Annotated in this window: 115 protein-coding genes, 6 pseudogenes and 1 riboswitch (2 of these 122 cut by a window edge); of the genes and pseudogenes, 110 read left to right on the top strand and 11 right to left on the bottom strand. The window is 45.1% G+C overall.

Annotated features, from left to right (window positions below):
- From hemA to MK370_RS05025, 21 genes and pseudogenes are all read left to right on the top strand, one after another.
- A protein-coding gene (hemA, locus tag MK370_RS05125) for a glutamyl-tRNA reductase (protein ID WP_125340426.1) crosses the window boundary here: on the top strand, window positions 1-451 show its 3' end. It extends 803 nt beyond the left edge of the window; 451 of the gene's 1,254 nt are visible here — the last part of the coding sequence; its start codon lies beyond the left edge, outside the window; the stop codon is at window positions 449-451.
- Window positions 438-1,358 carry a hydroxymethylbilane synthase gene (gene hemC / locus MK370_RS05120; RefSeq protein ID WP_149566127.1) on the top strand — a complete coding sequence of 307 codons (921 nt, stop codon included), beginning with the start codon at window positions 438-440 and terminating at the stop codon, window positions 1,356-1,358. The genes hemA and hemC overlap by 14 nt, the downstream gene beginning before the upstream one ends.
- A complete protein-coding gene (locus MK370_RS05115; RefSeq protein WP_268684421.1) occupies window positions 1,343-2,068 on the top strand; it encodes a uroporphyrinogen-III synthase in 726 nt (241 codons plus the stop codon). The genes hemC and MK370_RS05115 overlap by 16 nt, the downstream gene beginning before the upstream one ends.
- Entirely contained in the window at window positions 2,055-3,026 is a 972-nt protein-coding gene (hemB, locus tag MK370_RS05110; RefSeq protein WP_268684420.1) for a porphobilinogen synthase, read from the top strand. The genes MK370_RS05115 and hemB overlap by 14 nt, the downstream gene beginning before the upstream one ends.
- A 43-nt stretch (window positions 3,027-3,069) precedes the next feature.
- Window positions 3,070-4,368 (top strand): glutamate-1-semialdehyde 2,1-aminomutase, encoded by a 1,299-nt coding sequence (gene hemL, locus MK370_RS05105; protein WP_268684419.1) that lies wholly within the window; start codon window positions 3,070-3,072, stop codon window positions 4,366-4,368.
- Window positions 4,361-4,945 carry a bifunctional adenosylcobinamide kinase/adenosylcobinamide-phosphate guanylyltransferase gene (gene cobU / locus MK370_RS05100; protein WP_268684418.1) on the top strand — a complete coding sequence of 195 codons (585 nt, stop codon included), beginning with the start codon at window positions 4,361-4,363 and terminating at the stop codon, window positions 4,943-4,945. Before hemL ends, cobU begins: the two co-directional genes overlap by 8 nt.
- Window positions 4,942-5,670 carry an adenosylcobinamide-GDP ribazoletransferase gene (cobS, locus tag MK370_RS05095; RefSeq protein WP_268684417.1) on the top strand — a complete coding sequence of 243 codons (729 nt, stop codon included), beginning with the start codon at window positions 4,942-4,944 and terminating at the stop codon, window positions 5,668-5,670. Before cobU ends, cobS begins: the two co-directional genes overlap by 4 nt.
- Entirely contained in the window at window positions 5,667-6,239 is a 573-nt protein-coding gene (locus MK370_RS05090) for a histidine phosphatase family protein (protein ID WP_268684416.1), read from the top strand. Before cobS ends, MK370_RS05090 begins: the two co-directional genes overlap by 4 nt.
- A gap of 55 nt (window positions 6,240-6,294) precedes the next feature.
- Window positions 6,295-7,398: an NADH-dependent flavin oxidoreductase gene (locus MK370_RS05085; RefSeq protein ID WP_268684415.1), complete on the top strand. Its 1,104-nt coding sequence runs from the start codon at window positions 6,295-6,297 to the stop codon at window positions 7,396-7,398.
- A 175-nt stretch (window positions 7,399-7,573) separates the two neighbouring features.
- Window positions 7,574-9,109 (top strand): ABC transporter substrate-binding protein, encoded by a 1,536-nt coding sequence (locus tag MK370_RS05080; protein ID WP_268684414.1) that lies wholly within the window; start codon window positions 7,574-7,576, stop codon window positions 9,107-9,109.
- Window positions 9,110-9,112: 3 nt separating this feature from the next.
- Window positions 9,113-9,895 (top strand): ABC transporter ATP-binding protein, encoded by a 783-nt coding sequence (locus MK370_RS05075; RefSeq protein WP_268684413.1) that lies wholly within the window; start codon window positions 9,113-9,115, stop codon window positions 9,893-9,895.
- Window positions 9,892-10,662 carry an ABC transporter ATP-binding protein gene (locus MK370_RS05070; RefSeq protein WP_268684412.1) on the top strand — a complete coding sequence of 257 codons (771 nt, stop codon included), beginning with the start codon at window positions 9,892-9,894 and terminating at the stop codon, window positions 10,660-10,662. The genes MK370_RS05075 and MK370_RS05070 overlap by 4 nt, the downstream gene beginning before the upstream one ends.
- Window positions 10,652-11,635 (top strand): M14 family metallopeptidase, encoded by a 984-nt coding sequence (locus tag MK370_RS05065; RefSeq protein ID WP_268684411.1) that lies wholly within the window; start codon window positions 10,652-10,654, stop codon window positions 11,633-11,635. The genes MK370_RS05070 and MK370_RS05065 overlap by 11 nt, the downstream gene beginning before the upstream one ends.
- On the top strand, window positions 11,628-12,623 hold the full coding sequence (locus tag MK370_RS05060; RefSeq protein ID WP_268684410.1) for an ABC transporter permease: 996 nt from the start codon (window positions 11,628-11,630) through the stop codon (window positions 12,621-12,623). Before MK370_RS05065 ends, MK370_RS05060 begins: the two co-directional genes overlap by 8 nt.
- Window positions 12,616-13,425 (top strand): ABC transporter permease, encoded by an 810-nt coding sequence (locus tag MK370_RS05055; protein WP_268684409.1) that lies wholly within the window; start codon window positions 12,616-12,618, stop codon window positions 13,423-13,425. The genes MK370_RS05060 and MK370_RS05055 overlap by 8 nt, the downstream gene beginning before the upstream one ends.
- A 90-nt stretch (window positions 13,426-13,515) precedes the next feature.
- Complete coding sequence (nikA, locus tag MK370_RS05050) at window positions 13,516-15,123, top strand: nickel ABC transporter substrate-binding protein (RefSeq protein ID WP_268684408.1); 1,608 nt, start codon at window positions 13,516-13,518, stop codon at window positions 15,121-15,123.
- 91 nt (window positions 15,124-15,214) lie between these two features.
- A complete protein-coding gene (locus MK370_RS05045; RefSeq protein ID WP_268684407.1) occupies window positions 15,215-16,156 on the top strand; it encodes an ABC transporter permease in 942 nt (313 codons plus the stop codon).
- Window positions 16,149-16,945: pseudogene (locus tag MK370_RS05040) on the top strand (ABC transporter permease). Before MK370_RS05045 ends, MK370_RS05040 begins: the two are co-directional and overlap by 8 nt.
- Window positions 16,933-17,724 carry an ABC transporter ATP-binding protein gene (locus tag MK370_RS05035; protein ID WP_268684406.1) on the top strand — a complete coding sequence of 264 codons (792 nt, stop codon included), beginning with the start codon at window positions 16,933-16,935 and terminating at the stop codon, window positions 17,722-17,724. The pseudogene MK370_RS05040 and the gene MK370_RS05035 overlap by 13 nt, the downstream one beginning before the upstream one ends.
- Window positions 17,711-18,421 (top strand): ABC transporter ATP-binding protein, encoded by a 711-nt coding sequence (locus MK370_RS05030; protein ID WP_268684405.1) that lies wholly within the window; start codon window positions 17,711-17,713, stop codon window positions 18,419-18,421. Before MK370_RS05035 ends, MK370_RS05030 begins: the two co-directional genes overlap by 14 nt.
- A gap of 52 nt (window positions 18,422-18,473) precedes the next feature.
- Entirely contained in the window at window positions 18,474-19,049 is a 576-nt protein-coding gene (locus tag MK370_RS05025; protein ID WP_268684404.1) for a flavin reductase family protein, read from the top strand.
- Between the two features lie 32 nt (window positions 19,050-19,081).
- Here the strand turns inward: MK370_RS05025 and queG are convergent, their stop codons facing one another.
- Entirely contained in the window at window positions 19,082-20,224 is a 1,143-nt protein-coding gene (queG, locus tag MK370_RS05020) for a tRNA epoxyqueuosine(34) reductase QueG (RefSeq protein ID WP_268684403.1), read from the bottom strand.
- A gap of 176 nt (window positions 20,225-20,400) precedes the next feature.
- On the opposite strand from queG, the gene MK370_RS05015 reads away from it, so the two are divergent.
- From MK370_RS05015 to recG, 40 genes and pseudogenes are all read left to right on the top strand, one after another.
- The gene (locus tag MK370_RS05015) at window positions 20,401-21,057 is read left to right on the top strand and encodes a lantibiotic ABC transporter permease (protein ID WP_268684402.1); all 657 of its coding nucleotides are present in this window, start codon (window positions 20,401-20,403) and stop codon (window positions 21,055-21,057) included.
- 306 nt (window positions 21,058-21,363) lie between these two features.
- A pseudogene (locus MK370_RS05010) lies at window positions 21,364-22,682 on the top strand (haloacid dehalogenase-like hydrolase).
- Between the two features lie 39 nt (window positions 22,683-22,721).
- On the top strand, window positions 22,722-23,156 hold the full coding sequence (locus MK370_RS05005; RefSeq protein ID WP_268684468.1) for a EutP/PduV family microcompartment system protein: 435 nt from the start codon (window positions 22,722-22,724) through the stop codon (window positions 23,154-23,156).
- 63 nt (window positions 23,157-23,219) lie between these two features.
- Window positions 23,220-24,314 carry a threonine-phosphate decarboxylase CobD gene (cobD, locus tag MK370_RS05000; RefSeq protein ID WP_268684401.1) on the top strand — a complete coding sequence of 365 codons (1,095 nt, stop codon included), beginning with the start codon at window positions 23,220-23,222 and terminating at the stop codon, window positions 24,312-24,314.
- Window positions 24,307-25,173 carry a kinase gene (locus tag MK370_RS04995; protein ID WP_268684400.1) on the top strand — a complete coding sequence of 289 codons (867 nt, stop codon included), beginning with the start codon at window positions 24,307-24,309 and terminating at the stop codon, window positions 25,171-25,173. Before cobD ends, MK370_RS04995 begins: the two co-directional genes overlap by 8 nt.
- Before the next feature lies 1 nt (window position 25,174).
- Window positions 25,175-26,242: a nicotinate-nucleotide--dimethylbenzimidazole phosphoribosyltransferase gene (gene cobT / locus MK370_RS04990; protein WP_268684399.1), complete on the top strand. Its 1,068-nt coding sequence runs from the start codon at window positions 25,175-25,177 to the stop codon at window positions 26,240-26,242.
- 12 nt (window positions 26,243-26,254) lie between these two features.
- Window positions 26,255-26,854 (top strand): cob(I)yrinic acid a,c-diamide adenosyltransferase, encoded by a 600-nt coding sequence (locus MK370_RS04985; RefSeq protein WP_268684398.1) that lies wholly within the window; start codon window positions 26,255-26,257, stop codon window positions 26,852-26,854.
- A 259-nt stretch (window positions 26,855-27,113) separates the two neighbouring features.
- A riboswitch (adenosylcobalamin (AdoCbl) riboswitch) is annotated at window positions 27,114-27,262 on the bottom strand.
- Window positions 27,263-27,572: 310 nt separating this feature from the next.
- Window positions 27,573-28,715 (top strand): 1-propanol dehydrogenase PduQ, encoded by a 1,143-nt coding sequence (locus tag MK370_RS04980; protein WP_268684397.1) that lies wholly within the window; start codon window positions 27,573-27,575, stop codon window positions 28,713-28,715.
- 96 nt (window positions 28,716-28,811) lie between these two features.
- The gene (locus tag MK370_RS04975; protein WP_002898216.1) at window positions 28,812-29,156 is read left to right on the top strand and encodes a BMC domain-containing protein; all 345 of its coding nucleotides are present in this window, start codon (window positions 28,812-28,814) and stop codon (window positions 29,154-29,156) included.
- Window positions 29,157-29,180: 24 nt separating this feature from the next.
- On the top strand, window positions 29,181-29,756 hold the full coding sequence (locus MK370_RS04970; RefSeq protein ID WP_268684396.1) for an ANTAR domain-containing response regulator: 576 nt from the start codon (window positions 29,181-29,183) through the stop codon (window positions 29,754-29,756).
- Entirely contained in the window at window positions 29,756-31,192 is a 1,437-nt protein-coding gene (locus MK370_RS04965) for a sensor histidine kinase (protein WP_268684395.1), read from the top strand. Before MK370_RS04970 ends, MK370_RS04965 begins: the two co-directional genes overlap by 1 nt.
- Before the next feature lie 113 nt (window positions 31,193-31,305).
- On the top strand, window positions 31,306-32,739 hold the full coding sequence (eutA, locus tag MK370_RS04960) for an ethanolamine ammonia-lyase reactivating factor EutA (RefSeq protein WP_268684394.1): 1,434 nt from the start codon (window positions 31,306-31,308) through the stop codon (window positions 32,737-32,739).
- A gap of 31 nt (window positions 32,740-32,770) precedes the next feature.
- The gene (locus MK370_RS04955; protein ID WP_268684393.1) at window positions 32,771-34,141 is read left to right on the top strand and encodes an ethanolamine ammonia-lyase subunit EutB; all 1,371 of its coding nucleotides are present in this window, start codon (window positions 32,771-32,773) and stop codon (window positions 34,139-34,141) included.
- 16 nt (window positions 34,142-34,157) lie between these two features.
- A complete protein-coding gene (gene eutC, locus MK370_RS04950; RefSeq protein WP_268684392.1) occupies window positions 34,158-35,078 on the top strand; it encodes an ethanolamine ammonia-lyase subunit EutC in 921 nt (306 codons plus the stop codon).
- A 15-nt stretch (window positions 35,079-35,093) separates the two neighbouring features.
- Window positions 35,094-35,747, top strand: coding sequence for an ethanolamine utilization microcompartment protein EutL (gene eutL, locus MK370_RS04945; RefSeq protein ID WP_009659835.1), 654 nt, complete (start codon window positions 35,094-35,096; stop codon window positions 35,745-35,747).
- A gap of 15 nt (window positions 35,748-35,762) precedes the next feature.
- On the top strand, window positions 35,763-36,326 hold the full coding sequence (locus MK370_RS04940; protein ID WP_072073503.1) for a BMC domain-containing protein: 564 nt from the start codon (window positions 35,763-35,765) through the stop codon (window positions 36,324-36,326).
- A 6-nt stretch (window positions 36,327-36,332) separates the two neighbouring features.
- Entirely contained in the window at window positions 36,333-37,811 is a 1,479-nt protein-coding gene (locus MK370_RS04935) for an acetaldehyde dehydrogenase (acetylating) (RefSeq protein ID WP_268684391.1), read from the top strand.
- Between the two features lie 34 nt (window positions 37,812-37,845).
- Window positions 37,846-38,127, top strand: coding sequence for a BMC domain-containing protein (locus tag MK370_RS04930; RefSeq protein WP_268684390.1), 282 nt, complete (start codon window positions 37,846-37,848; stop codon window positions 38,125-38,127).
- A 55-nt stretch (window positions 38,128-38,182) separates the two neighbouring features.
- Window positions 38,183-38,458, top strand: a complete 276-nt coding sequence (gene pduA, locus MK370_RS04925) for a propanediol utilization microcompartment protein PduA (RefSeq protein WP_268684389.1) — start codon at window positions 38,183-38,185, stop codon at window positions 38,456-38,458.
- Window positions 38,459-38,655: 197 nt separating this feature from the next.
- Window positions 38,656-39,297: a hypothetical protein gene (locus tag MK370_RS04920; protein WP_268684388.1), complete on the top strand. Its 642-nt coding sequence runs from the start codon at window positions 38,656-38,658 to the stop codon at window positions 39,295-39,297.
- 23 nt (window positions 39,298-39,320) lie between these two features.
- A complete protein-coding gene (eutD, locus tag MK370_RS04915; RefSeq protein WP_268684387.1) occupies window positions 39,321-39,947 on the top strand; it encodes an ethanolamine utilization phosphate acetyltransferase EutD in 627 nt (208 codons plus the stop codon).
- Between the two features lie 31 nt (window positions 39,948-39,978).
- Window positions 39,979-40,626: an ethanolamine utilization protein gene (locus tag MK370_RS04910; RefSeq protein WP_268684386.1), complete on the top strand. Its 648-nt coding sequence runs from the start codon at window positions 39,979-39,981 to the stop codon at window positions 40,624-40,626.
- Between the two features lie 14 nt (window positions 40,627-40,640).
- Window positions 40,641-40,922: a EutN/CcmL family microcompartment protein gene (locus MK370_RS04905; protein ID WP_002896356.1), complete on the top strand. Its 282-nt coding sequence runs from the start codon at window positions 40,641-40,643 to the stop codon at window positions 40,920-40,922.
- 16 nt (window positions 40,923-40,938) lie between these two features.
- Complete coding sequence (locus MK370_RS04900; RefSeq protein ID WP_125435096.1) at window positions 40,939-42,033, top strand: ethanolamine utilization protein EutH; 1,095 nt, start codon at window positions 40,939-40,941, stop codon at window positions 42,031-42,033.
- 17 nt (window positions 42,034-42,050) lie between these two features.
- Window positions 42,051-42,500, top strand: a complete 450-nt coding sequence (locus tag MK370_RS04895) for a cupin domain-containing protein (protein WP_002896350.1) — start codon at window positions 42,051-42,053, stop codon at window positions 42,498-42,500.
- 413 nt (window positions 42,501-42,913) lie between these two features.
- Window positions 42,914-43,645 (top strand): propanediol utilization microcompartment protein PduB, encoded by a 732-nt coding sequence (pduB, locus tag MK370_RS04890; protein WP_260425614.1) that lies wholly within the window; start codon window positions 42,914-42,916, stop codon window positions 43,643-43,645.
- 21 nt (window positions 43,646-43,666) lie between these two features.
- A complete protein-coding gene (locus MK370_RS04885; RefSeq protein ID WP_268684385.1) occupies window positions 43,667-45,328 on the top strand; it encodes a propanediol/glycerol family dehydratase large subunit in 1,662 nt (553 codons plus the stop codon).
- Window positions 45,329-45,339: 11 nt separating this feature from the next.
- Complete coding sequence (locus MK370_RS04880) at window positions 45,340-46,008, top strand: propanediol/glycerol family dehydratase medium subunit (protein ID WP_161543453.1); 669 nt, start codon at window positions 45,340-45,342, stop codon at window positions 46,006-46,008.
- A 30-nt stretch (window positions 46,009-46,038) separates the two neighbouring features.
- Complete coding sequence (locus MK370_RS04875; protein ID WP_125435102.1) at window positions 46,039-46,554, top strand: diol dehydratase small subunit; 516 nt, start codon at window positions 46,039-46,041, stop codon at window positions 46,552-46,554.
- A 98-nt stretch (window positions 46,555-46,652) separates the two neighbouring features.
- Window positions 46,653-48,509 carry a diol dehydratase reactivase subunit alpha gene (locus MK370_RS04870; RefSeq protein ID WP_268684384.1) on the top strand — a complete coding sequence of 619 codons (1,857 nt, stop codon included), beginning with the start codon at window positions 46,653-46,655 and terminating at the stop codon, window positions 48,507-48,509.
- Window positions 48,490-48,870: a glycerol dehydratase reactivase beta/small subunit family protein gene (locus MK370_RS04865; RefSeq protein WP_268684383.1), complete on the top strand. Its 381-nt coding sequence runs from the start codon at window positions 48,490-48,492 to the stop codon at window positions 48,868-48,870. The genes MK370_RS04870 and MK370_RS04865 overlap by 20 nt, the downstream gene beginning before the upstream one ends.
- A gap of 58 nt (window positions 48,871-48,928) precedes the next feature.
- Window positions 48,929-49,462 carry a GlcG/HbpS family heme-binding protein gene (locus MK370_RS04860; RefSeq protein ID WP_268684382.1) on the top strand — a complete coding sequence of 178 codons (534 nt, stop codon included), beginning with the start codon at window positions 48,929-48,931 and terminating at the stop codon, window positions 49,460-49,462.
- Window positions 49,463-49,646: 184 nt separating this feature from the next.
- Window positions 49,647-50,360 carry an MIP/aquaporin family protein gene (locus MK370_RS04855; protein ID WP_002907132.1) on the top strand — a complete coding sequence of 238 codons (714 nt, stop codon included), beginning with the start codon at window positions 49,647-49,649 and terminating at the stop codon, window positions 50,358-50,360.
- A 133-nt stretch (window positions 50,361-50,493) separates the two neighbouring features.
- A complete protein-coding gene (locus MK370_RS04850; RefSeq protein WP_268684381.1) occupies window positions 50,494-51,693 on the top strand; it encodes an acetate/propionate family kinase in 1,200 nt (399 codons plus the stop codon).
- Between the two features lie 276 nt (window positions 51,694-51,969).
- Entirely contained in the window at window positions 51,970-54,489 is a 2,520-nt protein-coding gene (gene secA / locus MK370_RS04845; RefSeq protein WP_268684380.1) for a preprotein translocase subunit SecA, read from the top strand.
- Window positions 54,490-54,509: 20 nt separating this feature from the next.
- Window positions 54,510-55,541: a 3-deoxy-7-phosphoheptulonate synthase gene (locus tag MK370_RS04840; protein ID WP_002901054.1), complete on the top strand. Its 1,032-nt coding sequence runs from the start codon at window positions 54,510-54,512 to the stop codon at window positions 55,539-55,541.
- 1 nt (window position 55,542) lies between these two features.
- On the top strand, window positions 55,543-56,574 hold the full coding sequence (locus MK370_RS04835) for a 3-deoxy-7-phosphoheptulonate synthase (protein ID WP_268684379.1): 1,032 nt from the start codon (window positions 55,543-55,545) through the stop codon (window positions 56,572-56,574).
- Between the two features lie 107 nt (window positions 56,575-56,681).
- Window positions 56,682-57,044 (top strand): holo-ACP synthase, encoded by a 363-nt coding sequence (gene acpS, locus MK370_RS04830; protein WP_268684378.1) that lies wholly within the window; start codon window positions 56,682-56,684, stop codon window positions 57,042-57,044.
- Complete coding sequence (gene alr / locus MK370_RS04825; protein WP_326845080.1) at window positions 57,034-58,140, top strand: alanine racemase; 1,107 nt, start codon at window positions 57,034-57,036, stop codon at window positions 58,138-58,140. Before acpS ends, alr begins: the two co-directional genes overlap by 11 nt.
- Before the next feature lie 105 nt (window positions 58,141-58,245).
- Complete coding sequence (gene recG / locus MK370_RS04820) at window positions 58,246-60,261, top strand: ATP-dependent DNA helicase RecG (protein WP_268684376.1); 2,016 nt, start codon at window positions 58,246-58,248, stop codon at window positions 60,259-60,261.
- A gap of 709 nt (window positions 60,262-60,970) precedes the next feature.
- Here the strand turns inward: recG and MK370_RS04815 are convergent.
- Complete coding sequence (locus MK370_RS04815) at window positions 60,971-61,933, bottom strand: asparaginase (RefSeq protein WP_268684375.1); 963 nt, start codon at window positions 61,931-61,933, stop codon at window positions 60,971-60,973.
- A 178-nt stretch (window positions 61,934-62,111) separates the two neighbouring features.
- Between MK370_RS04815 and MK370_RS04810 the strand changes: the two genes are divergently transcribed.
- On the top strand, window positions 62,112-63,506 hold the full coding sequence (locus MK370_RS04810; protein WP_326845079.1) for a Cof-type HAD-IIB family hydrolase: 1,395 nt from the start codon (window positions 62,112-62,114) through the stop codon (window positions 63,504-63,506).
- A gap of 25 nt (window positions 63,507-63,531) precedes the next feature.
- On the opposite strand, the gene MK370_RS04805 is transcribed toward MK370_RS04810, so the two are convergent.
- Window positions 63,532-63,984: a universal stress protein gene (locus MK370_RS04805; protein ID WP_268684373.1), complete on the bottom strand. Its 453-nt coding sequence runs from the start codon at window positions 63,982-63,984 to the stop codon at window positions 63,532-63,534.
- Window positions 63,985-64,328: 344 nt separating this feature from the next.
- Here MK370_RS04805 and MK370_RS04800 point away from each other — a divergent pair, with 344 nt between their 5' ends.
- From MK370_RS04800 to MK370_RS04755, 10 genes are all read left to right on the top strand, one after another.
- Entirely contained in the window at window positions 64,329-65,543 is a 1,215-nt protein-coding gene (locus tag MK370_RS04800) for a pyridoxal phosphate-dependent aminotransferase (RefSeq protein ID WP_268684372.1), read from the top strand.
- A gap of 327 nt (window positions 65,544-65,870) precedes the next feature.
- Window positions 65,871-68,477 carry an SEC10/PgrA surface exclusion domain-containing protein gene (locus MK370_RS04795; protein ID WP_268684371.1) on the top strand — a complete coding sequence of 869 codons (2,607 nt, stop codon included), beginning with the start codon at window positions 65,871-65,873 and terminating at the stop codon, window positions 68,475-68,477.
- A 201-nt stretch (window positions 68,478-68,678) separates the two neighbouring features.
- A complete protein-coding gene (gene codY, locus MK370_RS04790) occupies window positions 68,679-69,467 on the top strand; it encodes a GTP-sensing pleiotropic transcriptional regulator CodY (RefSeq protein WP_268684370.1) in 789 nt (262 codons plus the stop codon).
- Window positions 69,467-70,024, top strand: coding sequence for a cysteine hydrolase family protein (locus MK370_RS04785; protein WP_268684369.1), 558 nt, complete (start codon window positions 69,467-69,469; stop codon window positions 70,022-70,024). Before codY ends, MK370_RS04785 begins: the two co-directional genes overlap by 1 nt.
- A gap of 311 nt (window positions 70,025-70,335) precedes the next feature.
- Window positions 70,336-72,072, top strand: a complete 1,737-nt coding sequence (gene aspS, locus MK370_RS04780; protein ID WP_268684368.1) for an aspartate--tRNA ligase — start codon at window positions 70,336-70,338, stop codon at window positions 72,070-72,072.
- Between the two features lie 203 nt (window positions 72,073-72,275).
- Window positions 72,276-72,578, top strand: coding sequence for an Asp-tRNA(Asn)/Glu-tRNA(Gln) amidotransferase subunit GatC (gene gatC / locus MK370_RS04775; protein WP_002896305.1), 303 nt, complete (start codon window positions 72,276-72,278; stop codon window positions 72,576-72,578).
- Window positions 72,578-74,044, top strand: a complete 1,467-nt coding sequence (gene gatA, locus MK370_RS04770) for an Asp-tRNA(Asn)/Glu-tRNA(Gln) amidotransferase subunit GatA (RefSeq protein ID WP_268684367.1) — start codon at window positions 72,578-72,580, stop codon at window positions 74,042-74,044. Before gatC ends, gatA begins: the two co-directional genes overlap by 1 nt.
- Complete coding sequence (gene gatB / locus MK370_RS04765; protein WP_268684366.1) at window positions 74,044-75,477, top strand: Asp-tRNA(Asn)/Glu-tRNA(Gln) amidotransferase subunit GatB; 1,434 nt, start codon at window positions 74,044-74,046, stop codon at window positions 75,475-75,477. The genes gatA and gatB overlap by 1 nt, the downstream gene beginning before the upstream one ends.
- Window positions 75,478-75,729: 252 nt before the next feature.
- Window positions 75,730-75,861, top strand: a complete 132-nt coding sequence (locus tag MK370_RS04760; RefSeq protein WP_268684365.1) for a hypothetical protein — start codon at window positions 75,730-75,732, stop codon at window positions 75,859-75,861.
- A gap of 226 nt (window positions 75,862-76,087) precedes the next feature.
- Window positions 76,088-77,134 (top strand): 2,3-butanediol dehydrogenase, encoded by a 1,047-nt coding sequence (locus MK370_RS04755; RefSeq protein ID WP_125356150.1) that lies wholly within the window; start codon window positions 76,088-76,090, stop codon window positions 77,132-77,134.
- A 197-nt stretch (window positions 77,135-77,331) separates the two neighbouring features.
- Here MK370_RS04755 and MK370_RS04750 read toward each other — a convergent pair whose 3' ends face one another.
- A complete protein-coding gene (locus MK370_RS04750; protein WP_268684364.1) occupies window positions 77,332-77,958 on the bottom strand; it encodes a TVP38/TMEM64 family protein in 627 nt (208 codons plus the stop codon).
- A gap of 483 nt (window positions 77,959-78,441) precedes the next feature.
- Here MK370_RS04750 and MK370_RS04745 point away from each other — a divergent pair, with 483 nt between their 5' ends.
- The 14 genes from MK370_RS04745 to MK370_RS04680 all read left to right on the top strand — a co-directional run bounded on the left by MK370_RS04745 (window position 78,442) and on the right by MK370_RS04680 (window position 88,930).
- Entirely contained in the window at window positions 78,442-78,813 is a 372-nt protein-coding gene (locus tag MK370_RS04745) for a hypothetical protein (RefSeq protein WP_268684363.1), read from the top strand.
- Between the two features lie 194 nt (window positions 78,814-79,007).
- Complete coding sequence (locus tag MK370_RS04740; RefSeq protein WP_268684362.1) at window positions 79,008-79,535, top strand: YqeG family HAD IIIA-type phosphatase; 528 nt, start codon at window positions 79,008-79,010, stop codon at window positions 79,533-79,535.
- A gap of 2 nt (window positions 79,536-79,537) precedes the next feature.
- Window positions 79,538-80,644 carry a ribosome biogenesis GTPase YqeH gene (gene yqeH / locus MK370_RS04735; RefSeq protein WP_268684361.1) on the top strand — a complete coding sequence of 369 codons (1,107 nt, stop codon included), beginning with the start codon at window positions 79,538-79,540 and terminating at the stop codon, window positions 80,642-80,644.
- Between the two features lie 106 nt (window positions 80,645-80,750).
- Window positions 80,751-81,062, top strand: coding sequence for a ribosome assembly RNA-binding protein YhbY (gene yhbY / locus MK370_RS04730; protein ID WP_002896287.1), 312 nt, complete (start codon window positions 80,751-80,753; stop codon window positions 81,060-81,062).
- Window positions 81,063-81,090: 28 nt separating this feature from the next.
- Window positions 81,091-81,723, top strand: a complete 633-nt coding sequence (locus MK370_RS04725; RefSeq protein WP_268684360.1) for a nicotinate-nucleotide adenylyltransferase — start codon at window positions 81,091-81,093, stop codon at window positions 81,721-81,723.
- On the top strand, window positions 81,720-82,319 hold the full coding sequence (gene yqeK / locus MK370_RS04720) for a bis(5'-nucleosyl)-tetraphosphatase (symmetrical) YqeK (protein ID WP_268684359.1): 600 nt from the start codon (window positions 81,720-81,722) through the stop codon (window positions 82,317-82,319). The genes MK370_RS04725 and yqeK overlap by 4 nt, the downstream gene beginning before the upstream one ends.
- Window positions 82,316-82,819: a cysteine hydrolase family protein gene (locus MK370_RS04715; RefSeq protein ID WP_268684358.1), complete on the top strand. Its 504-nt coding sequence runs from the start codon at window positions 82,316-82,318 to the stop codon at window positions 82,817-82,819. Before yqeK ends, MK370_RS04715 begins: the two co-directional genes overlap by 4 nt.
- 9 nt (window positions 82,820-82,828) lie before the next feature.
- The gene (gene rsfS / locus MK370_RS04710) at window positions 82,829-83,194 is read left to right on the top strand and encodes a ribosome silencing factor (protein ID WP_268684357.1); all 366 of its coding nucleotides are present in this window, start codon (window positions 82,829-82,831) and stop codon (window positions 83,192-83,194) included.
- A 73-nt stretch (window positions 83,195-83,267) separates the two neighbouring features.
- Window positions 83,268-84,002: a class I SAM-dependent DNA methyltransferase gene (locus MK370_RS04705; protein ID WP_268684356.1), complete on the top strand. Its 735-nt coding sequence runs from the start codon at window positions 83,268-83,270 to the stop codon at window positions 84,000-84,002.
- Window position 84,003: 1 nt separating this feature from the next.
- Window positions 84,004-85,098 (top strand): nucleotidyltransferase, encoded by a 1,095-nt coding sequence (locus tag MK370_RS04700; protein ID WP_268684355.1) that lies wholly within the window; start codon window positions 84,004-84,006, stop codon window positions 85,096-85,098.
- Window positions 85,099-85,303: 205 nt separating this feature from the next.
- Entirely contained in the window at window positions 85,304-86,107 is an 804-nt protein-coding gene (locus MK370_RS04695) for a DUF6612 family protein (RefSeq protein WP_268684354.1), read from the top strand.
- Window positions 86,108-86,337: 230 nt separating this feature from the next.
- Entirely contained in the window at window positions 86,338-86,703 is a 366-nt protein-coding gene (locus tag MK370_RS04690; RefSeq protein ID WP_326845078.1) for a hypothetical protein, read from the top strand.
- Window positions 86,704-86,970: 267 nt separating this feature from the next.
- Window positions 86,971-87,687 (top strand): YebC/PmpR family DNA-binding transcriptional regulator, encoded by a 717-nt coding sequence (locus MK370_RS04685; RefSeq protein ID WP_268684352.1) that lies wholly within the window; start codon window positions 86,971-86,973, stop codon window positions 87,685-87,687.
- Between the two features lie 127 nt (window positions 87,688-87,814).
- Window positions 87,815-88,930, top strand: a complete 1,116-nt coding sequence (locus MK370_RS04680; RefSeq protein WP_268684351.1) for a DUF4352 domain-containing protein — start codon at window positions 87,815-87,817, stop codon at window positions 88,928-88,930.
- Window positions 88,931-89,013: 83 nt separating this feature from the next.
- On the opposite strand, the pseudogene MK370_RS04675 reads toward MK370_RS04680, so the two are convergent.
- Window positions 89,014-89,166: pseudogene (locus tag MK370_RS04675) on the bottom strand (transposase); the annotation flags it as partial.
- Window positions 89,142-89,276, bottom strand: coding sequence for a hypothetical protein (locus tag MK370_RS04670; RefSeq protein WP_268684470.1), 135 nt, complete (start codon window positions 89,274-89,276; stop codon window positions 89,142-89,144). The pseudogene MK370_RS04675 and the gene MK370_RS04670, both read right to left, overlap by 25 nt.
- A 354-nt stretch (window positions 89,277-89,630) precedes the next feature.
- Between MK370_RS04670 and MK370_RS04665 the strand changes: the two genes are divergently transcribed.
- The 21 genes and pseudogenes from MK370_RS04665 to MK370_RS04565 all read left to right on the top strand — a co-directional run bounded on the left by MK370_RS04665 (window position 89,631) and on the right by MK370_RS04565 (window position 106,412).
- Entirely contained in the window at window positions 89,631-90,773 is a 1,143-nt protein-coding gene (locus MK370_RS04665) for a M20 peptidase aminoacylase family protein (RefSeq protein ID WP_268684350.1), read from the top strand.
- 118 nt (window positions 90,774-90,891) lie between these two features.
- On the top strand, window positions 90,892-91,719 hold the full coding sequence (locus MK370_RS04660; RefSeq protein WP_326845074.1) for an amino acid ABC transporter substrate-binding protein: 828 nt from the start codon (window positions 90,892-90,894) through the stop codon (window positions 91,717-91,719).
- Between the two features lie 116 nt (window positions 91,720-91,835).
- Window positions 91,836-93,218 carry a M20/M25/M40 family metallo-hydrolase gene (locus tag MK370_RS04655; protein WP_268684348.1) on the top strand — a complete coding sequence of 461 codons (1,383 nt, stop codon included), beginning with the start codon at window positions 91,836-91,838 and terminating at the stop codon, window positions 93,216-93,218.
- A 16-nt stretch (window positions 93,219-93,234) separates the two neighbouring features.
- Window positions 93,235-93,828 carry an MptD family putative ECF transporter S component gene (locus tag MK370_RS04650; RefSeq protein ID WP_268684347.1) on the top strand — a complete coding sequence of 198 codons (594 nt, stop codon included), beginning with the start codon at window positions 93,235-93,237 and terminating at the stop codon, window positions 93,826-93,828.
- A 31-nt stretch (window positions 93,829-93,859) separates the two neighbouring features.
- Complete coding sequence (locus MK370_RS04645) at window positions 93,860-94,705, top strand: SAM hydrolase/SAM-dependent halogenase family protein (RefSeq protein ID WP_268684346.1); 846 nt, start codon at window positions 93,860-93,862, stop codon at window positions 94,703-94,705.
- An 11-nt stretch (window positions 94,706-94,716) separates the two neighbouring features.
- Window positions 94,717-95,259 carry an ECF-type riboflavin transporter substrate-binding protein gene (locus MK370_RS04640; RefSeq protein ID WP_002900998.1) on the top strand — a complete coding sequence of 181 codons (543 nt, stop codon included), beginning with the start codon at window positions 94,717-94,719 and terminating at the stop codon, window positions 95,257-95,259.
- 319 nt (window positions 95,260-95,578) lie between these two features.
- Entirely contained in the window at window positions 95,579-95,776 is a 198-nt protein-coding gene (locus tag MK370_RS04635) for a helix-turn-helix transcriptional regulator (protein ID WP_005591814.1), read from the top strand.
- Between the two features lies 1 nt (window position 95,777).
- Entirely contained in the window at window positions 95,778-96,272 is a 495-nt protein-coding gene (locus MK370_RS04630) for a DUF6773 family protein (RefSeq protein ID WP_268684345.1), read from the top strand.
- The gene (locus MK370_RS04625) at window positions 96,269-96,946 is read left to right on the top strand and encodes a CPBP family intramembrane glutamic endopeptidase (RefSeq protein WP_268684344.1); all 678 of its coding nucleotides are present in this window, start codon (window positions 96,269-96,271) and stop codon (window positions 96,944-96,946) included. The genes MK370_RS04630 and MK370_RS04625 overlap by 4 nt, the downstream gene beginning before the upstream one ends.
- A gap of 9 nt (window positions 96,947-96,955) precedes the next feature.
- Window positions 96,956-97,447: pseudogene (locus MK370_RS04620) on the top strand (DUF6773 family protein).
- Between the two features lie 138 nt (window positions 97,448-97,585).
- A complete protein-coding gene (locus MK370_RS04615) occupies window positions 97,586-98,572 on the top strand; it encodes a rhodanese-related sulfurtransferase (protein WP_002898096.1) in 987 nt (328 codons plus the stop codon).
- 15 nt (window positions 98,573-98,587) lie between these two features.
- Window positions 98,588-98,896 (top strand): putative quinol monooxygenase, encoded by a 309-nt coding sequence (locus MK370_RS04610; RefSeq protein ID WP_002903981.1) that lies wholly within the window; start codon window positions 98,588-98,590, stop codon window positions 98,894-98,896.
- A gap of 236 nt (window positions 98,897-99,132) precedes the next feature.
- Window positions 99,133-99,936 (top strand): helix-turn-helix transcriptional regulator, encoded by an 804-nt coding sequence (locus MK370_RS04605; protein WP_268684343.1) that lies wholly within the window; start codon window positions 99,133-99,135, stop codon window positions 99,934-99,936.
- 56 nt (window positions 99,937-99,992) lie between these two features.
- Entirely contained in the window at window positions 99,993-100,406 is a 414-nt protein-coding gene (locus MK370_RS04600; protein WP_268684342.1) for a VOC family protein, read from the top strand.
- Window positions 100,407-100,415: 9 nt separating this feature from the next.
- Window positions 100,416-100,775: a TfoX/Sxy family protein gene (locus MK370_RS04595; protein WP_268684341.1), complete on the top strand. Its 360-nt coding sequence runs from the start codon at window positions 100,416-100,418 to the stop codon at window positions 100,773-100,775.
- A gap of 293 nt (window positions 100,776-101,068) precedes the next feature.
- Window positions 101,069-101,986, top strand: a pseudogene (locus MK370_RS04590) (DUF4299 family protein).
- A gap of 180 nt (window positions 101,987-102,166) precedes the next feature.
- Window positions 102,167-102,427 (top strand): SemiSWEET family transporter, encoded by a 261-nt coding sequence (locus tag MK370_RS04585; RefSeq protein WP_002898091.1) that lies wholly within the window; start codon window positions 102,167-102,169, stop codon window positions 102,425-102,427.
- A gap of 219 nt (window positions 102,428-102,646) precedes the next feature.
- Entirely contained in the window at window positions 102,647-103,408 is a 762-nt protein-coding gene (locus MK370_RS04580; protein WP_268684340.1) for a nucleoside phosphorylase, read from the top strand.
- A 9-nt stretch (window positions 103,409-103,417) separates the two neighbouring features.
- On the top strand, window positions 103,418-105,103 hold the full coding sequence (locus MK370_RS04575) for an ABC transporter ATP-binding protein (RefSeq protein WP_268684339.1): 1,686 nt from the start codon (window positions 103,418-103,420) through the stop codon (window positions 105,101-105,103).
- Complete coding sequence (locus MK370_RS04570) at window positions 105,096-105,932, top strand: energy-coupling factor transporter transmembrane component T family protein (protein ID WP_268684338.1); 837 nt, start codon at window positions 105,096-105,098, stop codon at window positions 105,930-105,932. Before MK370_RS04575 ends, MK370_RS04570 begins: the two co-directional genes overlap by 8 nt.
- Before the next feature lie 18 nt (window positions 105,933-105,950).
- Complete coding sequence (locus MK370_RS04565; protein ID WP_268684337.1) at window positions 105,951-106,412, top strand: putative immunity protein; 462 nt, start codon at window positions 105,951-105,953, stop codon at window positions 106,410-106,412.
- Between the two features lie 32 nt (window positions 106,413-106,444).
- Here the strand turns inward: MK370_RS04565 and rsmG are convergent, their stop codons facing one another.
- The 5 genes and pseudogenes from rsmG to MK370_RS04540 all read right to left on the bottom strand — a co-directional run bounded on the left by rsmG (window position 106,445) and on the right by MK370_RS04540 (window position 112,304).
- On the bottom strand, window positions 106,445-107,158 hold the full coding sequence (rsmG, locus tag MK370_RS04560; RefSeq protein ID WP_268684336.1) for a 16S rRNA (guanine(527)-N(7))-methyltransferase RsmG: 714 nt from the start codon (window positions 107,156-107,158) through the stop codon (window positions 106,445-106,447).
- 81 nt (window positions 107,159-107,239) lie between these two features.
- Window positions 107,240-107,983, bottom strand: coding sequence for an ABC transporter ATP-binding protein (locus tag MK370_RS04555; protein WP_268684335.1), 744 nt, complete (start codon window positions 107,981-107,983; stop codon window positions 107,240-107,242).
- A 57-nt stretch (window positions 107,984-108,040) separates the two neighbouring features.
- On the bottom strand, window positions 108,041-110,368 hold the full coding sequence (locus MK370_RS04550) for an FtsX-like permease family protein (protein ID WP_268684334.1): 2,328 nt from the start codon (window positions 110,366-110,368) through the stop codon (window positions 108,041-108,043).
- Window positions 110,343-111,625, bottom strand: a pseudogene (locus tag MK370_RS04545) (MFS transporter). The gene MK370_RS04550 and the pseudogene MK370_RS04545 overlap by 26 nt, the downstream one beginning before the upstream one ends.
- A gap of 61 nt (window positions 111,626-111,686) precedes the next feature.
- The gene (locus MK370_RS04540; protein WP_268684333.1) at window positions 111,687-112,304 is read right to left on the bottom strand and encodes a TetR/AcrR family transcriptional regulator; all 618 of its coding nucleotides are present in this window, start codon (window positions 112,302-112,304) and stop codon (window positions 111,687-111,689) included.
- Window positions 112,305-112,457: 153 nt separating this feature from the next.
- Here MK370_RS04540 and MK370_RS04535 point away from each other — a divergent pair, with 153 nt between their 5' ends.
- The 3 genes from MK370_RS04535 to MK370_RS04525 all read left to right on the top strand — a co-directional run.
- The gene (locus MK370_RS04535; protein WP_072073563.1) at window positions 112,458-113,027 is read left to right on the top strand and encodes a LemA family protein; all 570 of its coding nucleotides are present in this window, start codon (window positions 112,458-112,460) and stop codon (window positions 113,025-113,027) included.
- A gap of 1 nt (window position 113,028) precedes the next feature.
- Window positions 113,029-113,925, top strand: a complete 897-nt coding sequence (gene htpX / locus MK370_RS04530; protein WP_268684332.1) for a zinc metalloprotease HtpX — start codon at window positions 113,029-113,031, stop codon at window positions 113,923-113,925.
- A gap of 459 nt (window positions 113,926-114,384) precedes the next feature.
- On the top strand, window positions 114,385-114,546 hold the 5' portion of the coding sequence (locus tag MK370_RS04525; protein ID WP_002896237.1) for a helix-turn-helix domain-containing protein. The gene runs 720 nt beyond the window's last position; the window shows 162 of its 882 coding nt (coding positions 1-162); it begins with the start codon at window positions 114,385-114,387; its stop codon lies off the right edge, out of view.

Genomic DNA, 114,546 nt, shown 5'->3' with positions numbered 1-114,546 from the left:
GTTTGACCTCTGTCTGCCTCGTTCCTGCCATCCAGGCTCATCTCTGAAGCTCTATAATATCGAAAATCTGACCAATCAACTGGAGCAATACAAAGCGGAACGGCAGGAGATTGCCGGTCGGATTGCTTTGGAGATTGATGAGGAGCTGGTCAAGTTTGCTGACTGGCGTCAGCAACTGGGCATTATTCCTCTGATTCAGGAAATCAGGGATAAGGCTTTGGAAGCTCAAGCTTCGGCCATGGAAAGCCTTAATCGTAAGTTTCCGGATTTGACCGAGCGGGAGCAAAAGCAGATTTCCAAGCACATGAAGAGTATTATCAACCAAGTCTTGAAGGAGCCAATCTTGCAGCTCAAAGAGCTGTCAGTCGGAGAGCATTCAGACTATGACATTGCCTTGATTGCCAAGATATTTGGCTTGCACAGAGAAAGGGGAAAAGATGAAGGTCATTAAGGTAGGAACCCGCAAGAGTAAGCTGGCTATGACCCAGACCCAGCAGTTAGTCGACCAGCTCAAGAAGCTCCATCCAGAGCGGGATTTTGTCCTCGTTCCCTATACCACAAAAGGAGATCGATTGACCCATGTCAGCCTCCAGGAAATTGGCGGCAAGGGAGTCTTTGTCAAGGAAATCGAGCGAGCCCTCTTGGCTGGTGAGATTGATATGGCAGTCCACAGTCTCAAGGACATGCCCGCTAAACTAGCTGAGGGCTGTGCACTCGGTGCGATTAGCCAGCGAGAAGATGTTCGAGATTGCTTGATTTTCCGTCAAGCTGGCCAGACATTGGCTGACCTGCCTAAGGGCGCTCTTATAGGAACCAGCAGCATTCGCCGACAGGTTCAGCTGCAGGCTCAGAGGCCGGATTTGACGTTCAAGCCACTGCGAGGCAATATTGATACACGCATCAAGAAGCTGGAAGAAGGTGAATACGATGCGATTGTCTTGGCTATGGCTGGACTTAAACGTTTGGGCTGGCTGGACCAAAGCCATCTTCACATTCAGCCTTTAGAGACCAGTCTTTGCCTGCCGGCTATTTCTCAGGGAGCTTTGGCAGTGGAATGCCGGGAAGAGGATGAGGAACTGCGGAGTCTCTTGGCAACTGTTCAGGATGAGAAGACAGCAGCTGAAGTGGAAGTTGAGAGGGCAGTTTTGGCTCAGATGAATGCAGACTGTACTTTCCCTATCGCTGCTTTTGCCCAGAAAAACGGTCAGGACTACCAGCTAGAGGCCATGCTGGCCAAGGAGGACGGCCAATGTGTCTTTGTCATCCTTCAAGGGCAGGATGGCCAGCAATTGGCAGAGCAGGCTGTGCGCCAATTAGCCGATAAGGGAGCAGTAGGAATGCCATGGTTAAAAAAATAATCTTTACCAGAGAGCAGGCGCCAGACTCTACTTGGCTAGAAAAGATCAGACAGGCTGGATTTGAGACGCATCATGTTCCTCTCATTCGCTGTCAGTCTTTACCTTTGCCAGAAGCAGTCCAAGCAATTCTGTCAGAAGCCGACTGGGTCTTTTTTACCAGTGCTGTCGCAGTAGAGGCTTTCAGTCCTTATCTGAAAGCGGACTACCAGATTGCGACCATTGGACCTCAGACCAGTCAGGCACTGGATAAGCTAGGCCGAGCTTGTGATTTTGAGTCTAGCAGCCACTATGGTCTTGACTTTATTCAGGAGTGGTTGGATTTGGCTTTGCCAACGCAGAAGATCTTGCTGCCCCAGAGCAGCTTATCCAATCCCAGTCTGGCTGAGAAATTAAAAGAAGAAGGCCATGAGGTCTGGGCTTGGCCTATGTACGAAACGACCTCAAATCCTGCTGGTCAGGACCAGCTCGAGACCTATCTGTCCCAGAAGGATGTGATTTGGACCTTTGCCAGTCCGTCGGCTTGGCAGAGTTTTTGTGCTATTAAGCCCCATCTAGCGACCAGCCATCAGATTGCAGTCATTGGCCAGACAACGGCTCAGGCAGTCAAGGAGTCCGGCTATGGGGTAGACTACCAGCCCCAGAGTCCTTCTGTTGAGGAAATGGTAAAGGAAATAATCAAGAAAGAAGAGAAGAAGCATGGAATTTTATAGACATCGCAGACTGAGGAGAAGCAGCGGTCTGCGGCAGTTGGTTCGAGAAACCAAGCTGTCTGTGGATGACTTTATCCAGCCCTTATTTATCAAGGAAGGTCTAACTGAAAAGCAAGAGGTAGCTTCTATGCCGGGAGTTTATCAGTTCTCACTCGAGGATTTGCTGCCAGAAGTGCAGGAATGTGTGGACTTGGGCATTCGGGCTTTTATCGTCTTTGGCATTCCGTCAGAAAAGGACGAAAGAGGCAGTCAGGCTTCAGCTGAAAACGGCATTGTCCAGGAAGCTATCCGTCTGATCAAGAAGCATTTCCCTGAGACGGTCGTCATTGCAGACACCTGTCTCTGTGAGTTTACCAGTCACGGCCATTGCGGTATTTTGCGAGGGGAGGAAGTGGACAATGATCTGTCTCTGACTAGACTGACAGAAGTTGCTGTCAGCCAAGCCAGGGCTGGAGCAGATGTCATTGCGCCTTCCAATGCCATGGACGGTTTTGTGGCGGCTATTCGTCAGGGGCTTGATGCGGCGAGCTTTGAAGATATTCCTATCATGTCCTATGCGATTAAGTTTGCCTCTAGCTTTTATGGGCCTTTCCGTGATGCAGGCGAGAGTGCTCCGGCCTTTGGCGACCGCAAGACCTATCAGATGGATCCGGCCAATCGCTTGGAGGCTCTAAGAGAAGCCAAGAGCGATGAGGAGCAGGGAGCAGACTTTCTCATGGTTAAGCCAGCTCTGGCCTTTCTGGATATCCTCAGAGAGCTGCGCCAGGAAACTAGGCTGCCTCTGGTGACCTATAATGTCAGTGGAGAATACGCCATGGTCAAGGCAGCAGCTCAGCAGGGTTGGATCAATGAAAAAGCTATAGTCATGGAAACCTTGACCAGTATGAAGCGGGCTGGAGCAGACTTGATTATCACTTATTTTGCCAAGGATGCGGCCGGCTATCTGAGAGAAGGATAGAGACTGCGGAAAATCAGCAGTTTTCTAGATAAGGAGGACCAACTTGAAGAGAGAACATTCCAACCAATATTTCACAGAGGCTCAAAAGCTCTTTCCAGGCGGGGTCAACAGTCCTGTCAGGGCTTTTAAGGCTGTGGGCGGCCATCCGCTTTTTATCGAAAAAGCCAGCGGAGCCTATCTGCATGATGTCGATGGCAACCGCTATATTGACTACGTCCTGTCTTGGGGACCTATGATTTTGGGGCATGCTCCTAAGGATGTTTTGCCGGCAGTTGAGGAAGCTATTTGGGAGGGGACCAGTTTTGGCGCTCCGAGTCCCAGAGAGATTGCCCTCGGCCAGCTGGTGCAGGAGCGTCTGCCTTTCATGGAAAGAATGCGGATGGTCAATTCAGGAACGGAAGCGACCATGAGCGCCATTCGGGTAGCGCGTGGAGTGACCAAGCGCTCTAAAATTGTCAAATTTATCGGCTGCTATCACGGTCACAGCGATTCCTTTTTGGTTCAGGCTGGTTCAGGCTTGGCCAGCTTTGGGATTGCTGATTCTGCCGGAGTCATTGCTCAGGTAGCTGGGGAAACTCTGGCCTTGCCTTACAATGATACAGATGCTCTCAAGGCTTGCTTTGAAAAGTACGGAGATGACATTGCCTGTGTCATTTTAGAAGCAGTTGCGGGCAATATGGGCTTGATTCCAGCGGATGCGGACTTTATCAGTACTATTCGCTCCCTCACTCAGGAATACGGCTCTCTCTTCATCGTGGACGAGGTCATGAGTGGTTTCCGAGCTCATTATCTGGGGGCAGTCGGCCTCTATCAGACAGAGCCAGATCTGGTCTGTTTGGGCAAGGTTATCGGTGGCGGCTTCCCAGTCGCAGCCTTTGGCGGCAAGGCCGTCTATATGGATCAGGTAGCGCCTCTAGGCAGCATCTATCAGGCTGGTACCCTGTCGGGCAATCCAGTTGCCATGACGGCTGGTTATGAAACACTGAAACAGCTGACACCTGAGCTCTTTGCTGAAATTGAAGAGAAAACAAACTATCTCTGTGATGGTTTGCGAAATCTAGCCGATAAGTACAGCATTAATCTGCAAGTCGTGTCAAAAGGTACAATGTTTGGCTTCTTCTTTAGTCAGAAGCCAGTTCGTAACTTTGAGGATTCTAAGGCGGCTGACCATGCTCAGTTTGCTAGACTACACAGTCTCTTGTTGGAGCAGGGCATTTATCTGGCGCCATCTCAGTATGAAACCAATTTTATGTCCAGTGCCCATACTAGAGAGGACCTAGACCAGACCTTGGCGGCCTTTGAGCAGGCATTTCAAGCAATGAAAGAAGAAGCAAATGGCTAAGATTGTATTAGTGACAGGCGGCGCTAGAAGTGGCAAGTCAGCCTTTGCGGAGGAGCGACTAGCGGTCCAAGAGCGAGTTTGCTATATTGCGACCGGCCTGCCCCGAGGAGAAGATCCAGAATGGCAGGAGCGGATTCGGCTGCACCAAGAACGCCGGCCGGCTTCCTGGACGACTCAGGAACAGTATGCAGGGCTAGCCGACTGGCTTCGAGAGCAGTCGCATCCAGTTTACCTGCTGGACTGTGCCACCCTTCTAACCAGCAATCGCCTCTTTGATTTGATTGCCCAGCATTTTCCAGACAAGCTAGAGCTGACCGAGGAACACTTTCTCAGTCGGCAGGAGCAGGCTTTCCTGCTGCAGCTGCTGGAAGAGGAGTGGCAGGAGATCTTATCTGTACTTCGTCAGACAGATGCTGAGTGCTGGATTGTTACAGATGAGGTTGGTCTGGGGATTGTCCCAGAGACCAGACTGGGTCGCTTCTTCCGTGATGTCCAAGGCAAGATCAACCAACTGATTGCAAAGGAGGCGAGTGAGGCTTATCTAGTCATATGCGGCCTCGCTCAGCAGTTGAAATGATAAAGGCATTGATTATCTATACCCAATTTTTTAGCCGGATTGTGATTCCAAAGGCAGTGGATATTTCCTATTTGCGACGGGGACTTCCTTTTCTGACCCTCTTTGGCCTCTTGCTGGGTTTGATTTCAGGTGGATTTTATTTCCTGACGAGCCTAGTCTTACCAGGGATGGTCGCTTGGGTTCTGGTCCTTGCTTTCGATGTTCTGCTGACGGGTGGTTTTCATTTAGACGCCCTGGCGGATACGGCAGACGGTCTCTTCTCCTCGCGGAAGAAGGAGCGGATGCTAGAGATTATGAAGGACAGTCGGATTGGTAGTAATGGCGTACTGGCGCTTATTCTCTACTATGCTCTGATGCTGGTTCTCTACCCTTATCTGCCAGATCCTCGCTGGTTTATCGTGGCTAGTCTGACCATGATTGGCAAGGCTGGTCTGAGCCTACAGCTTTACCGGATGACCTATGCTAGAGAAGGCGGTGGCTCGGGGAATTTCTTTAGTGGCAGCAAGACTAGTCATATCCTGCTTGCCCAGCTTTTGCCTTTGCTCCTGTCTCTGCTGGTTTTCAGCTGGAGAGGTCTCTTGGCTTACGGCTTGGTATTTCTGGGAGCAATTGGCTATCGCCGGTTCGTTTATAATAAAATTGATGGCCACACAGGCGATACGCTGGGAGCCTATGTCGAAATTGCCCAGCTCCTCTATCTCTTAGGATTGGTGGTGCTAGGATGAAAAGATGGTATCTGATGCGGCATGGTCAGACAGACTACAACCGCAGGCGCTGTTTCTACGGCAGCCATGATGTCTCTATCAACGGACAAGGCCAAAAAGATGCCAAGCAGCTGGCGCTACTGATGCAGGAGCACCCAGTTGATGTGATTTACACCAGTTGTCTCAAACGGACGCAGGAAACAGCCCAGCTGGCTTTTCCAGACAGGCAAGTTCAGCCCATAGCCGACTTTGACGAGCGGGGCTTTGGACAATGGGAAGGCTTGACAGCTGATGAGATTGAAGCGGCTTTTCCAGAAGTCTGGCAGACTTGGCTAGAGGCCCCCTTTGAGGTCACGCCTCCTAAGGCAGAAGTTTTTGCTGACTTTCAGACCCGAGTCTGGGCAGCAACGGACCGCCTGCTAGATAGTACTGAGGAATCAATAGCTCTAGTCGCTCATTTGGGAGTGCTACGCTTGATTTACCAACATTTGGTTGACCCAAAGGCAGTTTTTTGGAACATTGATGTCCCCCAAGGACGAGTGCTGCTCTTGGAAGAGCGCGACCAGACTTGGCAGGCGACCTTACTCTAATACTTAATGAACGAAAAACAAATTAAATGATTTATCTTGGGAAAGAGGTGACTAGATGAATACACAGATTCAGGATAAATTTACTTTTAAAAATGGGCAGACCATGCGCAATCGCGTTGTCTTGGCACCAATGACCATCTGCGCTAGTGAGCCCGGTGGCTATGTATCTCAGGCAGATATCGACTTTTTTGCCCGCCGGTCGAGGTCGGTTGGCATGGTCATCACTGGCAGTACCTATGTCCATCCTCTGGGCAAGTCCTTTGCGGAGAGCTTCAGCGGCGCCGAGGACGATAAGATTGAGGGGCTTAGCCGTCTGGCCAAGGCCATCAAGGACCAAGGGGCTCTGGCTATTGTTCAGCTCTATCATGGTGGTCGTATGGTTCTGCCTGATTTGATTGACGGTCAGCCAGTAGCACCCAGTGCTGTTAAGGCTCCACGCGATTATCTGGCGGAGCCGAGGGCGCTCAAGAACGCTGAAGTGGAGCAGGTGATAGAGGACTTTCTGTCAGCTATCAGACGAGCCATTCAGGCTGGATTTGACGGAGTCGAGCTTCATGGCGCCAATACCTATCTGATCCAGCAGTTTGTCTCTCCCCATTCCAATGTCCGTCAGGACAAGTGGGGCGGCAGCCTTAACAACCGCCTGCGCTTTCCAAAGACCTTGCTGAAAAGAGCCAAGCAACTAGTCAAAGAAGAGGCCGACCGCCCCTTCCTGATTGGCTACCGCTTTTCTCCGGAAGAGATTGAAGAGCCAGGTATCCAGCTTTATGATACCCTGCAGTTGCTGGAGCAGCTCATCTATCATCAAGTAGACTATCTGCATATTTCGACCTCCGATGTCTGGCGCTCGTCTATCAGAGACTCTCAGGACTCGGAGCCAGTGATTGAAAAAATTACCAGAAAAATTAATGATAGAGTGCCCCTGATTGGTGTCGGTCAGATAGAGACCAAGCAGGATGCCCAGCGAGTATTGGATGCGGGGATTCCGCTCTTTGCCCTCGGCAAGGCTCTGCTCCTAGACCCAGACTGGACGGAAAAGGTTATCTCTGGTCGGGAGTCAGAAATCATCCGAGCTTATCGCGATGAGCTGCAGGCTGACCTGGCTTTGCCAACTGCCTTTGTCGAAGATGCTAGAAGCTATCTGGAAGGAAAAGATTAAGACAAGCACATCCCCAAAGAGGACAGAGAATGAGCAATCATTTGTTTTTCACTCGTCTGCTCTCTCATCTTCAGGACATAGAACCACCTTAGACAGAGAGCGAAGCGTATTTAGATTTGACTAGGACAGACCGTCTTAAAGTAGTTTACAAAATAGAAAAGGAATTTGAATATTTATGAAACATTTTAAAAAAATAATGGTTTTAGCCTTGGCAGGCCTAGCCCTAGCCTCCTGTGTAAACCCTAGCAAAACCAGCGAACCTGCTGGCGATAGTGGCAGTAAGACTGTAACCATTGGTTATACGCAATTTCCAGCAAATGTAGATCCAGCAGCGGAATACAATGGCTGGTTCACGGTCCGTTACGGAGTGGGAGAAACCCTCTTCAAGATGGATGACAAACTCCAAGTAAAACCTTGGCTGGCTGAGAAAATCGAAGCAGTCTCAGACCTAGAGTGGAAAATCACCCTCAAGGATAAGGTGACCTTCCAAAATGGTGAAAAAATGACCGGTGAAAAGGTCAAAGCCTCTCTGGAACGCTTGATTAAGACAAGCGAACGGGCAGCATCAGATATGGGCATTGATAGTATCTCTGCGGAGAGTCAAACTGTGACCATCAAGACAAAGGCTGTGCAACCGATCATGGCGAATCTCTTGGCAGAGCCATACTCCGCCATTGTCGATACGACTGGCAAGAGTGCATCTGACAAGGCTCCTGTCGGAACTGGCCCTTACATGGTGACCAAGTACACTCCTGAGAGCGGAGCAGAGCTCAAGGCTTATGATGACTACTGGGATGGCAAGCCAAAAGTTGCTAATCTGAAGATCAAATACTTCTCTGATCCGACAGCTATTTCTGCAGCCCTTAAGTCTAAGGAAGTTGATGCCGTCTATGGTCTGCCTTATGCAAATCTAAGTACTTATGCTTCCGATAAGAACTACAAAATCTCTGAAGTAGAAGGTTCCCGCTACCTAGCTTACTACTATAACTTTGAAAATCCTTACGTAGCAGATGATAAGTTCCGTCAGGCTTTAGATACCTTGGTTGACAAGAAGACCTACTCAGAATCTCTCTTTAAAGGCTCAGCTGTGCCAGCTGTTGGACCTTTCCCTACTGGCTTCGCCTTTGCCCTGCAAAAGAGCGTCCATGAATTTAACGTAGACAAGGCTAAGAAACTCTTGGATGAGGCTGGCTACAAGGATACTGACGGAGATGGCTACCGTGAAAAAGACGGTCAAAAAGTCAGCATTGAGCTGCTGTCCTTTACTCGTCTGCCTGAAATGCCGCTGGCTGTAGAAGCAAGCCAACAACAACTCAAGGAAGTCGGAATCGAAGCGACTATTAAGAAAGTTGAAGTCAGTGCCGTTGCCAGTGAAAAGGACTATGCCTTCACACCTTACGCAGTGGTAGCAGCTCCTATCGGTGATCCATATGCCTTCTTCAACAGTGCCGTTAAGACCAATGGTACAGCCAATATCGGTCACTACAGCAACCCAGAAGCAGACAAGAAAATCGAAGAGCTGGCGACTGAAACTGATCCAGCTAAGCGCAATCAGCTCAGCAAGGAAATCCAAGAAATCATGGATAAGGACTACGGCTTTACCATTATCGGCTTCTTCAAGGTCGCTCTGGTAATGGACAAGTCCGTCTCTGGTTTGGAATCCCATCCAACAGACTACTATCACGTCAGCAACAAACTATCAAAGGAATAAAACATGCTGGAAATGAAAGATCTGCTGGTGCAGTCAGCAGATAAAGTCATTCTCGATCGGGTCTCCCTCTCTCTTGCTGAGGGGGAGTCCCTTTCGATTGTGGGCGAGAGTGGCAGTGGCAAGTCTACCCTGCTCAAGATGCTGCTAGGTCTCCCTCTTAGGGGGCTGACAGTGACAGAGGGCAGTATTACCTTTGAGGGGCAGGAAATTCAGCCCCAGGACCACCGCATTTATCTGCCTTTTGTAGGCCGAGAAGTGGCCTGGATTAGTCAGCATGCCAGTCTCAGCTTTAATAACCGCCGTAAGATCAAAAAGCATTATCAGGACTTGGTGAAGAATCAGGGCCAGCAAGCATCAAATCTCCGTTCCTTGGAAGAATGTCTAGAGATGGTGGGACTGCTGCCTGAAAAAGTCGTCAATAAGTATCCTTTCGAACTCAGCGGTGGTATGATGCAGCTAGTCGGTGTAGCGCTGGCTTTAGCCAGCAGGCCCAAACTGCTGCTGGCTGATGAGCCGACTAGCGCTCTGGATGTCCTGTCGAAAATGAAGCTGCTGGATCTCTTGAGCAAGCTTCATCGGGAGGAAAACATGGCCATTCTCTTTGTCACACATGATATCAGCGTAGCTGAGCATCTAGCACAAAAAGTAGTCGTCATGAAGGAAGGACAGATAGTCGAAAACGGTCCAGCCCATCAAGTTCTTCGCTATCCTGAGCAGACCTATACCCAGAAATTGCTGAAGGCAGTGCCTAAACTGGCAGAGTTTAGAGAAGGGGAGCAGCTATGAATCAAGTATTGATCGGTCGCCAGTTGACCTACGAGTACAGTCAGATAGGCGAGCGGAGAATCGGTGTCTTTGATATTGACATTAGCTTGGAAAAGGGACAGGCTTTGGGTCTGGTCGGTGAATCAGGTTCAGGTAAGAGTACCATTGCCAAACTCATCTGCCGCTTTTTAAAGCCAGACCAAGGGGAGCTGACTCTACTGGGCCAGCCAGTCTCTGCCTACAAGGATAGGGACTACTATGCTCGGGTCCAGTATATCGCCCAGCAGCCCCAGTCGACCTTTCATCCCAAGCGCAGTATTCAGCAGAGCCTGGAAGAGGTCTGTCGAAACTTCTCTCTCTATCAGCAGCCGTCAGATAGAAAGCAGGCCATCCATGACTTGCTGACCTCGGTCGGTCTGACCCCTGAGCTTGCCCAGCGACTGCCACACCAGCTGAGCGGAGGAGAATGCCAACGGGCGGCTATTGCCCGTGCCCTGCTGATTTATCCCGATGTGCTCATCTGTGATGAAATCACCAGTGCTCTGGATGTGACCGTTCAGTATGAAGTCATGCAGCTGCTGGCAGATATCAAGGAGCGCTCGCAGACCTCCTTTCTCTTCATCTCTCATGACATCGCTCTGGTCAGCAATTTTGCGGAAGATTTGATTGTCCTCAAGGACGGAATCGTGCAAGAAAAGGGCAGCATGCGAGAGGTCGTCTCTGCTCCCAAGAGTGACTATACCAAGCTCTTGCTCAGTCAGTACAGGGAGGATAAAGATGAGGATTAAGCAAGAACTAGACTCTATGGCTCCTTGCAGTAGCTATCAAGGCAGTTTGCCCATCACAGATGAGCTGGCTATCCAGTACACTCTGCTCAAAGGACAGGCTACCCAGCCCTTGCTGACCATCAGTGCTGCAGTCCATGGCTGCGAGTATGTCGGTGTCAAGGCGCTGATGGACTTGGCGCATGAGTGGGACTTTAGCTTTCAAGGCTCTGTCCTCCTCCTGCATGCAGTCAATGTCAGCGGCTTCTGGGCTCGGGAGACGACGCTTGTACCTGAGGACGGTCTCAATCTAAACAGGATCTTTCAGGACCAAGGGCCAGTTTCCAGCCTCAGCTATCAGATTCGGTCTGTGATTGAGAGTCAGGTCTTTAGTGTCAGTGACTTCCTCATTGACCTGCATAGTGGCAATCGGGAAGAACTGCTTACCCCTCATGGTTACTATTCCCTGCGGGCAAATCCAGAGGTAATGGAGAAGTCCTATCAGATGCTGCAGGCTTCTGGGACACCGATAATCTACCAATCTCAGGACCGTGGCAATCTTTATCACGCTGCCTCGGTGGACTATGGTTTGCCTAGCATCCTGCTGGAGCAGGGAGAAAACGGCACCTGTCTGCCAGAGGATGTTCTGGCCATGAAGGAGTCGGTCAAGCAAGTCGCCCGCTATCTTTTTGAAGGGAGCATGCCCTATTATAAGCAGGCGCCGCTAATCTTTGACGACAGTTACTATCTGACCTGTCAGAGGTCGGGCTGCTGGATGTGCTTTGTCCGGCCCAATCAAACAGTACAGGTTGGTCAGGTCATCGGCGAAATCTGTGATATTTATGGCAATATTTTAGAAAAGGTGACTGCCAAGGAAGACGGTCTGGTCCTCTACCAGAAAGCGACCTTGGTCGTCCACCAAGGCGAAGTGCTGTTGGCTGTTGCCAGCAAGAAGCCTGAAAGCTACCAGACATCTGAAAGGGAGGCGCATGATTAAATTTATTATCAAAACGATTCTGCAATTCGTCCTCATCCTGCTCTGCGTCAGCTTTATCTCCTTTTTATTGGTTTATCTAGCACCGGGAGATCCGGCTGAGAGTATCCTAAACGCTCAGGGCATTCCTTTTACCAAGGAATTGCTGGAAATCAAGAGGGCAGAGATGGGTCTGAATGGCAGCTTTATGGAGCAATATCTGGCCTGGCTGGGCAGGATTGTCCATGGCGACTTTGGTGTGACCTATAATTCCGGGGCTTCGGTCTGGGAGCAGCTGGTTTTCTATTTTCCCAATACAGTCTACCTAGCTTTTTATACCCTGCTAGCAACTCTGGGAATTTCCTTGCCGACAGCTCTCTACACATCCTACCATGCTGGAAAGCCCGTTGATCGCTTCCTGATGGCAGGTCTGGCCTTCTTAAATGCCATTCCAAGCTTTGTTATGGGGATTATCCTGATTCTGATCTTTTCTGTTCAGCTGCACTGGCTTCCCATTCAGGCAACGGCTAATGAGCTGGGCCTAGTCCTGCCAGTCATAACACTGGCCATGATCATGTCTACTCGCTACATCCCGCAGCTGCGGACCGCTTTGATAGAAATACTGCATTCACCAGAAGTCGAAGGTGCGCGAGGTCGGGGGATTCGAGAGGGACATATCCTGCTGCATGATGTGATTTACAATGTTCTGCCCTTTCTTCTGACCTTGGTCAGTCTTTCTCTGGGTTCGCTCTTAGGCGGTGTGGCTATTATCGAGCACCTCTTTTCCTGGCCGGGCATCGGTAAGATGCTGATAGGAGTCGTCGCCAAGCGGGATTATCTCCTCATTCAGGGGGCGGTCCTCTTTATCACAGCGGGGGTATTGACTGTAAATCTAGTCTTTCAGCTGCTCATGGTTTGGCTCAATCCTCGCGTCCGACTGGCTCAGGAAAATCCCAAACTGCTGCCGCGCATGAAGAGACTAAAAACAAGCAAGGAGGGCTCGTATGGATAAAAAAATCAATCGAAAACTCTTAGTTTTGGGCGGCCTTATCGTGCTAGCCTTGGCCCTCTCCTCCTTGGCTCCTCGTCTCTTGGGTGACAGTTTGACCAAGGTCAATCTTGGACAAGCCTTGCAAGGACCGAGCTGCAGTGAGTGGTTCGGGACAGATGCTCTTGGGCGCTCTGTCTTTGCGCGTGCCGTGAGCGGGGGCGCAGAAACGGTCCTGCCTGCCCTGATGATTCTGATGCTGATTGCGGCGGTAGGCTCCTTTATCGGGGTGACCAGCGCCTTCATCGGCGGGAAATTCGACCAGCTCATCTTGCTGGTTATCACGGCTTTTCAGTCTTTCCCATCTATCATTTTGGTCATTGCCATCGTCAGTATCTTGGGCATCGGTCTCCAGCAAACCCTCATCGCTATCTGCCTGACGGCCTGGACCAAGTATGCCTACCTGATGCGCTCTATGACCCTACAGCTGAGAAATGAACCCTATATCCAGTCCTCGAAAATGTATGGTAATAGTTTTTGGACAAGCCTGAAAAACTATTATTTCCCCAGTCTTTTTCCTCAGATTCTGACAACCATGAGCTTTGATATTAGCACCATTATCATGGAAATCGCTGGCCTCAGCTTTGTCGGATTGGGAGCTCAGGCACCGTCGCCTGAGTGGGGAGCCATGATCAATGACGGCCGGATTTACATCCAGGAAGCCCCCTGGATTGTGGTCTTCCCTTGTATCTTGCTAATTTTGACCATTCTCCTCTTTACCAAGTTCGGAGATGCTCTCAACAGCAAGTACAACCGCATGAGTTGATACTCAAAGAAAAACAATTGTTAACAAAAAAGCATTCCTTTGTTTTGGGGGTTTGCAATTAAAAAAATACAAGAAAGTGATTCAATAAAAATGAGAAAAAAATTATTTTTATTAGTTGTCCTCTTGCTGCCTTTATTCTTGGTAGCCTGCCAGCAAAACTCAAACTCTTCCCAACAGGTCGGTGAGAAAGACAGACTCACCATGGTCTGGGGCGAAGACTTTGGGGATGTCAACCCTCACCGCTATAATCCAGACCAATTTGTCATTCAAGATATGGTCTATGAAGGCCTGGTCCGCTATGGTGACAATGGGAAAATCGAGCCAGCCTTGGCTGAAAGCTGGGATATCAGCGAAGATGGTAAAACCTATACCTTCAAGCTAAGAAAGGCAAAATTCTCAGACGACTCTGACTTTAACGCAGAGAATGTCAAACGCAATTTCGATACTATCTTTTCAGAAGAGAATAAGAAAAACCACACTTGGTTTGACTTTACTAACCAATTGGAAAGCTACCGAGTTGTCGATGAGCATACCTTTGAGATTAAGCTCAAACAAGCCTACAGTGCAACTCTCTATGACCTTTCCATGATTCGTCCAATCCGCTTCGTAGCTGATGCTGCCTTCCCTGACGGAGATGACACAACTAAGGACAACCTCAAAAAGCCAATCGGAACCGGTCAATGGGTTGTCAAAGACAAGAAGGCAAATGAGTACATCACCTTTGCCCGTAATGAAAATTACTGGGGTGAAAAGCCTAAACTGAAAGAAGTAACAGTCAAGATTATTCCAGATCCACAAACCCGTGCTTTGGAGTTTGAGTCTGGAAATGTAGACTTGCTCTATGGAAATGGCGTTATCGGTTTGGATAACTTTGCCAAGTATGCCAAGGATGACAAGTACATGACAGATGTATCTCAGCCAATGTCCAGCCGCCTCATGCTCTTGAATGCCAAGCAAGAAATCTTCAAAGACAAGACTGTCCGTCAGGCGATGAACCATGCGGTTGATAAGAAGTCTATCGCGAAAGACATTTTCCGCGGAACAGAAACACCGGCTGATACAATCTTCTCCAAGTCTACTCCGCACTCTGACGCCAATCTGACTCCCTATGAATATGATATCGAGCTGGCTGAAAAGATGCTGGATCAAGCAGGCTGGAAGAAAGGCTCTGACGGTATCCGTGAAAAAGACGGCAAGAAACTAAGCCTAAATGTTCCTTATATCTCGTCTAAGGCGACAGACAAGGACTTGGTTGAGTACTTCCAAGGCGAATGGAAGAAAATCGGAATCGATGTTCAGCTCAAAGCTATGGAAGAAGATGACTACTGGGAAAATATTAAGACTGGCGACTTTGATTTGATGCTGACCTTCTCTTGGGGAGCACCTTGGGATCCGCATGCTTGGATGACTGCCCTGACTTCACCAGCTGACCATGGTCACCCAGAAAATGTTGCCCTAGAAGCTCTGCCATCTAAGTCAGAAATGGACAGCATTATCAAGGCGACTCTGGTTGAGCCAGACGAAGCAAAAGTTGATGAAGGTTATAAGAAAGTTCTCACTATGCTCCATGATGAAGCTATCTATATCCCAATCACTTACCAATCTGTTGTCTCTGTCTATCGCAAGGGAGAACTTGATGGCATGCGCTTTGCTCCAGAAGAAAATGCCTTCCCACTGCGCTACATTGAGAAAAAATAAAAGCTAACTTCATACATACAAATTTGCATATAAAGGGAGTAGTGCTGCCAAGGTTAAAAACTTAGCAGCCGCCCCTTTTCTTTTAAGAAATATGAAAAAAGATTTATTTAAAACAATAGTTTCTCTCTTTGCTGCCCTCTTGATGATTTCAGTATTGACCTTTCTCTTGGCCAAGCTGTCCTCGGCGGATCAAGCAGAAAACTATTTAAGAATATCTAAGATTCAAGTGACTCCTCAATCCTTGGAAAAAGCCAGAGAATATCTGGGACTCAATCAACTTTGGCCCCAGCAGTATCTAGGCTGGCTGACTAAGGCTCTTCGTGGGGATTTTGGGACATCTTATCTATTAAAGGTTCCTGTCCTGCCCCTGGTGTTGGAGCGTTTCCAGTCCACCCTTTCTCTGGGCTTGACTTCCTTTGCCCTCATTTTGCTTACGTCTATTCCTTTGGGAATTTTTAGTGCAGTCTACAAGGGTTCTCTCTTTGATAAGGTCACTCGCTTTCTATCCTTTTCCAGCGTTTCCATGCCCAGCTTTTGGCTAGGTTACATGCTGATTGTGGTTTTTGCTGTTCAACTCAGATGGCTGCCAGTTTCGGGCAAGCAGGATTTTAGCAGCTTGATTCTTCCCAGTCTGACCCTTAGTATGTCATTGATTGGCCAATATACCGCCTTGATCCGTAAGGCCGTGATAGAACAGATGAAGAGTGTCCATGTTGAAAATGCCCTCCTGCGCGGAGTCAGCAAGTTCTTCCTGGTCAAGAATCATCTCTTGAGAAATTCCCTGCCAGCCATTGCGACAGGCCTGAGCCTGACCTTGGTCTATCTTCTGACAGGCTCCTTGATTGTCGAAGAAGTCTTCTCTTGGAATGGTGTCGGCTCTCTCTTTGTGGATGCTTTGCAGGCTGTGGATCTACCCATCATCCAGTGCTGTATGCTTTTATTTGGCCTATTATTCTTGGGAAATAATATTCTAACCCAGCAGCTGACGCTCTGGATCGACCCTAGAGTCAGAAAAAGGAGGAGCAATGTCTAAACGATTTATATTTTCAAGTGTTATTTTGCTGGCCCTCTTCATCTGCGCTCTCTTTGCACCCTATCTATCCTCTTTTGATCCTCAGCATGTAGAGATTTCAAATAAACTGATGCCACCTGATGCTGTTCATATATTGGGAACGGATCAGCTGGGCAGAGACATTTTGTCTCGTCTGCTGCATGGAGCTCGCTACTCCCTCTTCTTATCCCTGACCATCAGTCTGCTGGAAGTGGTCATCGGTGTGGCAGTCGGCTTGCTGATTGGATGGTACCAAGGAAAGACTGAAGCGACCTTCTTATGGTTTGCAAATGTTATTTCTGCTTTTCCAAGCTTCCTGCTCTCTTTAGCTACCGTTGGGATACTGGGACAGGGAATGACCAATATGATTCTAGCCATTGTCATCATAGAGTGGGTTTACTATGCTCGGGTGACGGCCAATCTGGTCAAGAGTGCCAAGGAGGAAGCCTATGTCGTTTCTGCCCAGACCATGGGACTCTCCCAGTTCCATATCCTCAAAACCCATATCCTGCCCTTTATCTACAAACCTATTTTGATTATCGTTCTCATGAATATCGGGAATATCATTCTCATGATTTCTGGCTTTTCCTTTCTGGGAATCGGTGTCCAACCCAACATTACCGAGTGGGGCATGATGCTAGAAGCCATTTTCAAACGGCAACTTGGATGATGCTGGCGCCCGGACTGGCTATCTTTCTGACTGTGGTCGCCTTTAATCTTTTTGCCGAATGCTTTGAAGAGAAAGGCTGGAAACAGATATGGAAAAAATAGCAGTAAAGAAACTGACAGCCCAAATCGAGCAAAAGACCATACTGCAGGACATCAGCTTTGAAGTGGAGGCAGGGCAGTCTCTGGTCATCATTGGGGAGAGTGGTTCTGGTAAAACCCTCTTAACCAAGATATTGATTGGGCAGCTACCTTCATCTTTAAGCCTGCAAGGAGAAGTTCACTACGGCACCATGACTTTGGAGCGAAATTCTCTCAAAGCTTGGCAGCAGCTGCGAGGCAGTCAAGTAGCCTATATGTCTCAAAATCCTATGGCTATGTTTAATCCTTTTCAGACTATTCAAAGTCACTTTTGGGAGACCCTGCGCAGCCATAGCAAGATTTCAAAAGGCGCCTGTATAGATAAGGCAGTAGCTTCCATGAAAGAGGTGCGACTGGGAGAGCCGGAAGAACTGTTGAAGAAATATCCTTTTGAGCTCAGTGGCGGTATGTTGCAGCGGGTCATGCTGGCTATCTTGCTCTGCTTAGATCCAGAGACCATCATTTTGGATGAGCCTACTTCGGCGCTGGACATCCACAATCGCGAGCAGATTATTCTCATCTTAAAGGAGCAGCTGGCTAAAGGCAAGACCCTCATCACAGTGACACATGATTATCATTTGGCGCGAGAGCTGGGAGGCAAGATGCTTGTCATGTATCAGGGGGCTATCATGGAGGAGGGGTCAGTGGCCAAGCTCCTTGAAAGTCCTTCGCAATCCTATAGCCAAGACCTTATCTTAGGAAATCCATACGAACGGTTGGTGAGAGACGATGCTGGAATGTAGACATGTATTTAAAAAATTCGATGGCAAAATGGTTGTCAAAGACTGCGATTTCACTGTCAAGAAAGGTGAAATGATTGGCCTGATGGGCGAGAGCGGCAGTGGCAAGAGCACCTTGGCTAAATTGCTGATTGGTCTAGAAAAGCCCATTCAAGGCCAGGTCTTACTGGATGGCCAGCCCTACTCAGTCAAAAAGTCAGGTGTAAGAATCTTGCTGGTCTTTCAGGACTCTCTTCATTCGGTCAATCCGAACTTTACAGTCGAGCAGGTCTTGACAGAGGCCCTACCAAAGGATGTGGCTAGAGAAGAGATAGAGACCATTCTAAAAGACGTCGGTCTAGACAAAAGCTTTCTGAGTCAGCCAGCGCGCCAGCTCAGTGGCGGCCAGCTCCAACGGATTTGCATCGCCCGCGGCCTGCTCTTAAAGCCAGATATTCTCATCTTTGATGAGGCTCTGAGCGGTCTGGATCCCATTGTTCAAGGCAGGTTGTTACGCCTCCTATATGATTTGTGGGAGAAATACCAGCTGACCTATCTTTTTATCTCGCATGACTTCAAGCTGAGCTACGCTCTCTGCCATCGGATTTTGGTCATGGCAGATGGGGAAATCGTCGATGAGATAAAGGACTTTGAGCTTCCTATCCAGACTCATCACCCCATAACAAAAAAGTTGATAGGCGACAAAGGACATTTCAGCTGAAGAATATCTTAACTAGCTGATCTATTTTAAAATTAAAAATAAAGGAACATATATGAAACGTACTTTTGAAACGAGAAAACTTTACTTCGGCTTTCCAGTCTTCTTTTTAGGCTATAAGGACGATGTGCACGGCTATAATATTTCAACCTCAAGCTCGGTTTATTCCTTGGGCAGTATGATGGTTATTGCCATGCGTACCAAGGGGAATGCCATTACAGAGATTACCAAGCACAAGCAATTCACTGTTAATGTCCCTGAGAAGGATTTGACCAAAGAGTCTGAAATTGCTGGCTTCAACAGCCGCAAGGACAAGTTTGCCTTAACCGGTCTCAGCTACACAATCGGCGAGACCGTTGATGCGCCGCTGGTAGACCAATGCCCTGTATCCATTGAATGTCAGGTGCTGGATATGGTCGAATGCGGTGCCTTGACCAATGTCATCGCCCGTGTCACTCGGCGCGTGGTAGATGAGGATTTGATTGATGAGAATGACGCTTTTCGCAGCGATCGCTTTTCCCCTATCAGCTACATGGGAGACGGCGATGGAAGGCTTTACCGCTATTTCAGCGACGAGTCAGTCAAGATGGGCTCGATTATCAAAGAAATCCGCAAACAAGAAGAAAAATAAAGAAACCGCTGAGATATTTAGGTCTCAGCGGTTTAGTTTTCTATCACAAGTTTTTCTTCTAGGCCAAATTTCTCTAGAAAACGGCCTTGCTCTTCTTGGATTTGCGGAGTTGGATTTTTGACGTTCATGACCAGTTCTATCATTTCCGGATGGACCTCACGCGCCAGCTGACCCAGAGCCCAGATAGCCGTAGCGATATGAATCGGGTTTTGCCCCTTGTCGATAATTTCCAGCATTTTGGGAATGGCAGAGCGATCATTGGCATTTGCCAGAGCGATAATGGCATTACGCTGAAGGATGTTTTTCCCCCGCCAGCTGCCAGCTACATGGCCGAATTTCTCCTTAAACTGACCGTTGGAAAGCTCCAAGAAAGGTAGGAGCTCCGGATGAGAAAGGTCGGGGTCAATCTCTGTCGCCAGAGGATTGTCCAAACCTTTATTGTAAGGGCAGCAGATTTGGCAGATATCGCAGCCATAGATGACAGTCTTAATCTTCTTGCGAAATTCCAGATCCATGACGCCCTTGTCCTGAGTCTGAAAGGACAGACAGCGCTTGGCATTCATGCTGCCATCGCCAATCAGGCAGGAAGTAGGGCAGGCTGTCACGCAGCGATTGCAGTCTCCGCAGCCGTAGTCGACAGGCTGATCAGGCTCGATGTCCAGATTGGTGATGAGTTCGCCCAAAAACATATAAGAACCAAATTCCTTGGAGATGACCAAGCCGTTCTTGCCGATAAAGCCGATTCCTGCTCTCTGGGCTACAGCAGTATCGATCAAGGCGCCCGTGTCCACCATGCCCTTGTATTCAAAGTAAGCGGTCAGCTCTTCGATTCCCTTAGCAAGCCGGTCCAGCTTGTCCTGCAGGACATAGTGGTAGTCTAGTCCCCAGCTGTTAGGGGTGAATTTGCCCCGCTTGTAGGCCGTTTTCTGAGGTTGCTGCTTGAGCTTGTGGGGGTAGGCGACTGCGATAGAGATAATGGTCTTGGCTGAGGCTAGACTCAGCTTAGGTTTGATTCGCTCCTCGATGTTCTTATGCTCAAATCCTGAATTTCGCCCTTCTTCTACAGCCAAGCGCAGCGACTTCTCCAGATAGTCGAAATCATCCGCTGTCGTAAAGCCAATCTTAGAAATCCCAATTTCTTTTGCTAAGTTAATAATGTCTTCTTTGATGTTCATTGTTTCTATTATAGCGGAAAAATGCCAACTTGGCGAATGATTGAGAAAGGGAGCTATCCTATAGAACTATACCTATAGTTTTATAAGACTTCCTTAGCCTATATACTGTATGATATAATGAAATATGGAATTTTTTTATAGAAAGTTCCGAAAAGTTTAGGGAATTTTTTTAATAAATGGGAGTTTACAAAATGAAAAAGAGATATTATGAATTTTTGAATGTTCTTGTTACGGATTGTAATCCAATCAGAAACTTAGATTTTTATAAGGCCGGTTTAATTGAGTTATTTTTTATCTCACTGGTATTTATCGTTTCTATTTTCTTACGTGGTGAGATGCATGATCGGAGCATGATGGTCATGCAGTTTACGATTGGGCACATTGCTATCTTGTTGCTAGCCTTCTTATTGTTCCAAAAGTTTTTTGATACCAAAGCCTTGCAGCTCATTCCGACCAGCTCTTACCTATTTCTTCATTTTGAATTACTCTTTTGGGGCTCCATCTTTTTTGGTGAGAACTACTTAGCATTTTTTATGATTTTTATCATACTGAGTTTGTCTTACCAGCTGATCAATTTGCTCTATCAGATGGTAATCGTTTCAAAATTGAGATATTTTGAACAGAAACAAAAGATCAACATTTTGCAGATTCATGCTATCGTCCTGTGCTGCCTGTCAGCAGGAGTAGCAGTCATTACTCGCTTATTCATGCTGTCAGGAATCTATATGATTATTGCTTTAGTCGGCTTTAGTATCGCATTGACGCCCTTGTATCTATTGGGCTATGCACAAGTTTTCACAGGCTGGAGAAATCAAGTGCCTGAAAAATGGTAGAATTGAAGGGGGATTGTCTGTCTAGTCTTGAATACGTTTAGTTTCCTCTAACACCTTGGTTGAGAAGATTAGAGTAAATGCATTTTAATCAGTAAGGTAGAGAAATAATTTTTCTCTGCCTTTATTTTTTTACAAATTTGAAAGCGCTTCATTGACAAAGTCTGCCAGATAGTTTATAATATAATAACAGTATAGAAAATGGCAAGGAAGCCTGATTTGATCGCAATGAAGCGAGTGTTTCAGAATCAAAGGGGTTTTCTATGCCATTTTTTTGCGCACTATTATTTTTTATGGAGGATTGTTTCTATGCGGACAAAAGGAATTGTGCTGCTTTGTAGTTTGGCTTTGCTTCTGGGAGCTTGTCAAGCGGGGAATAATAAGACGACGACGGAGTCATCCTCGGCTAAGACAGAGACAACGGATAAGGACAAGGCTAAGACTTTGGATAAGGGCGTCTGGGAAGACAAGCTTTATGCCCGCCTGACTAAGCTCATCAAGGAAAATGGGAACACCAGCTCTACCTATGATAAAAATAAAAAACCTTATGCCGTCTTTGACTGGGACAATACGACAGTCATTAACGACATTGGCGAAGCAACCTTTACCTATCAAATTGAAAATCTGGCCTTTAAGATGACGCCGGAAGAATTTGATCAAGCAGTGCGGACCAATATACCGAGCGACGATTTTGTTGAGGATTTCCATAACAAAGATGGTGAACCAGTGAACATTGACAAAATTGCCGCCGACTTGCTTTCTGACTACACGGTTATTTACAATAGCTATAAGGGAATGCAAGGAGATAAGTCTCTAGAAGAAGTCAAAAAGACTGATGAATACCAAGACTTTGCTGCTAAACTCCGCTATCTTTACGAAGCGATTGGTGACACCTTCAGTTCTGACATCAGCTATCCATGGGTGACCTACCTCTATGCAGGTATGACTTCTGAAGAAGTTCAAGCCCTATCTGAAAAGTCTATTGACCAGGCTCTTGAGGACAAGCTGACTTCTGAAACCTGGGAAAGTCCGGAAGGCTTGAAAGGTGAATCAGGACAAGTCAGTGTAACCTTCAAGCGCGGTGTTCGCTCGGTCAAGGAAATGCAAAATCTCTATAAGACTCTGATGGCTAACGGCATTGATGTCTATATCTGCTCAGCGTCTTATATCGATGTGATTATCCCTTATGCTAGCAATTCTAAGTATGGCTACAATATTCCTAAAGAAAATGTTACTGCTATGCGCCTGAAAAAGGATGATCAGGGAGTGATTCAGCCGGAATACGATACCAACTATGCTCAGACTCAAGGTGAGAGGGCAAGACAGAAACCATCAAGAAGCTGATTGCTGTCAATCATGACAATCAAGAACCAATCCTGATTGCCGGCGACAGTAATGGTGACTATGCTATGCTCAAGGACTTCCCTAAACTGCAAATGGGTATCATCTTCAATCTTTTGAGAGATCCTAGCAAAGGAATCGGTCTTTTGCAAACTAAGGCAATTGAAACTTACGGTCAGGAAGATGCCCTTTACTATCTGCAAGGCCGCGATGAAAATAAAGGTGTACTGCTCAACGGCAGGGAAACTATCAAACTAGATAGTAAGAAAGCCCAGCTCAGCAGATAGCAGGCAGTTCCCTGTCATAGAGAGGAATGGATGCAAGATATGAAAAAAATCATGTTTGTCGGTCCAGTCGGAGTGGGTAAGACCACTCTGACTCAGCGACTGAAAGGATTGGAGCTGACCTACTTTAAGACTCAGGCTATTGAGTTCTATGATGCCATCATTGATACGCCCGGAGAATTTCTCCAGCATCGTAAGTATTATAATGCTCTGAACGTAACTGCAACGGAGGCTGATGTGATTGGTCTCTTGGTGGCGGCTTCCAATCAGATGCAGACCTTTCCTCAGGGCTTTTCTTCCCTCTTCAATAAAGAAGTGATTGGCATTATCACCAAGATTGATATGGCTGATAAGGAAGAACAAATCGAAAAAGCACGGCGGCAGCTGAAAGCGGCTGGAGCCAAGGAAATTTTTGAAATATCAGCGACGGAAAACGAAGGAATTGACCGTCTCCAGGCTTATCTGGAGTCAGATTAGGGATGAGAAACCGAATATGGTATACTAGATTCTAACAAGGAAACGAGGAAGGAATGTCTATTTATGAAAGTAGAGCACGGAGGAAATGCGGCAGCTTTGGCTGAGGAATTTGGTTTTTCTCTAGAAGACTGTCTGGATTTCAGTGCCAATATCAACCCTTTGGGGATTTCTCCAAAGCTGAGGGCTTGTCTGACCGAATCCATTGATTGGCTGGTTCATTATCCAGACATCAGCTACAGCCACTCCAGAGAGCTTTTGGCACATCATCATGGCCTAGAAAAGGACAAGGTCCTGCTGGCAAATGGTGCGGTAGAGGTCTTTTACGAGCTGGCCCGCTTCCTGCGTCCAAAGACAGTCCTGACTCTGAGCCCTACTTTCATGGAATATGAAAAAGCCTTTTCGCAAGTACAGGCCAAGGTGGAGCGCTTTAGCCTACCTTCTCCATCCTATGAGTGGAATCTAGCTGACATGTTGCCAGCCTTGGATTTACTGACTGCAGGAGATGCTGTACTCATCTGCAATCCTAATAATCCGACGGGTACCTTGATTCGGCGTACTGAGTTAGAAAAGCTGGCTGAGGACCTGCAGGAGCGGCAAATCTTTTTGATACTGGATGAGGCTTTTATGGACTTTCTGGACGATGAGGAGGACTATAGCTTCGTTTCACATCTGGCCACCTATTCAAATGCAGTAGTGGTGCGGTCTTTGACTAAGTTTTATGCCATTCCTGGTCTGAGATTAGGCTATGCTCTCAGCTGTCATCCGACTTGCTTTGATGAGATAGAGGGGAGTCGCGCTCCTTGGTCGGTCAATGCTATGGCGGATCACGCCCTGCCTGTCCTTTTGGAGGATCAGGCCTATCAGCAAGCTACCAAGCAGTGGCTTCGAGTAGAAAGAGATTTCCTTTTTCAAGGACTGACTGCATTTTCACAGATTCGGCCGGTCAAGCCTAGTGTCAACTATATCTTCTTTGAGTATTTGGGGCAGCAGGACCTGCGTCAGGAGCTTAGGCGGAGAAAGATTTTTATCCGTTCCTGTCAAAATTATCATGATCTGACAGACCGGCATTACCGCATAGCCATCCGCAGCCATCAGGAGAATGAACAGCTTCTGGCTTGTCTGACAGAGGTCTTGGCGAAAGAGGCCCCTTATGACTAAGGGAATCGTGTCTTGTCCAGGTTCCTGCGGTGAGTTATTTCAAGGTTTAGTAGGAGAGCAGGAGGTCCTGCTCTCCTATGGGATTGAGAAGCGCAGTCGAGTGAGATTGGACGGGGCTTCGTCTCTCGCAAGGCAAGCCCAAGGTGAAAAGGTACGGCGAGCTTTGGAGCTCCTGCCTGAGTCCAATGCTTTCTCTTTTGTGCAAGAGTCTGACCTGCCTATCAGCAAGGGCTATTCTAGCAGCACAGCTGATATGATTAGCTGCCTGCAGGCAGCTGCTCTGGGACAAAATCAGCCTCTAAAGGCATCAGATTTGACTCATCTTTGTGCCAAGATTGAGCCTACTGACTCTGTGGCTTTTGCGGACTGGACGGTCATTAATCCCCTGACTGGTCAAGTGGTCTGGCAGACAGACTGGCGACCGGAGCTCTATGTTTATATCTTGGAGCCTGTGGAGATGGTGACAACTCTTGACTTGGTTCGGATGAAGGACAGTCCTAGCTATCCGGCTGAGGAGTCTAAGCGATTGCTTCCTCTCTTTCAGGAGGCTTGTCAGGAAAAGAGTTTGGAAAAACTTGGCCATTTAGCGAGCTATAGTGCTTTGTTGAACAACCAACGGCTACCCAAACCCTATCTGAAAGAATTACTGAATTTGGTAAAAGAACACCAGTGTTTAGGCCTCAATGTTGCCCATAGTGGCACATTGGTTGGTCTGTTGCTGAGCAGGGAACAGCTAGAAGTCTTGCCTAAGCTAGAGGCTGAACTAGCTCGCTCAGCCAGCGGGGCTTATTATCAGACTCGGACCTTGAGCAGGATTATTTTTGAAGGGGTGCAGCCGGTCAGGGAGGAGACAGACTAGTTTGAAAGATTTAGAAAAAATTATTGAGCAGATTCTTCCGATAGACAAAGATAAGCTTCAAGAAGGCCAGCGCTATTGTGATCAATTAGGGAAACCCCCGGGCTCCTTGGGAAAGCTTGAGACTATCTATGCTCGCTTGCATGCCATGTTTTCTGGTCCCATTGATTTAGAGAAGAAGATTGTCCTCGTCTATGTGGCAGATAATGGCATCGTGGCTGAAGGCGTTTCTGCCAATCCTCAGGAAACGACCTATACTGTTGCTCGCAATATTCTAGCGGAGAAGTCAGGCTTGTGTGCTATTTCCAAACATGCCGGTTCAGACATCTGCCTAGTAGACATTGGCTGCAAGAAGGATATCTTTAAGGAAAATGAGGACAAGGTTTGTCACGGGACTCGTAATATGCTCGAGGAGCCAGCCATGACTCGCGAGCAGGCTATAGCGGCAATTCTAGTCGGCTATAAGAGGACAGAGACCTTGATCAAAGACGGATATCGTCTCTTTGGAACAGGAGAAATGGGGATTGGCAACACCACCACCTCTGCTGCTGTCATAGCGGCAGTTCTCGGTCTCAAAGCAGAGGACGTCACAGGCTACGGAGCTGGTCTGACTCAGGATATGAAGGCTCATAAAAGAGCCGTTATCCAGCAGTGTCTGGATCGTCACGCTCCTTATGGAGATATTCTGGATCTGACCGCTAAGCTGGGTGGGCTAGATATGCTGGCTATGGCAGGCACTCATCTTGCCTGCGCCCGCTATCAGCTGCCTTGTGTAGTGGACGGTCTTATCTCTCTAACGGGGCTTCTGATTGCCCATCAGCTGACTCCTCATGTCTTGGACTATAGCTTTGCTTCCCATGCTTCGACGGAGCCTGCTTACAGAATGGTCAGTGACTTTCTAGGACTGGAGCCTATGCTTTTGCTGGACATGCGACTAGGTGAAGGCTCAGGCTGTCCTTTTGCTTTCTTTCTGCTGGAAAATGCTGTTTATACCATGGAGCACATGCCAACCTTTGCTGAAGGCAGCTTGAAAGAAGAAGATTATGTTGATATTCGCAAAAATGTGACTTAAAGGAGGAAAAATATGCAACTCTATACAAAAACAGGTGACAAGGGCTTGACCAAGCTAGTTGGCGGTCAAAGTGTTGCCAAGGATGCGGAACGAGTTAATGCTTACGGAACCATTGATGAGCTAAACTCTTGGATTGGTTATACCATTACCAAGCTAGACAAGGATGATAAGCTGAGATATGAGCTGCTCCAGCTGCAGCATTATCTCTTTGACTGTGGTTCAGACCTCTCTACTCCTCAGGGAGTTTACCCTTACAAAGTCGATCAGCAGCTGATTGACTGGATTGAGGAGAGGATTGATACCTACGCAGAAATTCCACCGGCTCTGGAAAGGTTTATCCTGCCAGGCGGTGACGAGATTGCTTCCATGATTCATGTGGCTCGGACCATTGCAAGACGGGCAGAGCGTCATATCGTAGGGGCTATGTGGACTACAGAAATTAACAATAATGTCCTGATTTTTGTCAACCGTCTATCAGATTACTTCTTTGCCTTGGCTCGAGTAATCAACTTTACTAAAAACCAGGAAGACATCGCCTATGAAAGAGGTGCCAAGGTCTTCCACAATATCACCAAGGCGGATGTTGAGCGTTGGGCAAGCAAACGCCAGTGACAAAAAGAAACAGAAAAAGTTCTGTCTTTCCAAATTGACTTTACCAAGTCTTGGAAGGACAGAACTTATTTTGATATTCTAAAAAAGAAAGCCGCCTATACATCATCGTATCTTCATGCTAAGCTTCGTTGATTAGCACTAGCTTTCCAATTATTGACTCTGCTCCTTTGCAGAAAGACAAGAGAAACCTCATCTTTAGAAAATTAACGTACTTAAACGTAGAGTCAATAATGGAAACTAAGCTAAAATGTTTGTTCCAAACTGACATCACTACCTTACATCGAGGCATGAAATCTACTAAAATTTAAGAATAAAGACCTGACTTAAAGCTGAAAAGCTTATCACAGTGGCGGGACCGCGCTGGATTTGCACCAGACTTCCATATCCTTAAAAGTACTAAAATCAATTTCCTAGTAACTAGATTGTAACACCTTTCACAGGGAATTACAAGGAAAATGAACTAAATTTTAATAAAAATTTAATCCTTCAAATAAGCTTGGCTTTGCAAGGAGAAGCGGCACTAAAAACTTCTTATATTAATGACTTTTTCATTGCCATGAAAGCGCTTTTGTGTTATAATTCAATATAGTACAAAGGGGTACTGAAGATAAATAAGCAATGAAGCTATATGAAAATGCTGTGACGTGTGTAGGGGAACAGTCTTATTTTCATATAGCTTCTTTTTGTTTAAAAACAGATACAACAGAAAGGAGAAAAGATGTATAAGATTTCCTATAAGACTGAATTGCATGTGGGCAAGGGCGCTCTGCAGCAATTAAGCCATTATAAAAACGAGCATATTTTAGTCGTTGCTGATCCTTTTTTGAAGACATCTGGCACGCTGGATGCTATTTTAGCCAACTTTGATGACAGCAATGATATTGTTGTTTTCACAGATATTGTGCCTGATCCGCCAATCGAAACGGTTGTGGCTGGTATCAAGAGTGCAGGAGACAAGCCAATCAGCATTGTGCTTTCTATTGGCGGAGGCTCTGCCATTGATGCTTCCAAGGCTATGTATTATTTTGCCAAGAAGCAGGGTGCCTTCTCAGAGGCCATTCTCATTGCCATTCCGACGACAAGCGGAACTGGATCTGAAGTGACCGACTTTTCTGTTATCACAGATGCAGACAAAGGCACCAAGTATCCTTTGGTGACCAGTGAAATTCTGCCAGATGTTGCTATCTTGGATGCGGATTTGGTTATGTCTCTTCCTAGCAACATCACAGCAGATACAGGAATGGATGTGCTGACACATGCTATTGAAGCCTATGTATCCACTGAGGCGACTGACTTCTCCGATGCCTTGGCTGAAAAGGCAATTAAGCTGGTCTTTGAATATCTGCCTAAAGCCTACAAAAATGGTCAGGATGTAGAAGCGCGTGAAAAGATGCACGCAGCATCCACTCTGGCAGGTATGGCCTTTAATACTGCTTACTTAGGTATTAACCACAGTCTGGCTCATGCGGCAGGAGCTAAGTTCCATGTACCTCATGGTCGTTTAAACAGTATTTTAATGCCCCATGTCATTCAGTATAATGCTGGTATCGATCTCAATAATAGAAGCCGGCAGGCAGTGGACAAGGCTGTAGCCAGCCGCTATCAGGATATTGCCAAACTACTGGGATGCAGTGCTTCAAGCCCTGTGTCAGGAGTAAGACAGCTGGTTGAAGCCATCAAGAAGCTGCAAAGAAAACTGGAGATGCCAACTTCTCTCAGAGAATACGGTGTGAAAGCAGATGTCTTTGCTCAGTACAAGGTAGAAATTTCAGAAGCTGCCCTGCATGATGGCTGTACTCCGACTAACCCTCGTGTCCCTACGGCAGAAGAACTGCTTAAAGTATTAGAGAAAGCGTTTTAATCCTCTGAATTGCTGTTATGCCAAAATTATTGTATAATGATTAGGAGCATGCAGTACACTTCTGAACGTTTAAAATCATGAAGAAGGTTTACTAAATTGGAAGAAAAACAAAGAATGATACAGGAATACGTTCCTGGGAAACAAGTGACCTTGGCGCACCTTATCGCCAATCCTGATGAAGTCATTTTTGAAAAATTAGGATTGCAGGCAGAAATCAAGGATGCGATTGGAATCTTGACGATCACTCCGAGTGAAGCGGCCATCATTGCGGTTGATATTGCGACCAAAGCTGCGGATGTTCAAGTTGGTTTTGTGGATCGTTTCAGCGGCTCTGTTGTGATGACAGGTGACGTTTCTTCTGTTGAGGCAGCTCTCATTGCCGTTTTACAAGGTCTGGAAGAGATTTTGGGGTTCTCCAGTACTGTCGTAACGCGGACATAAAAAATCAAACTGTCGAGGGGAAGTATGAAGGGCAGAATACTAATTGTTGATGATGATCCAATTGTAAGATTAGATATCCGAAATATATTAGAAGTAGCTGATTATGAAGTGGTGGCTGAGGCATCCGATGGCTTTGAGGCTATTGATTTGTGTCAGAAATATCGTTGTGACTTGGTCATGATGGACATCAAGCTTCCGCTTTTGGATGGCCTGACAGCGGGTAAGAAAATACTCGAAGATGCTTTAGCCTACAGTGTGATTCTACTGTCAGCCTACAGTGATGAACACTATGTTCAAAAAGCTAAAACCAATGGGATTAGTGCTTACTTGGTTAAACCTTTGGATGCCAAGTCCTTGATTCCTATGGTAGAGGTCTGCATTGAGAAGGGTCGCCAGCTTCAGCAGATGTCCAATGAAATGGTCAAGCTGTCGAAAAAGATAGACGATCGGATTGTGATTGAAAAGGCCAAAGGCTTACTGATGGCTCGTGATCATTTGTCAGAGCCAGAAGCTTTCAAGCGCATTCGGACAATTAGTATGCAAAAGAGAGTGCCGATGATTGAGATTGCTAAATTGCTGGTGCTCCAAGATGATGTGTAATGATGTATAAAGATAAGATAAAGCAGCTTTGTCAGGAACAGACAAATTTGGATGAGGCTGATATCGAGCATCTTGTCCAACAGGCTGACGAATTATTGAAAAACTCAGCTTATGCCAATGAAGATGTCTTCATTGATGTAAAGAACATCTTTTCGGAACATGCCATTGTCATCTTTCACAAAAAACCGGAAAGCAAGCTCAGCTTGTACGAAAACTCGGTTGTAGGTGCTATGGCCTATCTGGAAAATGAGCCAGGTGTTATCCGGACCTTGGAGACGGGCGCTCCTTCGATAGGACTTTCGGCCAGATCGCAGGAGGGCTTAGCCATCCATCAGACGGTCTTTCCGATAGTGAGAGAAGAGCGCGTCATTGGAACGCTGATTATCGAAAGAAATGCTCCTCAGACTTTACCGGACCACTTTTCTTTAGATAAAGAGAACGACGGTTTTGAGTTACGGAGCACTCCTGAGATTTCAGCCCAAGAGCAGTTTGTTTTATTTGATCATATAGATGAAGCTTGTCTGGTCTTTGACCGGCAGGGCTATCTCAAGTATTTCAATCAAGCAGCCGCTGATTCTTATCGCCATAAGCTGGGCTATATGGACTCGATTGAAGGAATGCACTATAGCAATCTGGTCTTAGACAGTCTGTCTTTTGAAGAAATCCAGCAACTGGGACCGCAAGCCCCTCAAGAAAAACCTCACCAAGTTGAGGTACATTATGGCACTTATTGCTTTTTGGTCAAGCGCTACCTGCTGGCTGAGAGTGAAAATGTGGTCATGATCTGTAAGGATATTACAGACATCAAGGAAAAGGAAGCACAGCTCTTAACCCATACAACTACCATTCGTGAAATGAACCATCGGGTAAAGAATCACTTGCAAACCGTTGTTTCCTTGCTGCGACTACAGGCTCAGCAAAGTCCAGGAACAGACACCAAAAAAGCTCTTAATGACAGTATGAACCGTGTGCTCTCCATAGCGGCGACTCACGAGCTCCTGTCTTCTCAGCAGGATGACAGCATTCAGATTGAGCATCTGCTGAAAAAAGTGATCGAAAATGTTCAGCGCTGTTTTTTCGGGCATAGGGAAATAGCCCTGACCTACAGCTTGGAACCGGAACTCTGTCTCGACAGCAGCCGGGCTACTTCACTGGCGCTAATCGTCAATGAATTACTGCAGAACAGCTATGAGCATGCTTTTAAGGATAAAAAAAATCAAGAAAAACCGCAAATCCGTTTGCAGGTTGGACTTGAAAATGATATAATAACTTTAAAAGTACTGGATAATGGTAGCGGTTACAATCAAGAGCATTCCTTTGAGAATCATCTGGGCCTACTCTTGGTGGAGCGCTTTGTCCAAGGAAAATTGTTTGGAACTTTGTCTATCCACTCAGACCATGAGGGGACGACAACAACCATTCGTTTTAAAAAATAAATACTACCAGACTAACAATGATGTCAGTCGAAAAAAGCAATGACGCTTGAAGAATGTAAATGAACTCTGTTTGTTTGCATTGCTTTGAGCGTCTTTTTTTGGAGGTTTTTAGTATGTCAGATAAAATTTTGAGTGTGGGGCTCGATATCGGAACAGCCACTACACAGCTGATCTTGTCAGAGCTTACCATCGAGAATATTGCTTCTGTGTTTACTATTCCTCGTGTCTATATTACAGATAAAAAAGTTCTTTATAAAAGTGAAATTATCTTCACACCAATTTCGGATCAACTTTTGATCGAGGTGGATAAGATCAAAAGCTTTGTTCTGAATGAGTATGCGAAAGCAGGCATTCAGAAAAAAGATATTCAGATGGGAGCAGTCATCATTACTGGTGAGACGGCTCGCAAGGAAAATGCCAGTCAGGTGCTCCAAGCACTGAGTGGCTACGCTGGTGACTTTGTCGTTGCGACGGCTGGGCCAGACCTTGAGAGTATCATCGCTGGTAAAGGGGCCTGCAGCCATCAGTATTCTCAAGAGCATCATACATCAGTTGTCAATATTGATATTGGTGGTGGGACTTCCAATCTGGCAGTCTTCCGAGAAGGAGATGTGATTGATACAGGGTGTTTTGATATCGGAGGTCGGCTGATAAAGATGGATCCGCAGACCCAGCGGATTAGCTATATTGCTCCAAAACTGCAGACTATTATTGCAGAGCAGGGGCTTCAGCTGGCAGTTGGTGAAATGGTCCATCGGGCTGATTTGGATCGGCTGATTCAAGAAATGGTCTCCGTATTAGAACAGTCTGTAGGAATTGACAATCACAGTCCTTACTATGATCTCCTACAGACCAACCACGGTCTCAAGTTGAACTATGATCTCCACTGCGTATCTTTCTCTGGTGGTGTAGCTGATGGAATATACTTGGAAACGACCTCGGCGGATGATTTCCGCTATGGGGATATCGGTATCCTGCTTGGCAGGGCGTTGAGAAAATCCAAGATTTTTGATCAAAAGAAAGTCATCCAGTCAGCTGAGACCATCCGGGCAACCGTTGTTGGAGCCGGCAGTCATACGACCGATGTCAGCGGCAGTACCATTACCTACATCTCCGATATCCTCCCTATTAAGAACATTCCAGTTCTCAAACTGGCTGCTTCTGATGAGCATGAGGATAAGGAGGGGCTGCAGCAGATTATCAGGGACAAGGTGGCCTGGTTCACACTGGAAAATGAAGTCCAGCAGGTGGCTTTGGCAATCAATGGAGAAAAAAGCCCAAGCTTCGCCCGGGTTTTGGAATACGCAGAGGCTATTGTCAGTGGAATGAGCGAAAGTATTGAAAAGAAAATTCCGCTGCTAGTGGTGGTCAGAGAAGATATGGCCAAGGTTTTAGGTCAATGTCTCTTTGCTCAGTTACCTAAGGATTATCCATTTGTCTGCATTGACTCAGTGGATGTTCAAAATGGCGACTATATCGATATTGGCAATCCAGTCATTGAAGGCTCGGTCTTACCGATTGTCGTGAAAACATTGGTGTTTAATTAAACTTTTATTTACACAAAGGAGGAAGTAATCCATGATTTTGAAAACAAAATTGTTTGGTCGGCTTTACGAATTTAAATCCGTAAAAGAAGTGCTGGCCAAAGCCAATGAGTACAAATCCGGGGATCAGCTAGCCGGAGTAGCAGCAGAATCTGCCGAAGAGCGTGTCGCTGCTAAGGTTGTACTAGCTCAGCTAAAACTGTCTGATTTGTTCAATAATCCAGTAGTGCCTTATGAAGAAGATGAGGTAACACGGATTATCATTGACGACGTCAATCTTCGTACTTACGAAAAGATCAAGAACTGGACAGTAGAAGAGCTGCGTGAATGGATCTTGGACAACAAGACTCAGAACGTAGATATTCAATGGCTGTCTCGTGGGTTGACTTCTGAAATGGTAGCAGCGGTTGCTAAGTTGATGACTAACTTAGACTTGATTGTTGCTGCCAATAAGATTATCATTACCAAACATGCCAATACAACCATCGGTATGCCGGGAACATTCTCTTCTCGTCTCCAGCCAAACCATACCACAGACGATCCAGACGGTATCATGGCTTCTACTATGGAAGGTTTTGCTTATGGATGTGGGGATGCTCTCTTAGGGCTGAACCCAGTTGATGACTCAGTAGAAAGTGTTAAACGGGTCTTGCATAAGTTTAACGACTTCATCGAAGAGTACAAGATTCCAACTCAGCACTGTGTGCTAGCTCACGTTACCACTCAGATTGAAGCTATGAATCAAGGTGCTCCGACAGGATTGGTCTTCCAGTCTATCGCTGGATCTGAAAAAGGAAATGAAGCCTTTGGTTTTGATGCTAAAATCATTCAAGAAGCTTGGGATACAGCTCTGAAAGTGGGAACAGCTGCTGGACCAAATGTCATGTACTTTGAAACAGGTCAAGGTTCTGAACTTTCATCTGACGCTCACCATGGAGCAGACCAAGTGACTATGGAAGCTCGTTGTTATGGTTTCGCTAAACGCTTCGATCCATTCTTGGTAAATACCGTTGTTGGATTTATCGGACCTGAGTATCTCTACGATTCTAAGCAGGTTATCCGTGCTGGTTTGGAAGACCACTTCATGGGCAAACTGACTGGTATCTCAATGGGTTGTGATATCTGTTACACCAACCATATGAAGGCTGACCAAAACGATGCTGAAAATCTCTTGGTTCTTCTCGGAGCAGCTAACGTTAACTACATCATGGCGATTCCTCATGGTGACGATATCATGCTTAACTATCAAACAACTGGTTACCATGAAACTGCAACCATGCGTTCACTTCTCAACAAACGTCCGATTAAGGAATTTGAAGAGTGGATGGAAAAGATGGGCTTGATGGAAGATGGTCACCTGACAGAAATCGGCGGAGACGGCTCCATCTTTATGAGATCAAATTAGCAAGGAGGAAATCATTGTGGATGAATTGCAATTAAAAGAAATGATTCGCTCATTGTTAAATGAGATGGGCGGCGACTCAGCTGCTAAAGAAACAGCAGCGACTGACCAGAATAAAGCTGAAAAATCTGCAGTTTCTCTGCAGGAAGAAGTCAAACAAGATACTTCAGTGATTGAAGATGGCGTCATTCCAGATATAACAGAAGTAGATATCCAGGAACAGTTCTTGATTCCGAATGCCATCAATGAAGAAGCCTACCGGAAGATTAAGAAATTTACTCCGGCACGTCTGGGCTTGTGGCGAGCAGGTGATCGCTACAAGACACAAACTGTTCTGCGTTTCCGTGCAGACCATGCGGCAGCTCAGGATGCGGTCTTCTCTTATGTCTCAGATGAATTTGTTAAGGAAATGGGCTTCATTCCTGTACAAACTAAGGCGACTACTAAAGATGAGTACTTGACACGTCCAGATTTTGGCCGAGTCTTCCCTGAAGATCAGCAGGCGATTATCAAAGAAAAATGCAAACCTAATGCCAAGGTTCAGATTATCGTTGGCGATGGTCTTAGCTCATCAGCTATTGAGGCTAACGTCAAAGACTTTCTGCCAGCTCTGAAGCAAGGTCTGAAAATGTTCGGACTGGACTTTGGTGAAGTACTCTTTATCAAGCATGCTCGGGTTGCAGCTATGGACCAAATCGCAGAATTGACTGGAGCAGAAGTTATCTGTATGCTGGTCGGTGAGCGTCCAGGTCTGGTAACAGCTGAGTCCATGAGTGCTTACTTGGCCTACAAGCCAACAGTTGGTATGCCGGAAGCGAAACGGACCGTTGTTTCCAATATTCATAAAGGCGGAACACCAGCCGTTGAAGCTGGAGCCTATGTAGCAGAAATCATTAAGAAGATTCTTGATAATAAGAAATCAGGAATTGATTTGAAATAATAGGAGGTAGTGGCTTTGAAAAATGATCGATTAGGTGCAAATGTATTAAGTGCCCTTCTGATTTCAAACGTGGATGCAGGTTTGGCAGCTTCTTTGGAGCTGAAACCACATCACAGAAGCCTGGGCATTATCACTTCTGACTGTGATGATGTCACTTATGTAGCCTTGGATGAAGCAACCAAGGCAGCAGATGTTGAAGTAGTCTATGCTCGCAGTATGTATGCTGGTGCAGGCAACGCTTCAACTAAGCTGGCTGGTGAAGTCATCGGTATCTTGGCTGGTCCAAACCCAGAAGAAGTTCGCAGCGGTCTGGATGTAGCAGTCTATGAAATCGAAAATGGGGCTAGCTTCTACAGTGCCAATGATGATGACAGCATTCCTTATTTTGCACATTGTATCTCTCGTGCAGGTTCTTACCTGTCAGAGGGTGCTAATGCAGAAGAAGGAACAGCGATTGCTTACTTGATTGCTCCACCGGGTGAAGCTATGGTGGCACTGGATGCGGCTTTGAAAGCGGCAGATGTGCAAGTTGGTGCCTTTTACGGACCACCAAGTGAAACCAACTTTGCCGGCGGACTTCTGGTCGGATCACAGTCAGCCTGCCGAGCTGCCTGCGATGCATTTGCGAATGCAGTTATCGCAGTAGCAAATGATCCTAAAAGTTATTGATTAGGGGTTGATTAAATGGCAGATAGAGCACTAGGTTTAATTGAAGTAAAAGGTTATCTAGGTGCTGTAGTTGCGGCAGATGCGGCTTTGAAGGCTGCCAATGTATCATTGCTTAATATTGAAACGGTCAAAGCTGGTTTGAATACAGTTCAATTAATAGGCGATGTCAGTGCAGTCCGCTCAGCGGTTGATGCGGCAGTTGAGTTGGTACAGGATAAACCTTACTATCTGGCCAGCCATGTAATTTCTAGGTTGGATAACCAGACAGACATTCTCTTTGCACCAAAGAGAAATAGTAAAACAGCTAAAAAAGAGATTGCTTCTACGGCGGAAACAATCCCTTCAGAAAAAATCGAAGAAAAGCCTCAGCCTGTAAAGGAAACTAAGGCTAAACCAGCAGAGAAGCTTGAAGGAGAGACAAGGACCTACACCAGAGAAAAACTGGAAAAACTAAAAGTCGTCGAACTACGCAGCCTTGCCTATCATCAAGAAGGTATCCGTCTCAGCAAGAAAGAAATAAAATTTGCCAACAAGAAACTTCTCGTTGAGACTTTGATGGAAACAATAGGAGAGGAGTAATTGCGGATGTTTTTAGAAGATAAAGATTTGGTATCGATTCAGGAAGTAAGGAATTTGATTCGGGATGCAAAGAAAGCCCAACAAGAACTTGCTAAAATGAGCCAAGAGCAAATTGATACCATTGTAAAAGTAGTAGCGAAAGCTTGTTATGATGAGCGTGAACGCCTAGCTAAAATGGCGGCTCAGGAAACTGGCTTTGGCCGCTGGGAAGACAAGGTACTGAAAAATGCTCTTGCTTCCAAAGGTATTCTTGAAGAAATCAAGGATATGAAAACTGTTGGGGTTCTCCGCGAAGACAAGGAAAAGAAAGTCTTGGAAGTTGGAGTTCCAGTCGGCGTCATCGCTGGCTTGATTCCATCAACCAACCCGACATCAACAGTTATGTATAAGGCTTTGATCGCTTTGAAGGCAGGAAACAGTATCGTCTTCTCTCCTCACCCAAATGCTCTTAAGAGTATTGAGGAAACAGTGGAAATCATCAAGAAAGCTGCTAAATCAGCTGGCTGTCCGGATGGAGCTATCAGTGCGATTCATCGGGTATCCATCGCAGCTACAAATGAGTTGATGCGACACAAGGATACAAATCTCATTTTGGCGACTGGCGGAAATGCCATGGTCAAAGCAGCTTACTCATCTGGTACACCAGCAATCGGTGTAGGTCCTGGTAATGGTCCAGCCTTCATCGAAAGAACAGCAGATGTGCCAAAAGCAGTTCGTCAGATTTTGGATTCTAAAACCTTTGACAATGGTGTGATTTGTGCATCTGAGCAGTCTATCATCGTCGAAGAAGATATGAAGGAAAAGATTGTAGCAGAGTTCAAGAAACAAGGTGCTTACTTTGTTCCAGCAGAAGATGCTAAGAAACTGGGTGCCTTCATTATCCAGCCGAGTGGCGCAATGAATCCGAAGATGGTTGGTAAAACACCGCAAGTGATTGCTGAGTTAGCTGGTATTTCAGTTCCAGCAGATGCTCGGGTCTTGATTGCAGAAGAAACAGGTGTCGGCAAGCAGTATCCATATTCTATGGAAAAACTGGCTCCAGTCTTAGGCTTCTACACTGTCAAGGACTGGTTGGAAGCTTGTGAGCTGAGCATTAAGATTTTGCATCACGAAGGTGCAGGCCACACTCTTGCTATTCACAGTCAAAACGAAGAAATTATTCGTGAATTTGCACTGAAAAAACCAGTATCTCGTCTGCTGATCAATACGCCAGCAGCTCTGGGTGGTGTCGGTGCAACGACTGGCCTCTTCCCAGCCTTTACTTTGGGTTGTGGAGCAGTAGGTGGCAGCGCGACATCTGATAATGTCAGCCCGCTCAATCTCTTCAATATCCGTCGTGTAGCTTACGGAACAGCTGAATTGTCAGACCTGCGAAAAGCAGAAAATATGGCAGTGGAAGAACCGAAAGCAGTAGCAGTTGACGGATCAAACGAAGAAGAACTGGTAACCTTATTGGTTCAACGCGTATTGGAAAAACTAAAATAGTCAATATTAAACATTATAATTGGAGGATACAATCATGGCAATCACAAATGCATTAGGAATGGTAGAAACAAGAGGACTTGTCGGCGCAATCGAAGCAGCTGATGCAATGGTCAAAGCAGCTAACGTAACTTTGATTGGTAAAGAACAAGTCGGCGCTGGATTGGTAACAGTCTTGGTTCGTGGTGATGTCGGCGCAGTTAAAGCAGCGACAGATGCAGGAGCAGCTGCAGCAGAAAACGTTGGTGAATTGATTTCAGTTCACGTAATTCCACGTCCACATGCTGAAGTGGAAGTAATCTTGCCTCATCAAGAATAAGATTACAGACTTTCATATAAAATTAAAAACAAGAAAATAATCGGAGGAAAGAAACATGGCAATCGCAAATGCATTAGGAATGGTAGAAACAAAAGGACTCGTCGGCGCAATCGAAGCAGCTGATGCAATGGTCAAAGCGGCTAACGTAACTTTGATTGGTAAAGAACAAGTCGGCGCTGGATTGGTAACAGTCTTGGTTCGTGGTGATGTCGGCGCAGTCAAAGCAGCGACAGATGCAGGAGCAGCTGCAGCAGAAAATGTTGGTGAATTGATTTCAGTTCACGTAATTCCACGTCCACACGCAGAAGTGGAAGTTATTCTGCCCAAATAATCTGGGACAGATAAATATTTGCTGAAAGGGCCTGTATTATAGAGCTTAGGCCTGATACAGGCCCCTGAGGCAAATAGAATACTCAGTGAAAATGAAGCTTATGGGCAGTAGCTCTATACGTAAACGAAAATGTTGATTTTCGAAGAGTATCAGATTGATTTTCACAGAGTATCAACGGAGTAGAAGGATGTGAATACATGTCAGTTTTTACAGAAGCTAAGATCAGAAGGCTTTATAGAGAATCCGTTCTCGCTGATAACGGTGTCTTTGAATTAAACAAAGATGAAAAACTGACGCCAGCAGCCAGAGGGTTTCTCAATGATCACCATATTCGAATCATTTCTTCAGGTCAGACCAAAGGGAAAACAGACTCAGCTGCTGATGCTATCAGGGTGCCGATTACAAACCTTGAGGACTCTGCTGTGTATCCACGACTATTTAGACTGACTAAACTTTATACTTGCTTTTTGAAGAACCAGAGAGAATTGCATCAGGCTTTTCAGGATGAAAAGTGTGAGCAAGTTGGCCAACTATTGAATATAGTAGAACAAATCGTCGGCCAGCATATTCTGGATGATATTTCTGATTACCAGACAGACCTGCCTAGCAATGCAGAATTGCAGGCCATTCGGGTCAGTCGACAGCTAGATCAAGAAACGGTCATGATGAGTTATAAAGAGCCGGCTTGGCAGCTGAATTGCTATGAAACGTATATCGAAACGACCCTCCTGCGCAAAGAATTGGAGCAGGCTGCTGATGGTGACAGAGATCAATTTGCTTGTAAGGTTTCTCAATTATTAAAATCAATTGAAGTCTTGCTCTGGTTGATAGCAGGCTAATAACAAGAGAAAGAAGAACAGCAATGACTTTAGAAAATTTGGTAAATAAAGTAATTGATAAAGTTCAGGAAGAATTGCAGGGGTCATTTGAGGTAGAAGCGAGCGGACGTCATGTCCATTTGAGTCAGAAAGATTTGGAAGCCTTGTTTGGTCCCAACTATCAATTAACAAAAGCAAAAGACCTATCACAACCAGGCCAGTTCGCTAGTCAAGAAAGGCTGACAGTTGTCGGTCCAAAAGGCGCTTTTCACAATGTGGTTATTCTGGGACCTGTTCGCAAACAGTCTCAGGTAGAAGTTTCTTTGACAGACTGTTTGCAGCTGGGCACCAAGGCTCCCATTCGCGAAAGTGGCGATATCGAAGGAACACCTGGTGTCATCTTGGCTCATGGAGACAAGGCAGTTTGTCTGGATAAGGGCCTGATTGTAGCTAAGCGTCATGTTCATATGACACCGGAAGATGCCGAACGTCTGAATGTAAAAAATCACGAGATTGTACAAGTCAGAGTAGAAGGAGCTCGTCCGCTGATATTTGATGATGTAGTCATCCGTGTTAGTCCTAAATTTGCAACCTATATGCATATTGACTACGATGAAGCCAATGCTTGTGGGTTCAAAAAAGGAACTCGCGGACGGATTATTAAAAAATAAGTCCTATGAGCAAATAAAAGGTAGGTAAAGAATGGAAAATCTAGATCGTTTAGTAGATTTGATTACAGACCGCCTGATGGAAAAGTTGAAGCAAAAGCCTCAGAAACCCTCAGTATACGTCATTGGAGGCGATAAGATTCCTGATTTATTAGAAGGAGCAGGCTTTCAAGTCGTAAGAGATTCTTGGGCAGCAGAGATTATTGTTGTCGAGGCACTTGACTTTGATGCTTTTCTGAGACTCTCATCTCTTTGTCCTATAGAGGCAGAGGAAGCAGTCATTTTAAAGAGTCTTTTGAAAGGCAAAAAAGTTCTAGTGTCAGACAGCGCCTTTGCTATTCAGCAGTACAAGCAATCTTCTAAAGTGCACTTGTATCAGGAACTGCAGGGACAGCGCGAAAAGCTGATCCGCTACGGTCTGCAATTTTATAAAGAAGGCCAACTCTTAGCACTCCTAGAAAGCAATCATGCTGAAGAGCCTCGTCCGGCTGAAAAGCGGGCGGTGACAGAAGAAGTCAGCCAAAAGGCTAAGGCTCCGAGCAAGACGGTTTTGCTGACAGAGAAAAAGCTGAGAGAAATGGGCTTACCTGAAAATGGAAGCTTTAAAATAGAAAAAGGAATGATTGTGACAGCCTTGGCGAGAGATTATCTAAAACGTCAAAAAATAGAAATCATAGAATAAAGGAGTGGGTAGAGATGTTTGTTGGTAAAGTAAAAGGAAGCCTTTGGGCGACTAGAAAAGACGAAAATTTAAATGGTTTGAAATTTTTAGTGGTCGAACGGCAGCTAAATGAACATCAAAGTGACCCAGCTCTGCTTATTGTGGCCGACTGCATCGGTGCAGGCGAAGGAGACCAAGTAATGGTAACCACTGGCAGTTCTGCCCGGATGAGCCTAAATAAGACGAATATCCCTGTGGATATGGTCGTTGTGGCTATCATTGACAAGGTTGACTATCACAGTGATGAAGAATATTAGAAACTAAGGTAATGTTATGAGTATCAATGAAATTATCATTTATATCATGGTGCTATTCATGCTGATCGGTGCAGTAGATAAATGTATCGGTGGCAAACTAGGACTAAGTGAAAAATTTGAAGAAGGAATCATGGCTATGGGAGCTTTGGCTCTGTCTATGGCTGGGATTATGGTAATCGCTCCCCTCTTGGCGGATGTCTTGAAACCGATTGTCGTGCCTTTGTATGGCTTGGTGGGTGCTGACCCGTCTATCTTTGCGACAACCTTCATTGCCAATGATATGGGAGGAGCTCCTCTTGCTCTCAGTCTGGCTCAGGATCCAGCGGTAGGAAATTTTGCTGCCTTTGTACTGGGCTCTATGATGGGGCCAACCATTGTCTTTACGATTCCAGTTGCCTTGGGTATTATCGAAAAAGATGACCGTCCGCTTTTGGCTCGCGGAATCCTATACGGTTTGGTAACTGTTCCGATTGGCTGTCTCCTCGGAGGACTTTTCGTACCAGGTCTGCCTTTTGGAACCTTGATTGTCAATCTTATTCCGATTATCATTGTATCTGCTCTGATTTTCGTAGGATTGCTTTTGGCACCTAATGCCATGATTAAAGGTTTTGAAGTGTTTGGTCAGATTATTGTTATCTTGGCAACGCTTGGTTTGGCTTTTGGTGCAGCGCAGCTTCTGACTGGAAATGAATGGCTCATCAGCATCTATCCAAAAGGTGCTGAAACACTGAAGGAAGCCTTTGAAGTTGTCGGAACGATTGCTGTAACCTTGGCTGGAGCCTTTGGTCTGGTAGCTGTCTTTACCAAGGTAGCCAACAAACCGCTTTCTGCTATCGGAAAATCCCTAGGAATGAACGAAGTTGGTGCAGCTGGTTTGGTAGCTTCTCTGGCTAATAACATTGCCATGTTCCAGATGATGAAGGATATGGACAAACGCGGTAAGATTATCAACGTAGCCTTTGCCGTATCTGCTTCCTTTGTTATCGGAGATCACCTAGGCTTCACAGCTGGTCAAAAACCGGAAATGATTGTGCCGATGATGATTGGTAAATTTGTCGGCGGTATCACAGCGGTATTACTGGCTTTCTTCTTAACGAAGAAGGAAGCTTAGACTTGGAGGTATGAAGTATGGCAGATATTAATCGTTCTGACCTAGAAACATTGGTTCGTAAGATTCTATTGGAAGAATTAGCCACTAAAGATGGTGGGAAGAAAGTCAGCAAGGCAGGCGTAGCTTCTATCGCCCTGCCTGGTCTGGATGTTCGTCCAGAAGATCGCTTGGATACAGGTGATGCGAGCCATCAAGTTTATACACGAGATTTGCTGACCTTAGATGAGAGTCCAAGATTGGGCTTAGGTCTGATGACTATGGAAAAGACAACTTTCCCTTGGCATCTGGACTATGATGAAGTGGACTATGTTATTGAAGGGCGTCTTGATATTATCGTTGGTGACGAAGTCATGACAGCTGGCCCTGGCGAAGTACTCTTTATCCCTAAAGGCAGCGACATTCAGTTCTCTGTCAGAGATAAGGCCCGCTTTATCTATGTCACCTATCCGGCTGACTGGCAAGGCTAGTTTGTCGGAAGATTCAACTATCAGATTTACTAGAATGGCAGGACAGCGGCCTGCTGTCCTGCCATTCTGTAATGATGGAAAATAAAAAAACAGATAAAAGATGAGCAACCCTGCGAAAAGTTTATCATCTGTTATCTGCCTCTGCGATTGTTATTTTTGAAGGGAAAGGCCTGTCAAGTATATTTCTTGTAGGCTTAGCTTGGCATTCCTAAAAAAGTTAGTTAGGCTTTTTTGGAGAACGCGGAAAAATCTTCCTTTTTAAAAAACAACCATACTCATTCTAACAGAAAACCTTAGAATAATCTATTCTTTTGACCCAAAAAAAGTTAAAAAAAGGAATCAGAAAGAGGCGTATAGCTATGGTGCTCCTCTTATCTGATTTCCTTATTCCCTAAAATTGTAAGCGCTTCAAAATATATGTCAGCGAAAGGAGCTGTCTTATGGAAAACAAATGCAATATTACAGAATTTGTCGGTGTTAATCCGATAGGCGATACAATTGGACTTGTCATTGCCAATGTGGACCAGCAGGTGCTGGATGCTATGAAGCTAGAAAAGAGCTATCGCTCAATCGGTGTGGTCGGTGCTCGTACCGGTGCAGGTCCTCATATCATGGCTGCTGATGAAGCGGTCAAAGCAACCAATACAGAAATTGTTAAAATCGAATTACCTCGTGATACTAAGGGTGGTGCTGGACACGGAAGTTTGATCATCTTCGGCGGTGAAGATGTATCAGATGTCAGACGAGCTGTGGAAGTAACCTTGAAGGAAGTGGATCGAACCTTCGGCGATGTTTATGCTAATGATGCAGGGCATATTGAACTTCAGTATACTGCGCGTGCTAGCTATGCTTGTCAGACTGCCTTTGGTGCTGAATACGGTCGTGCTTTTGGCTTGATTGTCGGAGCACCTGCAGCTATTGGTGTTGTTATGGCGGATACAGCTGTCAAGGCTGCCAACGTTACTGTTGTTGGCTATGCTTCTCCAGGAAATGGTGGTACTAGCCACTCAAACGAAGCCATCCTCTTTATCAGTGGGGATTCTGGAGCGGTTAGACAATCAGTTATCTCAGCGCGTGAAGTTGGACTGGCACTTTTAGGTAGTATGGGTGACGAGCCAACCAACTCACAGCCATCTTACATTTAAGAGTGAGAGGGAGGAAACGGTATGAGATCCAAACGTTTTGAAGTATTAAGCGAACGCCCTATCAACCAAGATGGATTTGTAAAAGAATGGGTTGAAGAAGGTTTGGTGGCTATGGAAAGTCCCAATGACCCTAAACCCAGTATCAAAATTCAAAATGGGAAAGTGGTTGAGTTAGACGGCAAACCAAAAGAAGAATTTGACCTGATTGACCAGTTCATTGCTAACTACGGGATTGACTTGAGCCGCGCTGAAGAAGTTATTCAGATGGACTCAAGAGAGATTGCCAATAAAATATTGACACCGAATGTACCTCGGACAGAAATCATCAAGCTGACCAAGGCCATGACTCCGGCTAAAATCATTGAAGTGGTCAATCAGATGAATGTCGTGGAAATCATGATGTGTCTGCAAAAGATGCGGACCCGTAAGCAAACAGCTACTCAAGCCCACGTCACTAATGTTAATGATAATCCAGTGCAGATTGCAGCAGATGCGGCTGAAGGAGCTCTGCGTGGTTTTGCAGAGCAGGAAACAACGGTTGCCGTAGTGCGTTATGCTCCTTTCAATGCCCTGTCTCTGATGATTGGCTCCCAAGTGGGCCGTCCTGGGGTACTGACTCAGTGCTCCTTGGAAGAAGCAACAGAACTAGAATTTGGTATGCGTGGCTTTACAGCCTATGCTGAGACCATCTCTGTTTATGGTACAGAAGATGTCTTCACCGATGGAGATGATACACCTTGGTCCAAGGCCTTTCTGGCTTCCGCCTATGCCTCTCGAGGACTCAAGATGCGCTTCACTTCCGGTACAGGATCTGAAGTGCAGATGGGACAAGCCGAAGGCAAGTCCATGCTCTATCTGGAAGCTCGCTGTCTCTATGTTACGAAAGCAGCTGGGGTTCAAGGAACTCAGAATGGATCAGTAAGCTGTATCGGTATTCCAGCAGCTGTTCCGAGTGGTATTCGAGCGGTCGTTGCTGAAAACTTGATTGCCAGCATGCTGGATTTGGAGTGTGCTTCATCAAATGACCAAACCTTTACTCACTCAGACTTACGTCGCTCCGTTCGGACTTTGATGCAGTTTGCGCCAGGTACAGACTTTATCAACTCTGGCTACTCTGCTACGCCAAACTATGACAATATGTTTGCCGGCTCTAACTGGGATGCGGAAGACTTTGACGACTACAATGTCTTGCAACGTGACCTGCGGGTAGACGGTGGTCTTCGTCCTGTACGTGAAGAGGAAGTTGTAAAGGTTCGGAACAAGGCAGCACGCGTTATGCAAGCTCTTTTCAAAGGCTTGGGCCTGCCGCCGATTACCAACGAAGAAGTCGAAGCCGCGACCTATGCTCATGGCTCTAAAGATATGCCAGAGCGGGATAAGGTTGAAGACATCAAGGCTGCTCAAGGTATTCTGGAACGCGGAGTTCAAGGGGCTGATTTGATCAAAGCCTTGGCTAATAATGGCTTTCCAGAAGTTGCCAATGAGCTGCTCAATTTGTTCAAACAACGTGTAGCAGGGGATTTCCTGCAAACATCTGCTATCTTTGATCGGGATTGGAATGTTATTTCAGCGGTGAATTCACCGAATGACTATGTTGGTGTCGGTACAGGCCATCGTCTGGTCGGCGAAGAATGGGAAAAAGTCAAAGACATTCCTAAAGCGATTGACCCGCGTGATGTATAGGAGGAGCTAAGATGACAGAGATAAATGAAACTTTACTGCGCTCCATTATTGCAGAAGTGATGAAAGAGATGAGCGCCAATACCAACGAAACAGCTGCTAAAACAAGCGAAAAGCCTGCCACAAAGCCTGTGTCCAATGAAAAAGCTGTCATCCGTACAGTTGGTGTGGCTAAGCCTAGCCAGTCAACGGATGAAGTCGTTATTGCAGTTGGGCCTGCCTTTGGGGAACAGCAGGTGAAGACGATGGTGGACATTCCTCATACGGAAGTGCTGCGTCAGCTGGTGGCTGGTATCGAAGAAGAAGGGCTCAAGGCTCGCATTGTCAAGGTCTATCGTTCTTCTGACGTTGCCTTTGTAGCGGTAGAAGGAGACCACTTGTCTGGTTCTGGCATTTCTATCGGTGTTCAGTCTAAGGGAACAACGGTTATTCACCAACGTGATTTGCCACCGCTCAGTAATCTGGAACTCTTCCCGCAGGCACCTTTGTTAACTCCTGAAACCTATCGTTTGATTGGTAAAAATGCTGCTAAGTATGCTAAGGGTGAAACACCAAATCCGGTGCCAACCCTTAACGACCAAATGGCTCGTCCTAAGTACCAGGCATACTCAGCCTTGCTGCATATCAAGGAAACGAAACTGGTTAAAAGAGGAAAACCAGCTGATGAATGTCAGGTGATTTAATGCATATGATGTCTACAAGGAGAAATCAGAATGAGTGAATCAGTAGAAACATTAGTAAAACAGATATTAGCCGAGCTAAGCGATAGCGGCTCAGCTAGTCAAGGAGCAGCCAATCGTCCTATCAGTTCTGATGAAGCGACAGCGGCTGATTATCCTATTTCTAAAAAACACCCAGACTGGATAAAGGTTGGTCAGGATAAGAAATTCGAAGATATTACACTGGAAAATATCTTGTCTGGCTATGTAAAAGCAGAGGATTTGCGGATTAAGCCAGAGATTTTGATCAAGCAAGGTGAAATTGCTAAGAATGCCGGCCGCGAAGCAATCCAGTATAACTTTTCTCGGGCTGCCGAACTGACCAAGGTTCCGGATGCGCGTGTGCTGGAAATCTATAATGCCCTGCGCCCTTACCGGTCTTCCAAACAGGAATTATTGGACATTGCCAATGAATTGGAAAACCAATATGGAGCTGTTATCTGTGCGGGCTTTGTCAGAGAGGCTGCTGAAAATTATGAGCGCCGCAAGAAGTTGAAAGGTGACAACTAATCCGGTTTTATCAAGGCTATTTTGGGTTGAAAAAAGATTATTATCACTGCTTTTATAATGCTTACTCAAAATAGCCTAATCTTGGTGGAGGTGAAAATGTGAAACGAATCATTGGAGTAGACATAGGAAATTCTTCGACTGAGTCTGCCTTAGCTGAAGTGCAAGATGATGGAAGCATTCACTTTCTTGCCTCAGCCATTGCGGATACAACAGGTATCAAGGGGACCAAGGAAAATGTCCACGGGATTTATCAATCTCTGAGAAAATTGATGGAGCAAACATCCTTTGAAGTGGGCCAAGTTGATTTGATTCGGATCAATGAAGCGACGCCTGTTATCGGTGATGTTGCCATGGAAACTATCACAGAGACGGTCATTACTGAGTCTACCATGATTGGTCATAATCCGCGTACTCCAGGCGGTCTGGGTCTGGGGATTGGACTCACGGTAGATATTCTCGACTTGGTTCATCATCCGATTGATGGGAAATACATCGTGGTAGTGCCGAAGGTCATTGATTTTGACTTGGTTGCCCAGCTAATCAATGCCTATCTAGCCAAGGGCTATCAGATTACCGCTGCCATTCTGCAGGCGGATGATGGGGTTCTGGTCAATAACCGCATTAGCCAGAAGATTCCAATCGTGGATGAGATTCTCTTTATTGACAAGGTTCCTTTGGGAATGCAAGCTGCTGTTGAAGTAGTAGAGCAGGGGAAGGTGATTTCTCAATTATCCAATCCCTATGGTATTGCGACGGTCTTTGGCTTGAGTGCAGAAGAGACGAAAAGCATTGTTCCCATTGCCCGTGCCCTCATTGGCAACCGCTCAGCTGTCGTGATTAAGACACCGGCAGGTGACGTTCAGGCTCGGACGATTCCAGCAGGTAGTATCCAAATTATCGGCAAGGAGCATACCTTAAAGGTAGATATTTCCAAGGGTGCCGATGAGATTATGGAGAAAATTGTCTATGCTGGCGAGATTAGCAATGTTGTCGGAGAGGCGGGCACCAATGTTGGTGGCATGCTGGAGAAGGTGCGCCAAACCATGGCTGACCTGACTGAGAAAGAGCCTTCCGACATTTATATCCGTGACTTACTAGCCGTTAATACTTTTGCTCCGATTTCTGTGCGCGGTGGTGTGGCTGGAGAATTTTCTATGGAGCAGGCTGTCGGTATAGCCTCTATGGTAAATTCTGACAAGCTACAAATGTCCATCATTGCCCAAGAAGTCGAACGAGAGCTGGGTATCACTGTAGAAATCGGTGGAGCAGAAGCTGAATCAGCTATCCTCGGAGCCCTGACTACACCAGGGACGGATCGCCCCTTAGCTATTTTGGACTTGGGAGCAGGCTCGACAGATGCTTCCATTATTGATAGCAGGGGTCAAATCTTGGCCGTCCATCTAGCTGGTGCCGGTGATATGGTAACCATGCTGATCAATTCGGAGTTGGGACTGGAAAATCATCATCTGGCAGAGGACATCAAACGATATCCTCTGGCCAAGGTAGAAAGTCTTTTCCATATCCGGCATGAAGACGGCACTGTTCAATTTTTTGATAAGCCGCTGTCTGGAGATTTGTTTGCCAGAGTCGTCATCGTTAAGGAAAATGATGAATTTGTTCCTATTGATGACGGAGACTACTCTATTGAGAAAATCAAACTTGTTCGGCAGTCTGCCAAGGAAAGAGTCTTTGTTACCAATGCATTGCGGGCTCTCAAGCGTGTCAGTCCCACTCAAAATATTCGAGACATTCCTTTCGTTGTTATCGTGGGTGGCTCAGCTTTGGACTTTGAAATACCTCAGCTAGTGACCGAAGCCCTCTCTCAGCATGCCATTGTAGCTGGTCGAGGCAATGTACGTGGCTTGGTGGGACCTCGAAATGCAGTAGCGACCGGACTGATTTTGACCTATGTCAGAGAGAAATGGGGGGCCGACTATGGAATTAGCTTATACTAGAAAGCCAACCATTAGGCTGATAGCTACGGACAATGCTCCTGCGGATAAGGTGGCACAAATCGGTTACGGTATCGAAGAGGAAGGTATCCCTTTCAGTCTGGTCAGACCAGATGAAGTTAGTGATCCTGTATCACTAGCGCATGTGGCTGCAACTCAATCCCAGCTGTTAGTAGGGATAGCCTGTGATGGGCGGGATGCAGTCCTCCATTATCGTAACTTGCCGCTTGAAAAATTTATCTATCGTATCAAAGATTATTCTGCTATACCGGACCACGTCTTGCGCCTATTTGGTTCAAATGCAGCGCGTTTGGTCAAGGGAGTCCCGTTTAAAAAATCTGACCTGTTAGAAGCATCTTTTTGACTTGTTCCGATCGATTCAAAAAGATAATCGTGTCAACTACTGAAAAGAGGTGAAATGGATGGCTAGAGATAGAGAGAGAGACGAGCTTGATAGTCCAGAATTATCAAGATGGGAAGGAAACTCAGAATTGCAGGACAGCATTATTCAAAGAGTCCTTGCCAGATGCCAAACCTTACTGGATAAAGAGCCTGTTCTTTTCACAAATATCTATCAGGATGCCTGGGAATTGGTAACAAGGGCCAGACGAAAGGCTGAAGAGCTAGGACTAGCTGTCGTGATAACGGTGGTTGATCCAGCAGCACAAGTCGTGATGGCCTATCGTATGGAAAATGCCTTGTTAGTGAGTAACGATATGGCTTATAAGAAAGCTTACACAGCTGTTGGCATGAGGATGCAGTCCAAGGATTTAGCACCTTTAACTCAGCCTGGTCAGTGGCTCTACCAGCTGGAAACGATGACTGACAATAAGGTCGTTAGTTTAGCAGGTGGCATTCCTATTTATTGCCAGTCAGAGATGATTGGCGGTATCGGCGTCAGCGGAGGAAGTTCTGAAGAAGACCAGTCCATTGCTGAGTATGCTGTGGGTCTGTAGAGAAGCAAGCTAATTAAATAATATCAGAGGAGAGAATACCACTTGCAATCCATGCTTTGGAGCTAGGGATTTTCTCCTATTTTACGAGCATATTTCTCTTATACTTTCTTAGACTCTCTATTGCGCTGTAGAAGCAATATAGAGGAGAGAGTATAAAATATTTCGAAATGAAGGAGTATGGAGTATGGAAAAATATCTAGGTGAATTTTTAGGCACCATGGTTCTGATGGTTTTTGGGAATGGAATCGGAGCGTCTATCAGTCTTAATAAGAGTCTCGCAAAAGGTTTCTCTCCCAATTGGTTTACCGTTGTATTTGGTTGGGGCCTGGCAGTGACCTTGGGTGTCTATACGGCAGGGTTTTATAATACTGGCGGTCACCTTAACCCAGCTGTCACTATTGCCTTTGCGGTGGGTGGCATCTTCCCTTGGGAGCAAGTAGTGGGCTATATCATTGCTCAGATTCTAGGAGCCTTTGTCGGAGCGGCTATTGTAGTGCTCTTCTATTATCCCCATTTCAAAGAAACCAAGGCAGAGGAAGGAAACTCTGTTGGCGTATTTGCTACTGGACCAGCCATCCAGAATCCAGCGTTTAATCTGCTCAGCGAAATCGTTGCGACTTTCTTCTTCATCTTTGCACTTTTGATGATAACGCACGGCGAAATCACGCCTGGACTCACTCCACTCTTAGTTGGCTTCCTCATTATGGCGGTCGGCTTGTCTTTGGGTTCGACGACAGGTTTTGCCCTCAACCCAGCCCGGGACTTCGGTCCGCGCCTTGCTTATGCTCTCTTGCCAGTTCCGAATAAAGGAGATGCAAACTGGGCTTATGCTTGGGTGCCAATTGTAGGACCGACTATCGGCGCTGTCTTGGCTGTCTTGGCAGTCAATGCTATGTAATATATAAAATAGTAAATAAGCTAGCCGACCATTTGAAGCTAGCTTATTTATCTAACAAGCAGCAATGGAAAGTTTCAGTTTTCAAAAAACGTTATTTGGAAAAATCACTGTTTTCATTGCTCAGGAGAAAAATATGTCTAAAAAAATTTTTGCGATTAATGCGGGCAGTTCGTCATTAAAATTTCAACTGCTTAGTATGCCTGATGAGAGCCTTTTGGTGAAAGGGATTTTTGAAAAGATTGGCTTAAAGGAAGGTATTTTTAAGATTGAATTTGAAGGTCAAACAGAAAAGGAACTGCTGGCCATCCCTTCACATCAATTTGCCGTGGATTACTTGCTTGACTTTCTTTTGGAGCGGAAGCTGATTGCATCTCTGGACGAGATAGATGGAGTCGGTCATCGCGTAGCCCATGGCGGAGAATCCTTTGATGATTCTGCTTTGATAGACGAGCAAGTTCTCTCTATTATTGAAAAGCTGTCTTTCCTAGCTCCTAGCCATAACCCTGTCAACTTGGTAGGGATTCGAGCTTTCCAAAAGGCTTTGCCGGAGACAGGACAAGTGGCTGTGTTTGATACAGCCTTTCATCAAAGCCTTTCAGAAGCCTATTATCTCTATCCTCTTTCCTGGGATTACTATCATAAATACGGTTTGAGAAAGTATGGTTTCCATGGAACGAGTCACAAATATATTGCTCAAAAGGTAAAGGAGATTTGGGAAGGGCAGGGAGAAGCTGCGGAGCATTTGAAGATTATCAACTGCCATTTGGGCAATGGTGCTAGTATCTGCGCCATTAAAAATGGTCAGTCTGTCAATACTTCAATGGGATTCACCCCCTTAGCTGGCCTGATGATGGGCTCCCGCTCCGGTGACATAGATCCCATGATTCTTCCTTTTTTGCTAGAACAAGAAAAATTATCAGCCCAGCAATTAAGCGATGTCCTCAATAAAGAATCTGGTCTGCTGGCTATCTCCCAGCTCAGCAATGATTTAAGAGATGTTCTGGAAGCCTGTGACAGAGGCGATGAAAAAGCCAGTCTAGCAGTCAATATGTTTGTCAACCGCATCGCTCAGACCATTGCAGGCTACATCACAGATTTAGATGGTCTGGATGCCTTGGTTTTCACTGCTGGAATCGGGGAGAATTCAGCCTTGATCCGCAGTTTGGTCGTTCAAAAACTCAATTGCTTAGGACTTTCTTTAAATCCGGCAGCTAACGAGCAAGGTCAGCTCTTTATTCAAAATTGCCAGTCGCAGGCTAAAATTCTCATTCTTCCAACCAACGAAGAATTGATGATTGCCCAAGACACCATGCGCTTGTTGGATTTTAAGTAGCCAAAAGAGCGGTAGAATGTTCAAGGAGTGCAGGAATAACTTTCTATATCAATAAGAAAAAACAAGTTTATCCTTGTGTTGTTTGGACTCGAAAAGACAGAGCAAGACCTCTGCCTTTTCTTTTTTATCCTCGAATATCCTGCCCTCTCCCAGTTCTGTAAGCACAGTCTAATGGAGCTTTTTTGCTTTTTTCATTCTTGAAAGATATAGGAAAACATGCTATAATGAAAAGAACATTCTAAAAATCAGAAAGATTATTATATAGTAAGGAAAAAAATGGCGAATATTTTAAAGACTATCATTGAAAATGATAAAGGTGAATTAAGAAAATTAGAAAAAATGGCTGACAAGGTCTTGGCTTTTGAAGACGAAATGGCAGCCTTGTCTGATGAAGAACTTCAGGCAAAAACAGAAGAATTCAAGAAACGCTATGCTGATGGCGAAAGTTTAGATCAGCTCTTATTTGAAGCTTTTGCGGTTGTCCGTGAAGGAGCTAAGCGAGTGTTGGGTCTTTTCCCTTATAAGGTACAGGTTATGGGAGGGATCGTTCTCCATCATGGTGACGTTCCAGAGATGCGTACCGGTGAAGGAAAAACCTTGACTGCGACAATGCCAGTTTACTTAAATGCCCTTGCAGGCAAAGGTGTGCATGTTGTCACAGTCAATGAATACCTGACTGAGCGTGACGCGACCGAAATGGGTGAACTCTACTCTTGGCTGGGTCTTTCTGTCGGTATCAATCTGGCAGCTAAGTCTCCATCTGAGAAGAAAGAAGCATATGCTTGTGACATTACCTATTCAACCAATGCTGAGATCGGCTTTGACTATTTGCGTGATAACATGGTAGTCCGCGCTGAAAACATGGTACAGCGTCCACTCAACTATGCCTTGGTTGATGAGGTGGACTCAATCCTGATTGACGAAGCTCGGACACCATTGATTGTATCCGGACCGGTTTCTTCAGATACCAACCAGCTTTATCATATGGCTGACCACTATGTCAAATCTCTTGATAAGGACGACTACATCATCGATGTTCAGTCTAAGACGATTGGTCTGTCTGACTCAGGTATTGACAAGGCAGAAAGTTACTTCAAGCTGGACAATCTATACGATATTGAAAATGTTGCCCTGACTCACTTTATCGACAATGCTCTGCGAGCTAACTACATCATGCTCCTTGACATTGACTATGTAGTCAGTGAAGATCAGGAAATTCTGATTGTCGATCAGTTTACCGGTCGGACAATGGAAGGACGTCGTTACTCTGACGGTCTCCACCAAGCGATTGAAGCCAAAGAAGGTGTGCCGATTCAGGAAGAAACAAAGACTTCTGCTTCTATTACTTATCAGAACCTCTTCCGTATGTATAAGAAGCTGTCTGGCATGACAGGTACAGCTAAGACAGAGGAAGAAGAGTTCCGCGAAACATACAACATTCGTGTTATTCCAATTCCAACCAACCGTCCGGTAGCACGTATTGACCATTCTGACCTGCTCTACCCAAGTATTGATTCTAAGTTCAAGGCAGTTGTTCAGGATGTTAAAGATCGTCATGAAAAAGGCCAGCCTGTTCTGGTCGGTACCGTTGCGGTTGAAACCAGTGATTATATTTCTAAGAAATTGGTAGAAGCTGGGGTTCCTCACGAAGTCCTCAATGCGAAAAACCACTATAAAGAAGCACAGATTATCATGAACGCCGGTCAACGTGGGGCGGTTACCATTGCGACCAATATGGCCGGACGGGGAACCGACATTAAGTTGGGTGAAGGTGTTCGCGAACTGGGTGGTCTCTGTGTTATCGGTACAGAGCGCCATGAAAGCCGCCGGATTGACAATCAGCTGCGCGGACGTTCAGGCCGTCAGGGTGATCCAGGTGAGTCACAGTTCTACCTGTCACTGGAAGATGAGCTGATGCGCCGCTTTGGCTCAGAGCGTATTAAAGCCCTCTTGGATCGAATGAACCTTAGCGACGAAGATTCTGTTATCAAGTCTGGCATGCTGACCCGTCAGGTAGAGGCAGCTCAGAAGCGTGTCGAAGGAAATAACTACGATACGCGGAAACAAGTCTTGCAGTATGATGACGTGATGCGTGAGCAGCGGGAAATTATCTATGCTGAGCGCCACGATGTCATCACTGCTGACCGTGACCTCAGTCCTGAAATCCATGCTATGATTAAACGGACTATCAACCGTATCGTTGATGGCAGCAGCCACTCTGATCAGGATGATAAGATTGAAGCGATTTTAAACTTTGCTAAGTATAACTTGGTTTCAGAAGATTCTATTTCAGATAGCGATTTGGAAGGCAAGTCTGACCAAGAAATCAAAGATTATCTGTTTGAACGTGCATTGGAAGTCTATGACAGTCAGATTGCTAAGCTGCGAGACGAAGAAGCAGTGCGTGAATTCCAGAAGGTCTTGATCCTGCGCGTGGTGGACAGCAAGTGGACTGATCATATTGATGCCCTTGACCAGCTGCGCAATGCTGTTGGACTGCGCGGTTATGCACAAAATAACCCAGTTGTCGAATATCAAGCAGAAAGCTTCCGTATGTTCAACGACATGATTGGCTCCATCGAGTTTGACGTGACTCGTCTGATGATGAAAGCGCAGATTCATGAGCAAGAGCGCCCTCGGACCGAGCGGGCTATCAGTACGACAGCTACCCGCAATATCTCTGCTAAGGCGCCAAATATGCCTGAGAATACAGACCTGTCTAACGTAAAGAGAAACGACCCTTGTCCATGTGGCTCTGGCAAGAAGTTCAAGAACTGTCACGGCCGTAAAAAGTAAGCATAAAAGAAGGAGAATAGATGACCTTTAAAGCAACCAGTCAACCCATTGATGTGGCAGAAGTTCGCCAACTTGCTAAGCTAGAAGGCGACATGCTCGCTCGCAAGGAAAAGCGTGACCGAGAGTTAGAAGCAATTCTGCGTGGTCAGGATGACCGCATTCTCTTGGTTATCGGTCCCTGCTCTTCAGATAATGAAGAAGCGGTGCTGGAGTATGCCAAGCGTTTATCTGCTCTCCAAGAAGAAGTGAAAGACCGTATTTTCATGGTCATGCGGGTTTATACTGCCAAGCCTCGGACGAACGGAGATGGCTACAAAGGGCTTATTCATCAGCCCAATGCGACTGCCGCTCCAAGTCTGATTAACGGCATCAAGGCAGTCCGCAATCTGCACTATCGGGTTATTTCCGAGACAGGCATGACCACAGCTGATGAGATGCTCTATCCAGAAAATCTGCCTCTGGTAGATGATTTAATTTCTTACATGGCTGTAGGAGCTCGCTCGGTCGAAGACCAGCAGCACCGCTTTGTAGCTAGTGGAGCGGATCTTCCGACTGGCTTGAAAAATCCGACTTCTGGTAATCTCAATGTCATGTTTAACGGTATCTATGCAGCTCAGAACAAGCAGAGTTTCCTATTCGCTGGTAAGGAAGTAGAAACATCTGGCAATCCCTTGGCGCATGCCATCTTGCGCGGTGCTCTGAATGAATACGGCAAGAATATTCCCAATTACTATTATGATAACCTGTTGGATACCATTGCCCAGTATGAAAAAATGGGCTTAGAAAATCCCTTTATCATCATTGATACCAATCATGATAACTCTGGTAAGCAGTATCTGGAGCAGGTTCGTATCGTTCGCCAGACTCTGATTAACCGGGACTGGAATGAAAAGATTAAGGCTACAGTACGTGGCTTTATGATCGAGTCTTATCTGGAAGACGGTCGTCAGGACGAGCCAGAAGTCTTTGGCAAGTCCATTACTGACCCTTGTCTGGGCTGGGCTAATACAGAACAGCTGGTTCGTGAAATTTATGATACATTAGGAAAATAGTATGGCATTTATTGAAAAAGGTCAGAAGATTGACATTGAGCAGATTAAGTCCAGAACCAGACTGACTGGTCAGGCCTTGACTCATAAAAACAAGCGAGACCAAGAACTAGCTGAGATTCTCAGTGGTGAAGACGAGCGTATTCTCTTGGTGATTGGCCCTTGCTCATCGGACAATGAAGAGGCTGTGCTGGAGTATGCCCGCCGTTTGTCAGAGCTGCAGAAGAAGGTCGCGGATAAGATTTTTATGGTCATGCGGGTCTATACTGCTAAGCCGCGGACCAATGGGGATGGCTATAAGGGCTTGGTTCATCAGCCGGATACTTCTAAAGCACCTAGCCTTATCAATGGTTTGCAGGCAGTTCGTCAGCTGCACTACCGTGTCATTACAGAGACTGGTCTGACGACAGCTGATGAGATGCTCTATCCGTCCAATCTTGTGCTGGTAGACGACTTGGTCAGCTATCATGCTGTGGGTGCCCGCTCAGTTGAAGATCAGGAGCACCGCTTTGTAGCGTCTGGGATTGACGCTCCAGTCGGCATGAAAAATCCAACTTCTGGCAATCTGGGTGTTATGTTTAACGCTGTCTATGCAGCACAAAATAAGCAGACTTTCCTGTTTCATGGCCAGGAAGTAGAAACCTCTGGGAATCCTTTGGCTCACGTTATTCTGCGTGGGGCGACCAATGAATATGGTAAGAACATTCCAAATTTCTACTATGAAAATATGCTGGATGCCATTTCCTACTATGAAAAGATGGGCTTGGAGAATCCTTTCATCGTCATTGATACCAATCACGATAACTCTGGCAAGCAGTATCTGGAACAGATTAGGATTGTGCGTCAGACCTTGCTTAATCGGGATTGGAACGAAAAGATTAAGAGAGCGGCTCGTGGTTTTATGATTGAGTCTTATCTGGAAGACGGCCGGCAAAATGAGCCAGAAGTCTTTGGTAAATCTATCACTGACCCTTGCCTGGGCTGGGATAATACAGTTCAGCTCATTGAAGAAATTTACAGCACTTTAGATAAATAAGGAAAATTGAAAGGGACAGTCTTGACCTGTAAAGAGGACTAACTGTCGGGTGAAGACGAACTCAGCTGGCGGTCCAGCTGAGTTTTGTCGCCTTTCCAGAGAATGATATGATAAAAGGACACGGAATTGATATAGAAGAGTTGGCTGCCATTGAGCGAGCCTATCTGAAAAATGCCCGCTTTGCAAGGAAGGTGCTGACCGAGGCGGAGCTTTCTCGTTTTGAGGAGTTATCTGTCAAGCGGAAAATCGAATTTCTGGCTGGCCGGTGGGCTGCCAAGGAGGCTTTTTCTAAAGCTTGGGGAACCGGTATCGGTAAGCTTAGGTTTCAGGACTTGGAGATTTTAAATGACCGTCAGGGAGCGCCTTATTTCAGCCGGTCACCTTTTACTGGCAAGGTTTGGATTTCGCTCAGCCACGCTGCTGGCCTAGTTACAGCCAGCGTAATTTTGGAGGAAAATGATGAAAGCTAGTCTGCATAGACCCAGCAAGGCAGTGATTGATTTAGCTGCCATTGCTTTTAATATTAGACAACTGAGTGCCCATCTGCCTCAGACGACAGAAAAGTGGGCTGTCGTTAAAGCCAATGCTTATGGCCACGGAGCTATTGAGGTTTCTAAGCACATTGAGCCCCTCGTAGATGGATTTTGTGTGTCTAATATTGATGAAGCCTTGGAGCTGCGCTCAGCTGGCATTGGAAAAAAAATTCTGGTGCTAGGAGTGTCAGATCTGGCTGCGCTTCCGCTGGCTAGAAAGGGAAAGGTGTCTCTGACCGTAGCCAGTCTGGAGTGGTTGGATTTAGCTTTAGCTGCGGAAAAAGACTTAACAGGATTGAATTTTCATATCAAGATTGACTCTGGTATGGGGCGGATTGGTTTTCGTGATAGTCAGGAAGCTCGGGAGGCAATCCATCGCTTGCAGGCTGCTGGGGCTGTCGCGGAGGGGATTTTTACCCACTTTGCAACGGCAGATGAAGCTGAACACTCTAAGTTTGATGCCCAGCTGGCTCGTTTTCATCAGATCTTATCTGAGCTGGACAGTGTGCCTCCTCTTGTCCACGCTAGTAATTCCGCCACCTCTCTCTGGCACAGCGAGACCGTTCTAAATGCTGTCCGGCTGGGTGATATCATCTATGGTCTCAACCCCAGCGGAAGAGTCTTGGAACTTCCTTATGAATGCAAGTCGGCTCTGTCACTGGTCTCAGAATTGGTACATATCAAGAAAGTAGAGGCTGGAGCAGATGTTGGCTATGGAGCTACCTACACCAGCAAGTCTCAAGAGTGGATTGGAACCATTCCTTTGGGTTATGCGGATGGCTGGACACGCGATATGCAGGGCTTTGATGTCTTGATTTATGGTCAGCGTTGCCCTATTGTTGGCCGCGTTTCCATGGACCAGATTACAGTGCGTCTGCCTCAGGCTTATCCCCTTGGCACTCCGGTTGTATTGATTGGAAATAGCGGAGCGGAGAACATTACAGCGACAGATGTGGCAGAAAAGCGTGGTACCATTAACTATGAGGTGGTCTGCCTGATTAGCGACCGTGTACCGAGGGTCTATAAGGACTAAGAAGATTAATGAAGGGAACCGCTTGAAGCATTTGATAATTTTCTAGCTTGCTCCCCCTGTCTGTGATTTTAGATCCGCAGCAGTATCAGAACTGAAAGAGGAATTATGAATTTACACCAACCTTTGACGGTTCTGCCTGGTGTGGGACCGAAATCAGCAGAAAAATTTGCCAAGCTGGGTCTAGAGACCTTGCAGGATTTGCTGCTTTATTTTCCTTTTCGTTATGAGGATTTTAAGAGTAAGAATGTCCTAGACTTGGAGGATGGAGAAAAGGCGGTTGTTTCTGGTCAGGTTGTGACTCCGGCCAATGTCCAGTATTATGGCTACAAACGCAATCGCCTGCGCTTTACTATCAAGCAGGGAGATGTCGCTCTGGCAGTTAATTTCTTTAACCAGCCTTATCTGGCAGATAAGATTGAAGTGGGAGCTAATATAGCCGTCTTTGGAAAGTGGGATAAATCCAAGGCTAGTCTGACTGGAATGAAACTGCTGGCTCAAGTAGAGGACGACTTGCAGCCTGTCTATCGGCTGGCTCAGGGAATTAGTCAGGGCAGTCTGGTCAAGCTGATTAAGACTGCCTTTGACCAAGGTTTGGACTTGCTCTTAGAGGAAAATCTGCCCCAGCCCCTGCTGGAACGCTACCAGCTAGTAAGCAGAGTTGAGGCTGTGCGGGCTATGCATTTTCCAAAGGACTTGGCTGATTACAAGCAGGCTCTTCGGCGGGTTAAATTTGAAGAACTCTTTTATTTCCAGATGCAGCTGCAGGTCTTAAAGAGAGAAACCAATGCTGTCAGCAATGGATTGAAGATTGATTGGCAGTCGGATGCTGTGGCCGAGAAAAAGAAGAGCTTACCTTTTGAACTGACTCCGGCTCAGGAGCGCAGTCTGACAGAGATTTTGCAGGATTTGCGATCGCCTGGACACATGAATCGCCTGCTGCAGGGCGATGTGGGAAGCGGAAAGACAGTAGTCTCTGGTCTAGCTATGTATGCTGTTTATACAGCTGGCTTTCAGTCAGCTCTGATGGTTCCAACAGAAATTTTGGCTGAGCAGCATTTTGACAGCCTAGCCCAGCTATTTCCAGAATTGAAGCTGGCCCTGCTAACTGGTGGGATGAAAGCAGCAGAACGCAGGGAAACCTTATCAGCGATTGAAAAGGGTCAGGTGGACACGATTGTCGGAACTCATGCCTTGATTCAGGAAGCAGTCCGTTACCATGAATTGGGCTTGGTCATCATTGACGAGCAGCATCGCTTTGGGGTGGAGCAACGCCGGATTTTACGGGAAAAGGGAGACAATCCTGATGTCCTCATGATGACGGCGACGCCTATTCCCAGGACCCTTGCTATTACAGCATTTGGTGATATGTATGTCTCTATCATTGACCAGATGCCGGCAGGACGCAAACCTATCATCACCCGCTGGGTCAAGCATGAGCAGCTGGAAGTCGTCCTCGACTGGCTTAAAAAAGAGCTTCATAAGGGCGCTCAGGTCTACTTTATTTCTCCTTTGATTGAGGAATCTGAGGTGCTGGATCTTAAGAATGCCATTGCCCTAGAAGAAGAATTGACAGCCTATTTTGGTCAGCAGGCACAAGTTGCTCTGCTTCATGGTAAGATGAAGAGCGAGGAAAAAGAGGCGATTATGCAGGACTTCAAGGAAGGACGGACTGATATTCTAGTCTCTACCACAGTCATTGAGGTCGGAGTCAATGTCCCCAATGCTACGGTGATGGTCATCATGGATGCGGACCGCTTTGGACTCAGCCAGCTTCATCAGCTAAGAGGGCGTGTCGGCCGAGGGAGCAAGCAGTCTTATGCCGTCCTTGTTGCCAATCCCAAGACGGAGTCGGGCAAGCGCCGCATGAAAATCATGACTGAGACGACCGATGGTTTCCTGCTGGCTGAAGAGGATCTGAAAATGCGAGGCTCTGGAGAAATCTTTGGTACTCGGCAGTCTGGTATACCAGAGTTTCAAGTGGCTGACATCGTGGAAGATTATCCGATTTTAGAAGAAGCCAGAAAGGTTGCCAGCCAGATTACAGCTGATCCGAACTGGCGGACAGATCCTAATTGGCACTTGATTGCTCTTCATTTGGACAAGCGAGATTACCTAGATTAAGAGTTCTTTTGATTAAGTTTCCTGCAAGTTATTTATAAGTAGGCTTTGAGTTTGAGGGATTATACTATTGTCAAATCAAAGAAAGAGGTAGGACCAATGACAATCTAAACATCCCTTAAAATCCTGTAACCAAAGCTTGAAGACTAGAAGACCTGCGAGTTATGAGTTACTCAAAGAAGCAGAATAATTTAGAATTTTTTCATCATAGATCTCCTAACAAATCATAAGCTTCACCCAATCGGTGAAGTTTTTTGTATGTGGCAGAAAAGACTTGTTCGTTTCAAATGGTAGATAAGGATTGCTGCCGGACTTCTTTGACTATAAGCTTTCCCTAAGAAATCTATAAGAGATTCTTAAGTTTAGGGCTGTATCCTTATATCCAAGTAAGAACAAAAAGATTAAGGATCAAACTTGAGGTCGAACGCTACAAGCGTTTCGTTTTTGCTCTTAAAGAATGAATGATAAGCGAGGTAAAAGCTATGAAAGTTACAATCAAAGTCCGCTATCCGAAGACATTTAAGCAAGCTCAGAAAATGGAGGTGACCTATGGTAAGTGATTATATTTTTGAAATTCTAGAGTCTCTGTTTGAGGTAATCTTCTAAGTCCAGCGATTCAATGAATTTGCCCAGTGTTAGAATATGAAAGAGTCAAAAAAGTGCTAAGCAACCTTAGCACTTTTTGATTTAAAGAAAATAAATAGGGATTTTTTCAGCCTTCCATATAATCTCGGAGTTCTTTGTCTTTGAGTCCAGCATTCAGGGCGATGAGCAGTTTGATTCTGGCTTTTTGGGCATTGAGCTCCTTGACGAAGAAGATACCAGCCTGGTGCAGTTGAACGCCGCCTCCTTCATAAGCATAGACTGGCTCAGCAATCCCGTTGAAGCAGCGAGAGACCAGAGCAATTGGCAGTCCGGCTGCTATTATATCAGCCAGCTTGTCAGCTACTTCCTTGGGGAGGTTGCCAGCACCGAATGCCTCTATGATGAGGCCGTCTATCTTGTCTAAATCCAGCATGTCCAGAAGCTCTGTCTTCATACCTGCATAAGCTGGAATGATGGGCACCAGACCAGAAATGCTGTTCAAGTCAAAGCGGACTCGAGGCTCCGCTGTCTTAAAATAGAGAATCTCCTGCTTCATAATCAAGCCGAGCGGTCCGTGAGTCGGTGTCTGGAAGGTGCTGACATTGGTCGTGTGGGTCTTGGTTACATACTTGGCTGCATGTGCCTCGTCATTCATCACGACAAGCACGCCTTTATCACTGGCTTTTTCATCACTAGCCACCCGCAGGGCTGTCAGGTAGTTATAGACTCCGTCGCTCCCCAGCTCATTGGAACTGCGCATAGCTCCGGTCAGAACGACCGGAATCTTCGGCATCTGCATAGTATCCAGAAAGTAAGCCGTCTCTTCTAAAGTGTCTGTCCCATGAGTAATGACTACTCCGTCAAATTGGTCAGCACTGGCTTTGATTTTCTGGTAAAGTTTGAGCATGTGATGGGGCGTGATATGAGGACTGGGAATATTAAAAAAGTCAATGACTTCCGTCTCAATCCCCTTAAGCGGAACTGTCACATGGTTCATAGGGTTATCAGCATTGGTAACCACAGCCCCAGAGCCGTCAGCCTGCATGGAAATGGTTCCTCCTGTATGCAGGACCAAGATTTTCTTTGTCATAAATCCTTTCTCCTTATAGTCATGATGCAGAGTTGAAAAAATACATTATATTTTCATAGAGTTTTCAATCCTGTTGCATGGATATTACTCCAGCTTTTCTTTTCTGCAATTTATGTGATTGTATGTCATTTTTGTGTTATAATTTATTGTATCATAAAAGGAAAGAATGAGAAAATCAATGGAAGTAAAGGCCGTCTTTTTTGATATTGATGGGACACTGGTCAATGACAGTCGAACGGTTTTGAAATCTACAGAAAAGGCTATTCAGAGTTTAAAGGAGCAAGGAATATTGGTCGGTTTGGCAACCGGCCGCGGTCCTTTCTTTGTCAAACCTTTTATGGAGCAATTGGACTTAGACTTTGCTGTGACCTACAATGGCCAGTATATTTTTTCAAGAGACAGAGTAATTTCTGCCAGTCCCATTGACAAGCAGAGTTTGCGGGATTTAATCGCCTATGCTAAGAAGCATCGGAAAGAGATTTCCTTGGGAACGGCTGAGGCTATGCTGGGCTCCAAGATTATGTCCTTTGGAATGAGCCCTTTCTCCCAGTGGACTAGCCGCTTCATCCCTAAGCGAATGGCGCGAACGGTCAGTCATGGTTTTAATAAAGTCATCAGCAAGGCCTTGCCCCAGCATGAAAAGGATCTCCTGCAGCTGATTCAGGAGCCGATTTACCAAGCTTTGATTTTGGCCAGTCCAGAAGAAAGCCGTAAGATTGAAGCAGACTTTCCTGATTTGAAATTTACCCGCAGCAGCCCCTATGCGGTCGATATTATCAATAAAGACACGTCTAAGCTAGAGGGGATTCGCCGAGTCGGCAAGGAATATGGCTTTGACATTCATCAGGTCATGGCCTTCGGTGACTCTGACAATGACTTGGAAATGCTATCGGGAGTTGGTCTCTCTATTGCTATGGGAAATGGAACCAGCTCGGTCAAGGAAGTGGCCAAGCATACGACTAGCAGCAATAGTCAGGATGGGATTCACAGGGCTCTGGAGCATTTTGGTATCCTAGCGAGGGAAAAGGTCTTTACCAGCAGTGACCATCACTTTAATAAGGTTAAAGAGTTCCATAGTGTCATGGATGAAAGTACTCAGGAAGAGCCGATTGCCTGGTCGCCTCAGGACGCTCGCTATCGGGCAGGCTTCAAGCTGGAAGAACTGGTTGAGTTTCTGCGAGCAGCTAGTAAGTCTGAGGAAGACTTTGACAGTTCTGTAGCCTATCTCCATCAGGCGCTTGACAAGGCTGCTGACAAGGTTCGCTCCAAGAGTCAGGCCGAGGTTTCTCTGGTCGGTCAGGTAGATGCCTTGATTGATACTCTTTACTTTACTTATGGCAGTTTTGTCCTGATGGGAGTAGACCCAGAGCAACTGTTCGATATTGTCCATCGGGCTAATATGGGCAAAATTTTCCCAGATGGGAAGGCTCACTTTGACCCCGTCACCCATAAAATCCTCAAACCAGATGACTGGGAAGAAAAATACGCTCCCGAAGGAGCTATCAAAGAAGAACTGGAACGACAGATTCAGGCCTACCAGCGTACCATAGAGCAGAAAAAAGAAGAAAACTAGAGCAGTTCAGTGACTGCTCTAGTTTTTATAAAGTCTTTTCTGGGTCTCTGACCACTAGCAAGTCAACCTTGGCGTGGCGCAGGATATATTCGGAGGAAGAGCCGACTAGCAGCCGTTCAAAGGCATTGAGGCCAGTAGCACCAACCATGATTAGATCCACCTTGTGCTCTTCGGGGATATCAGTAGCCAAAAGTGTCTTGGGATTGCCCATCTCAATGACAATGTCAACATACTTGATGCCGGATTTTTGAGCCTTTTCTTTCAGCTCAGCTGTCAGCTTTTTAGCATCTTCCTGTAAGTCCTCGTAGACATCTGCATCAAAAGTTGAGACACTTTGTAAAGCCCGGGTGTCAATGACGTGGGTGATGGTGAGACGAGAGCCGTTTCGGAGAGCCACGTTAACGCCCTTTTCAAAGGCTAGTTCGGATTCGTGAGAACCATCTACAGCAACCATAATGTTTTCATATTTCTGAGTCATAGAGCTACCTCCTCTAAAATGGTTGGCAAAGGACGTCTCATCATTCGCAGAATGATTGGGCTGACCAAAAATCAATCAGTCCATAACGTCCGAGTGATTTGCAACTATTTTCTTGTTTCTATTGTAACCCTTTTCAGAAAAAAAGTAAAGATAAAATGGGAATGCTGTCAGTTCATTGCAAGCTGAGAAAGAGTACTTTGCTTTGAGGGATTAGAAAAGGAATGGGGCATTTTGTCCTATAATTCTCTTTTTAACTACATGAAAAGTGAGCTTATTTTTTTGTTGTCAATCGCTTTTTCTGGTGGTATAATGATAACATTCTGATGAATAGAGGAAAAATAAGAATGAAAGAATTTGACAAGTCCAGCAAGCTGGAACATGTTGCCTATGATATTCGCGGTCCAGTTTTGGACGAAGCTATGCGCATGAGGGCCAATGGTGAAAAGATTCTCCGCCTCAATACAGGAAATCCGGCTGAATTTGGTTTTACCGCTCCTGATGAGGTCATTCATGATTTGATTATGAATGCACGTGACAGTGAAGGTTACTCTGACTCCAAGGGAATTTTTTCAGCCCGCAAGGCCATTATGCAGTATTGCCAGCTTAAGAATTTTCCTAATGTAGATATTGATGACATTTATCTGGGAAATGGTGTCAGCGAGCTGATTGTTATGTCCATGCAGGGATTGCTGGATGACGGAGATGAGGTGCTGGTGCCAATGCCAGACTACCCGCTCTGGACGGCTGCAGTCAGTCTGGCTGGTGGGAATGCTGTTCACTATGTCTGTGATGAGCAGGCAGAATGGTATCCAGACATTGACGATATCAAGTCAAAAATCACATCTAATACCAAGGCTATCATTATCATCAACCCTAACAATCCGACGGGAGCACTTTATCCTAAGGAACTTCTTCTGGAAATTGTGGAAATTGCTCGCCAAAATAATCTCATTATCTTTGCGGATGAAATCTATGACCGCATGGTGATGGATGGCAATGTCCACACCCCTGTAGCTAGTCTGGCTCCTGATATCTTCTGTGTCAGCATGAATGGTCTTTCCAAGTCGCACCGCATTGCAGGCTTCCGGGTTGGCTGGATGGTGCTATCTGGGCCTAAGCATCATGTTAAAGGTTATATTGAAGGGTTGAACATGCTCTCCAACATGCGCCTGTGCTCCAATGTCTTGGCTCAACAAGTCGTTCAAACCTCACTTGGCGGTCATCAATCTGTGGATGAACTGCTTTTGCCAGGTGGCCGTATCTATGAGCAGCGTAATTTCATCTATCAGGCTATTCAGGACATCCCGGGACTGTCAGCTGTAAAACCTAAAGCTGGTCTCTATATTTTCCCGAAAATTGACCGGAACATGTATCGTATCGACGATGATGAGCAGTTTGTGCTCAATTTCCTCAAGCAGGAAAAAGTCCTTCTCGTCCATGGACGAGGCTTTAACTGGAAGGACCCAGATCATTTCCGAATCGTTTATCTGCCTAGAGTAGATGAGCTAGCTCAAATCCAAGAAAAAATGACGCGCTTCTTACAACAATACCGTCGTTAATATTGAGAAACTGATAAGAAAATAAGGCTGGAAAATATTCCGGCTTTTTTCTTATCTATCCTACATATTTTTTAGTTTAATGGCTGTCTTTGAATTGCAAAAATAAAAAAATTAAGATGCTCTGGAAATCGAATTTGAGGTCGATTGGTAAAAATTATAGGCGGTTTTACCGACATTTTTTAGGAATTTGTCCAACATTTTTTATGCATCTGTCCAAAAATGCTTAAAAAAATGTGTTAGCGTCTTCCTTCCAGAAGACAAACATGGTAGAATGTGTTTGTCAATGTTTTTAACAATGATGAAAAAGTGGAGGAGATTATATTGACAATGAAAAAGACACTTAGTGCTTTTTCTGTCAGTGCAGCGGCATTGTCTTTGGTGCTCGCAGAAGGAGTTCAGGCTGATCAATTAGTTGATAATCAGTCTTATTCTGATGCGCCCGTTAGTCAAAGCCAACCACAGGCAGAAAACACACAGAAGGATGAATCTGTTTCGAAAGAACAGGTAGACGCTGCTCAGGCTCTTGTACAAGAAGCCGACAGCAATGTTGCACAAGGGAAAGCTGATTTGGCTCAAGCTCAGGCAAATACTGCTGCGGCTCAAAGTCAGGTCGAGCAAGCACAAGCTGAAGCTAACCGGGCACAGGAGGCAGCTGATAAAGCTGGTCCGGAAGCTATTGAAACAGCTAAGCAAGAAGAGAGCAATCAAAAAGCTCAAGTGGACAGCAACAAGTCAGAACTGGCTAAAGCTGACCAAGCAACCAAGACGGCTGAAGCTGAGCGCGATGCTCAGGCAGCCAAGACTAAAGAAGCTCAAGAGCAAGCGAAAACTCAAGAAGGACGCCTTGCTAAAGCTCAAAATGACGTGAAGGAAGCTCAAGCTAACCTAAGCGGTGAAGCTACAGCTAAGGCAGAAAAGAATGTGAAAGCAGCCCAAGATAAGGTGGCAGCTGACCAGTCTGCTGTTGAAACAGCTCAAGCAAAAGTAGCTACAGCTCGTCAGACTGACAGTCAGAAGCAGGCTGAGGTTGCAAAAGCTCAGACCAACCAGACTCAGGCTAAGACAGCTCGTGATGCTTCTCAGAAGAACTTGCAGGACAAAACTGCTGTAGCTGAGAAGACTCAGTCAGACTTAAACCAAGCTCAACAAGCTTTGCAAAAGGCTCAAGCTGGAACAATTACTACTGAAGCTTCTAGCAATAAAAGCCGTGTGTCAATGACTCCGGAATACATTGCAGCCTTGAGAGAGCTAATTGCACCGAATTTATCAGAGCAAAAAACTAATGAGATTCAAAAAAGACTGGCTGCACTCAATGACAGTGCTAAGGCTCTCAATCGTTATGTAGCAGATCCTACAGATAGCAAAGCTTTGATTGATACCAACAATATTCCACAGAATGTTCGTCAGGAACTTTCACAGTTCGCTTCAGAACTCATCAACCAGCTGCGTGCTCAGATGGGAACAGGTGAAGTAGTTGTGACACCGTCTTCCATTGAGTTTGCAGATAAGGTAGCAACAGAATACCGCAAAGACAACTGGAACTGGGATTTGATGGAGAAATATCATCACGACGCTCGAGGAATTAACCGCGTAGCGCGTGAATATGGTTTGATGACCACAAGTGCTGAGCAGGAGAGTAAAGGTCTCCAATATTATGAAAACGCTTATATCTGGAGAGAAAATGCTAGTCAAATGAGTGTGGCTGAAATGAAGAGACGGGTCTACGATTCCGTTGTTGAATTCATGTTTAATGGCTATGAGTGGCTGCATGCTACATCTATCTCTGGTCTCAATACTGGCCGCCAGAAAAACTATCTGGGAGTTGATTTCTCAATGGAAGGCGACATCACTATGGCTCATTTCACCATGGTGTCAGAAGATCAGATCAAATATGCTAGCAAAAAGAACTTCAATGCCAGCCCTATTACGGGCAAAGCTCCAACAGCAAAAGTAGATCCGCAGGAAGTAGCCAAGGCTCAAACAGCCTATGATGCTGCCTTCAAGGCCAATCAACTGGCTCTGGCATCTAAGGGAGTTGCCCAATCTACTTATAATCGGAGAGCTGCAGCTTTAGAGCAAGCCAACCAGCAACTTGCTCAGGCGCAAGCTCAAGCAGGTGAGTCAGCAACTGCTCAGGCTCAAGCAGCTCTTGCAGCAGTTCAAGAGAAGTTGGCAGCTGATCAAGCAGCTTTGGCAGCAGCACAAGCGGCTCTGCAAAACTCAAACTTGGATGACAAGACTAAAGCGGACAAATTAACTCAGGCTCAAGCAGCTCTGACTGCTGTTCAAGCGACAGTTGCCGCAGCTCAAGAAGCTCTAAAAACTGAATCAGATAAGTTAGCTCAGCTAGAAGCAGCTTTGAATGCAGCAAAAGAAAGAAAGACTAACCTTGAAAAAGCTGTTACAGATGCTGAAGCAGCCTTGCAAACAGCTAAAGAGTCATTGTCAAATCTTGAAAATGCAGAAGAAAACTTGGAACAAGCTAAAAGCAAACTAGCCGCAGCTCAGGCTGCTTACCAAGCAGCTCTTACAGCTCAAACAGATCAAGAAGCAAAAGTAGCAGTTTTAACTGCGGTTCAAGCACAAGCTAAGGCGACATACGACTTGCTAGCTCAAACATATGCTGAGCAAAATAAGGAAGAAGATTTTCGCTATTACCAATCTGTTTTGGCTCATACAGAGAAGCGCTTCGCTCGCTCTCCGCTTACTAGACAAGTAGGAGATCCTCAGCATACGACTGTTTCAACTACTGGAACTGGAATTACTGAAAGTGGAACTGTTGGAAGTGCTAGTCCTATCAATCATAAGCAGGCGGCTGCCTCAGGTCATGTCTTACCTAAGACAGGGGAAAACTCTTCTTGGCTTCTTCTAGCAGGCCAAATGCTTCTGCTCATGGCTATGAAATTGTTCTACAAGAAACGTTCTCTTGATTAGAAAGAACAAAAGCAATCAAAAACAGTCAAGAATTTGACTGTTTTTTGTTTAATATGGCTTGATATATCAAGTTATATACTTGAAAAGTTCTTTATTTTATAGAATTGTATGTAATTGTTTTTCAATAAAAAATTTTCAGATAATTATTGAAATTTCACTGCTTTTATGTTACAATGAAGCTAATAAATATGAGGTAAAAATATGGCCAATTTACTAGAAAAAACACGAAAAATTACGTCTATTTTGAAGCGCTCGGAGGAGCAGATGCAGGAAGAACTGCCCTACAATGCTATTACGCGTCAGTTGGCTGATATTATCCACTGTAATGCCTGCATTATCAACAGCAAGGGCCGTCTTTTAGGCTATTTCATGCGCTACAAGACCAATAATGACCGAGTGGAAGCTTTTTTCCAGGATAAGAATTTCCCAGAGGAATACGTTCACGAAGCTAATCTGGTCTATGAAACGGAGGCTAATCTGCCTGTTGAGCATGATCTGACGATTTTCCCAGTGGAGACCAAGGATGATTTTCCAGATGGCCTGACTACTATTGCTCCCATTCATGTTTCAGGGATTCGTTTGGGTTCATTGATTATCTGGCGCAATGACAAGGAATTTGCGGACGATGATCTGATTTTGGTGGAGATTGCCAGTACAGTGGTTGGTATCCAGCTGCTTAACTTCCAGCGGGAAGAGGATGAGAAAAATATCCGACGCCGGACGGCAGTGACCATGGCAGTCAATACCCTGTCTTACTCAGAATTGAGAGCTGTTTCAGCAATTTTGGGCGAGCTGAATGGCAATGAAGGCCAGCTGACTGCATCTGTTATTGCTGACCGTATTGGGATTACCCGTTCAGTGATTGTTAATGCCTTGCGCAAGCTGGAAAGTGCTGGGATTATTGAAAGCCGCTCACTGGGAATGAAAGGAACTTATCTGAAAGTCCTGATTCCGGATGTCTTTGATGAAATTAAAAAGAGGGACTACTAATGCCAAAAGCACTGATTTCCATTGATTATACAGTTGATTTTGTCGCAGATGAGGGCAAGCTGACAGCAGGAGCGCCAGCACAGGCAATTTCTGAAACCATTGCTCAAGTAACAAAGGCGGCTTTTGAGCGAGGAGATTATATCTTCTTTGCTATTGATGCCCATGATGAGAATGATGCCTTTCATCCTGAAAGCAAGCTGTTTCCGCCTCATAACATCAAAGGAACCAGCGGTCGTAATCTTTATGGTCCTTTGGCTGATTTTTATGACAAGCATCAAGCAGACTCTCGGGTCTTTTGGATGGATAAGCGCCATTATTCTGCTTTTTCCGGTACGGATTTAGATATTCGATTGCGGGAAAGAAAGGTAGATACGGTCATTTTGACTGGAGTCTTGACGGATATTTGCGTCCTGCATACAGCGATTGATGCCTATAATCTTGGTTATCAGATTCAGGTGGTAGAGTCGGCAGTGGCTTCTCTGTCAGAGGAAAATCACAAATTTGCCTTAAACCACTTGCAAAATGTCTTGGGTTCGACTATAATAGATACAATTTAAGAGTAAAAGAGAAGCAGAGTAGGCTTGCTGACTTGCACAGAGAGTGTTGATAGCTGAGAGCAGCACCAAGAAAGTAAAAATCGAAGAACATGTTTCGTAATCTTTTGTGTGATTAAGCACAAACGTCGCTCACGTTACGAGCTCAGAGGCTGCCTTTTAGGGCGGCGAATAACAGTGGTACCACGGCTTTCGTCTGTTTTAGAGACGAAAGCTTTTTATTTTGCAGTAGGTCAGGTGAAGACGATGGAAAACTGCGGCAAATATCCTGAACAACAGGGCGGAGCTACAAATTGATTTGAGAGGGAAAGAACATGAAAGAAATTTTTATCGGAAATTATGGTTTAGAGCAGGTCGGACAGACCATGACCGCAACGGGCTGGGTGGCCAATATCCGTAATCACGGCAAGCTGGCTTTTATTGAGTTGCGGGACCGTGAGGGCTTGCTTCAGGTTTTTGTTGGCGGTGAGATTGAAGATTTTGCTAAGCTGGAAGAAATCGGCAAGGAAGATCTTATTGCAGTGACAGGGCAGGTAGTTCAACGTGAAGAACGTTTTGTTAATAAGGCGCTTAAGTCTGGTCAGGTTGAGCTGAGAGCTGAAAAGATTGAGGTTATTGCTAGCAGCAAGGCACTACCTTTTGAGCTGGATCAACACGCCCATACTGGAGAAGACCTGCGTCAGAAATACCGTTACCTAGACTTGCGCCGTGAGAAGATGACACATAACCTTAAACTTCGTCATCAGGTCACATCAACTATTCGGGAATATTTGAATGGGTTGGACTTTTTGGAGGTGGAGACGCCTTATCTGACTAAGTCAACTCCTGAAGGCGCTAGAGACTTCTTGGTGCCTAGTCGGGTCTTTAAAAATCAGTTCTACGCCTTGCCACAGAGCCCTCAGATGCTCAAGCAGTTGCTGATGGGAGCTGGCCTTGAGCGCTATTATCAGATTGTTCGTTGTTTCCGTGACGAAGACCTGCGGGGGGATCGCCAGCCAGAGTTTACCCAGGTGGATTTGGAGCTGAGTTTTGCCAGCGAGGAAGAAATCCGAGCTCTGGTTGAAGCCATGCTCAAGGCTGTTGTCAAGAAAACTCATGGTTTAGAGCTGACAGAAGATTTCCCAACTATTAGCTATGAAGAGGCTATGAGTCGCTTTGGTTCTGATAAGCCAGATACACGCTTCGGCTTAGAGCTGAAGAGTTTGACGGATTTGTGCCAGTCCAATGATTCGCTTCTCATCAAGAAAGCCTTGGACAACCAAGAGGAAGTGATGGGAATCTGTGTGCCAGATGCGGCAAGTGCTTTTAGCAAGAAACAGCTGAGCCACTACTATCAGGAAATGAAGGAATTTGGTTGCAGTAGTTTTGCCAGTCTCAAGATTGAAAATGGCCAGTTAGTTGGTGATCTGGCTAGTACCTTTGAAGCTGAAAGTCAGGAGTTGCTGGTACATTTTGAGGCCAAGGAGGGAGACCTCATCCTGCTAGTCATGGCCAAGAAGCATTGGGCTCAAGAAGCTTTGGGACATCTGCGCATAGAAGTCGCAAAAGCTTTGGATTTGATTGATCCGAGTTTGCTTCATTTCCTCTGGGTTGTGGATTGGCCGCTGCTGGAGTGGAATGAAGACCAAAACCGCTATCAAGCCATGCACCATCCTTTCACACAGGGGATTTTTGAAGATGGACAGGAGCCAGGTCAATTCCGCAGCCAGGCTTACGACATCGTCTTAAACGGCTATGAGATTGGCGGAGGAAGTCTGCGGATTCATGATCGGAAGGCTCAGGAAGCGATGTTTGAGCTGTTGGGCATGAGCCGAGAAGGCTATGAGCGGGACTTTGGTTTCTTCCTAGAAGCCTTAGAATATGGCTTCCCACCGCACGGCGGTTTGGCTCTAGGCTTGGATCGTCTAGTTATGATCTTGGCTGGGGAAGAAAATATTCGTCAAGTCATTGCTTTTCCGAAAAATGGTACTGGCTTTGATCCTATGCTGGAAAGCCCAAGTTTGGTGGACCAAAGACAGCTCAAAGAACTGCATTTGGAATTGAAGAATTAGTCTGAAATATGGTAAAATGAAATGATGCGAATTCCTGAAGAATAGCAGGAAGAAGCTGAAGAAAAGAGCTAGCGGATGGCAAATAAATCAGCGACCCTAGCTTGTCAAAGTAAAGGTGAGCTGAGGCTTGGAAATAAAGATGACATCTAGAAATTGTTATTTTCAGTCGCTAAAGCTCACGTATCTTATGAAAGGAATCAGAGATGAAGATTACTCAAGAAGAAGTAAGTCATGTAGCTAAGCTGTCAAAATTGGCTTTTTCGCCAGAAGAAACTGCTGAGTTTGCGACGACCTTAACCAAGATTGTCGACATGGTCGAATTGCTCAATGAAGTAGATACGGAGGGTGTGCCTTTCACTTCCAATGTAGCTGCTAATATCAATTATATGCGAGAAGATGTGGCTCAGCCGGGCTGGAACCGGGAAGAGCTTTTCCAAAATGTACCTGAAAAAGAGCGGGGCTACATCAAAGTGCCTGCCATCCTAGATGACGGAGGAGATGCCTAATGACTTTTAATCACAAGACTATTGAAGAGTTGCATGATTTGCTGGTCAAGAAAGAAATTTCTGCGGTAGAGTTAACTCAGGCAACTTTGGCAGACATCAAAGAACGTGAAGTAGCTGTGGACAGCTTTATTACTGTCAGCGAAGAGGAAGCATTAGCTCAGGCTGCGGCTCTGGATGCCAAGGGCATTGATGCTGACAATCTTATGAGCGGAATTCCGCTGGCAGTTAAGGACAATATCTCAACCAAGGGAATGTTGACGACGGCTGCCTCCAAGATACTCTACAATTACAAGCCAATTTTCGATGCGACCAGTGTGGAGAAGCTCTACGGTAAGGACATGATTATTGTCGGGAAGACCAACATGGACGAGTTCGCCATGGGTGGATCCAGCGAAAACTCTTACTTTAAGACGACTAAGAATGCTTGGGACAGCAGCAAGGTTCCTGGTGGATCATCTGGTGGTTCAGCGACAGCAGTTGCCTCTGGTCAGGTTCGTCTGTCACTGGGTTCAGATACGGGTGGTTCTATTCGCCAGCCGGCTTCCTTTAACGGTGTAGTTGGTCTAAAGCCAACCTACGGCCGGGTTTCGCGTTTTGGTCTCATTGCTTTTGGTTCTTCTTTAGACCAGATTGGTCCTTTTTCTCAGACAGTGAAGGAAAATGCCCAGCTTTTGAATGTTATTTCTGGTAATGATCCTAAGGACTCTACATCATCACAAGAGGCAGTGCCAGACTTTACCAGCAAGATTGGCCAAGACATCAAGGGCATGAAGATTGCTTTGCCTAAGGAATACATGGGTGAAGGAATTGACAGCGAGGTCAAGGAAACGATTCTGGCAGCAGCGAAGCACTTGGAAAGTCTAGGAGCTATCGTTGAAGAAGTCAGCTTGCCCCACAGTAAGTACGGAGTAGCAGTCTACTATATTATTGCTTCCTCTGAGGCTAGCTCCAACCTGCAGCGTTTTGACGGTATTCGCTATGGCTACCGCGCAGAAGGTATTGAAAATCTAGAAGATGTCTATGTCAAATCTCGCAGCGAAGGCTTTGGTGAAGAGGTGAAACGCCGCATCATGCTGGGAACTTTCAGTTTGTCATCTGGTTACTACGATGCTTACTTCAAGAAAGCTGGTCAGGTTCGTACCTTGATTATGCAAGATTTTGCTAAGGTTTTTGAAAAATACGATTTGATCTTAGGTCCAACTGCACCAACTGTAGCTTATGACTTGGGCAGTCAAAACCAAGATCCAGTGGCCATGTATCTGGCTGACCTGTTGACTATTCCAGTCAATCTGGCTGGTCTGCCGGGCATTTCAATCCCAGCTGGCTTTGCAGACGGTCTTCCTGTCGGCCTGCAGATGATTGGTAACCACTTCGATGAAGCGACCATCTATCAGGCAGCCGCAGCATTTGAAGCGACGACTGACTACCACAAACAGCAGCCAGTTATCTTTGGAGGTGAAAAATAATGAACTTTGAAACAGTTATCGGACTGGAAGTCCATGTTGAATTGAAGACCAATTCAAAAATTTTCTCACCGGCTCCAGCTCACTTCGGTGAGGATCCCAATGCCAACACCAATATCATTGACTGGTCTTTCCCAGGTGTTCTGCCTGTTATGAACAAGGGTGTCATTGACTATGGTATCAAGGCTGCTCTGGCCTTGAACATGGACATTCACCAAAAGATGCACTTTGACCGCAAGAATTACTTCTATCCGGACAATCCAAAAGCCTATCAAATTTCTCAGTTTGATGAGCCGATTGGCTACAATGGCTGGATTGAAATTGAGCTAGAAGACGGTACAACCAAGAAAATCCGTATCGAGCGGGCCCACTTGGAAGAAGATGCTGGAAAGAATACCCACGGCAGCGATGGCTACTCTTATGTGGACCTCAACCGTCAAGGAGTGCCACTGATTGAGATTGTATCCGAAGCAGATATGCGCAGTCCAGAAGAAGCTTATGCCTATCTGACTGCTCTCAAGGAAATCATCCAGTACACGGGCATTTCTGATGTCAAGATGGAAGAGGGCTCCATGCGGGTCGATGCCAATATTTCCATCCGTCCTTACGGCCAGGAAGAATTTGGTACCAAGACTGAGCTGAAAAACCTTAACTCCTTCAACTTTGTCCGTAAGGGTCTGGCATTTGAGGAAAAACGCCAGGCTGAAATCCTACGCAGTGGCGGTCAAATTCGTCAGGAAACCCGTCGTTATGATGAAGCAACTGGTGAAACCCTGCTCATGCGGGTCAAAGAAGGTTCCGCAGACTACCGTTACTTCCCAGAGCCGGATCTGCCTATCTTTGAGATTGAGGATGCTTGGATTGAGCAAGTACGCAGCAGCTTGCCAGCCTTTCCAAAAGAGCGTCGTGCCAAGTATGTGGGCGACTACGGTCTGTCTGATTACGACGCCAAGCAGCTGACAGCGACGAAGGCTGTGTCTGACTTCTTTGAAGCAGCTGTTGCGGCAGGCGGTGACGCCAAGGCTGTTTCTAACTGGCTCCAAGGAGAAGTGGCTCAATACCTCAATGCCGAAGGCAAGACTATTTCTGAAATTGAGCTGACACCCGAGAACCTGACTGAGATGATTGCTCTGATTTCAGACGGAACGATTTCCTCTAAGATTGCTAAGAAGGTCTTTGTCCATCTAGCCAAAAATGGAGGCTCTGCTAAAGAGTATGTACAGAAAGCAGGCCTGATTCAAATCTCAGACCCTGCCCAGCTTCTTCCAATCATCCAGCAAGTCTTTGCGGAAAATGAAAAAGCCATCAATGACTATAAGGGCGGCAATAAGAATGCGGCCAAGTCCCTGATTGGCCAGCTGATGAAGGCCACTAAGGGCCAAGCCAACCCACAAGTAGCACAAAAACTGCTCAATGAAGAGTTGGAGAAATTGTAGAAATAAGTAGAAAACCAGTCAAGAGGCTGGTTTTTGTATTTCAATTAGATATTTGATATAATAAGATAGATAAAAACAAAGGAGTTAGCTATGTCGGAAATTACAATTACGCGTGATACGGGTATGGTTGGTGTTGCTCAAAAAGTAGCGGTATATCTTAATGGTGAACTTGTACACAAACTTTCAAATAATTAAAGCAAAATTCTATCATTTGAAGGGAACAGTATTGAGCTACAGGTTGGACAAAGTTTTATGAAGTCTCATAAAATTCAAGTAAAAAATGGCCAAAAAGTACTTGTTAAAGCTTCTGGAATTCGTGCTATGCTAGGAATTCTTGGGATTATCTTAGGCTTACCTTATTTACTTCTTGAGATAGAGGGTTAATATTCCCAAATTTCAGCAGGAGCAGAATTTAACAGTTTCTAAATCATAGAAAAAATCGGTCAGAAATGACCGATTTTTCTCTTCTATGCTATAACAAACAAAGTGATATAATTAGAAGTATCAAATTTTTAAAATTAAAAATTTTTCTGAAATTCTGTTAATCATTTGACAAGAAAAATGAAAAGGCTTACAATTAATCTAATAATTTATAAAGCGAGGTATGTTTATGGCAAAAATGAATGCTGCGCGTTGGTATGGCGCTAAAGATGTTCGTATTGAAGAAGTGGATGTACCGGAAGTCCAACCGCATCAGGTTAAAATTGCGGTCAAGTTCACAGGAATCTGTGGAACTGACTTGCATGAATACCTGGACGGACCGATTTTTATTCCGACAGAAACAGAGCATGTCTACTCTGGGCAGAAAGCGCCTGTGACCTTGGGACATGAGTTTGCTGGGGAGATTGTTGAGGTCGGCAGTGCTGTGACACGGGTCAAAGTTGGCGATCGGGTGACAGTTGAGCCTATTTTAGCTAAGCATAATCTTGTCGGTGATTACAATCTGGACCCTAATCTAAACTTTGTCGGCTTGGCGGCAGACGGTGGTTTTGCAAAATACTGTGTTTTGGACGGAGACATTGTTCACAAAGTTCCAGACAGCCTTAGCTATGAGCAGGCAGCTTTGACAGAACCTGCTGCTGTGGCTGTTTATGCAGTTCGTCAGTCGGCTCTTAAGACGGGCGATACCGCAGTCGTCTTCGGTTTGGGACCAATTGGGCTCTTGATTATTGAGGCTTTGCGGGCAGCCGGTGCCTCTAAGATTTATGGAGTTGAATTATCTCCAGAACGCCAAGCCAAGGCAGAGGAACTTGGGGCGATTATTGTTCGGCCAGAAGAGGATGAAGACGTGGTAGCTGCTATTCATCGTTTAACTGGTGGCGGGGCAGATGTGTCTTATGAAGTGACAGGGGTGCCGGTTGTGCTGGGACAAGCTTTGGCTGCTGTCCACAAGGCTGGAGAATGTATGGTGGTTTCTATCTGGGAACGAGAAGCCAGCATCAACCCTAATGAATTTGCCATTCAAGAAAAATCGCTCAAGGGCATTATCGCATATCGACATATTTTCCCTAAGGTGCTGGAGCTGATGGAGCAGGGCTATTTCTCTGCTGACAAGCTTGTGACCAAGAAGATTAAGCTAGAGGATATTGTGCAAGAAGGCTTTATCGAGCTGACTCAGGACAAGGCGCAGATCAAGATTTTGGTATCGCCAGAGTAAAATCTTTGCTTAATCATGAGATGAAAATCAGTCAAAACTGGCTGATTTTTCTTTATGGTTTGTGTTGTAATAAGCAAAGATATAGAAAGAGGTTTAGGATGTCAAAAGTTTTGAAAGGGACCATATTTTTGAACCGCACCCCAAAAGTTAGATTTTTTCTGTCTAACTTTTGGGGTGCGGTTCAATTCAACTTCTTTTTATTTGGAGATCATTTTCCAGAAAAAATCAATGATATAGGTCAATCCGTAGGTATAGATAACGAGAGTGATGGGCTTGCAGAGAAGGATAATCAGCATGTACTTTTTGAAAGTCATCTTGGTCAGGGCGGCTAGCATGCAGAGAAAGTCGGCTGGACTGATGGGCCAAATCATCATGAAAATAAAGAAGCGCTCAAAGCGATTACCCTTATCCAGCCAGCCGATATATTTATCATAGGTGCGCTTGCTGACGACAGACTGGACAAAAGCCGGACCGTAGGTGCGCGCCAGATAAAATATCAGGGCGCAGCCAATGACAATACCGATATAGTTATAAATGGTGCCGACGATATGGCCGTAGATGAAAACACCAGCGACAGAGGTCAGGGCACCAGGTATAATGGGCACGACCGTCTGTAGAATCTGCAGGAAGATAAAGAGAGGCGGTCCCCAGATTCCAGCCTGCTGGATAAAGGCTGAGAGAGTTTCCTTGGACTGGAGGATGCCAACGAAATAGGCCCAAAGACAAAAAGCCACCGTTCCTAAAGCTCCAATGGCGGATGACCAGTTGATAATCTTTTGCAAAAGAGGGGAGACAGCCTGCATCTGTCTGTTTTTTTCTGCCATACAAACCTCCAGGACATTTATACTATCACCACTATAATATCATCTTTTGTCCTTTTTGTAACCTTTGAGACTGAAGGTGCCAAAAAGCCTGAAAGATGATATAATGATGTAATTAGTAAAGCATAAGTTTTCAAATAATCGTTCAAAATCAATGAAAAATCTGTAAGAGGAGAGCCTACAGTGGAAGAATATCTAAATTTATATCATCAAAAATTGTGGGAGGTCGCTAATGATAATATTGTAGGGGTCTTTATAAATCCTCTTATACTTTCTTTGGTATTATTTTTCTACCCTATTATTGTATATCATTTTGTAATAGAAAAGAAATAGGTTAAACTCTTGTTAATGATGTCAAGCATCCCCGTTATTTTTGGTCTTTCTTGCCTAATCATAGAATACAGAGATGTTTATAATCAAATCGTAAATTCTACATCTGATAAACATATGGTCTTTTTTCTTAACTATCAAGATAGAGAGGGACTCTTGGGCTATTCAAAAAATGACGAAGAAATCCAATTCGCAAGTGTTGATTGGAAATTGCATGAAAAAGATATCATAATGTTTGTAAATTCTAACGTTTTTTACACTGGATTATTAAATGATTTATCAGCAAAGTTACCAGGTGGACATCGACCAACTAGAATTATCCCAATTGTTCTGGTTGGTTATACAGAAAAAGATGAAATTTGGGAATCAATAGATATTCGTATAGCACCTGGAGATAATAAAGATGATTTTGAAAAGTTCTCTAAATTGATACACATCAAAAAAGAGGATACAATTAGCTCCAAATTTATATCCGATTTTCAGGAATTGTACCAAACAGATCTACAGATGGAGAAAAAGAATTATTAAAATTTCTCTTTTAGATTATGTAAGTAATTTCTCAATATTAAACTAATAGCTTCCACTTTTAGGAAGCTGTTCTCATTTGCTTGAAAAATAGAAAAGTGAACATCACCTATTCGCTCTAGAAGAAATAGGACCATGAGTGCCAAAAAGCCCATTTTATGCTATAATAATGAGAATACGAATTTTTGGAGAGAGATGTGGCGATTGAAGATTATATGCCGGACTTTGCGATCGAGGCAGTTTACGATTTGACAGTAGAGAGTTTGAAAAGACAGGGTATCAAAGCGGTTTTGGTGGATTTGGATAATACCCTGATTGCTTGGAATAATCCTGATGGGACCCCAGAGATGAAGAAGTGGCTTCATGATTTGCGGGACGCGGGCATTCGGATAATTGTGGTGTCCAATAATAACCAAAAACGGGTCAAGCGGGCTGTTGAAAAGTTTGATATTGATTATGTCTACTGGGCGATGAAACCCTTCACTTGGGGAATTGATCGGGCGCTCAAGCTTTTTCATTTTGAAAAAAAGGAAGTGGTTATGGTGGGCGACCAGCTCATGACGGATATTCGGGCAGCACATCGGGCCGGGATTCGTTCGATTTTAGTCAAACCCCTAGTTGAGCACGACTCTATCAAGACTCAGATCAATCGGGCGCGTGAACGCCGTGTGCTCAAGAAAATCACTGAAAAATACGGCCAAATTCAATACAAAAAAGGAATTTAAGCATGGAAGAACTTCTCTGTATCGGCTGCGGAGCCACTATTCAGACAGAAGATAAGGGCAAGCTAGGCTATACCCCTCAGTCAGCTCTAGAAAAAGGCTTGGAGACAGGTGAGCTTTATTGTCAACGCTGTTTCCGCCTGCGCCATTATAATGAAATCAGCGACGTCCAGCTGACGGATGATGACTTTCTGCGGCTTCTGCATGAGGTTGGAGATAGCGATGCCTTTGTCGTCAATGTTGTCGATATTTTTGACTTTAATGGATCGGTCATTCCTGGCCTGCCTCGCTTTGTCGCAGGAAATGATGTTCTCTTGGTCGGGAATAAAAAGGACATTTTGCCTAAGTCGGTCAAGGATAGCAATGTGACTCAGTGGCTGACGGAGCGGGCTCACGAAGAAGGCCTGCGTCCAGTCGATGTGGTCCTGACCTCTGCTCAGAACAAGCAGGCAATTAAGGACTTGATTGACAAGATTGAGCATTGCCGCAAGGGACGTGACGTTTATGTGGTTGGCGTGACTAATGTGGGCAAGTCCACTTTGATTAACGCCATTATTCAAGAAATCACGGGCGATAAGGATATTATTACGACTTCTCGCTTCCCTGGTACAACTCTGGATAAAATTGAGATACCTTTAGCAGACGGCAGTCATATCTATGATACACCGGGCATTATCCATCGTCACCAGATGGCTCACTATCTTTCTGCTAAGAATCTCAAATACATCAGTCCTAAAAAGGAAATCAAACCCAAAACCTACCAGCTCAATCCAGAGCAAACCCTCTTCTTGGGTGGCCTAGGCCGTTTCGATTTTGTGGCAGGTGACAAGCAGGGCTTCACGGCTTATTTTGACAATGAGCTTAAGCTCCACCGAACCAAGTTGGAAGGTGCCAGCGGCTTTTATGACAAGCATGTAGGCAGTCTCTTAGTGCCGCCGGTTGGCAAGGAAAAGGAAGAGTTTCCAGTCTTGGTTAAGCATGAATTTACCATCAAGGACAAGACGGATATCGTCTTTTCTGGTCTGGGCTGGATTCGCGTCAGTAGTCCTGCCCGAGTAGCTGGCTGGGCGCCAGAGGGTGTGGCGGTTGTCACTCGGAAAGCTATTATATAGTATTCAAGAAACAAAGGGGAATAAATCCCCTTAAAATAAGGAAGGAAAAGGCTATGAACAGTGGGGGAAAAGTAGGTCCCAACTGTCTCATACCTTATAGAAGAACATGACACTAACATCAAAACAACGTGCCTTTCTCAACAGTCAGGCACATAGTCTCAAACCTATCATTCAGATTGGGAAAAATGGACTCAATGACCAAATCAAAACCAGCGTCCGTCAGGCACTGGATGCGCGAGAGCTGATTAAGGTTACGCTCTTGCAAAACACGGATGAGAATATTCACGAGGTCGCGGAAATTCTGGAAGAGGAAATCGGAGTAGATACAGTGCAGAAGATTGGTCGAATCTTGATTCTCTACAAGCAGTCCAGCAAGAAGGAAAATCGCAAACTCTCTGTCAAAGTCAAGCAAATTTAAGGAAAAATTTCTGTGGAGATATCAGCCTATGGCTATTGAATTACTGACCCCCTTTACCAAGGTGGAATTAGAACCAGAAGTTAAAGATAAGAAACGCAAACAGATTGGCATACTAGGCGGGAATTTCAACCCTGTCCACAATGCTCATTTGGTCGTGGCGGATCAGGTCCGACAACAGTTAGGCTTGGATCAGGTCCTGCTCATGCCAGAGTACGAGCCGCCCCATGTAGATAAGAAAGAGACCATTGATGAAAAGCATCGGCTGAAAATGCTGGAGCTGGCTATTGAGGGCATTGAAGGCTTAGGGATTGAAACCATTGAGCTGGAACGGAAGGGAATTTCTTACAGCTACGACACCATGAAGCTACTGACAGAGCAACATCCAGATGCGGACTATTACTTTATCATCGGTGCGGATATGGTGGACTATCTGCCCAAGTGGTACCGGATTGATGAGCTGGTTGAGCTGGTTCAGTTTGTCGGGGTTCAGCGACCGCGTTACAAGGCGGGGACTTCTTACCCTGTTATCTGGGTGGATGTGCCGCTTATGGATATTTCCTCCAGCATGGTACGGGATTTTCTGGCTCAGGGACGGACTCCTAATTTCCTGCTGCCTCAGCCGGTGCTAGACTATATCGAGAAAGAGGGGCTTTATCTATGACCTATGAAAGCTATATCAGTATGGGCCGTGAGGCCTTGCTGGCTAAGATGGAAACAGTCATGTCTGAGAAACGCTTGCGGCATTGCCTAGGCGTGGAAAAGGCCGCTCGTGAATTAGCGGAGCGCTTCGGTCTTGACGTCGAAAAAGCGGGTCTAGCAGGACTCCTGCACGATTATGCCAAAAAGGTTTCAGATGAGGATTTCCTATCCTTGATTGATAAATATCAGCTGGATCCTGACCTGAAAAACTGGGGCAATAACGTCTGGCATGGCATGGTGGGCATTTATAAGATTCAGGAAGACTTAGGCATCGAAGATGCCGAGATTCTGCGAGCTATCGAGATTCATACAGTAGGCAGTGGCACCATGTCTGAGCTGGACAAGGTCGTCTATGTAGCCGACTACATTGAGCATAACCGGGACTTTCCGGGAGTGGACAAGGCCAGAGAGCTGGCTCAGCGTTCGCTCAATCTAGCTGTGGCCTATGAAACAGCAAGGACCGTGGAGCATCTGGCCCATAAGGGAATGCCCATCTATCCGCAGACCTTGGAGACCTACAATGCCTTTGTAGGGTATTTGAAGGAAATAAAAGAATGAAAACAGCTCTAATCATTATAGATGTACAAAATATCTTAGTGGAGACAGGTTTTCAGTCTGATAAAATGATGGATAAAATTTCCTTTCTGCAGCATCAGGCTAGGAGTAAAGGTGTCGAAATTATCTATATTCAGCATATTGAAAATCCAGAAGATAGTGAATTGGAAACTTGGGAGTTGTCTCCTCTCTTAAATCGGAAGTCAGACGAAAAGGTCTTTCAGAAGAAGTATAATAGTATATTTAAAGAGACTGGTTTAAAAGACTACTTGGATAAAGAAGATATTGGTCGTCTAGTTTTATGTGGAATGCAGACGGAATATTGTGTAGATGCATCGGTTAAAGTTGGATTTGAATTTGATTATAAACTTATCATTCCAGAAGGTGCTTTTACAACTTTTGATGGAGAAGAGGCTTCGGCAGAAAAAATAAATACTTTTTATCAAAAAATTTGGAACAGACGTTTTGCGGAAGTTCTAGATTACAAAAACATTTTTAATTAAAGAGGAACTATGAAAGAACAAGAATTATTGGAACTGGTCGTGAAGGCGGCCGATGAAAAGCGTGCAGAAGATATTGTGGCTTTGGACTTGCAAGGTCTGACTACTGTGACAGATTATTTTGTCATCGTCAGCTCTATGAACAGCCGTCAGCTGGATGCAGTCGCTGAAAATATCCGCGAGAAAGCTGCTGAGGCTGGTGTTTCTGCTGGTCATGTTGAGGGAGATGCAGCTGGTGGCTGGGTTCTCTTAGACTTAGGTGGCGTGGTCGTCCATGTTTTTTCTGAGGAAATGCGAGCGCATTACAATCTGGAAAAACTCTGGCATGAAGCAACTGGCGTGGATGTTGCGGCTTTATTGGAAGAAAAAAACAACTGATTTTTGCCCTTAGGCAGAAAGCAGAATTTAGCTCAGTCAGCCTGCTGGCTGGGCTATTTTTGAAAGGAAAAGTATGGCAACTTATGAAACCTTCGCGTCGGTTTACGATGCGATTATGGATGATTCTTTGTATGAGAAGTGGACGGATTTCAGCCTGCGTCATTTTCCCAAGGATAAGAAAAAGCTGCTGGAGCTGGCTTGTGGAACGGGCATTCAGTCTATTTATTTTAAGCAGGCTGGTTTTGATGTGACGGGGTTGGACCTGAGTCAGGAAATGCTGGATTTGGCGGAGAAGCGTAGCAGAGAGGCAGGTTTTGACATTCCCTTTATCCAGGGCAATATGCTGGATTTGAGTGGTGTCGGTCAGTTTGACTTGGTGACTTGTTATTCAGACTCGATTTGCTATATGGAGGACGAAGTCGATGTCGGTCAGGTTTTCACTCAAGTCTACCAGCATCTAAATGAGGGCGGCCGCTTTATCTTTGACGTGCACTCGATTTACCAGATTGACGAGGTTTTTCCAGGCTATTCTTATCATGGAAATGCTGAAACCTTTGCCATGGTCTGGGATTCTTATGCGGACGAACCGCCTCACTCCATCGTGCATGAGCTGACCTTCTTTGTCCAAGACGAGGATGGGCGCTTCACGCGCCATGATGAGGTGCATGAGGAACGGACCTATGAGATTCTGACCTATGATATCTTACTGGAGCAGGCTGGCTTTAAGAATGTCAAGGTTTACGCGGACTTTGAGGACAAGGAGCCGACAGACAAGAGCGCTCGCTGGTTCTTTGTGGCGGAGAAATGAGATGACAGTTACCGGTATTATCGCGGAGTTTAATCCTTTTCATAATGGGCACAGATATCTGCTGGAGCGGGCTTCTGGGCTGAAAATTATTGCCATGAGCGGCAATTTTGTTCAGCGGGGTGAACCGGCTATCGTGGACAAATGGACTCGGGCTCAGATGGCTTTAGAAGCTGGAGCGGATCTGGTCCTTGAGCTACCTTTCTTGGTCAGTGTTCAGGCGGCGGACTTTTTCGCTAAGGGGGCAGTAGACATCTTAGAGAGACTGGGCATTGATCATCTAATGTTTGGAACTGAGGAAGTACTGGATTATGAGAGTATTTCTGGGGTCTATGGTCAAAAGGCAGAGCAGATGGAGGCTTATCTGGCTGGTTTGCCTGATTCCCTATCCTATCCCCAGAAGACTCAAGCTATGTGGCAGGAGTTTGCAGGGCTCAATTTCTCAGGCTCCACTCCCAATCATATCTTAGGCTTGGCCTATGCCAAGGCTGTGGCGGGAAGAGATATAAAACTGTGTCCGATTCAACGTCAGGGAGCTGGCTATCATTCCTTGTCAGCTGATCAGGAGTTTGCCTCCGCAACTGCCCTTCGTCAGAATCTGGATCAGCCAGACTTTCTCAAGAAATTCACCCCAGCCCATCACTTGCTTGAAGCGGCTCCCAAGGTGACCTGGTCGGAGTTTTTTCCTTATCTCCGTTACCAGATAGTGACTTGTCCGGATTTGACAGATTTTTACCAGGTCAACCAAGAGTTGGCCGTTAGGATTAGAGAGGCCTTGAAAAACAGTGAGACTATAGAAGAGTTGGTTGAGCAGGTGGCGACCAAGCGCTATACCAAGGCTCGGGTCCGTCGTCTGCTGACCTATATCCTGGTCGGAGTTAGGCAAGAAGAGCTTCCATCAGGTGTTCATATTTTAGGCTTTTCCGAGCAGGGGCGCCAGCATTTGTCCCAGCTTAAGGGAAAAGTTGAATTGGTCAGCCGTATCGGCAAGGTGCCGTGGGACAGTTTGACCCAGCAGGCTGATAAGGTCTATCAACTAGGAAATCCTGCACTTATGGAACAAAATTTTGGACGGGTTCCGATTATGAAAGATAAGTAAGGCTGAATATTCAGCCTTTTTGCTTTGTTTGCGATGGTAAATAAAAAATGGTATAATAAACAAATAAACTTGTTTTCACTAAGGAGCATGATCTGCTTTTTAGTGGTTTGATTGTAGGTATGAAAGCTAACATTCGGTCAATAAAACATTGCTATGCTGATTTAATGCTTATCTTTCCTATCCATGTCTCAAAGGAGGAAGACTCATGAAAATTCAAAAGATTACCTTTATGGCACTTACTGCTTTACTGACGCTTAGTTTAGGTGCTTGTAGCTTGATTGGGCAGAAGCATTCTCAAAAGAATCAGGGTGGGACGGAGAATAGCTCCCGTGAGATCCAAAAGAATACTTCTTCTGACGATATTGAAGAACTCTTGGAGAAAGCAGAAACTGCGAATGAAGATCTAACTTCAATGAAAATGAAGGTAAAACTATCTATCACTGTAGATGGTTCCAATAAAACTCAAACGATGAGCGGAGATCTTCTCTATGATAAAAGCACAGATGAACTGGCCAAGGCACATTTAATCATAGATGGAAAAGAGGGCGGTCAGGAGAGTTATCAAGAAGCGATTATGCCAGGCGGAGAGAATAAACTTTTGTATACTCGTTCTTCTAAAAATGGAACATGGTCTAAGCAAGAAATGGGAAGCGGTGCAGATTATTATGTTCAGCCCGACTATTTCAAACTCATGGATGGCTTTTATCAAATGGCCGATGATGTCACTGTAAAGGAAAGCGGTGATGAATATATCTTTAAATTAAGCAGTAAAAATGCTGACTTGCTGGGGCTTTTTGGTGAAGAATTCAAACTAGAGCTGTCAGGTGTTACTCAGGCAGATATGGATAAGAAGTTAGAAGTACGCTTGGATAAAAAGACCTTATTCTTAAAAGAATTTAAGCTAGGTTTATCTTATAGAGGTGAAAAAGGTAGTATGGATGTTCAAACAGATACTCAATATTCTGACTGGAATAAGGTAGAGGAAGATGAGTTTAAGGCGCCTCAGTAAAGCATAAGCAAAACTATTAGCTGAGAAAGAAAGGAAAAGTCATGCCTTTATTGTTTGCTTTTCGCTACCGTAGAGGACTCTATTTGACCATAGTCATCTTGGCATCTGTCTTTTTAGCCTTAAGTACTATTTTCGGAACTTTAGCTTACTTTATACTATTTTCTTTCGAAAAGGCCATGCCTGGAGCAGGAATACGCTCGTTCAGTTTGCCTTTTATACTTGCTTTTTTCATGACTGTTATAGTCGAAATCTTTGCAATAGTCCATGCGGGTCGCAAGCTGAGCAAAAAGTGCTTTGTTCTTGTAGGAACAGAATGGGGCCTGACCGTGCGAGGCGCTTTGTTGAAAGAGCATAGCTTTGCTTGGAATCAACTGGAAAGTGTTTTTTACCGGCCGGCTTGGGGAAGAACTTCTGATGGGCAGGCTTCTTTTCGACTGGGAGTCAGGTACTATCGGAGAGAATACCTATATGTCAAGCCTTATCATGGCAAGTCCGTTCGAGTAGACGTCACTTTTTTAGATGGCAGAATAGAGGATGTTTTTGCCTGCTTAAGCAGATGCAAACCGGATTTGCCTATTGTGAAAAATTATCAGTGATATTTTTGATGGATTTCGGTAAAGGTCAGTTATGATAGACCTGTCGGTTTCGGGAAATAGAATTCATCGTCCAGTTGCTGTTTTAGCGACTGGATTTTTTATGGAAGGAAAACTGAAATCAATTTTATCTCGATTTCAGGCTAACAAGAGTTGAAGAATACAACCAGAATCTTCTAGAAGCTATCATTTTTTCTTAGTGATTTTTCTGATTCCCTGTGTTATAATAAGAAAGATTAAAAATGTAATTTATCAAAAGGAGAATCTCCAATGGGACGTAAATGGGCCAATATTGTGGCAAAGAAAACGGCCAAAGACGGCGCAAACTCAAAAGTATATGCTAAGTTTGGTGTGGAAATCTATGTAGCAGCTAAAAAGGGTGATCCAGATCCAGAGTCTAACACAGCTTTGAAATTCGTCATAGACCGAGCTAAACAAGCTCAGGTGCCGAAGCATGTCATTGACAAGGCCATTGATAAGGCAAAAGGGAACACGGACGAAACCTTTACTGAAGGTCGCTATGAAGGATTTGGGCCAAGCGGTTCTATGCTGATTGTCGATACCCTGACTTCAAATGTCAATCGGACTGCAGCCAATGTCCGTGCTGCTTTTGGTAAAAATGGCGGCAATATGGGAGCTAGCGGCTCTGTATCTTATCTTTTTGATAATAAAGGCGTGATTGTCTTTGCTGGGGACGACGCTGACAGTGTCTTTGAACAGCTGCTGGAAGCGGATGTGGATGTTGATGATGTTGAAGCAGAAGAAGGAAGCATCACTGTCTATACAGCGCCAACCGACCTTCACAAGGCCATCGTGGCTCTGCGTGAATCTGGTATTCAAGAATTCCAAGTAACTGAGCTGGAAATGATTCCTCAGTCTGAAGTAGAGTTGACCGGTGAAGACCTCGAAACCTTTGAAAAACTTTATAGCGTTTTAGAAGACGATGAAGATGTCCAAAAAATCTATACGAATGTAGATGGATTCTAACTTTAGATATGCACTTTATTTGTTGTTTCTAAATAGCAAAACGTCTTATTTGAGCAAAATGTAATAAAAAGATTTACCGAACTTATTAAGTGTGATAAAATAGAGAAAAATAATTTAAGGAGTTACTATGAAAAGAATCTTTAAATATGCACTATTACTAACAACTGCTGCTAGCTTAACAGGTTGTGCATTTGTTCCTAAGCAGAAAAATAATTCAACTTCAGGTGCTGAAGACAAACAAACTTCAAAAAGTGTTTCTAGTAATGGTCAAGTTGAAATAACAATCAAAGATGGAGAATATATTTTACCATCAGAGGGCAGTTCTGACTCTAAATATTTAGCTTTGTCACTTGAATTTAAAAATAAAACGAATAAAAAGCTAAACATTTCTAGCACAGACATTAGTTTGTATGATTCAAAAGATGAAAAAGTTGAACCTGAAAGAGTCTATAGCGATTCAGATAAATTTAAAACGTTGAGTTATAATGACTTAGCGAAAGGAAAAACGATTTCTGGATATGTAGTCTTTGAAGTTGATAAGGATCAGAAATATGAACTCCATTACTCACCAGCTTCATATACTACCGAAGATGAAGTGAAAGAAGTCCATCTTAAAGTTGATCCATCAAAATATACGGATGATGTTGATGAAATAAAAAATGTAGCTTCAGAGTATGTGAATGCAGTCTTTCTTGGTGGAGAAGCAAGTGGAAAGGATGCAAAAAAATCTGATAAGAAAAAAGATGGAGTACCTTTAGGAAATGATCTAGAGAAATCTAAAACAGAATTCCGAACTAAATTTGCTGAAACTTTTAAACGTCGACTATATAATTATCCTTTCACAGAAGAAGAAACAAATGCGTTTATTGATGCTTATATAAAAGCAAATGCTAAACGTGCTAATATTACCTACACAGTAAAAGAATATTTCCCAGATCATGCGGTTGTAGTAGTTCAACCAGAAGTCATTGGACTTAAAGGGATTACTAGAGATTATCTTAGTAATTTCTATAACCAACATCGTTCAGAATATGGAAGTCTCTCAGATGCTTATAAAGCGGCTGATAAGGCATTGGTAGATGAAACGACGGCTAGCCTAGATTCTCGTCCTTTAGCAACGAGCGAAAGTATCAGTCGTGAGGGTTATAAGATGAAGTTGGTTCGTAAGGACGGAAAATGGATAGTTGAAACGCAAGATTATGGTTATGGTTCCTTTATGACTGTATTCATGGGTGATTTCTAAAATTATTTATAAAAGACTTTAGATATGCAGACCCTGATAAGCTTTATCAGGGTCTTTGTCAACTGTAGTGGGTTGCTAAAAAGTCATATTCTGGTGAGGATTAAATCAGTCCTCTCCTTTTTGATATTCAAAGCGATGAGGATTCTAGTTTTAAAATTGTCAAAGTTCCGAAAGCCGAAAGCGTTGCGCTTGATGAGGTTGTTAGTAGCTTCTAGTTTTGCATTTGAGCAGGATAATCCAGCTTAGCGATGATTTCTTTATGAGTTCCAGCATCTAGAACATCCAAGATTATGATGTTAGGGTCTTTTATTCCGAGTAAGTTTGTGATAAAATTGAACTGTTCCATAAGAGTCTTTCTAATGATGGTTTTGTCGCTTTTCATTATAGGTTTTATGGGACTTTTTTTCTACAACAAATAGGCTCCATCATTCCTACAGTGGTTTTACCCACTACAGAAATTATAGAGCCGCTTTATCAGGGTCTTTGATTACCTTTGTTTATGATAAATGTTGTTTTTGAAGTGAGATTCTCTCCTTAAATAGGACATTTTAGATTTAATCAGAATACTCAAGATTTAACAAACTGAATGTTAAGCAGTAGTAGAGAAAAAATTAACTAGAAAGTCAGCACTAAAAATTATTAAACTTAGAATTGAATGTGAATGGACTTAATGAACGTTGGTTTTTAGAAGGAGTCTGCCATGAAAAAATTTTATGATAAACTGATGCAAACGCGGCATTATCTTCATCAGCATCCAGAACTGTCTGGGCAGGAATTTGAAACGACAGCTTTCCTAAGAAGCTATCTGGAAGATTTGGAGATTAGGATTTTAGAATCCGGTCTGAAAACTGGCCTAGTTGCCGAGGTTGGCTCTGGCAAGCCAGTTATTGCCCTGAGGGCTGATATCGATGCTCTGCCCATTTTGGAGCGGACAGGTCTGCCTTACGCCAGTCAGAATGCAGGTGTCATGCACGCTTGCGGCCATGATTTTCATCAGACCAGCCTTTTGGGGGCAGCGGAGCTGCTCAAGTCTATGGAAGGAGATTTGAGAGGGACAGTTCGTCTGATTTTTCAGCCAGCTGAGGAAACTTCTCAGGGAGCCAGTCAGGTTCTTGCGACTGGTTTACTGGACGATGTGTCTGCTATTATCGGCTTTCACAATATGCCCCAGCTCAAGGCGGGACAGTTGGCGCTTAAAGCTGGAGCCATGATGGCTGGAGTTGAGAAGTTCAAGGTGGAGGTAGAAGGCGTCAGCAGCCATGCGGCTAGGCCAGATCTGGGTGTTGATACAGTATTGACCTTGACTAGTATGATTCAAAATCTGCAGCCTCTAGTGGCCCGCACAGTATCTCCTTTTGAAGCAGCTGTCTTATCTGTGACTCATATCGAAGCAGGAGCTACCTGGAATGTACTGCCGCAGTCGGGCTTTTTTGAAGGGACTATCCGTAGCTTCAATCCGACCTTGCAGCAGCGTCTCAAGGAAGATTTTATCCGAATTGTAGAGAATACAGCGGAGAATTTTGGAGCTCAAGTCAGGATTTCTTGGGACCATACTCCGCCAGTGACCTATAATGATCCCGAATTAGCCGAGCTGCTCTATGAGCACTCACAGAATCTGGCTGAGGTCCTACCAGCCAGTCCATCCTCGGCTGGAGAAGATTTTGCCTTTTATCAGGAGGAGCTTCCAGGCGTCTTTGCCTTTATCGGCTCAAATGGTGCGGAAAATGCTCCTGACCTCCATCACGACAGCATGGTCATTGACGACGAAGCCTTCAAAGTTTCCGTTCCTTACTATGTGGAGAGCGCCCTCTTTCTCCTGCAGTACTACAGGCAGAAAGTCTAGTGAATGGCTGTCTCAAAGCTGATAAAGAAAAGCTATCACCTCCATAAAAAATATATAATGGTCAAGCTTCTTCTTATTTGATATGATAAAGAAAGACTTTTTAGGAGGAATTCGAAATATGAACCTGAAGAAAACCTTGAAATACTTCTCTCTGGCAGCCGTCAGTGTCTTGGCCCTTGGTGCCTTGGTGGCTTGCTCATCATCAAGTGAGAAAAAAACAGAGAAAACAAAGGTAGAAGTCGGAACAGTGGGAACGACCAAACCATTTTCATACGAGGATAAAGACGGTAAACTGACTGGCTACGATATCGAAGTCCTTCGTGCTATCTTTAAGGACTCAGACAAGTATGAAGTCAATTTCAATAAGACCAAGTGGGCTTCAATATTCTCAGGTCTGGACAGCGACCGCTATCAGATTGGTGCCAATAATATCAGCTATTCTGAAGAACGGGCTAATAAATATCTCTATGCTAGTCCATATGCGAAAAATCCAACAGTTTTAGTTGTCCGTAAGGGTGAGGGAATCAAATCGCTGGATGACATTGGCGGCAAGTCTACTGAGGTTGTTCAGGGGACTTCGACAGCTCAACAACTAGAGGACTACAACAAGGAACATAGCGATAAACCGACAAAAATCAATTATACGGACGGAACCATTCAGCAAATCTTGGCCAATCTGAATGACGGCCGTACGGACTATAAGATTTTTGAGCGCATAACTGTAGAGTCTATTATCAAAGACCAAGACTTGAAAAATTTGGAAGTGATTGAACTTCCAAGCGACCAGCAGCCTTATGTCTATCCGATTATTGCAAGCGGTCAGGAAGACTTGCAAAAATTTGTCAACAAGCGAATCAAAGAACTCTATGAGGATGGTACGCTTGAAAAATTATCGCAAGAATTCTTTGGCGGCTCTTACCTGCCAGATGCAAAAGACATCAAGTAAGAAATCCCATCAAGTCCAGTCTGCATTTGGCTGATTAGACTTTGAACCAAGAAATACGATAAGGGCGGGGAAGCTTATTTCCCCAGCCCTTTATCTGCTGTTAATAGGAGTAACGCATGCCTTTCTCAACCGAGACTGAACAAATCAAGAAATTTGAAAACGACGAGGTAGCCCAGCACTATTTTGAAGTGCTGCGGACCTTGATCTCTAAAAAATCGATCTTTGCCCAGCAGGTTGGCCTGCAGGAAGTAGCTAACTATTTGGGAGAGATTTTTACAGCTGCAGGTGCCAAGGTCATGATTGACGACAGCTATACTGCTCCATTTATTTTGGCGGAGTTTCTTTCTTCAAATCCTGCTGCTAAGACCATTATTTTCTACAACCACTACGATACAGTGCCGGCAGATGATGATCAGCCATGGACAAATGATCCTTTTACATTGTCGGTTCATTACGGGGTCATGTATGGGCGAGGAGTAGATGATGACAAGGGGCACATTACCGCTCGCCTGACGGCTGTTCGCAAGTATATTCGAGAGCACGGTGATTTGCCGGTCAATATCATTTTTATGATGGAAGGGTCAGAAGAGTCTGCTTCGACAGATTTGGATAAATATCTGGCCAAGCATCGCAAACGCCTGCGAGGAGCGGATTTGCTGGTTTGGGAGCAAGGCAGCCGCAACAATCTTGGACAGCTGGAAATCTCGGGCGGTAACAAGGGGATTGTTACCTTTGACATGACGGTCAAAAGTGCAGATGTAGATATTCATTCCAGCTTCGGTGGGGTTATCAATTCAGCTTCTTGGTATTTGCTCAATGCTTTATCCAGCTTGCGCAGTCCAGACGGCCGCATCTTAGTTGAAGGCATCTATGAGCAGGTTCAAGAGCCAAATGAACGAGAGCTGGCCCTAATTGAGGAATATGCCCTGCGGACTCCTGAAGAGTTGAGTCAAGTCTATGGCTTGAAATTGCCAGTTCTATTGGACGAACGTAAGGAATTTCTCCGTCGATTTTACTTTGAGCCTTCGCTGAATATTGAAGGCTTCGGATCAGGCTATCAAGGCCAAGGGGTCAAGACCATTTTACCTTCAGATGCCCAGGCTAAGATGGAGGTTCGTCTGGTGCCAGGTCTGGAACCACAAGATGTTTTGGACAAGATTCGTCAGCAGCTGGATAAAAATGGCTATCCAGCGGTTGAGCTGACCTATACCTTGGGAGAGATGAGTTATCGCAGCGACATGAGTGCGCCTTCCATTCTCAATCTTATCGAGCTGGCTAAAGATTACTACCAAGAGGGCATCTCTGTTCTGCCGACTTCAGCTGGAACTGGTCCGATGCACACGGTCTATGAGGCCTTGGAGGTTCCTATGGCGGCTTTCGGACTTGGCAATGCCAATAGTCGAGATCATGGCGGAGATGAGAATGTGAAAATTGCTGACTACTATACGCACATAGAGCTCATTCAGGAGCTGATTGGCAGTTATCGTCGAGCTGACTAGCGGGAAAGGAAGGCTTATGCTATACTCTATAAGAAAAGACAAACTGAAGCAGGCTGGCTTCTTTTACCTCTTTTATTTCTTAGCCATGATCTTAGGCGTTTTGGTTGGGATTCTATTTGACCGCTCCGGCAATATGTTTTACGCTCCAGCTTTTACAGCTTTCTTTGGCGTAGTTCTGTTCATCTTCTATACAGAGAAAATAAAGACCTTCGGCCTAATCAGCGGCCTAGGCTGTCTGCTAGGTCTCTTCTTTCTGCTCAGTCGACATGGCTTTGGAGCCTTTCTACCGGGTTTGATTTGTGGTATTTTAGCGGATATGATAGCTCGGTCAGGCAGCTATCAAAAGACCGTTAGAAGCTTGCTGTCTTTTATGGTTTTCAGCTTTAGCACAGCGGGTCCTATTTTCCTAATGTGGCTGGCGCCCAAGCAGTATGAAGCTAGTCTTCTTGCCAGAGGAAAGACTCAAGCTTATATCGAGCAAGTCATGCTTAAGCCAGAACCCAGCTTAGTCCTCTGGTTTATAGCCAGCATTTTACTGGGCGCTTTACTTGGAGCCCTGTTAGGAAGGAAGATCCTCAAAGCAAGACTTTCCAAGTCAGCTTCGGCCTAAATACCATTGAAAATATAACTAAGGAGAAAACATGAACAATATACTCGTACTCCAGTCGGACTTTGGTCTGGTAGATGGAGCTGTGTCAGCCATGATTGGAGTGGCGCTAGAAGAGTCGCCCACTCTGAAAATTCATCATCTGACTCACGATATCACCCCTTACAATATCTTTGAGGGAAGCTATCGTCTCTTTCAGACAGTTAATTACTGGCCAGCAGGAACGACCTTTGTGTCGGTAGTAGACCCGGGCGTTGGCTCCAAGCGTAAGAGTGTGGTAGCCAAGACTAAAAAGGGTCAGTACATCGTCACGCCTGATAACGGCACCCTGTCTTTCATCAAGAAGCATGTCGGCATTGAGGCCATTCGGGAAATTTCTGAAGTGGAAAATCGCCGCAAGGATACGGAACATTCCTACACTTTCCACGGCCGTGATGTCTATGCCTATACGGGTGCTAAGCTAGCCAGCGGCCATATCAGCTTTGAAGAGGTTGGACCAGAACTCAAGGTCGAAGACATCGTCGAAATTCAGGTAGTAGAGACTACGCTTGCGGAGAATTATGTCAGCGGAGCTATTGATATCCTGGATGTTCGCTTCGGCTCTCTCTGGACCTCTATCACCCGTGAGGAATTCTGCACCTTGGAACCGGAATTTGGTGACCGCTTTGAAGTTACCATTTACAATAATGACATGCTGGTTTATCAAAACCAAGTAACCTATGGCAAGTCCTTTGCGGATGTCCGCATAGGCCAGCCTATCCTCTATATCAACTCCCTCTACCGGGTCGGCTTAGCGATTAACCAAGGTTCCTTTGCTAAGGCCTACAATGTTGGTGTCGGTGCCCAGTGGCATATTGAAATCAAGAGAATTGAAAATTAAGGAAGAAGAAAATGAAAAATAATACAATCAGAAACGTAGTCGCAACAGGAATTGGAGCAGCCCTATTCGTGGTCATCGGAATGATCAATATCCCAACGCCTGTGCCCAATACCAGCATCCAGCTCCAATACCCTCTGCAAGCTCTTTTTAGCGTCATCTTTGGACCAATCGTCGGTTTCCTTATGGGCTTCATTGGCCATGCCATTAAAGACGCTATGAGCGGTGGCGGACTCTGGTGGTTCTGGATTGCTGGCAGCGGGGTCTTCGGTCTATTGGTTGGCTTCTTTAGAAAATTCTTCCAAGTGGAAGAAGGCAAATTTGAAGTCAAGGACATTATCCGCTTTAACTTGATTCAGTTTGGAGCCAATGCAATCGCTTGGCTAATCGGCCCAATTGGTGACGTGATTGTATCTGGTGAGCCGGTCAATAAGGTTATTGCTCAAAGTATTGTAGCAATTCTAGTGAATTCTGCGACAGTAGCAGTAATCGGAACTGTCTTGCTAACCGCTTACGCTCGCACCCGCACACGCGCAGGAAGTTTGAAAAAGGATTGATTACATCAAAAATTGAAAGATTGGGAGAATTCCCAGTCTTTTTTTGTACAAAATAAAAGATAAAATGTAATTTATATATTGCATTATTTAAAATATATTGTATAATAGAGTTATAATGATGAAAGGAACTATAGCATGAATAGGAAAATAAATCATCTGTTTATTCCTCTTACTTGGCTAGTATTAGCTGTTGTGTTTATAATTCTAGGGATAATTCAGAAAAATCAAATGTGGTTTATTTTGGGATTTAGTGACATCACTTTTGCTTGTGCTTTCTATGTTATATTCGGGCAAAAGAAAGACGATAAGGACGATGGCCATGGCAAAAAATCTTAGACTAAAAATGGCACGAGCTGAGCATGATATGACCCAGGGGGACTTGGCAGATGCTATCGGAGTGACCCGCCAGACCATTGGCCTGATTGAGGCGGGTAAGTACAACCCCAGCCTCAGTTTATGCTTAGCGATTTGCAAGTGTCTTAACAAGACACTAGATCAGTTGTTTTGGGAGGAGTAAAATGAGAGTGATGAAGAAGATGAAGAAGCGGCCTTTTATAACAGATGAACGGATAGAGAAGTTAGACGGTAAAGTTGCTGGGGAACTAGTACTAGGAATCTTCCTCCTCCTATCAATCTCTATTTTTTTCAAAGCCTATATCCTGCAATTGGACTTACTGGCTTATCTGCCAGAGACTATTCTGATTATCCTAGTAGGTCTATATGCCTTGTTTCGTCGCTTAAGTCTTGGTATAGATGTTCGTGATATGGTGAGGGAGGAAAAATGGTCGGAGCGTTTTGGCGGTGGAGTCATCTTTGCTCTCATCCTTGTGGGCATTGATTTCTTTGGACAGCGAGAAAGCCTGGCTAGCATGTTGAGCCTTTTGTATCTGCTCAAGCTGGCTCTTACAATGATGCTTTTTATACTGGGGAGCTTGACCATGGATAAGGTCAGCCTGTATCTCAATCACAAACGTCAGAAAAAGCTAAATAAGGAATTGGAGGTTGAAGAATGACTTGGTGGAAACGATTGTTGTGGGTTGGATGCGTTTGCTTAGCATTGCTGCTGTATGTATTACCCATGCTGGTTCAGCACGTCGTAAGAATTTATGAATTTCCAAGATTGTGGACCATTCTTCTTGGTATTTTCCTAATTTTTATCACTTCGCTAGTCTTTGGTGTACTGGCAAAGAAGGCTGGTATTTTATCTCAGTCTGGCAAAGCTTTTCAAAAAGGGGACGGGAAGAGAATCATTTTAGGCTTTCTAGGTATGATTCTTGTGTCTTTTCTTGGAACGTTTCTTTTGAACCTAATCCACGGTGAGGAAACAACGGTGAATCAAGCATCTATAATAGAAGAGTTCCAAAGAGGGGATATGATTTTGTTGCCCATCACACTTGGGATTTTAGCACCTATTGCAGAGGAAATAATTTTTCGTGGAATCATTCCTCTAAAAATCTTTAAAGGTTATGAGGGTTGGGGTTACATCATGGGCGGCCTGATCTTTACTCTTTTTCATGGGCCAACCAATATTATGTCTTTTGTGATTTATGGTGGATCCTCAGTGATTTTGACCTGGCTGGCTTATCGAACTCGGCGCTTGGAAGTCAGTATTGCAGTTCACATGCTGAATAATGGACTTCCTGCCATTATCATGTTTTTGATAAGTGTTTTTGGAATACCTAGATAGGAGATAGAGATGAAAATCAAGCTTATCAAACGTCAAATCTTAGACGAACGGGAAGAGCAGCTTGTCAACAAGGCTGGCATGGAGGCTTTTAGTCTCTTGTTGTATGGTGGTTTAGCCTTATATGCTGGTTCTGTAGCTATGAATACTGGCGCCATTCACTATTAGCCCTTCTTGGTGCTGATTGCCATTGCCTCTCTTTATTTCATATGTCGCGCTCAGCATCTGGGAGCTAATTATTACAATAGTTTCAGTCTGACTATCTGGGGCTTACTGGTTTCGACAGGTTTTCTGACCTTCTTGATTGCTTGCCAGAATTTCCAACTGAATCATGCTATTTATCATAATAGTGTTTTTCACCCCATGTTTCTATTTGTTATTTTAATTACTTTTGTCATTCACTTTCCCTTTATGCTGCTGGTCAATATTTTCTTGGAGTATATAAACAAATGGCAGAAAAAGCGCTTTGAGAAGTATTTGGATCAATTGGAAGAAGAGCGATAACTTGTCCTTCTCATTTAAACTTTTCAGCTCAGATATTTTTCAAACAAATATTTTGCCCAGTTTTTTCAATCAGGTTATAATAAATAGATGAATTAAAAAATTCAGAAAATTTTATAGAGAAAAGAGAGTTGAAATCTTATGGCAAAAGATATTCGCGTCCTACTTTACTACAAATATGTTCCGATTGAGAATGCTGAGAAATTTGCAGCTGATCATCTGGCCTTCTGTAAATCTATTGGTCTTAAAGGCCGTATCTTGGTAGCAGATGAGGGAATCAATGGAACGGTTTCTGGTGACTATGAAACCACTCAAAAATACATGGATTATGTGCACAGCCTTCCGGGCATGGAAGACCTTTGGTTCAAGATTGACGAAGAAAATGAGCAAGCTTTCAAGAAAATGTTTGTTCGCTACAAGAAAGAAATCGTGCACTTGGGCTTGGAAGACAATGATTTTGACAATGACATCAACCCGTTGGAGACGACAGGGGCTTACCTGTCACCTAAGGAATTTAAGGAAGCACTCTTGGACGAAGACACTGTTGTCCTAGACACTCGTAATGACTATGAGTACGATCTGGGTCATTTCCGTGGTGCCATCCGTCCAGACATTCGCAACTTCCGCGAATTGCCGCAATGGGTTCGTGATAACAAAGAGAAGTTCATGGACAAGCGCGTGGTTGTTTACTGTACTGGTGGTGTTCGCTGTGAGAAATTCTCAGGCTGGATGGTGCGTGAAGGATACAAGGATGTCGGTCAGCTTCATGGCGGTATCGCGACTTACGGCAAGGATCCAGAAGTTCAAGGGGAGCTTTGGGATGGTAAGATGTATGTATTTGATGAGCGTATCTCCGTTGATATCAACCATGTTGATCCAGTCGTGATTGGGAAAGACTGGTTTGACGGAACTCCTTGCGAGCGCTATGTCAACTGTGGCAATCCAGAGTGTAACCGCCGCATCCTGACTTCAGAAGAAAACGAAGACAAGTACCTCCGTGGCTGTTCTCATGAATGCCGTGTTCACCCTCGCAATCGCTATGTGGCTGAAAACGGCTTGAGCCAGGCAGAAGTGGTGGAGCGTTTGGCTGCGATCGGAGAAAGCTTGGAAACATTGGTGGCTCAGTAATAAGGAGAGATCCTAATGGAAAAATTTTGTGTTTATGGGAAATTAATGGCCCAAGAAGGAAAGGTGCAGGAACTTACTGCTTACATGCAAGAAGTTGTCAAAGAAATGCAAAATCTTGACACTTGTTTCTGCTATATCTTAGGTGAGAAGGCAGATGAACCCAACAGCATCTATATTTACGAAGTTTGGGAGAGCGAGCAAGCTCACAATGACAGTCTGACCTTGGAAGTTTTTCAAAATCTCATTGCAAAAGCTAGACCCATTATTGCAGGCATGGAAAATTTGCATAAGCTGACTATTTTTGATGGTAAGGCAAGTTTCTAAATTCCTAAGAAAAACTAAAAACTTTAGACGATTCAAACGTCTAAAGTTTTTTCATTTATCTACAGGTAAAAGTCTTGTTGGAAAGGGATTTGGGAAAGCAGACTATTTCCGCCGATTCTTGGGACATCTCGCGGAGCATCACTTGATTTCTTCTTTTCTTTATGCGGTTTTGATTTTTTGTCCTTTCTTTTTGATGTGATATAATGGGCTTAAATAAATGGGAAAGGAGCAAGTCTATGTCCAAAGCTATCATGGAAGAAGTGGCAGCCTATCTTCGTCAGCATGCAGATGAAGAGCTGAGTCTGACTGATTTGTCTCAGTATTTCCATTATAGTCCTTCCCATCTATCCAGAACTTTCAAGAAAAAGATGGGCTTTTCTATCAAGCAATATGTGGAAGCTCTTAAGATGGAAAAAGGGATTCAGGAGATTGTAGAAGGCCGGCAAAATGTGACTGAGACCTCTATGGAAGCTGGTTATGATAGTCTAGGCAGTTTTTCTAATACTTTTAAGCGGCATACTGGACTTTCGCCTAAAAAATATTATCAGGAATCAACCAAGGCTTATGATTTTATGGTAAAACAGCTGGATGAGAAGGGAGCTTTCTTGCATCAGGATCCCGACTGTAAAAGTGGCAATCGGTTGACTGTGGCGCTATCTTATCCTGAGGGCTATGAACCACGCATTAGCTGTATCGGGCTTTTTAAAACCCGCATACCTAAAGAAGAGCCAGTTATCGGAGTAGCACTAAGTCAGGAGAGCCAGTTTACTTTTGAAAATGTACCAGATGGCCACTACTATCTTTTGGCCTGTGAATTGCTGGAGGATTTACGCCTAACTAAAAACTATGTCTTGAAGCATAACTTTCGCTGGGGCAGCGATGAGCCTCTCACTTTTTCAGGCGATAACATCTATCAAGAGGAAATCAGCATGCGCAGGCCCTTGCCCAGCGATCCACCAATTACAGTTAATCTTCCAGTTTTAATCATGCGTTCTCTAGCCAAACAAGCGCAATTAAGAATAAGAAAATTTTTATCCTAATTGATAAACTGATACTAGAGATTTATTCTCAGATATAAAAAATTGGAGGAACAATAATGAAATTAGACGTGTTTTTAAGTTTTAATGGTCAGGCCGAAGAAGCTTTTCGTTTCTATGCAGATCTTTTTCAGACAGAGATAAAGGGACTTGTCCGAGCCAGTGAGATGATGGATCCAGCTGACCTTCCTGAAGAAAAACGGGATAAGCTTGCCTGGATTGCCTTAGATACGGAAAACTTAACCCTGCATGGTGAAGATGTAGGCATTTTTAACGACCTATCTATTCCTAGCAATCATCAGCCCAATCAATGGTTAGTTCTGAGCCCAGACAGTAGAGAAGAAGCTGATGAACTTTTTGCAAAGCTTGCTGAAGGTGGTCAAATTCTCTATCCTTTAGAGGAACAAGCTTTCGCAGAGTTTTATGGCCGCTTGATTGACCGTTTTGGTATCGGCTGGGATGTGATGAAATGAGGCCGAAGGATGGCTTATAGTGAATCCTTAGCCCAGCAAGTCCGTGCCATTTTAGCTACTGAACTTCCTCTTCATGTTTTTGAAGAAGAGGTAGAAGAGAAGAAGATGTTTGGTGGCTTGGCTTTTATGGTCCGAGGTAAGATGTCTGTTACTGTGAGTTCGAGAGGTCAAGAGCTTGTCATGGTCCGCATCGGTAAGGAACTAGAAAAGCAGATTCTGCCTAAAAATGGTGCCAGTGTGACGTTAATGAAGGGGAGGCTTTATCATGGCTATATTGATTTAGATGGCGAAGCGCAAAAGAAACTGTCTTACTGGATCAAGCTAGCCTTGGACTACAATCAGGAGCTGACACAGCAGGATAAAAAGTAAGAAGTGCTCAGAATGAGTTTTGCTTTCTTAGAAGTTTATTCATTACCTTTTTATGAAATTCAAATATATTCTTAGAATCTGTATTGATGAAGCTTTCAATCGGAAAGTCTCTTCATGAATACAGGTTTTTCGTCTTTTTCTCCCAAAAATGTTATACTAATACCAGAGTTCGTTTTAAGAATGGAGTTTATCCTTAAAAGTCTTGGAGAAAAGCTAGTTTGTACCTGTATTGAGTTTTGATTTTGCATTTTCTCGCTTTCTGAAAGGCTTTTGTAGTTAGAAAGGAGCATGGTATGAGTATTTCTTTTTACATTCAGAACCGAAAGGGCTTATTTAGCTATAAGGCGGTCGAAACACCCTTATCTCTGGTTTCCTTGGTAGAAGGGCTGGAGGTTGTAGGCCTCGAGGGCGATAAGGCTTATCAATCCTTGGATCAGGTCGGAACTTTTCTGGCTGTCTATTGGGAAGGGGCAGGCCGTGGGTTTGAAGTTTATTATCTGCCAGATCGGGAAACCTACTAGGTTCGTGTCTTGACACCATCGACGGTAGGCGACTGGAAAGGGGCCATTATCTTCATGAGTCGTTTGGCTCAGAAGATGAAGCAGGATATTGTTGATGAATACGGCAATACTTATACGGCTGACGGGATTTTTAATATTGATTTTGAAGCGGATATTCTCTATGGCCTGAACGATGCCAGAGTGGCAGCTGCGCCTATGCATGTTTTCGAAGGCTATGCTCATGATTTGTACATGTCGCAAGAAAAACTTCTGGAACTTTTCAAGGCTGAAGATCCTGTGGAGGAGTTTGGCAGGCAGATGGCCGAGATGCAGCAGGTTCAGAGTCAATTTTCTACTCCTAAGTATTATAAGGATCAGGGTGGGAAATACCTGGGTTCTTATGTTCTGGCAGAAGGAGTGGACACAGTCCTTCCAACTCAGCCCATGCCCAAGGGATACTTGGTTAAAGAGATGATTGAGAGCGGTGCTAGTCAAGACATGGAATGGCATCTTCATATCCTGATAGAGGATGGCAGCAGACCGCAGGGCTATAAATATCTGACAACAAAGGATTTAAAAGCTTTTTTGGAGAATATTCCAGAGACTCACCGTAGCTATCTGGATTCCAGCCAGATCCGGATTCAGCCACTCAATCGGCTGGAACTGGAAGCCATTTTGGATCAACTTCCCGAAGGAGAACCGAAGTTTTAGCGCTAGGAAAATCTACTTTGTGAATCTTAACAGAGCTGCCAAAAGGCGGCTTTTTTAGGTCTGTCAGCAGTTCTCACAATTTTGTGACTCTTTTCGTTTTGATAACATTATTGAAAATATCTTGAAAATTTCAAAAAGAAGCTATAGAATAGAGGTCAGTTTTATAAAAAGGAGAGCGAAATGAAAGAAAAACACATGCTAATCTTGGGCTGGGTGGCCACTTTTATGTCTGTTATGATGTATGTTTCCTATATCCCACAGATTATGAATAATCTAGCTGGCAACAAGGGTGATTTTATCCAGCCTTCAGTGGCTGCTCTAAACTGTACTCTATGGGTCATTTATGGTCTATTTAAAGAGAAGCGGGACATTCCTTTGGCAGCGGCTAATATGCCGGGCATCGTATTTGGCTTGATTACTGCTGCTACAGCCCTTATGTAAGATGAGATTGGGATTTATGCCCAGTCTTTTTTTGTTGGAAAATCATTGGACAAAGTACTCACTTCACTTGAGCTATAGAGCCTGCCTATGGCTTTTGTTATGTAGAAAATATGCAGGTAGCGTTCAGCAGACCGCCTTTTTATGATACAATGGTAAGATGAAGTCAGTAGACATCTGCTGGCTGTTTCATCAGGAAGAAAGGGGTAAGAGAGCAAGCCTATGATACTTGAAGAATTTGACCAAAGTCGCAAGGCCATCATTAACCCAGAAGACTTGAATGAATCCATAGAGGGTTTTCCGGAGACGGCTGTTTCTTGCTTTGCCAGAGAGACTTTTGCGCGGATGTTGGCTGATTTTGAACATGAGCTGATTACGACAACTAGCATGGCTAATATTGAAATTCCTATCTATCGCGTTTTCGTGGATGGACGGGAACTGGCTCTCTTCAATGCACCGGTTGGAGCTTCGGCCTGTGTGGCTATTCTGGAAGACTTGATTGCTTTTGGCATGAAGAAGCTGGTGCTTTTCGGTACTTGCGGTATCTTGGATGAGGAGATTAAGGAAACGTCCATCATTATCCCGACGGAGGCCCTGCGTGATGAGGGGACTAGCTATCACTACCAGCCGGCTAGCCGTGAGCAGGAAGTCAATCTTGGCTTGAAAGATTTTCTGACGGCTTTTCTGGATGAGCGCGGTATTTCCCATAGCAAGGGCAAGGTCTGGACGACAGACGGCATTTACCGTGAGACACCAGCTAAACTCCGCCAGAGAAAGGCCGAGGGAGCGATCTGTGTGGATATGGAATGCTCAGCTGTAGCGGCCTTGGCAGCTTTTCGAGAGATAACCGTCTGCCAGTTCTTTTATGCAGCCGACCACTTGTCTGAGGAAGCTTGGGATATGCGCAACCTAGCCAATCATGCAGACTTAGACGAAAAAGATAAGATTGCCAATTTAGCGATTCAAATCGCTCTGGCACTATAGAGAAATAAGATGAAAAAACCAATTATCCAATTTGAAGACTTTAGCTTTCAATATCAAGCTCAGTCTGAGCCGACCCTCAAGCAGATCAATCTGACTATTTACGAGGGAGAGAAGGTTCTGATTGTCGGTCCGTCTGGCTCTGGTAAATCAACGCTGGGCCAGTGCCTCAATGGAATTATACCTAACATTTATAAAGGAGAGGCCAGCGGTCAGCTCTTGATTAAGGGGCAGCCAGCCTTTGAATCCAGCATTTATGATAAGTCCAATCTTGTCAGCACGGTCTTGCAGGACACGGATGGCCAGTTTATCGGGCTTAGCGTAGCAGAAGATCTGGCCTTTGCACTGGAAAATGATGTGATGGAGTTGTCGCTTATGCGCGAAAAAGTCAAAACCTGGTCAGAGAAGCTGGATTTATCGGAGTTTTTGCAGCATCGGCCCCAGGATTTATCCGGTGGTCAAAAGCAGCGCGTCAGTCTGGCTGGAGTTTTGATTGACGAGAGTCCCATTCTGCTCTTTGACGAGCCCTTGGCTAATCTGGATCCAAAGTCAGGTCAGGATACCATTGATTTGATTGATCAGCTTCATCGAGATACGGGAACGACGACTCTGATTGTCGAGCATCGTTTAGAAGATGTTCTCTACCGACCAGTAGACCGTTTGGTGCTTGTCAATGACGGACGCATTCTCTTTAATGGACAGCCGGATGACCTGCTCAGAACCCAGCTGCTAGCTGAAAATGGCATTCGCGAGCCGCTCTACATTACCACTCTACGCCAGCTGGGCGTTGATGTGGAAAAGACTGAAGGATTGTCCCGCTTGGATCAGCTGCAGCTGGCAGATGTGACCTTTGAGGGCAGAGACTGGTCTGACTCTGATAAAGAGTCCCAGGAGCCCTTACTGGAACTGGAACATGTGTCCTTTGCTTACCAGAGCGGAGGCAAACCTATTTTGCAGGATATCAGCCTGAAGATTTTCAAGGGTGAGCGAATAGCCATCGTTGGTAAAAATGGAGCTGGTAAGTCAACCCTGGCCAAGGCCCTCTGTCAGTTTATCGAGACTGATGGGAGCTATAGATGGAAAGATCAGGACATCAAAGGAGACTCTATCAAGGAGCGAGCTGAGCGGATTGGCTATGTCCTGCAGAATCCCAATCAGATGATTTCGGCAGCCATGATTTTTGATGAAGTGGCTTTAGGCTTGCGCTTGCGTGGACTGGAAGAATCGGAAATCGAAGAGCGAGTCCATGCGGCTCTCAAGACCTGTGGACTCTATGAATTCCGTAGTTGGCCGATTTCGGCCCTGTCTTTCGGCCAGAAGAAGCGAGTGACCATTGCGTCTATCTTGGTGCTGAATCCCGAGATTATCCTCTTGGATGAGCCGACAGCTGGCCAGGACCAGCGCCATTATACCGAGATGATGGACTTTCTAGACGAGCTCAATCAGCAGGGACATACCATTATCATGATTACCCACGATATGCAGCTGATGCTGGATTACTCAGATCGGGCAGTGGTTGTGGTGGATGGTCAGATTTTAGCCGATAAGGCGCCTGCGCAGGTGCTGACAGATCAAGAGTTGATTGCGGCGGCTCATCTAAAGGAAACGTCAATCTTTGCTCTGGCTGAGAAGATTGGTGCCGACCCTCTGGCTTTGACCGAGTTTTATATGCGAGAAAAGGAGGACAAGCATGCTTAATCAGCGAAAATTAATCGGCTACCATGCAGGCGAGACTTTTCTTCATGGCCTGTCCGGTGCCAGCAAGATGCTCTTCTTCGTTCTGGTATCAGTAGCAGCCATGATCAGCTATGATACCCGCTTTTTGCTGGGGCTAGCCCTGCTGTCCCTCTGCCTCTTTCGGCTGTCTCACATCCGCATCCGAGACATTTCATTTGTTTTAGTCTTTGCGGCATCCTTTGCTGCTCTTAACTTAGTGATGGTCTATCTTTTTGCCCCTCAGTATGGTGTCGATATCTATGGAGCCAAAGATGTCCTCTGGTCTGGATGGGGAGCTTATAATCTAACAGCTCAGGAGCTGTTTTACCTCTTTAATCTCCTGCTCAAGTATATTTCGACCATTCCTCTGGCAGTGATTTTCCTCATGACAACCCATCCCAGTCAGTTTGCTTCCAGCCTACATCAGCTTGGTATTTCCTATAAAATTGCTTACGCGGTCAGTCTGACGCTCCGCTATATTCCAGATTTGCAGGAAGAGTTTTTCCTGATCAGGATGTCTCAGGAAGCGCGTGGGCAGGAATTATCCAAGAAAGCTAAACTGACCCAGCGCGTGAAGGGAAATCTGCAGATTATCATTCCGTTGATTTTCAGCTCTCTCGAGCGCATCAATACCATTGCCACAGCCATGGAACTGCGCCGATTTGGGAAAAATAAAAAACGAACCTGGTACACCTATCAGGCTCTAAGCAGGAGAGATATGCTGGTGCTGACACTGGCAGTCGCCTTTCTATTGCTCTGCTTTGCTCTCTTCGCAGTCAATCACGGCCGCTTTTATAATCCGTGGGGGTAGGATGGAGGAAAGTAAAATATGGATATTTACGCTTATCAAAAACCTTTGGGGAAAATAGAGGACGCGCCAGACTTGAAGAAAGCCTTCATTAAAGTTTATGAAGAAAAAACACACCAAGAAGTAGTTCGATTTTGCCAAGTGTATACCGCTCATCTTTCGGAGCTAACTGCTTTTGCATTTACAAAAGAGATGAAACAGGCTCTTATCGCTATGGATGACTGGCTAGCTGGGGAGAGTTCTTATCATGCTGCTAGAAATCTGAGCTTTGAGATTTCACGTTTAGCAAAAAAGGAAGAAGATGTAGTTAAAGTAAGATTCTATCGAACGATGGCTCAGCTTGTAGCTAGTCCCCATGTTAAATATCATGGCCTTTGGGCAGCAGATTTTGCTATTACCTTGATAAACAAGATGTATCCAGGTGATTTTGAAGCTGTTAAAAAGGAACGTCTGAAGCAAATTGAATTATTGAAGATGACATAAAAAAACCAAGCAATCCTAGCCTGATTTTTTTCTTATAACGGTCTTTTATTTGGCATACCGGCTTTGCGGGGGTATTTATTGGGAGTTTCTTTCTTCTTTTCCACCACTGTGATAAAGCGGGGGTCGCCGTTTGGTAAGGCATAGCTGAGGTTGTCTTGGACCTTGCTAAAGAGTAAGTTGAGGGCATTTTTTGCTTCGTCCAGTTCCTCCGGAGCATTAGAAGCCTTGAGCGCCAAAAGCTTCCCGCCAACTTTTAGGTAGGGAATGGTCAGCTCAGATAGGACCTGCATCCGAGCGACTGCACGGGCAGTGACCAGGTCAAATTGGGCCCGAAAGGCCTTGTCCTGAGCAAAGTCTTCTGCGCGGCCGTGGTAGAAGTGAACCTTGTCCAGCCCGAGCTCTTCTGCCAGCAGTTTGAGGAAGTTGATGCGTTTGTTGAGCGAGTCAATGATAGTCACATCCAGCTGAGGATAGATAATTTTCATAGGGAGGCTAGGAAAGCCGGCTCCGGCTCCGATATCTAATAGCTTAAGCTCTTGATTATCAATAAGGCCTTGTAAAACAGGGGCAATTGAATCATAGAAATGCTTGAGATAGACTTCATTTTTCTCGGTGATAGCTGTCAGATTGATTTTTTCATTCCATTCGACCAAGAGTTGAAAATAACGCTCAAACTGGTCTTTCTGGCGGTCGGTCAGCTCGATTCCCTGCTGGCTCAATAGCTGGTAAAATTCTTGCGGTGTCATAGTTTCATCCTTGTTTGTCAGTATTCATCCTATTATATCATAAAAAGGAGACCCAGGCATTCTGCCGAAGGGCCTCTTTTCTTATATACCAATCTGATTGAGCTCCGCCAAGAGCAGCTGGCGTCGCTCATCCTGATTAGCAGCTGGGTCAAAGAGAATTTCTTTTTTTATCTTACCATCTAAAATGAGCAGGACTTTGTCGGCATAGGTAGCTACGCTGGCATCGTGCGTCACTAGGAGAATGCTTGCGCTCTGCCGGTGGAAGTGCTGCATGAGCTCCATAGCTTGACGACCAGCCTGAGAGTTGAGGGCTCCTGTCGGCTCGTCAGCAAAAATGATTCGAGGCTGGTTCATGAGAGCCCGGCAGATGCCAGCTCGCTGGAGCTGGCCGCCCGATACCTGATGGATAGAGCGCTGAGCAATGTCCTTAATCCCAGTCAGAGCCATTAACTCCTTGGCTCGCTCATAGGCTGCCTTTCGCTCACTGCCTTTCTTACCAATGATACTCGGTAGGCAGATATTGTCTAGGATATTGAGATTTTTCAGGAAGGTCGCCTGCTGGAAGACAAATCCAAAAGCCTCTCTGCGAAGGCGGTCCAAATCCTTGTCTTTCATAGCCAGCAAGTCCTGTTCCTGGTAGAGAATCTGGCCTCGGTCAGGTTTGTCAATAGTGGACAGAAGATTGAGAAGAGTGGATTTCCCGCAGCCAGAAGGCCCCATGATGGCGATGAATTGGCCGCTCTCAATCTCTAGCGACAAATCACGGAGAATGGGATCCTGATTTTCCTGATAGCTTTTGCTGAGGTTGTGTGCTTCTAATAACATAGGCTTCTCCTCGGATGTAAAATAAATGCTAAGCGCTCGAAAGCTATCTGCTTAAGGTCAATGTTCCTTTAGATAACGTCCAATTTCCAGCTTGTTCAGAGCTCGGAGACTGATGTGTGCTGCTGTGAGTCCGCTAAGAAGCAGAGCCAGCGGTGTCCATAGAAAAGTAAGAGACTTGTTGATGATGAGCTGGAGTTTACTGATACCGAAGCTGCTGAGCAGCAGGTTGCAGACTTCTTGCCCTATACTAAGGAGTAGAAGGTCGGCTATTGCCAGAGCCAGCATCAAGATGAAGCAGACGGCGAGCAGGTAGTGGCTCCTGAGTCGCTCACTGCCAAATCCCAGCATCCGATAAAGTGCCAAGTCAGCTTGGTCCTTGGTGAAAATCAGATAGACAAAGAGAGTCATAAGGATGAAGACAATGCCAAGCCCTGTCCAAAAAACATTGGTCTGAATCAGGCGGAGCATGGCTAGCGTGTCATCAAAAGTCTGATGGAAAAAGTCTTCTACGTCGGTTAATTTATAGTTGGAATACCGTTTTTTCCAATCGTTGATTTTTTGAGCTTTGTTGCTAGCATCTTTAAGGCGGATGGTCAGCAGACTATTGAGCGTTTGCGCTTGCTTTGTCAAAAAGACAGCCTTGGCGGTCTTTCCGCCGTAGGTCAGGTCCGAATAGATACCGACTACTTTTAGTTTTCTGGCTTGACCGTCTATCGTCAAGGTCAGGCTGTCTCCTACTTTTAGCTTGAGCTCTTCTCCTTTAAGCTTGGAGAGGGCAATTTCATGCTCGTTTTTAGGATAGCGGCCTTGGTTGTATTTGACTGGAAATCCTGCATGGTTTCCCAGAGTTACCCGCAACTGCTGGGTCTGACCTTGCTGGTCTTGATAGGAGAAATTTTGGCTCTGGTACTGATTAATCTCTGCGTTATCCTTGTCTGCCCGCAGTTCTTTCAGAAGCTGGGCAGCCTTGGTATCAATATCATCAGTCTGAGAAATATCAACCAACACATCTGACTGACCAGCTCCTAGATACTGGATGAAGTTCTTGTCCATCACAGTGCTATAGAGACTGGCTGGTAGCAGGATAAGCAGGCTAATCAGACTGACAATGAACAAGATAGTCAAATAGAGTTTTTTATGACTTAGAATAGTTTTCAGGGCGAAATAGGGTCTGTCTAAGAGGGGGATAGTCGGTAAGCACATTTTCGGAGTAGAACGCGTCTCGGTTAGACTGTTGGAAGAAGCTAATCTTAAAGCTTGGCCGGGCGACATTTTGTTAAAGGAGCTCAGAGGTCGGGCAGTTAGCCAGAAGACCAAGAGACAGAGCAGCAGAGTCACTAACATTTCCAAAAGATAGCTATAGAAGGGCGTCGGACTTTGCCCTATAGACAGTGCCATCTGCTTTTTAAAAGGAGTACTCAGAAGAAAGGACAGTCCCCATCCAGCGATGGTTGCTAGAGCCAGGCAGAAATAATACTTGGTCAGGTAGAACTTGCTGATAAAGCCTTGGGGCAGTCCCATGACCTTCATAACAGCAATCTGCTGCAGGTCTTCTTGAATCTTGGTCAAGAGGGCAAAGCGCATGCAGAGAAAGGTGATGCCAATGATAGCCAAAACCAGCAGCCCCATGACTAGAGCATCATTGAAGCCGTTAATCATCTTGATAGTCGGATAGGTAATCATAGGTTGCCCGTTGGACTCGAGCTCAGCATTTTTATAGGCCTGCTCGATGGTAGAAATCTGGCTAAGCTTATGCACTCGAAAAGCAATCAGGTTCTCATTAGATGAAAATGCTTCTTTTTTCAGAGTCTGCAAATCAGCCTGCGAGATGAGGAAGCGCTTGGAGGAGACTAGACCAGCATTCATCTGGGCATCTCGGATAAATCCATGGACAGTCAGCTGTAGCTTGCCGACTCTTATTTGGTCGCCGATTTTGATTTTTCCGCTGTTGTAATAATAAAGGGGGATATAAACTTGCCCTGGCTGAGGCTGGGCAGGCTGGTTATTCTGATCCAGCAGAAAGTCAAAGTTTTGGTTCTGACTAGAAAAGCCATTATCTTGGGAGCTGTCCTGAAGCGAGCCCTGCCCATTGATGTGGATGGCTGATCCTTCCACGTTCACAAAGTCTGTCAGCTGCCAAGAGGCAATTTCTGGATGCTGCTGGACAAAGTTTTGCAGTCGTTCTCGGTCAACGCTTCCGCTGTGCATCTGTAGCAGGTGAGGGCTTTTGGCTGTCTCTACAAAGCGCTCAATTGAGTTGGTAAGACTGACGGTCAGGCGTGTAGCTGCAAAGCTTAGGGTCAGAGTTAGAAGAAGGAAAAGCCCGATGACCAGCATACTGACTTTGTTTTGTTTTAAATCATTTCTTATCAAGCGTTGAAACATATTCCAGCTCCTTTACTGAACGTGCTCGGGAGAGCAGGTAAGCACCGATGCTGATAGAGATACCGGATAGGATAAATAGCAGACCGTAGCCTCTGCCTCCTCCGACACCGATTATTTTTCCGACAGAATTTGCCAACCAGCCAAAGTAAGTAAGCGAGGGCTTGAAAAGAGTATCCGCGACCCAACCCATGCCGGCATAAGCTAGCACATAGCCCAGCTGAGAGATAATGCCGATGCTCCCCCAGACCTTGCCTTGATCGGCTTTGTTAATATTGATGCGGACCAGGTAGTCAATGGCAGTATTGGCAAAAGGCAGAGCAGCAAAGAGGAGAAAGCCAAAGTTGCAAATCCAGATGAAGTTTTCCTTCATTCCCAGCCCAACCATGAAGAGCCCAGTAGAAATAGTGAGAGGCAGAGCATACGATGGAAGCGTTTTTTGATAGCAAATATCCCTAGAACCAAGCCTCCTATCAGCATGCCGCTGCTGGAGATAGTCATGACCCAGCCGGCTGTTTTAGCGTCTGCGAAAGCCAGTACCAAGGGAGAAAGCAGGATTTGGACAGTTCCCAGAAAGAAGGAAAAACCTGTTCCAGCTAAGACTAAAATCCAGATGCCTTTTTTCCCATAGACGATTTGAAAACCTTTAAGGAAATCTGCCCAGAACCGACTGTCACTGCTATAAACTTGCGAATGAATAGCTCTACGAGCGAGCAAGGTGCAGGCTACTGTCACGAAAATGGTTGAAAAATCCAGCAACAGAATCGTGCTGATATGTCCACTCGCTAAAATCATTCCAGCCAAGGCTGGTGAAATCAGATAGCGGGCAATGCCATTAATCTGCGACAAACCGGTTGCTTTTGATAACTGTTCCTCAGGCAGCAAGTCGGAAATCGTAGCTCGAAAGGCCGGATTGACCAAGGCTGAAAAGAGTGAGCTGATGGCAGCTCCGATACAGATAAAAATCAAAGCAGGATTCTTCAGACTAAAGTAAATCCAGAGAACTCCTAAGCCTGACAGACCATCTCCCAGAGCCATCAGCAATCTTCGATCATAGCGATCTGCCAGAATTCCAGCCAGAGGAGTAACCAAAAGACCGGGTAGAAAAGCACAAAGAGTAACAAAAGAAGAAACAGAAACCAAACCGGTCAGCTGGAAGATATAAACACCTAAAGCGAAAGAAGTCATACCAGATCCGATTTCCGAGATGAGGCTTCCAATCCAAATCAATAAAAAGAGTCTAAAGCCTGATTGTTTCATAGTTACCTCCTAATCTTGTGATGTCAAGTAAGTGTAAATAGTGAATCTAATGCTTAGTTTTCTAGCTACTTTGGGTCTGAATCAGAGATAGGAAGGGATCGAAGTAGCCTTGCCGGCTGTGAAAAAGAGTTTCTAAAAGATAGAGAAAAGCCTGAAGTTTTTGCTGCTGTTTTTCTGGAGGTAGAGCCTGAAAACTGCTGCCAAAAACTTGAAGCGAATAAGTAAGAATCATTTCCAGGCTTTCGTATGGATAGTCAGTCTTCATGTCTCCAGCGGCGATGCCGTCTTGGATGATGGGGAGTAGAATCTGAGGCGCCCGTTCAAGAAGAATTTGATTGGTCTTTTCGTGCAGGAGCGCATTTTGTGGCTGATTGAGATGCAGCAGTACTCCCTCTCCCTCTTGGTGATTGAGATTCAGAGCAGCCATACTGCCAACCAAGCGCTCTATGATAGTCAGTCCACGATTATCAGCAAAGGCTTGGGAAGCTGTAAATGCTCTTTCAATGGTTCGCTCAATGATGGCATCCATTATCTCTTCCTTAGAAGAAAAGTAATAGTAGAGAGTACCGCGGGCGATTTGAGTCGCTTCTAAAATCTGGGAGATAGAGGTCTGGTCAAAGCCTTGCTCCATAAAAAGCTCCTGAGCGGTATCTAAGATAAAGTCTTTTTTATTAGCCATGTTTGCATCCTTTTTGGTAGTAAAATTTTGTTCGACCGACAGTCGGTTTATTCTTTCCTTTATCGTACATCTTTTCTAAATCAATGTCAAGAATAAAGACAGTTCTACTATTTTTTGATATAATAAGTCTAATCAAAATTGAAGGAGTATATCATGACTTTTATTATTGTTCTTATTATTGTCGCGGTTTTAGCATTCTTCGTTGTTGGTGCGTACAATACCTTGGTTAAAAGCCGTATGCAGACTCAAGAAGCTTGGAGTCAGATCGATGTGCAGCTCAAACGCCGTAATGACCTGATTCCTAACCTCTTGGAAACGGTCAAAGGCTATGGCAAGTACGAGCAGGCAACCTTGGAAAAGGTAACACAACTGCGCAACCAGGTAGCTTCAGCTGCTTCACCAGCCGAAGCTATGCAAGCCAGTGACGCCCTTTCTCGTCAGATTTCTGGAATCTTTGCAGTAGCTGAAAGCTATCCAGATCTGAAAGCAAATACCAACTACTTGAAGTTGCAGGAAGAGCTGACCAATACTGAAAATAAAATTGCTTATTCTCGTCAGCTTTATAATTCAGTTACTAGCAACTACAATGTCAAACTGGAAACTTTCCCAAGCAATATTGTTGCAGGAATCTTTGGCTTTAAAGCTGCGGACTTCCTCAAGACACCAGAAGAAGAAAAGGCTGTGCCAAAAGTTGACTTTGGTAGCACTGGACTAGGTGACTAAGATGCTATTTGATCAAATTGCCAGCAATAAAAGGAGGACTTGGCTCCTCCTTATCGCTTTTTTCGGTCTCTTGGCTCTTCTTGGAGCAGCTATTGGCTATCTCTGGCTGCGGTCTGCTGTAGGTGGTGTCTTGCTAGCCTTGATTATCGGAGCGATTTATGCCGGAGTGATGATTTTTCAGTCTACAGAGGTTGTCATGGCGATGAACGGAGCTCGCGAGGTCTCTGAGCAGGAAGCACCTGAACTCTATCATATTGTTCAAGATATGGCCATGGTCGCTCAGATTCCTATGCCACGTGTCTATATCGTAGAGGATTCCTCTCCCAATGCTTTTGCGACCGGTTCTAAGCCTGAAAATGCGGCTGTCGCAGCAACGACAGGTATCTTGCAAATCATGAATCGTGAGGAGCTTGAGGGAGTGATAGGCCATGAAGTCAGTCATATTCGAAATTATGATATCCGAATTTCAACGATTGCTGTAGCTTTGGCCAGTGCTATTACCATGTTGTCTAGCCTGGCTGGCCGTATGATGTGGTTTGGTGGCGGACGGCGCAGTAGTAATGATCGAGATAACGATAGTGGTTTGGGAATTATTCTCCTTATCGTATCGCTAATTGCCATCATTCTGGCACCTTTGGCAGCTACCTTAGTGCAGTTGGCCATTTCTCGTCAGCGGGAGTTTCTGGCTGATGCTTCCAGTGTAGAGCTGACCCGCAATCCGCAAGGGATGATCAATGCCCTACTCAAGCTGGATCGCAGCGATCCTATGGAACATCATGTCGATGATGCAAGTGCAGCTCTCTATATCAGCGATCCCAAAAAAGAAGGCGGGTTGAAGAAACTCTTCTATACGCACCCTCCTATCTCAGAGCGGGTGGAGCGCTTGAGACATATGTAAAAGCTGGGAAACTTAAATTATTCCTAAAAGTTAGATAAATAACTAGTAAAAGGATTTAGTTCTGCATTGGACAGGACTAAGTCCTTTTCATTTTACTTCCTTTCATTCATGTCTAAAAAATATTCGTTTAGATTTTGTTACAGTTTCATGTCAGTCATCTATAAACATTGGATTATCCAAGTTTATTTTTGTATCAGTAAGGAGGCTAGATTTAAAAAAGCCAGTGTTTTCAAGTTGTCAGGTTGAACCTTTCTGACTTTCTTGTAAAATTAGCATTTTCTTGAAAACCATAAAATTTTCAGAAAAAATCACTATATTGAGTTATTTTATTGTTCAAGTTAATCTATTTGTATCATTTAGAAATACAAAGTAGTTTTTTTGTAACAAAATAGAAATATATTACTAGTATATTAAATTTAGTAAAAAATTTTATTGCATATATGAAACCGGGGGTTCGGTATGTTGAAAACATTTGGAAAAATTTTCAAAGTCATTAGAGAATCAAAAAACATGTCTCTTAAAGAGGCGGCAGCCGGAGATATTTCAGTGGCTCAATTGTCTCGTTTTGAGCGGGGAGTCAGCGGTATCACGCTTGATTCTTTCTATTGCTGCTTGAAGAAT

Source organism: Streptococcus sanguinis (assembly GCF_026781265.1).
Lineage (GTDB): Bacteria > Bacillota > Bacilli > Lactobacillales > Streptococcaceae > Streptococcus > Streptococcus sanguinis_T.
The sequence above is the reverse complement of the archived record's forward strand: the minus strand, read 5'-3'. Positions and strand labels throughout refer to the sequence as shown.

Excerpts from the sequence above, each read along its gene's own strand:
- hemC (WP_149566127.1), top strand. The coding sequence starts at position 438 with ATGAAGGTCATTAAGGTAGGAACCCGCAAGAGTAAGCTGGCTATGACC.
- MK370_RS05115 (WP_268684421.1), top strand. The coding sequence starts at position 1,343 with ATGGTTAAAAAAATAATCTTTACCAGAGAGCAGGCGCCAGACTCTACT.
- hemB (WP_268684420.1), top strand. The coding sequence starts at position 2,055 with ATGGAATTTTATAGACATCGCAGACTGAGGAGAAGCAGCGGTCTGCGG.
- cobU (WP_268684418.1), top strand. The coding sequence starts at position 4,361 with ATGGCTAAGATTGTATTAGTGACAGGCGGCGCTAGAAGTGGCAAGTCA.
- cobS (WP_268684417.1), top strand. The coding sequence starts at position 4,942 with ATGATAAAGGCATTGATTATCTATACCCAATTTTTTAGCCGGATTGTG.
- MK370_RS05090 (WP_268684416.1), top strand. The coding sequence starts at position 5,667 with ATGAAAAGATGGTATCTGATGCGGCATGGTCAGACAGACTACAACCGC.
- MK370_RS05085 (WP_268684415.1), top strand. The coding sequence starts at position 6,295 with ATGAATACACAGATTCAGGATAAATTTACTTTTAAAAATGGGCAGACC.
- MK370_RS05080 (WP_268684414.1), top strand. The coding sequence starts at position 7,574 with ATGAAACATTTTAAAAAAATAATGGTTTTAGCCTTGGCAGGCCTAGCC.
- MK370_RS05075 (WP_268684413.1), top strand. The coding sequence starts at position 9,113 with ATGCTGGAAATGAAAGATCTGCTGGTGCAGTCAGCAGATAAAGTCATT.
- MK370_RS05070 (WP_268684412.1), top strand. The coding sequence starts at position 9,892 with ATGAATCAAGTATTGATCGGTCGCCAGTTGACCTACGAGTACAGTCAG.
- MK370_RS05065 (WP_268684411.1), top strand. The coding sequence starts at position 10,652 with ATGAGGATTAAGCAAGAACTAGACTCTATGGCTCCTTGCAGTAGCTAT.
- MK370_RS05060 (WP_268684410.1), top strand. The coding sequence starts at position 11,628 with ATGATTAAATTTATTATCAAAACGATTCTGCAATTCGTCCTCATCCTG.
- MK370_RS05055 (WP_268684409.1), top strand. The coding sequence starts at position 12,616 with ATGGATAAAAAAATCAATCGAAAACTCTTAGTTTTGGGCGGCCTTATC.
- nikA (WP_268684408.1), top strand. The coding sequence starts at position 13,516 with ATGAGAAAAAAATTATTTTTATTAGTTGTCCTCTTGCTGCCTTTATTC.
- MK370_RS05045 (WP_268684407.1), top strand. The coding sequence starts at position 15,215 with ATGAAAAAAGATTTATTTAAAACAATAGTTTCTCTCTTTGCTGCCCTC.
- MK370_RS05035 (WP_268684406.1), top strand. The coding sequence starts at position 16,933 with ATGGAAAAAATAGCAGTAAAGAAACTGACAGCCCAAATCGAGCAAAAG.
- MK370_RS05030 (WP_268684405.1), top strand. The coding sequence starts at position 17,711 with ATGCTGGAATGTAGACATGTATTTAAAAAATTCGATGGCAAAATGGTT.
- MK370_RS05025 (WP_268684404.1), top strand. The coding sequence starts at position 18,474 with ATGAAACGTACTTTTGAAACGAGAAAACTTTACTTCGGCTTTCCAGTC.
- queG (WP_268684403.1), bottom strand. The coding sequence starts at position 20,224 with ATGAACATCAAAGAAGACATTATTAACTTAGCAAAAGAAATTGGGATT.
- MK370_RS05015 (WP_268684402.1), top strand. The coding sequence starts at position 20,401 with ATGGGAGTTTACAAAATGAAAAAGAGATATTATGAATTTTTGAATGTT.
- MK370_RS05005 (WP_268684468.1), top strand. The coding sequence starts at position 22,722 with ATGAAAAAAATCATGTTTGTCGGTCCAGTCGGAGTGGGTAAGACCACT.
- cobD (WP_268684401.1), top strand. The coding sequence starts at position 23,220 with ATGAAAGTAGAGCACGGAGGAAATGCGGCAGCTTTGGCTGAGGAATTT.
- MK370_RS04995 (WP_268684400.1), top strand. The coding sequence starts at position 24,307 with ATGACTAAGGGAATCGTGTCTTGTCCAGGTTCCTGCGGTGAGTTATTT.
- MK370_RS04985 (WP_268684398.1), top strand. The coding sequence starts at position 26,255 with ATGCAACTCTATACAAAAACAGGTGACAAGGGCTTGACCAAGCTAGTT.
- MK370_RS04980 (WP_268684397.1), top strand. The coding sequence starts at position 27,573 with ATGTATAAGATTTCCTATAAGACTGAATTGCATGTGGGCAAGGGCGCT.
- MK370_RS04970 (WP_268684396.1), top strand. The coding sequence starts at position 29,181 with ATGAAGGGCAGAATACTAATTGTTGATGATGATCCAATTGTAAGATTA.
- MK370_RS04965 (WP_268684395.1), top strand. The coding sequence starts at position 29,756 with ATGATGTATAAAGATAAGATAAAGCAGCTTTGTCAGGAACAGACAAAT.
- eutA (WP_268684394.1), top strand. The coding sequence starts at position 31,306 with ATGTCAGATAAAATTTTGAGTGTGGGGCTCGATATCGGAACAGCCACT.
- MK370_RS04955 (WP_268684393.1), top strand. The coding sequence starts at position 32,771 with ATGATTTTGAAAACAAAATTGTTTGGTCGGCTTTACGAATTTAAATCC.
- MK370_RS04940 (WP_072073503.1), top strand. The coding sequence starts at position 35,763 with ATGGCAGATAGAGCACTAGGTTTAATTGAAGTAAAAGGTTATCTAGGT.
- MK370_RS04935 (WP_268684391.1), top strand. The coding sequence starts at position 36,333 with ATGTTTTTAGAAGATAAAGATTTGGTATCGATTCAGGAAGTAAGGAAT.
- MK370_RS04930 (WP_268684390.1), top strand. The coding sequence starts at position 37,846 with ATGGCAATCACAAATGCATTAGGAATGGTAGAAACAAGAGGACTTGTC.
- pduA (WP_268684389.1), top strand. The coding sequence starts at position 38,183 with ATGGCAATCGCAAATGCATTAGGAATGGTAGAAACAAAAGGACTCGTC.
- MK370_RS04920 (WP_268684388.1), top strand. The coding sequence starts at position 38,656 with ATGTCAGTTTTTACAGAAGCTAAGATCAGAAGGCTTTATAGAGAATCC.
- eutD (WP_268684387.1), top strand. The coding sequence starts at position 39,321 with ATGACTTTAGAAAATTTGGTAAATAAAGTAATTGATAAAGTTCAGGAA.
- MK370_RS04910 (WP_268684386.1), top strand. The coding sequence starts at position 39,979 with ATGGAAAATCTAGATCGTTTAGTAGATTTGATTACAGACCGCCTGATG.
- MK370_RS04905 (WP_002896356.1), top strand. The coding sequence starts at position 40,641 with ATGTTTGTTGGTAAAGTAAAAGGAAGCCTTTGGGCGACTAGAAAAGAC.
- MK370_RS04900 (WP_125435096.1), top strand. The coding sequence starts at position 40,939 with ATGAGTATCAATGAAATTATCATTTATATCATGGTGCTATTCATGCTG.
- MK370_RS04895 (WP_002896350.1), top strand. The coding sequence starts at position 42,051 with ATGGCAGATATTAATCGTTCTGACCTAGAAACATTGGTTCGTAAGATT.
- MK370_RS04885 (WP_268684385.1), top strand. The coding sequence starts at position 43,667 with ATGAGATCCAAACGTTTTGAAGTATTAAGCGAACGCCCTATCAACCAA.
- MK370_RS04880 (WP_161543453.1), top strand. The coding sequence starts at position 45,340 with ATGACAGAGATAAATGAAACTTTACTGCGCTCCATTATTGCAGAAGTG.
- MK370_RS04875 (WP_125435102.1), top strand. The coding sequence starts at position 46,039 with ATGAGTGAATCAGTAGAAACATTAGTAAAACAGATATTAGCCGAGCTA.
- MK370_RS04865 (WP_268684383.1), top strand. The coding sequence starts at position 48,490 with ATGGAATTAGCTTATACTAGAAAGCCAACCATTAGGCTGATAGCTACG.
- MK370_RS04860 (WP_268684382.1), top strand. The coding sequence starts at position 48,929 with ATGGCTAGAGATAGAGAGAGAGACGAGCTTGATAGTCCAGAATTATCA.
- MK370_RS04855 (WP_002907132.1), top strand. The coding sequence starts at position 49,647 with ATGGAAAAATATCTAGGTGAATTTTTAGGCACCATGGTTCTGATGGTT.
- MK370_RS04850 (WP_268684381.1), top strand. The coding sequence starts at position 50,494 with ATGTCTAAAAAAATTTTTGCGATTAATGCGGGCAGTTCGTCATTAAAA.
- secA (WP_268684380.1), top strand. The coding sequence starts at position 51,970 with ATGGCGAATATTTTAAAGACTATCATTGAAAATGATAAAGGTGAATTA.
- MK370_RS04840 (WP_002901054.1), top strand. The coding sequence starts at position 54,510 with ATGACCTTTAAAGCAACCAGTCAACCCATTGATGTGGCAGAAGTTCGC.
- MK370_RS04835 (WP_268684379.1), top strand. The coding sequence starts at position 55,543 with ATGGCATTTATTGAAAAAGGTCAGAAGATTGACATTGAGCAGATTAAG.
- acpS (WP_268684378.1), top strand. The coding sequence starts at position 56,682 with ATGATAAAAGGACACGGAATTGATATAGAAGAGTTGGCTGCCATTGAG.
- alr (WP_326845080.1), top strand. The coding sequence starts at position 57,034 with ATGAAAGCTAGTCTGCATAGACCCAGCAAGGCAGTGATTGATTTAGCT.
- recG (WP_268684376.1), top strand. The coding sequence starts at position 58,246 with ATGAATTTACACCAACCTTTGACGGTTCTGCCTGGTGTGGGACCGAAA.
- MK370_RS04815 (WP_268684375.1), bottom strand. The coding sequence starts at position 61,933 with ATGACAAAGAAAATCTTGGTCCTGCATACAGGAGGAACCATTTCCATG.
- MK370_RS04810 (WP_326845079.1), top strand. The coding sequence starts at position 62,112 with ATGGAAGTAAAGGCCGTCTTTTTTGATATTGATGGGACACTGGTCAAT.
- MK370_RS04805 (WP_268684373.1), bottom strand. The coding sequence starts at position 63,984 with ATGACTCAGAAATATGAAAACATTATGGTTGCTGTAGATGGTTCTCAC.
- MK370_RS04800 (WP_268684372.1), top strand. The coding sequence starts at position 64,329 with ATGAAAGAATTTGACAAGTCCAGCAAGCTGGAACATGTTGCCTATGAT.
- MK370_RS04795 (WP_268684371.1), top strand. The coding sequence starts at position 65,871 with ATGAAAAAGACACTTAGTGCTTTTTCTGTCAGTGCAGCGGCATTGTCT.
- codY (WP_268684370.1), top strand. The coding sequence starts at position 68,679 with ATGGCCAATTTACTAGAAAAAACACGAAAAATTACGTCTATTTTGAAG.
- MK370_RS04785 (WP_268684369.1), top strand. The coding sequence starts at position 69,467 with ATGCCAAAAGCACTGATTTCCATTGATTATACAGTTGATTTTGTCGCA.
- aspS (WP_268684368.1), top strand. The coding sequence starts at position 70,336 with ATGAAAGAAATTTTTATCGGAAATTATGGTTTAGAGCAGGTCGGACAG.
- gatC (WP_002896305.1), top strand. The coding sequence starts at position 72,276 with ATGAAGATTACTCAAGAAGAAGTAAGTCATGTAGCTAAGCTGTCAAAA.
- gatA (WP_268684367.1), top strand. The coding sequence starts at position 72,578 with ATGACTTTTAATCACAAGACTATTGAAGAGTTGCATGATTTGCTGGTC.
- gatB (WP_268684366.1), top strand. The coding sequence starts at position 74,044 with ATGAACTTTGAAACAGTTATCGGACTGGAAGTCCATGTTGAATTGAAG.
- MK370_RS04760 (WP_268684365.1), top strand. The coding sequence starts at position 75,730 with ATGAAGTCTCATAAAATTCAAGTAAAAAATGGCCAAAAAGTACTTGTT.
- MK370_RS04755 (WP_125356150.1), top strand. The coding sequence starts at position 76,088 with ATGGCAAAAATGAATGCTGCGCGTTGGTATGGCGCTAAAGATGTTCGT.
- MK370_RS04750 (WP_268684364.1), bottom strand. The coding sequence starts at position 77,958 with ATGGCAGAAAAAAACAGACAGATGCAGGCTGTCTCCCCTCTTTTGCAA.
- yqeH (WP_268684361.1), top strand. The coding sequence starts at position 79,538 with ATGGAAGAACTTCTCTGTATCGGCTGCGGAGCCACTATTCAGACAGAA.
- yhbY (WP_002896287.1), top strand. The coding sequence starts at position 80,751 with ATGACACTAACATCAAAACAACGTGCCTTTCTCAACAGTCAGGCACAT.
- MK370_RS04725 (WP_268684360.1), top strand. The coding sequence starts at position 81,091 with ATGGCTATTGAATTACTGACCCCCTTTACCAAGGTGGAATTAGAACCA.
- yqeK (WP_268684359.1), top strand. The coding sequence starts at position 81,720 with ATGACCTATGAAAGCTATATCAGTATGGGCCGTGAGGCCTTGCTGGCT.
- MK370_RS04715 (WP_268684358.1), top strand. The coding sequence starts at position 82,316 with ATGAAAACAGCTCTAATCATTATAGATGTACAAAATATCTTAGTGGAG.
- rsfS (WP_268684357.1), top strand. The coding sequence starts at position 82,829 with ATGAAAGAACAAGAATTATTGGAACTGGTCGTGAAGGCGGCCGATGAA.
- MK370_RS04705 (WP_268684356.1), top strand. The coding sequence starts at position 83,268 with ATGGCAACTTATGAAACCTTCGCGTCGGTTTACGATGCGATTATGGAT.
- MK370_RS04700 (WP_268684355.1), top strand. The coding sequence starts at position 84,004 with ATGACAGTTACCGGTATTATCGCGGAGTTTAATCCTTTTCATAATGGG.
- MK370_RS04695 (WP_268684354.1), top strand. The coding sequence starts at position 85,304 with ATGAAAATTCAAAAGATTACCTTTATGGCACTTACTGCTTTACTGACG.
- MK370_RS04690 (WP_326845078.1), top strand. The coding sequence starts at position 86,338 with ATGACTGTTATAGTCGAAATCTTTGCAATAGTCCATGCGGGTCGCAAG.
- MK370_RS04685 (WP_268684352.1), top strand. The coding sequence starts at position 86,971 with ATGGGACGTAAATGGGCCAATATTGTGGCAAAGAAAACGGCCAAAGAC.
- MK370_RS04680 (WP_268684351.1), top strand. The coding sequence starts at position 87,815 with ATGAAAAGAATCTTTAAATATGCACTATTACTAACAACTGCTGCTAGC.
- MK370_RS04670 (WP_268684470.1), bottom strand. The coding sequence starts at position 89,276 with ATGGAACAGTTCAATTTTATCACAAACTTACTCGGAATAAAAGACCCT.
- MK370_RS04665 (WP_268684350.1), top strand. The coding sequence starts at position 89,631 with ATGAAAAAATTTTATGATAAACTGATGCAAACGCGGCATTATCTTCAT.
- MK370_RS04660 (WP_326845074.1), top strand. The coding sequence starts at position 90,892 with ATGAACCTGAAGAAAACCTTGAAATACTTCTCTCTGGCAGCCGTCAGT.
- MK370_RS04655 (WP_268684348.1), top strand. The coding sequence starts at position 91,836 with ATGCCTTTCTCAACCGAGACTGAACAAATCAAGAAATTTGAAAACGAC.
- MK370_RS04650 (WP_268684347.1), top strand. The coding sequence starts at position 93,235 with ATGCTATACTCTATAAGAAAAGACAAACTGAAGCAGGCTGGCTTCTTT.
- MK370_RS04645 (WP_268684346.1), top strand. The coding sequence starts at position 93,860 with ATGAACAATATACTCGTACTCCAGTCGGACTTTGGTCTGGTAGATGGA.
- MK370_RS04640 (WP_002900998.1), top strand. The coding sequence starts at position 94,717 with ATGAAAAATAATACAATCAGAAACGTAGTCGCAACAGGAATTGGAGCA.
- MK370_RS04635 (WP_005591814.1), top strand. The coding sequence starts at position 95,579 with ATGGCAAAAAATCTTAGACTAAAAATGGCACGAGCTGAGCATGATATG.
- MK370_RS04630 (WP_268684345.1), top strand. The coding sequence starts at position 95,778 with ATGAGAGTGATGAAGAAGATGAAGAAGCGGCCTTTTATAACAGATGAA.
- MK370_RS04625 (WP_268684344.1), top strand. The coding sequence starts at position 96,269 with ATGACTTGGTGGAAACGATTGTTGTGGGTTGGATGCGTTTGCTTAGCA.
- MK370_RS04615 (WP_002898096.1), top strand. The coding sequence starts at position 97,586 with ATGGCAAAAGATATTCGCGTCCTACTTTACTACAAATATGTTCCGATT.
- MK370_RS04610 (WP_002903981.1), top strand. The coding sequence starts at position 98,588 with ATGGAAAAATTTTGTGTTTATGGGAAATTAATGGCCCAAGAAGGAAAG.
- MK370_RS04605 (WP_268684343.1), top strand. The coding sequence starts at position 99,133 with ATGTCCAAAGCTATCATGGAAGAAGTGGCAGCCTATCTTCGTCAGCAT.
- MK370_RS04600 (WP_268684342.1), top strand. The coding sequence starts at position 99,993 with ATGAAATTAGACGTGTTTTTAAGTTTTAATGGTCAGGCCGAAGAAGCT.
- MK370_RS04595 (WP_268684341.1), top strand. The coding sequence starts at position 100,416 with ATGGCTTATAGTGAATCCTTAGCCCAGCAAGTCCGTGCCATTTTAGCT.
- MK370_RS04585 (WP_002898091.1), top strand. The coding sequence starts at position 102,167 with ATGAAAGAAAAACACATGCTAATCTTGGGCTGGGTGGCCACTTTTATG.
- MK370_RS04580 (WP_268684340.1), top strand. The coding sequence starts at position 102,647 with ATGATACTTGAAGAATTTGACCAAAGTCGCAAGGCCATCATTAACCCA.
- MK370_RS04575 (WP_268684339.1), top strand. The coding sequence starts at position 103,418 with ATGAAAAAACCAATTATCCAATTTGAAGACTTTAGCTTTCAATATCAA.
- MK370_RS04570 (WP_268684338.1), top strand. The coding sequence starts at position 105,096 with ATGCTTAATCAGCGAAAATTAATCGGCTACCATGCAGGCGAGACTTTT.
- MK370_RS04565 (WP_268684337.1), top strand. The coding sequence starts at position 105,951 with ATGGATATTTACGCTTATCAAAAACCTTTGGGGAAAATAGAGGACGCG.
- rsmG (WP_268684336.1), bottom strand. The coding sequence starts at position 107,158 with ATGACACCGCAAGAATTTTACCAGCTATTGAGCCAGCAGGGAATCGAG.
- MK370_RS04555 (WP_268684335.1), bottom strand. The coding sequence starts at position 107,983 with ATGTTATTAGAAGCACACAACCTCAGCAAAAGCTATCAGGAAAATCAG.
- MK370_RS04550 (WP_268684334.1), bottom strand. The coding sequence starts at position 110,368 with ATGTTTCAACGCTTGATAAGAAATGATTTAAAACAAAACAAAGTCAGT.
- MK370_RS04540 (WP_268684333.1), bottom strand. The coding sequence starts at position 112,304 with ATGGCTAATAAAAAAGACTTTATCTTAGATACCGCTCAGGAGCTTTTT.
- MK370_RS04535 (WP_072073563.1), top strand. The coding sequence starts at position 112,458 with ATGACTTTTATTATTGTTCTTATTATTGTCGCGGTTTTAGCATTCTTC.
- htpX (WP_268684332.1), top strand. The coding sequence starts at position 113,029 with ATGCTATTTGATCAAATTGCCAGCAATAAAAGGAGGACTTGGCTCCTC.